Raw genomic sequence first — 109,547 nt, 5'->3', positions numbered from 1 at the left:
CGACGGCCTGCCGGCCGCGCTGCCGCACATCAAGGCGGGCCGGCTGCAGGCGCTGGCCGTGGCCAGCGCGCGGCGCGTGCCCGGCCTGCCGGACCTGCCCACCGTCGAGGAGGCCGGCGGCCCGGTGCTGAAGGGCTTCGAGGCCAGCGCCTGGCTGGGACTGTTCACGCCCAGCAGCCAGCCGCCCGAACAGCTGGCGCGGCTGCAGCGCGACGTCGCTGCCATGCTGGCCGGCCCGCTGCGCGAGCGGCTGGCCGCGCGTGGCCTGTACCCACATGGCGGCGGCAACTTCGCCAGCCTGATCGCGGCGGATACCGACAAGTGGTCCCGGGTGGTCCGCCTGTCGGGCATCAGCGTGGATCCATGAAGCCCCTCGCCCAGTCGTGCCACGCTGAACGCGGGCTCGCCCGGTCGGTCTCCCGAGGGGACGGCGATGCTCGCGGGGTTTGCCCCGCTTGCACATCGCCAGACGGGCCGGCTTGGGAGCGGCCCGGCGCTCGGCCCATAGGAACACCATGAAGCACAGTTGGCGCGCCGACCTGATCGCCGGCGCCGTCGTCGCGGTGCTGCTGATCCCGCAGAGCCTGGCCTACGCGATGCTGGCCGGCCTGCCGCCGCAGGTGGGCCTGTACGCCAGCCTGCTGCCGCTGCTGGCCTATGCGGCCTTGGGCTCCAGCCCGGTGCTGGGGCTGGGCCCGGTGGCCGTGCTGGCGCTGATGATCGCGCAGGCGCTGTCCGGGCTGCCGGCCGGCGTGACGCCGGAGGCCGGCGCGCTGGTGCTGGCCGCCGAGATCGGCGCGCTGATGGCACTGGCGGCGCTGCTGCGGCTGGATGCGCTGAGCAGCCTGCTGTCGGTGCCTGCGCTGCGCGGCTTCGAGAACGGCGCGACGCTGATGATCGCCGCCAGCCAGCTGCCGGTGCTGCTGGGCAGCGCGGCGGCGGGCTTCACGCTGCCCGACCTGGCGCGCACCGCTATGACGGGCGGCTGGGGTCTTTCCAGCACGGTCTGGGGCGCGGTGGCGCTGGCACTGCTGCTGATGTCGCGCCGCATGGGCCTGCCGCTGCTGGCGCGTCTGGCGCCGCTGTTGCTGCTGCTCGGCGCGATGGCGCTGTCGGCGTTCACGCCGGCGGCCCAGGGCGTGGCGCAGGTCGGTGCGTTGCCCACGTTGGCCTTGCCGCTGGGGCTGCCGTCGCTGGATCGCGCGCTGTGGCTGCAGCTGCTGCCCAGCGCGGCGCTGGTGGCGTTGATGGCCTTCGTGTCCAGCTTCGCGGTGTCGGAGTCGCTGGCGCAGCGGCGCGGCGAAAAGCTGCTGCCGGCCGCCGAGCTGCGCGGGCTGGCGGCGGCCAATCTGGTGGCGGCGGTCAGCGGCGGCATGCCGGTGGCGGGCAGTTTTTCGCGCAGCATCCTGCTGCACGAGGCCGGCTCGCGCACGCGCTGGACGCTGGTGTTCGTCGCCGCCTTCATGGCGTTGGCCATGCTGCTGCTGGCCGGGCCGCTGGCCCACCTGCCCAAGCCGGTGCTGGCGGCCACCATCGTCGTCGCGGTGCTGGGTGGCTTCACGCTGCGCCACTACGCCGAGGCCTGGCGCTATGCGCGCGCCGAGGGGCTGCTGATGGCGGCGGTGTCGACCACGGTGCTGCTGTGGAGCGCCGGCGCGGCGCTGGCGCTGGGCGTGGTGGGCTCCATCGCGCTGCTGATCCAGCGCACCGCCCAGCCCCATGTGGCGCGACTGGGTCGCGTGCCGGGCACGCAGCACTACCGCAACGTGGAGCGCTACGCGGTGGAATGCCAGCCCGAGGTGGTGGGGCTGCGCATCGACGAGAGCCTGGTGTTCACGAACGCGCGCGGGCTGGTCGACGCGGTGCTGGCGCGCGTGCAGGAGCACCGCGAGCGCGTCGGCGCGCCGGCCCGAGTGCTGCTGCTGATGGCGCCGGTCAATCACATCGACGTGTCGGGCCTGACGGCGCTGCAGGAGCTGCGCGCCGCGCTGGCGGCCGAGGGGCTGCGGCTGGAGCTGTCCGAGGTCAAGGGCCCGGTGCTGGACCGGCTGCGCGCCGTGGGCTGGCTGGAGGCGCAGGACGTGTCCCTCTACCTCAGCCATCACGAAGGCATGCAGGCCGGCGAACATGCCCTGAGGCCCAGTCTGGCCGACATGGACGCGCCTGGGCAGCTGTAGCGCCGTTCTGCTACCGTCCTGCCCGATGAACGATAAAGAGACATTGCTGGGCATCCGCCGCGGCATTGAAAAGGAAAGCCTGCGCGTGCTGCCCGCCGGGGGGCTGGCGTTGACGCCGCACCCCATCGCGCTGGGCGCCGCGCTGACGCATCCGCACATCACGACGGACTACAGCGAATCGCAGCTGGAGCTCATCACCGGCGTGCATGCCGGTGTGGACGACGTGCTGGGCGAACTGGCCGAGATCCACCAGGCCGTCTACCGCGCGCTGGCCGACGAGCGGCTGTGGGTCAGCTCCATGCCCTGCGGCCTGCCGGCCGACGAGACCATCCCCATCGGCCGCTATGGCAGCAGCAACATCGGCCGCGCCAAGAGCGTCTACCGCATGGGCCTGGGCCAGCGCTACGGCCGGCGCATGCAGACCATCTCGGGCATCCACTACAACTGGTCGCTGCCCGGCGTGGGCACCGACGGCTATTTCGGCGCCATCCGCAACTTCCGCCGCGAGGGCTGGCTGCTGCTGTACCTGTTCGGCGCCAGCCCGGCGTTGTGCGACAGCTTCGTGCACGACCGCGATCACGGCCTGCAGCGCCTGTCCGAGCACAGCCTGTACCTGCCGCACGCGACGTCGCTGCGCATGGGGCGGCTGGGCTACCAGAGCGACGCGCAGGCCAGCATCTCGGTCAGCTACAACTGTCTGGACAGCTACGCCGCGTCGCTGCAGGAAGCGCTGAGCCGCCCGTACGCGGCCTACGAGGCCATCGGCGTGCAGACGCCCGGCGGCGACTACAACCAGCTGTCCACCAGCCTGCTGCAGATCGAGAACGAGTTCTACAGCACCATCCGCGCCAAGCGCGTGATCCGCTCCGGCGAGCGCCCGCTGCACGCGCTGCGCGAGCGCGGCGTCGAGTACATCGAGGTGCGGCTGATGGACCTGGATCCGTTCGAGCCCATCGGCATCGCCGCCGACACCATCCGCGTGCTGGACACCTTCCTGCTGCACTGCCTGAACAGCCCCAGCCCCGGCGACACGCCGCAGGAGGGCGCGCTGAACGCCCGCAACCAGCACCGCGTCGCCGCGCGCGGCCGCGAGCCGGGTCTGGTGCTGGAGCACTGGCAGGGCGGCGAGCGCACGCTGGCCGACTGGGCCGGCGACATCCTGGCCGGCTGCGCGGCCCAGGCCGAGTTGCTGGACGCCGCGCATGACGGCGACGCCTACAGCGCCGCGCTGAAGCGCGTGGCGGAGCGGCTGCGCAATCCGGCGCTGTGCCCGTCGGCCCGCGTGCTGGCGGCGATGGCACAGGACTTCGACAACAGCCATGTGGGATTCATCCGGCGCCAGAGCGATCTGGCTCGCAGCGCCGTGCTGGGCCTGCCGTTCCCGACGGCGCTGCAGCAGCGCTTCGAAGGCCTGGCCGCGCAGTCGCTGGCCGAGCAGGCGCGCATCGAGGCGGCCGACACGCTGGACTTCGAGGAATTCCGACGCCAATACGTGGCACCGGAGCGCATGGAAGTGTGAAGCCCCTCGCCCGGTCGGTCCCCCGAGGGGACGCCGATGCTCGCGGGGCTTGCCCGCTCGCACAACGCCAGACGGGCCGGCTTGGGGCGACCCGGCGCTCGGCCCCTGGGGAACTTCAGACGAAAAAAAGACCCGGTCAGCAAGCTGTCCGGGCCTCCAAGCCCTCGGGTGAGGGCGTCGTTGGGAAATGCCAATGTAGGCCTGTCGACCGCGCCGCAGGGGGCACTATTCACCTGGTGCTGTCGATAATCCTGACATGAGCTCCTTGCACCCCCGCGCCCTCGAAGCCCTGTCCGAAGCCGACCTGGAGCGCCTGCAGGCCTTGCTGGATGGGCTGCCGGCGCCGCTGGAGCCGCTGGACGTCAGCATGCTGGACGGCTATCTGTGCGGCGTGCTGCTGCAGCCCGAGGCCGTGCCGCTGGCGGCCTGGCTGCCGCCCATCCTGGACAGCGAAGGTCGCCCGACGCCGCAGCGCGTGGACGACGAGCTGCTGGCGCTGCTGCGCCGTCGCCACAAGGAATTGAACGTCGCCATCGCCGGCCGGCAGTGGTTCGACCCGTGGATCTTCGAACTGGACGACGACGCGGAACCCAGCGAGACGGTGCTGCCCTGGGTGGCCGGCTTCGCGCATGCGCTGGACGCGCATCCGGCGCTGATGCGCCTGCCCGAGGAACCCCTGCTGGAGCCGCTCGCGGCGATCTACCTGCACCTGGACCCGGATGACCTTGAGGATGCCGACACGCTGCTGGAGGAGATCGAGGATCTGGAGCCACCGGCCGACCTGGAAGAGGCCGTCGAAGGCCTGGTCAGCGCCGTGCTGATGCTCGCCGACGTGTCGCGGCCGTTGAAAGCCGCACCGCGGCAGGCGCCACACGGCGGACAGCGCCGCCGCGGTCCCCCGCCGCGGCGTTGATCACTTCGGCGCGCGTGGATCGCGCGTCTGGCGCTTCATCCAGGCGCTCATTTCAAACAGCGTATGGCCGATGGATTCGCGCGCCGAGTAGCCGTGTGACTCGTGCGGCAGCACCACGTAGCGCACCTGGCCGCCGGTGCCGGCCAGCGCCTGGTACAGGCGTGCCGACTGCAGCGGGAAGGTGCCGGGGTTGTCGTCGCTTTCGCCGTGCATCAGCAGGATGGGCTCCTTCAGCTTGTCGGCGTAGTTGAACGGCGACAGGCGCAGGTAGACGTCCTGCGCCTCCCAGTAGGTGCGGCGCTCGCTCTGGAAGCCGAACGGCGTCAGCGTGCGGTTGTAGGCGCCGCTGCGGGCGATGCCGGCCTTGAACAGGTCGGTGTGGGCCAGCAGGTTGGCCGTCATGAACGCGCCGTAGCTGTGGCCGCCCACCACCATCTGCTGCGGGTCGCTGACGCCCAGTTCCGCCGCCTTGTCGATGATGGCCTTGGCGTTGGCCGTGATCTGCTCGACGAAGCTGTCGTTGACGGTCTTGGGGTTGCCGACCACGGGCATGGTGGCGTCCATCAGCACGACGTAGCCGTCCAGCGCCATCATGACCGGGCTGGTGCCGGCCAGCTGCACGAAGCGGCTGCCCGAGCCGCTGACCTGGCCGGCGGTGGACGCGTCGGTGAACTCCAGCGGATAGGCCCAGACCAGCGTCGGGCGGCGTTCACCGGCCTGGTAGTCGGGCGGCAGGTAGAGCCAGAACGACAGCTCGACGCCGTCGGCGCGCTTGAACTTGACCAGCTCGCGCTTGACCGCGCGCAGCTGCGGCGCCGGGTCGGTGTGGCGGGTCAGCGCCTGCAGCTGCTCGAAGCCGGCGCCGCTGCGCAGCATCAGGTTGGGCGGCTCCGTGGCGCTTTCGCGGCTGGTCAGCAGCCCACCATCAGCCAGCAGCGTGATCGGGCGCTCGTAGTGCGTGGCGCCCGAGCGGAACAGCCGTGTGGCCTTGCCGTCCTGCAGGCTGTAGCTGTCGATGAAGGGCAGCTCGCCGTCCTTGCTGGCGCCGGCGCCGGCCAGCAGCAGGCGGTCGCCGCCGTCCACGCGCACGATGCCGCGGCCGTTGGGCAGCACGCGCATCAGCGGCTGGCCGGGGTCGGCGTAGCGGTCGCGCAGCGAGCGGTCCTGCAGGCGCTGCGGCTTGGCCGCGCCATCCAGTGCGATCAGGTCGGCCGAGATCCACAGGCGGTCGCGGTCGAACTCGGCCACGATGGCGCGGTCACCGGCGTCGACGAAGTTCAGGCTGCTCAGGCGGCCCGCCGTGCGGTGCACCTCGCGGGCCTCACCCTGGTAGGGCGCATCCAGCCGCATCAGCCGGTCGCGGAAGGGCACCTTGTTGCGCTGGTCGCCGCCGTCCAGCGCCTCGACCCAGTAGACGGCGCCATTGGCCTGGGGCGACGCCCAGAAGTTGCGCGGGCCCGTGATGACGCCTTCGACCGGCACGCCTTCCTTGAGCTTGATGGTGCCCAGGTCGCGCAGCAGCCGGCCGTTGAAGTCGCGCAGTTCGACCTGGGCTGCGAAGTCGCGCCAGGTGACCTGGTAGCTGAACGGCGGCACCAGGCGCTCGGTGATCAGCGCGCCCTGGGTGCCGACGACTTCGAGCTTGCTGTACAGCCCCGGCGTGCCGATCTCGCGCGAGGCGCCGGTGGACAGCTTGATGCGGCGCAGCGCCGAGCTGGCGTGGTGGCTGAACAGCGCGGCGTCCTGGCTGTTCTGCAGCAGGTCCTGCAGCGTGCGCTCGGGCGAGTTGCGGCCCATGGACTCCTGGATGACGGGGCCGCTGGGCGCGTCGAACTGGGGCGCGGGGCCGCGCTTGTCGGGCACGGTCAGCGCAATGATCTCGTCCGCCGAGACCCAGGCCACCGAGGTCTCCAGCAGCGTGTTGAGCTTCACGCCCTTGACCTGCCGGACCTGGGCCGTCGCCACGTCGCCCACCCACAGCTCGGTGGCGTTGGCGGTGCGGCGGTTCAGCAGGAAATGACGGCTGTCTGGCGACCAGCGCAGTGCCGAGAAGCCGCCGCCGGCGGGCAGCTTGACGACGCGTTCTGCGGCGTCCGGCTTCGTCAGCTCGCGCAGCGAGAGGGCCTCGATGCTGACCGTCAGCTGCGGGCTGCTGGCGGCCGCGTCGATGCGCAGGCCCGCCAGGCGCAGCACGGGCCGGGCCAGGTCGGCGACGTTGCGGTAGCGCCGCGTGGCGATGCTGGCCAGCGTGCGCTGATCGGGTGACAGCGCGTGACCCGGCAGCGCCGGGGCGTCCAGCACCGCGCGGATCTCGGCGGAGGGTTGCTGGTAGGTCGTGGGCTCGGCTGCGTGGACCGCGGTGGCGGCCAGAGCGGCAGTGGCCCAGGTCAGGGCTTTCAGCATGAGGTGCGGCTCGGGGTGGCGAAACCGCGCAGCGTATCAGCCGCCAAAAAGGCGCTGCGCGTGCAGCCCCAGCCCGGTCGCGACAGACGCGAAGCGGTCGCCGGTGACGCGCGCGGCCTGCGGGAAGCCGGCCGCCATGCCGTCCACCAGCAGGCGCAGGCCCGTGGAGCCGCCGGTGAAGTACAGCGCGTCGACCTGCTCGGGCTTCAGGCCCGCCAGCGCGACGGTCTCGTGGGCGGTGGCGATGATGCGGTCCAGGTCGGCGCGCAGCGCATCGACGGCGGTCTTCTCGCTGAGCGGCAGCACCAGGCCGGTCTCGACGTGGCTGAGGTCCACCGTCGTGTCGGCACCACCCGAAATGGCGATCTTGGCGCCCTCGGCGCGCGCGGCCAGCTCGTGGCCCAAGCGCTCCTCCAGCACCGTCATCAGCCGCGCGTGCTGGCGCACGTCGCTGAACCAGCTCTTCATGCCGCGCCACTCGGCCACCCGCAGCGGCGCGTAGCAGGTGTTGATCAGGTGCCAGGTGGCGAGGTCGAAATAGATGCCGCTGGGGACTTCACGGCTGTTGGGTCCCGTCGCGCGGTAGCCGAAGGCCTGAAGCAGGCCGGCCAGCTCGATGTGGCGGTCGAAGTCGGTGCCGGCGATGTGCACGCCGTGGCTGGCCAGGATGTCGTCGCGGCGCGCCAGGCGCTGCGCGCGCTCGGGGCCCACGCGTACCAGCGAGAAGTCGCTGGTGCCGCCGCCGATGTCGGCCACCAGCACGATCTGCTCGCCCTTGCCCTCGCGGATGGCCTGCTGCTCGAAGTCGAACGCCGCGGCGATGGGCTCGTACTGGAACTGCACGTCGCGGAAGCCCACGGCGCGTGCGCAGGCCTCCAGCTGGGCTTGCGCAGTCGCGTCGCGCTCGGGGTCGCCGTCGACGAAGAACACCGGCCGGCCCAGTACGGCGCGCTCCGGCTCGCCGGCCAGGCGGCGCAGGCGCTTGAGATAGCCGGACACGATGTCCGAGTATTTGGCGCCGCGGCCGCCGCCCACGTCGGTGGTCTGGTCGATGAGCGGCGAGCCGAGGATGCTCTTCATGGAGCGCATCAGCCGGCCGTCGTGGCCCTCGACGTAGGCGGCCACGGCGGCGCGGCCGAAGGCGCGCGGCGGGCCATCGGCGTCGTGCGGGCCCTCTGTGAAATAGAACACGGCCGTGGGCATGGTGCGCTGACCCGGTTCCAGCTCGATGAGCCGCATGCCGCCGTCGGCCTCCGGCACCGCCACGGCGGAGTTGGAGGTGCCGAAGTCGATGGCACAGAAGCGGGAGGCGGCATTCATGGCTTATTTCCGACCTAGGGGCCGGTCCTGAGAGGGGGCGGGGATTCTAGGGAACACAATCGCGCGCCTGTTTCGGAGGAACGATGAAGACGCGCCAATTCGCCCTGATCCTGCTGGTCGCCGCGCTCGCGGGCTGCAACCAACGCTCGGAGCAAGACCTGCTTGCCGCCGCGCAGAAGCGCATGGAGCAGAAAGACGCCGCCGGCGCCGTCATCGAGCTGAAGAACCTGCTCCAGAAAAATCCGGACAACGCCAATGGCCGGCAGCTGCTGGGCAAGGCCTTGCTGGACGCCGGCGATGTGGCCGGCGCCGAGATCGAGCTGCGCCGCGCCTGGGAGCTGGGCGCGCCGCGCGACGAGGTGGCACCGCTGCTGGCGCAGACGCTGCTGTATTCGGGGCAGTCGCGCAAGCTGATCAGCGAGTTCTCCGACCAGAGCCTGGCCGATCCGCCGGCCATGTCGCTGCTGCTGCAGCATCTGTCCATGGCCTATCTGGCGCAGGGCAACCTGACCGAAGCCAAGGCCGCCGCGGTGCGGGCGCTGCAGCTGGCGCCGGATTCCGAGTCGGCCGTCATCGTCAGCACGCGCACCAAGCTGGCCGGCGGTTTTGCCGACGAGGCGATTGCGGCGCTGGACGAGCTGCTGCTGCGCAGTCCCAAGGCGGTGGCGGCGCTGCAGCTGAAGGCCGAGGTGCTGCTGTCGCGCGGCAAAACGGCCGAGGCCGAGCCGCTGCTGAGCCAGGTGCTGGTGCTGGACCCCAACAGCTATGACGCGCGCTCGCTGCTGGTGCGGCTGGCGCTGAGCCGCCAGGAGGTCGATGCCGCGGCCAAGCTTGTCGAGGCCATGCCGCCGGTGGTGGCCAAGAAGCCGCAGGGCCGCTTCCTGCAAGCCCAGATCGCGCTGGCCAAGAACGACGCGGCCAAGGCCAAGGAATTGGCATTGCCGCTGCTGAAGCTGATGCCCAACTACCTCCCGCTGCTGCGCCTGGGCGCCGCGGCGCACCAGCAACTGGGTGAGCTGGCCGACGCCGAGAACCTGCTCAACCAGGCGCTGAAGCTGTCGCCGGAAGAGATGGGCCTGCGCCGCCAGTTCGCCAGCCTGCAGCTGCAGCGCCGCGCGCCGAACAAGACGATGGAGACGCTGCGCCCGCTGCTGGAAGGCGGCAAGGCCGACGCCGAGACGCTGCTGCTGGCCGGCAAGGCGCAGCTGATGCTGGGCAACTTCGAGGGGGCCGACCAGGCCTTTGGCGCGGCCTCCAAGCTGCGCCCCGACGACACCAAGACACAGGCGGCGTTGGCGCTGTCTGCCATCGTGCGCGACGGCGCGACGCCGGGCGGCGCCAGCAAGTCCAAGGCCGATGCGGCGCTGAACCAGCTGCGCGAACTGGCCGCCAAGGACAGCGGCAGCAACTACGACCTGATGCTGGTCAATTCGCTGATGCGCCGCCAGGACTTCCCGGCCGCGCTGGCGGCGCTGGACAAGCTGGCGCCCAAGATGAAGGACAGCGCGGTGCCCGAGGCGCTGCGCGGCCGCATCCACCTCGTGCGTCGCGACACGGCGGCGGCGCAGGCGTCCTTCGAGGCCGCCCACAAGGCCGATGCCGGCTATCTGCCCGCCGTGCTGGGCCTGGTGGCCCTCGACGTGCAGGCCAAGCGCAACGACGAGGGGATCAAGCGGCTGGAGAGCTTCATCGTCAACCAGAAGCATGCGCCGCAGGCGCGCTTGGCGCTGGCCGAACTGTTGACGCAGACGCAGGCATCGCCATCGCGCGTGACCGAAGTGCTGGCCACCGGCGTGCGCGAGGAGCCGACCGAGGCCGGCCTGCGCCTGGCCTATATCGACCAGCTGCTGCGCGTGGGCAGCACCACCGCGGCGGCACAGGCGGCGCAGGAGGCGTCGGCCGCGCTGCCGCTTAACCCCGATCTGCTGGAGCGCCTGGCGCGCACGCAGTTCGCCTCGGGTGACCGCGCCCAGGCCGCCAAGACCTATGTGCGGCTCAACGCGCTGGCGCCCAACCGCGCACAGGGCTGGCTGGGCCTGGCGCAGCTGCGCTTCGTCGACAAGGACTACGCCGGCGCGGAGCGCGAGGTGAAGCGTGCGCTGGAGGCCGAGCCCAATTCCGTCGCCGCCCAGCGGCTGCTGATCCAGCTGGCCGTGCGCCAGGGCCGCGTGGACGAGGCGCTGGCCGCGTTGCGCGAGCGCCAGAAGAAGTACCCGCAGGAGGCCTATGCGCTGATCAGCGAGGCCGAGATCGAGATCGGCCGCCAGAAGCTGGACGCCGCCATTCCGCTGCTGCGCAAGGCCTCCGCGCTGCGCGACCCGGGCGACGCGCCGGTGCGCCTGTTCGCCGCGCTGCTAGCCGCCCAGAAGCGCGACGAGGCGCTGGCTTTCGAGAGCCAATGGCAGGCCGCCCATCCGAACAACCAGGCCTTCGCCGCCGCGACCGCCGACCTGTTGCTGACGCGGGGCGACTTCGATGGCGCGCTGTCGCGCTACGAGGCGCTGCTCAAGCGCAACCCGGACGCCGTGCCGCTGATCAACAACGTCGCCTGGCTGCGCAGCAAGGCCGGCAAGCCTGGCGCGCGCGAGCTGGCCGAGCGCGGCCTCAAGCTCAAGGCCGACGACGCGGCGTTGCGTGACACCTACGCCACCGTGCTGGCCAACGAGAAGGATTTCGGCAAGGCGATAGGCGTGCAGCGCCAGCTGGTCGGCGACCTGCCTGACCAGCCCATCTACAAGCTCAATCTTGCGAAGCTGCTGATCCAGTCCGGCGACAAGGCGGCCGCCAAGCCCGAGCTGGAGTCGCTGGCCAGGCTCGGCGGCAAGTTCGCCCAGCAGAAGGAAGTCGAGGCTCTGCTGAAGACCCTGTGATTCAGGGCTTGCCGTAGAAGCCGAAGGCCATCTCTGGCCGGCGGCCGGCGATCAGTTCGGCCATCGCGCGGCCCGATCCGGCGCCGTGCGTCCAGCCCAGCGTGCCGTGGCCGGCGTTGATCCACAGGTTGCGGGCCTTCAGGCTGCGGCCGATGTAGGGGATGTTGGTGGGCGTGCTGGGCCGCAGGCCGGCCCAGTAGTTGGGCTCGCTGGTGTCGGCCACGCCGGGGAACAGCTCCTCGTAGCGCTTCACCAGCGCCGCGCAGCGCACGCGGGCGGTCGGCGAGTTCAAGTCCAGGTCGAACCCCGACAGCTCGGCCGTGCCGGCAATGCGGATGTGGTCGCCCAGGCGCGAAATCGCGATCTTGCGGCTGTCGTCCAGCAGGCTGACGACGCTGGCGGCCTCGAGCTTCTTCAGCCGCAGCGTGGCCGAGTAGCCCTTGGCGGGATAGATGTTCAGCGATTCGCCCAGCGGGGCGACGAGTGCCGGCGTGTACGAGCCCATCGCGGCGACGAAGGCATCGGCCCGCAGCGTCTTGCGCTCACCGCTGCGCGTGTGCGCGATCTGCACGGCCTCGATGCCGTCGCCGCTGCGCTGCAGGCCCAGCACGTCGTGCTCATACAGAAACTGCGCGCCGCGCTCGGCGCACAGCCGCGCCAGCTTCTGCGTGAAGACCTTGGCGTCGCCGCTCTCGTCGCTGGGCGTGTAGGTGCCGCCGAAGACGTTGCGGCCGAAGCCGGCCAGCGCCGGCTCCACCTTCAGCACCTCCTCGCGGTTCAGCACGCGGCGGTCCACGCCGTGGCGGCGCATGATCTCGGCGCCGGCCGCGCCGTTGTCGAAGTCGGCCTGGCTGGAGAAGAAGTGCAGGATGCCGCGCTCCAGGCGGTCGTACTCGATGCCCGTGTGCGCCACCAGCTCCTTCAGCGACGCGTGCGAGTAGCGGCCCAGCTGCACCAGCTCTTCGACATTGCGCTCGAACGCGGCCGTCGTGCACTGCATCAGGAAGGCCAGCCCCCAGCGCCACTGGTTGGGGTCCAGGCGGGGGCGGAACAGCAGCGGCGAGTCATCGCGCAACAGCCATTTGGCCACCTTGAACGGCGCGCCGGCGTTGGCCCAGGGCTCGCAGAAGCTGACCGAGATCTGCGCGCCATTTGCAAAGCTGGTTTCGAGCGCCGCATCGGGCTGGCGGTCGACGACGACCACGTCGTGGCCTTCGTCCAGCAGGTACCAGGCCGTGGCGATGCCGATGATGCCGGCACCCAGAACGACGATCTTCATGGGCATCCCTGTTCTTGTTAGAGCGGTTGCAGGAGGAGTTGTAAACCCAGGCCGGCCATCAGCAAAGCGACCAGCGCATCGATGACCCGCCAGGTGTGGGCGCTGCGCAGCCGCGGTGCGGCGGCCGCGGCACCAAAACCCAGCAGGCCGAACCACATCGCCGAGGCCACGCAGGCGCCGGCCGCGAACGCCGGGCGCAGTGCCTCGGGGTGGCGCGCACCCAGCCCGCCCAGCAGCACCACGGTGTCCAGGTAGACGTGGGGGTTCAGATAGGTGAAGGCGAAGGCCGCCGACAGCGTGGCGCCCAGGCTGGACGAGGCGCCGGTGGCTTCCAGGCCGGTGTTGGGCCGCCAGGCGCGCTTTGCGGCGAGCACCGCATAGCCCATCAGGAAGGCGGCGCCACCATAGCGGAAGCACTCCAGCAGCAGCGGTTGCCCCTGTATCAACGCTCCCAGCCCGAACACGCCCAGCGCGATCAGCAGCCAGTCGGACAGCGTGCACACCGCGACGACCGCGCCCACATGTTCACGCCTCAGACCCTGGCGCAGCACCAGCGCGTTCTGCGCGCCGATGGCCAGGATGAGACCGGCGCCCATGGCCCAGCCCTGCGCGAAGACGGCGGGTACGTTGCTGGCGGCGAGGGCGGCGGCGGGCATCCGGTCATTCTCGGCAGACGATCCCGATTGAAGAAGCAGGATTCATATTCTTCGCCGTACATTAGAAGTGCTTATGAATGAATTCGATCCCGCCGCGCTGCGCTGCTTGGCGGCGCTGGCCGATGAACAGGGCTTCGAGCGCGCGGCGCAGCGGCTGTCCATCACGCAGAGCGCCGTCTCGCAGCGGCTGCGCACGCTGGAGGCCCAGGTTGGCCAGCCGCTGGTCGTGCGCTCGCGGCCGCTGCGGCTGACCGAGGCCGGCAAGGTGCTGCTGCGCTTCGCCCGCCAGTTGCAGGCCCTGCGCGTGGATGTCGCCCGCGAACTGGGTGAGCGCGTCGCCCCGCAGTCCCGGCTGGCCATCGCCGTCAATGCCGACAGCCTGGCGACCTGGGTGCTGCCGGCGCTGGATGCGCTGGTGCAGCGGGGCCTGCGTGAGGGCTACGGGCTGGAACTGGTCGTCGACGACCAGGATTTCACCCACGACAGCCTGCGCCAGGGCGACGTGCTGGGCTGCGTGACGACGGTGGCCGAGGCCTTGCAGGGCTGTCGCGTCCAGCCGCTGGGCGTCATGCGCTATGTGGCGGTGGCCAGCCCGGCCTTCCTGGCGGCCCAGCTGCCGGACGGTCTGCATGCCGGCAATTTCGGCGACACGCCCTTCCTGGTGTTCAACCGCAAGGACGACAGCCAGGCGCAGTGGGTATCACAGGCCTTTGGCATCCAGGGGCCGCGACTGAGGGAGCGCTTCGTGCCTTCCAGCGAGGCCTATGTGAATGCCGCGGTGATGGGCTGGGGCGTGGGCGTGGCGCCGGAGATCCAGGTGCGCCCCTGGGTCGAGGCGGGGCGGCTGGTCGTGCTCAGGCCCGAGGTCGGGGTCGACGTGGCGCTGTACTGGCACCAATGGCAGCTGCAGGGGCGAGGCGCCCTGCTGGATCAGATCGGTCAGGCGTTGGCGGAAGGCGCCCGGGCAGCGTTGGCCTGATCGTTGATCACTGGGCCGGCGCGGAAGCGCCGTCGGCGGGAGCGGCGACGGCCGTGGCCATCAGCATCGGGGTGCGGCCGGTCGAGCCGGGTTGCACTGCTTGAGCAATCCACAGCGTGCAGGCAACAACCAGCCCGATCACGCCGTTGGCGATCCATTTCAAGACAGCAGAACTCATGCGGGAAAGCCCGGGGGGATGGGAGAGCGCGCAGCTTAAGCGCATCCGCAGGCGTTTGGATCGATGAAGCTAGGGGAGTTTGTTGGTCAATTGCAATCACGCAACGATCACGCAGTGACGCAAAGGGGCCACAGATGCCGATGCCTACGGGCCTCTTGACCCACCCTGAATGTGTGGTATTTGGAGCAGAGGCAATATTTACTCACAGATGGGGGGTTCTCTTGTCATATGGATCCCGCACACTGACTGCACCAAAGCCGATGCTGTTGTCGGCAATTCCAGTGAGGTCCGCCATGCGATTCGTCCCAGCGCTGCGTTTGTTCCGCCGTGACGCTGCCGTTCGCAGCGAGCCGGATCCCGCCGATCTCGGCACCGCTTTCGGCCTGGATGCCTGCCTGGATGGCGGTGGCATCAGCGAGTACCGCAGCCAGCCGCCCAGCGATGCGCTCGAATCCCAATCCGGTCGCGCGATGCAGGAATCGCCGCTGAGCTGGTTGTCGCGCCGTACCGCCTAGAGCTTGGGAATTCGGATCCGGCTCACCATCAGCGAGCCGGACAGCGCGAACATCAGCACCAGCGGGTGCAGCCGGAAACCTGCGATCCACCAGACGCCGCCCCACAGCGCATCGCCGATGGCGCCTTGCGCCGCGGCAGCCCACAGCACCGCGACCAGCACCATCGAAGTCGGGATGGGCGTGCCTTCGAAGTAGGCCACCTTATCCGATCCGGCGCTCAGCTTCTCTGCCGTCACGTTGAAGCGCGCGAGCCGGCTGACGCCGCAGGCGACGAAGAACACCAGCACGACACGGTCGTAGAGGCCTTGCATGCCGCAGCCGTAGGCGATGGCGGCCGGTGCGACGCCGAAGGAGATGATGTCGGCCAGCGAATCCAGCTCGCGGCCCAGCGCCGAACTCTTCTGGCGCCAACGGGCGATGCGCCCATCCAGCACGTCGAAGGCGAGGGCCACTGGAATAAGCGCACAGGCGTAGGTCAGGTGCACCGCGTCGCCGCTCTGCAGGAAGCTCATCACGGCGAACAGCGCGCCCATGCCGGCGCAGGCGTTGCCCAGCGTGAACCAGTCGGCGAGGTGGAACTCGCGGATCATCGAAAAGGGCTTGGGTTTGTTCACGGGCCGGTGTCTCCGCTCGAATCAGGTGTTGGGCATGTGTCGCCGGGGCATCTCTGCCCAAACATGAACGTATTGCGCTTGAACCCCCTGGGCGGGCCTGCTGCAATCTACCGTATTGAGTGCGGCTGTTCCGACCGCGGCATCCTAAGTTTGGGATCGCAGTCTGGCGGCTGACGAAATCAGCAACACCGCGGTCAGGCGCAACCGCCTCGTCACGAGCCTTCCCCAGAATCGCTTTTCACCCTGATTCGGGGGGGGCGTCCAACAAGGTGCGCGTTGATAATTTAGGCGCGAGCACTTCGCTTGCACAGCAGACGCACTCAGGGGAATTGCATGAACAAGAATCGGCTCGAGGGTCACCTGGGCGCCAAGTCCGGCGGACCACAAGTTACCGCCGACGCGTTGGCAGCACCCGTGAATGCCGGTCGTCGGCGTCTCTTCCGAGGCTTCGGGGGCGGTGCGGGGGTGCTCTTGACGGTCAGTGCCAAGTCGGCGTTGGGGGGCGGTATCTGCCAGAGTCCGTCGGCGATGATGAGCGGCAACACCAGTCCACGGCCCGGAACCGGCGTCACCTGCTCCGGTGGCCGTTCGCCTGGCTACTGGGTCCAACCTCAGCATTCGCCGAACTGGGTAGTGGCCGGCGGCGTGTTCCCTCAGTTCAGTGGCCAGGTCGTTGTCTGCACGTCCAGTCTCACCAAGGTTGCGTTCACGGACATCAGCACTCAGGGAACGACGATCCAGAGCATCTTTCCCGGTTGGTCTCCGGCGGTTGCCGGCGTCGGGAACGTGAGCATCTGGTGGGCCATCAACAAGCCGAATGACGCGATGTTCGGTGGGTCTGGCGGTGTAGGCCAACTGCTACGGCACCTGAGTTGTGCGTGGCTGAATGCCGGCTACTTCAAGAGCGACTCCGCGAAATACCCGCTGACCCGGGAGCAGGTGGTCGACATGTGGCTGAAGCTCAAGTCAACCGGCACCTATTGCCCAGGCTCACTCACCTGCACCAAGCCGTGGACGGCCTCCGAGGTGATCACGTACATCAGCAACATGTACGACATCAATTCGCCCGTCGACAACCTGTGCAAGAAGTAGTCGCTCACAAGAGCACTCCCGAATCGGCAGGCTGGGCCATCAGTTCTGGGCGTCTGCTTCAGTTCGGGCCGGAATGGTTGGAATCCGACGAGCGCCTGACCTTTGATGCCTGCTCCGGCGACTATTGGGTGCTGGATTCGCTAGGGCGCCACGTCGTGCAAAGCTTGCTGGACGAAGGCGTTCAATCAACGGTGCAATTGGAAGCTAGATGCAGTCCTGCGGACGCGGATGACATTGAATCTGCGCTAGCGCGGCTGCTTGAAGCTGGGTTGGTAGAACGGGCACTGGCATCCGCCTCCTGAGTGACGGTGTTCGACGCCACCCTGCACATTCCGCCCTTCAACGTCCGGCTCCGCTCGCCACTGGTGGCGGTGCGGCGGCACGTGGAAACCTTCTATCCGCAGGCGACGCTGGAGTCGGGGCGATCCGCCTTCGTGGACTTCAATGTAGAGATCGCGCCGGGTCGTGGCCTGCGCAGGTTCTGGCGGCCGCAAGTGCGTTTTCTGCTGGACGGGACCGAGCCGTTTTTCCCGCTGCCCGCTGCCCAGGCGGCGCCGATGTTCGAGTGGGGCATGAACTGGTGCGTCGCGCAGCGGCCCATGGGCTGGCTCGTGCTGCATGGGGCTGTGCTGGCCCGGGGCGGTGCCGCACTCATCATGCCCGGGTTTCCTGGTGCCGGTAAGAGCACGCTTTGCGCTTCGTTGGCCTTCATCGAAGGCTGGCGGCTGCTCTCGGATGAGCTCACCGTACTGGATCCGGTTGACGGCATGTTGATTCCGCACCCCCGGCCGATCAGCCTGAAGAATGCCTCCATCGACGTGGTGGCGGGTTTTGCGGGGGCTCGCCTCGGACCGATTTACCGTGACACGCGCAAGGGGACCATCACCCACGCGGCTTGCCCACCGGCATCCATGGCCAGCGCTGGCGAGCGTGCGCGGGCGGCGTGGATCGTCTTTCCCCGGTTCGAGGCGGGAGCTGAGCTGCACGTCGAACGCCTGAGCCGCGTGGAGGCGTTCACCTTGCTCTCCGAGCAGTCTTTCAACGGTGATCGCATGGGGAAGGCTGGCTTCGAGGCCTTGTGTGCCATGTTCGACCATGTCACTTGCCATGAGCTGGTCTATGGATCCACGGCCGGCGGTCTTGAAGGGGTCCGTCGGATCTGCGTCTCATGAGCTATGCAAGGAAATCGCGCATTTTGCTGCTGCGTGTGCTCCGCGAGCCGGAACATGCGCAGGCGCTCTCGATTGCGCGATGGTCGGAGCTGGTGGCCACGGCGCGCGACGCCAACCTGCTCGGCGCGTTGGCGGAGCGGCTGGCGTCCGCCGGCGTCCATGCCTGCGCTCCCGCGCAGCTACACCTGCAAGGTGTTCAACAATTGGGCGAGCGACAACACCTATCGATCCGTTGGGAAGCCCATCAGCTGCAGGCGGCGCTGAGCGCGCTGGACATCCCAGTCGTGCTGCTCAAGGGCAGCGCCTACGTGATGGCTTATCCGGAAATCGGGCGTGGACGGCTCTTCGGTGACGTCGACATCCTGGTGCCACGAGCAGCGCTGGGTGATGTGGAAAGCCGGTTGATGCTGCATGGCTGGGCCAGTGCCAAGAGCGACGCCTACGATCAGCGCTACTACCGCGAATGGATGCACGAACTGCCGCCCATGAGCCATGTGCGTCGCGGCACGGTGCTCGACGTCCATCACAACATCTTGCCGTTGACGTCACGCAACGCACCCAACCCGGCAACCATCATCGCGCGCTCCCAGCCACTGGCTGGCCTGCCTGCGCTGCGCGTCCCCTGTCCTGAGGACCTGCTGGTGCATTGCCTCACGCATCTCCTGCACGACGGCGAATTGAACAACGGACTACGCGACCTGCATGATGCCGACCTGATGTTGCGGCGCTTCGCGGCCGAGCCGGGCTTCTGGGCTCGTTTGCAGTCGGTCGCCACGGGAAACGACCTGGCGGCGCCTGTCGCCCTTGGGCTGAGACTTCTGGAGCGCCTTTTCGGAACGCCCATGCCGCAGACACTGGCGGCGGAACTCGAATCGTCGTTCGGCGCCAAGCCTTGGACCCGCTGGCTGGGCAGCTACGAAACGGCTTTGCTGGAGCCCTTCGCAGGCAGAGCCAGCCTGCGTGCAGCCATTGCTCGGCAGCTGATCTACGTGCGCTCCCATTCGCTGCGCATGCCGCTGGGTCTGCTGGCCCGCCACCTCGCACGCAAGGCCTGGATGAAAAGGCGAAGCGCGACGGCCGAAGCCGAGCAAGGCTGATCGCTGCTGATTGGTTCGTTTGAGGAATCGGGGCCGCTCTGTCTCACAGCTGCGCGGCGCCGAAGCTGTCACAGGCCTTCAGGTCGCCGCTCTCCAGCCCCCGCTTGAACCACCGCACCCGCTGCGCGCTGCTGCCGTGGGTGAAGCTTTCCGGCACGACGGCGCCGCGGGAGCGCTTTTGCAGCGTGTCGTCGCCGATCTGGGCGGCGGCGTTCAGCGCCTCCTCGATGTCACCCTGCTCCAGCCAGCCCTTGCCGCGCTGCGACAGGTGCGCCCAGACGCCCGCGAAGCAGTCGGCCTGCAGCTCCAGCTTGACGCTCAGCGCGTTGTATTCGCGTTCGGAGACGCGGCCGCGGGCGCGCTCCAGCGTCTCGGTGGTGCCCATCAGGTTCTGCAGGTGGTGGCCCACCTCGTGGGCGATCACATAGGCCTGCGCGAAATCGCCGGGCGCGCCCAGCCGTTCACGCAGCGTGTCGAAGAAGCCCAGGTCGATGTAGACCTTGCGGTCGGCCGGGCAGTAGAAAGGCCCCATGGCCGATTCGCCGCGGCCGCAGGCGGTGGGCTCGCTGCCGCGGAAGACCCTCAGCCGCGGCATCGAGTACTGCTGGCCGGAGCGCTGGAAGTAGGCCCCCCAGACGTCCTCGGTGTCCGCCAGCACCACCTTGACGAAACGGTAGCCGGGGTCCTGCGCATGCGAATCGCCGGCCGGCGCCTGCTGCTCGACGGGAGAACCGCCGCCCTGCAGCAGCCCCAGCACCGTCAGCGGGTTGACGCCCAGCACCCAGGAGGCCAGCAGCGCGATGACGATGCCGCCCAGCCCCAGGCCGCGCCCGCCTATGGGCAGGCCGCCCCGGCCGCCACCGCCGCCGCCTCGGGCGTCCTCGACGTTCTCGCTCTCGCGCTGGCCTTCCCACTTCATGGCGGTCTCCTGTTGGTCGGGCCATCCTACGGCCGATGACCGCCGGACTGCAGTCCGTCGCGTCTGGCGGGACGCGGCGTGCGGGCCTGGCCACACTGCCGCGCCATCAACGCATCGGAGCCGCCATGAAGCGCCTTGCCATCCTGACCCTGATCGCCGGATTCGCCGCCGGCACCGCGCTGGCCGCCGACGTCGACTGGCGGCTGCGCATCAAGAAGGAGGCCGATGGTTGGACGGCCAGCCTCAGCGGCCCCATGGAATACGGCAGCGGCAAGAACCGCATCAAGGGGTCGGGCGTCCGCGTCGAGAAGGCCCGCGCGTTGCCGGCGTTCAGCAAGCTGCGGCTGGAGGGCTCCTTCGACGTCAGGCTGGCCCAGGCGGGCAGTGATCAGGCCGTCGTCACTGCGGACGACAACGTGGAGCCCTTCGTCGAGACGGTGGTGGAGGGCGACAGCTTGGTCGTGCGGCTGAAGCGCGACGCCGGCTTCATCACGCGCTCGGCACCGGTGGTCCGGGTGGACGCGCGGGCGCTGCAGGCGGTGCTGGTCAACGGCTCGGGCGATCTGACGGTCGAGCAGTTCAAGGGCGACGCGCTGCAGGTCGGCGTGATCGGCTCCGGCGACGTGCACTTCGGCCTGGTCGAGCTGAAGGACTTGAACGTCAACGTCAGCGGTTCGGGCGACATGCGCCTGGCCGGCCGGGCGGATCAGCAGAGCTGGAACGTCAGCGGCTCCGGCGACGTGGATGCACGCGCGCTGTCCGGCAAGGCCGCCAAGGCGGTGCTGAGCGGGTCGGGCGATGTGTCGCTGGGCGTCACCGAGCAGCTGGACGTGCGCCTCAGCGGTTCTGGCGACCTGAGTTATTCCGGCCGGCCACAGTTGCGCCAAAGCGTCAGCGGGTCGGGCGAGATCATGCGCCGCTGAGTTCCAATGGCTGGGTGAACCCTAGCGACCTCTGGTGGCAATCGCTGGCCGACGGGCCGGTGCTGCTGGCCTTGTTCGACGCCGATGGTCGGCTGCGGCTGGCCAATGCGGCGTTCCGTGCCGCCTGGGCGCTGGCGCCGCAGGACACGCCCACGCGGGGCGAGATGGCGGAGGCTGCCCGGGCGGCCGGCGTCGGGCCGGCGGAGGCGTCCGGCGAGCGGCGCAGTGCCACGCGCGCCGGCTACGAGCAGGCCTGGCGCGACGGGCGGCGCTACTGGTGGGTGGAGCAGCCGACGGCCGATGGCGGCTGCACCTGTACCGGCGTGGATGTCAGCGCGCTGCGTGGCACGCGGGTTCCGGCCGGCCAGTTGCTGGGGCCGCAGCCCGGGCTGGAGCTGCTGCAGTCGTTGCTGAGCGATTCGCGCGCCTGGCCGCTGTGCGTCGCGACGACCGCACCCGGCGTTGACCCGCAGGCCTTGCTGGCCCGCATCCGCGGCGAGGACGGCTGCGCCCGGCTGGACGACGGCCGGCTTTTGCTGATGCTGCCGTCCACCGCACCGGCGCAGGCGGCGGCGCTGGTCGAGCGCCTCGGCGGGCTGACGCTGACCGAAGCGCAGTGGGGCGAGTCGGCGACCGAGCTCCTGCTCAGGGCTTGAGCGCCAGGTCACGGCCCTGCGCCTGGGCGGGTGCCGGCAGGCCGGCCACCGCGGCCAGCGTGGGCGCCAGGTCGGCCACTTCGGCACGCGCCTGCATCTCGCCCTGGCCGACGTAGCCGGGGCCCCAGAACAGAAGTGGCACGTGCGTGTCGTACTCGTAGGGGCTGCCGTGCGTGCTGCCGCCGGGGCGGTAGCTGAAGATCCAGTGCGGCTTCAGCACGATCTGCAGCTGTGCGGCGCGCGTCGGGTCGAAGGACTTGCGCATGGCCTCCAGGTACAGCGTGCTCTTGTCGCTGCCCAGCAGCTGTTCGCGCGTGAACACGGCGGACACGCCCGGGAGCTTCAGCAGCTCGTCGCGGGCCGCCGCCTGCACGGCGGCGAAGTCCAGGCCGCGCTCGGCGGCCAGCTTGTCGTTCAGCAGCAGGCCGGCGGCCGAGAAGCCGCGTGCGAGCTTGTCCACGCCGAAGCGTGCTGACAGCGCGCCGTTGACGGCAGCCAGCGCCGGCGCGCTGCTGAAGCGGCCGGCGTCGCGGCCCTGCGACGCGGCCCATTCGGGCGTGTCCGTGAAGCCGTGGTCGGCCGTCAGTGCCAGCACGTAGTTGCCGGCGCCGACGGTCTTGTCCAGGAACTGGAAGAAGGCTTGCAGGTGGCGGTCCAGGTGCAACGTGTGGTCGTGCGACAGCCGCGACTCGGGGCCGAAGGCGTGGTTGATGTAGTCGTGGCTGGACAGGCTGACCGACAGCAGGTCCTGCACACCGCGCTGGCCCAGCTTCTCGTTCGTGACGGCCGCGCGCGCGAAGGCCAGCGTCAGCTCGTCGCCGAACGGCGAGGCCAGCAGGTTGCCGTAGAAGCGCGCGCCAGGCGCGTCCATCTTGTCGCCCATGACGGCGGGCAGGCGGTTGCCGTTGCCGCTGGCGACCTGCCAGGCCTGGCCGTCCGGCACGGAGCGGGCGTAGGCGGCCTCAGGGAGGAGGGGCGCCCAAGTCTTCTGGAAGAACGCGTCGGCAGGCTTGGCGGCGTTGAAGGCGGTCACCCATTGCGGCAGCGCCGGCATGTAGTAGGTGCTGGACGTGAACTTGCCCGTCTCGGTCATGTACATATAGGCCGTGCCCTTGTGCCCGGCCGGCAGGATGGCGCCGCGGTCCTTGCCCGAGATGCCGATGACCTTGGACTGCGGCGAGCGCGCGCGCAGCACGTCGCCCAGCGTCTCCACCTTCAGGTTGCGCGGGCTGGTGCCGGACAGCGGCGCGGTCGGGTTGTCCAGGTACTGGTAGGCGGCGTCGCCGGTGTTGTAGACGGGGTCGCCGGTGGCCGGGTCGCGCCATTCGTTGCTGATGATGCCGGTGCGCTGCGGATAGGCGCCGCTCAGCATGACCGCATGGCCGGCCGCCGTGACCGTGTGGCCGTGGCCGTAGTGGGCGTTGGCAAACCAGCGGCCGCGGTCCAGGAAGCGGGCGAAGCCGTCGGGCGCCAGCTGGTCGCGGTAGCCGGTGACCTGGCGCATGGGCAGGCCGTCGATGACCACCATGACCAGCAGTTTGGGGCGCTGCGCGGCGGCCGGCGGCGGTGGCGTCGTGCTGCAGGCGGACAACGCGGCGGCGGCGATGGCCAGGCCCAGCAGACGGCGGCGGATAGAAATCATGACTCGTTGATGACGGCGGCGGGTGCGCGAGCTTAGCCCGTCAGGCCGGACCGGGCGGCGGGGCCGGGTTTGTCGGCATCTCTGCTAGGGGGCCGCGGTGACCTGGCCCGATACGCGGGGCCTGGACAATGCGAGTCCGCAGCCATGGCCTCGCCCGACGACTTCGACCCCACCCACGTCCTGGACGGCTGGAGCGCCCCCGCGCCCGCGCCGCTGGAGGACCTGGAGCTGAGCGCGCTGCTGAAGGCCGGCAGCGGCAGCCTGGACGCCGCCAAGAAGGCCCGCATGAAGGCGCGCGGCTTCGACGTCGACGATGTGCAGGACGTCGAACCCCGCCAGGCCCGGGCGGCGCGTCCGACCCGCACCGAGGCGCCGTTGCTGGACCTGCGCTTCATGCGCACGCCCACGGATCGCCGCGTGCTGCCCAAGTGGCAGCCTCTGGCCTGGATCGCGCTGGCGCGGCGCGTGCGCGGCGCCAGCGCCGAACTCGTGCAGCCCCCGGGCCGGCCCGTAGTCGTCGAGAACCATGCGCCGCAGTGGTTGTGCGCGCTGTGGCCGCCGCAGCGCGTGGACACGCCGCTGCTGAGCCGCTGGCCCGACCTGGCCATGCTGGTGGGGGCCGAAACCTTGTTTGGCGCGCTGCACCAGGTGCTGGCGGAGCTACCGCCCGATGCGGTCCTGTGGCCCGCGCAGCTGGACGCCGACTGGGCGCTGCTGGCCGAACTGGTGCTGCACCACGACGCCAGCCTGCGGGCCGCCCAGGTGCAGGCGCTGCGTGAGCTGGCCGAGGCGGAGCGCCGCGCCGCCTTCGCCCGCATCAACGACGGCTATGCCCGCCATGGTCGCCTCGCGCTGCGGCGGGCGCGGGGGGCGGCGCGGTGAGCGGCCAGACACCGCTGCTGGAAGTGGCCGACGGCGTGGCGCGCATCACGCTGCGCCGGCCGCGCCAGGCCAACCGGCTGGCCGTCGAGGACCTGGACACGCTGCGCCGCTTCATCGCCGACGTGAACGCCGACACCGCCGTGCGCGTGCTGGTGCTGGCGGGCGAGGGGCGGCATTTCTGCAGCGGATTCGACCTGGGCGCGCTGGGGGCCGTCGATGCCGGCACCCGCTTCGGCGAACTGGCCGATGCGCTGGAGGCAGCGCGGCCCATCACCATCGCGCGCTTGCATGGCGGCGTCTATGGCGGCGCGGCCGACCTGGCGCTGGCCTGCGACTTCCGGCTGGGCGCGCCGGCCGTCGAGATGTTCGTGCCGGCGGCGCGCATCGGCCTGCATTTCTACGCCGGCGGCCTGCAGCGCTTCGTCAACCGCCTGGGGCTGGCCACCGCCAAGCAGGTGCTGCTGGCCGGCCGCACGCTGGACGCGGCCGCGCTGCTGGACTGCGGCTACCTGGACCAATTGCTGGTGGACACGGCCACGCTGGACGCGGCACTGTCCGCGCTGACGGAGCAACTGCTGGCCATGGCGCCGCTGGCGTTGCTGCCGATGAAGCAGCATCTGAACGCCATCGCCGCTGGCCGGCTCGACGAACAGCGCCTGGCGCAAGACATTGTCAGAGCACGTGATTCGGCCGATCTGGCCGAGGGGCAGGCCGCCTGGGCGGGCAAAAGGCCGGCCCAATTCAAGGGGTGTTGAAAGCCCTAGGCCGGGGTTTTGCGACATGGTGGAAAATACAGGGCCCGCGCGCCTGCCCGGCGCCACCCTATTTACAACTCTTCGACAGGACCAGCGTGGCCAAAGAAACCACCAAGACCACCATCGAAGCGGATGGTCTGCGCTACCGCTCCAAAGCTCCCGGCTCGCCCTTCGCAGCCACTTCCTCCTTCGGGGCCGCGACGATGTCGTGCTTCCTCTGCGGCAAGCATCGCCCACGCGCGATGCTCAAGTCGAAGAAGCTGCTGGGCAAGTCCCAGCCGGTGTGCTCGCCCTCCTGCAAAGAGCTGGACGCACAGATCGCCGCCAAGTAAGGCCACCGCCCTGCCGACTGACCGTCGGGACAGGGCCTGAATCACTCACCGCCCCGTCCCCCGGGGCGGTGTCGTTTGCGCCCGGCGCGTCAGCCCTGGCGGAAACAGCGGCCGCAGACGGAGCGATAGCGCGCGTTGCCACCGATCTCGACCTGGGCGCCCTCGGTGACCTTGCGGTTGTTCGCGTCCACGCGCATGTTCATCGTCGCCTTGCGGCCGCAGTCGCAGATGGTCTTCATCTCGTCCATCTCGTCGGCCAGCGCCAGCAGCGTGGCCGAGCCGGGGAACAGTTCGCCCTGGAAGTCCGTGCGCAGCCCGTAGCAGATGGCGGGCAGGTTGCGCAGGTGGGCCAGTTCGTGCAGCTGCTGCACCTGGCGCTTGGACAGGAACTGCGCCTCGTCCACCAGGATGCAGGCAATGCCCGGGCCGTTGTCGCCCTGGCCCATCAGCGCGATGAAGTCGGTGTCGGCGTCGAACTGCTCCACCTCGCGCTGCGGACCCAGCCGCGAAGTGACGAAGCCGCGGCCGTAGCGGTCGTCCAGCCGCGCGGTGAAGATGCGCACGCGATGGCCGCGCTCCTCGTAGTTGTGCGCCACCTGCAGCAGGGCGGTGGATTTGCCCGCGTTCATCGCGGCATAACGGAAAAAGAGCTTGGCCATGGGCTTGTCGGGTCGGAGCCCGCATTGTCCCTGCCGCCCGACCCCGCGGATGGGGGTAGGGGAAGCCCGCGGTTTGGCGCCGTTCGGGCCCGACCCTGGGGTCAGCGAGATGGCGCTGTCATGTTTCGTGTGCGTCAATCCCTCTTTCGTCCTGACCTGTACGAAGCATGAGCAAAGACACCGTGACCGCGGTTCGCCAAGATGGCCTGCGCTACCAGTCGAAAGTGGGCGGTTCGCCCTTCCTCGGCAGTGGACACACCCGCTCCTGCTTCAAATGCGGCAAGCACCGCGCGCCGGCCAGCCTGCAGTCCATCCGGTTGCTCGGTCGCAACGAGGTGGTCTGCAAGCCCAACTGCAAGACGCTGCCGTAGTCATTTCGACGGTTGCGGCCACTGCCGCAGCGCCCGTAAGCTGGCCCGATTCCCAACCGCCGGGAGCGGGCCATGCTGACTTCTTCGAACGCCGTCACGCCGCGCGAGCGGTCCGAGTTCCTGCAGCAGGTCGGTGACCTGGTGCGCCAGGCCGAGGAGTTGGGCCTGTCGGCGGCGCTGTCCGATGCGCCGCGCCGGCGCAAGCCGGGCCTGGCGATAGACCTGCAGTTCTTCCGCAGCGCAGCGGATGGGCGGTTGCGTCCCGTCAGTGGCCTGAAGGCCTTGCGGCCGCTGGGCGACAGCTGGGAGGCGTCGGACCCGCGCCACCGCTGGGGCAGCGTCGATGGCGCGGTCACCTTCGAGATGCTGAGGGCCGCCCCCCGGCCGGCGAGCGCGAGACCCGTGACCGCGGCAATGGCACGTCCCGTGGGTGCGGCGCCGCGCGGGGCCGGCCTGGTGGCTGCCGCCGTCGGCGTGCGTTGCGCCAATGCACGCGATGACGTGCAGACCGTGCAGTTGCTGCTGAACCTGTGTGGCGAGGCGCGCCGCGTGGTGCTGCCCGAAGGGCCGCTGAAGCCCGACGGCGCCTTCGGCCGCAAGACGGCGGACGCCGTGATGGCCTTCCAGCACGCCGCGCTGGGCCCGGCCGCGGTGGATGGCCGCGTTGACCCGGGTGGCACGACGCTGCGCAGCCTGTGCGAGTCGCTGCCGGAGCTGCTGGCGCCGCGCTGTCTGGCCTTGCTGTGCCTGCGCGCCGCCGATGCCGACATCACCGAGTTCGCGCCGCGGCTGCGCGAGGTGCTGGCGGCGCGCGCCATCCACACGCCGCTGCGCCAGGCGCATTTCCTCGCGCAGATCGGCCACGAGTCCGGCGAGTTCCGCTTCCGGGCCGAGATCGCCAGCGGCCAGGCCTACGAGGGCCGGCAGGGCCTGGGCAACACGCAGCCCGGCGACGGCCAGCGCTTCAAGGGGCGCGGGCTGATCCAGCTGACCGGCCGCGCCAACTACGCCGAGTACGGCCGCGACATCGGCCGCGAGGCCGCGCTGCTGAAGCAGCCGCAGCTGGTGGAGACCGACCCGGCGCTGTGCGTGGACGTGGCGGGCTGGTTCTGGGGCAAGCGCAAGCTCAACGCGCTGGCCGATGCCGACGACCTGAACACGCTGACCAAGCGCATCAACGGCGGCTTCAACGGCCTGGACGATAGGCGCCGGCTGCTGCTGCGCGCGAAGTCGCTGCTGGGCATCTAGCGTTGACGCCGGATCCATTTGCATAGCATGATATGCAAATGGACATCGAAGACGTCGTCAAGGAGTTGGGCCACCTGAGCCTGGGCACGCGACTGAAGCGGATCGGCGAGACGCTGCAGGCGCAGACGCAAGCCGTGCTGGCGGCCCATGGCTTCGAGCTGCCGGCCGCCTACTTCCCGTTGCTGGCGGCGCTGGACCGGCTGGGGCCGCTGAGCGTGGGCGAGCTGAGTCAGGCCATCGGCGTCAGCCAGCCGGTGGTCACGCGCTCGCTGCGCGGGTTGGAGGACGACGGTTTCGTCGAGTCCGAGACTTCCGAGCAGGACCGCCGCGTGCGCCGCGTGGCCTTGAGCCGCAAGGGCCGTGGCCTGGTACAGCGCTCGCAGCGCGAGGCCTGGCCCGCCATTGAGGCGGCCGTGGCCCAGGCCTGCAAGGGGCTGCGCGGCGATCTGCTGTCGCAGCTCGCGGCATTGGAGGATGAGTTGGTGCGGACGCCGTTGGTCGAGCGGGTGCCGTCATGAGCGACCTGGACCGGCCCGTGTGGGCCAGCCTGCGCGAGCAGCGCCATTGGGGCCTCGGCGACGAGCGGGCGCGCCGCTTCAAGCCCGACATCAACCGCTTCGCCTCGGCCTGCGACGACAGCGACGCCAGCCTCGCGGCGCTGACCGAGTTGGTCGGGCCGGGCGACGACGCGGTCTATCTGGCCCAGGTGCCGGCCATCGTCGTGCCGCCGGGGCTGGAGATCGCGAAGGCGGCGCAAGGCGTGCAGATGGTGGCCACGCGCTCGCTGGAGATCGACGACGGCGTGCAGGTGCTGGACGACGCCGACGCGGCCGAGATGCTGGCGCTGGCGACGCTGACCGAGCCGGGGCCCTTCCTGCCGCGCACGCACACGATGGGGCGGTTCATCGGCGTGCGCATCGATGGCCGGCTGGCTGCCATGGCCGGCGAGCGCATGCGCTTCGCGGGCCATGTGGAGGTCAGCGGCGTCTGCACGCACCCCGATTTCCGCGGCCGCGGGTTGGCGCGCCGGCTGTCGGCCGCCGTGACGGCGGACCTGCAGCGGCGCGGCCTGCAGCCCTTCCTGCACGCGTGGGCGACGAACACCGCCGCGATCGCGCTCTACGAAAGCCTGGGCTTCGAGCTGCGCGCGATGGTGAACATCGCTGTTCTCAAGCGCCAGCCAGCTTGACTGGCGCAGGCGCCCAACCACCACCCAGCGCGCGGATCAGGCCCACGGTGGCCTGGTACTGCGCCGAGCGCACCTGCAGTGCGGCCCGCTTGTTGGCCAGTTCGCTGCGGCGTGCGTCCAGCAGCTCCAGCTGGCTGACGAAGCCGTTGCGGTAGCGCGAGTCGGACAACTTCAGCGCTTGGCCGGCGGCCGACACGGCGCGGGCGCTGGCCTGCTCCTGGGCCTGCAGCAGCGTGATGGCGCCGAGCTGGTCTTCCACGTCCTTCAGCGCCAGCAGGAACTGCTCGCGGAAGGCGATGGCCGAGCCGTCGAGCTGCGCTTTCGCCGCGTTGACACCGGCCTCGCGACGGCCGCCGTCGAAGATCGGAAGTGCACCCAGCAGGCCGATGCCCCAGGTGCTGGCGCCGCTTTTCAGCAGGTCGGACACCTCGCTGGAGATGCCGCCGCCCTGCGCGGTCAGCGACAGGCTGGGCCACCACGCCGCGCGGGCCACGCCCACGCGGGCCTGGGCGGCTTCGAGCTGGCTGCGCGCGGCGGCCAGGTCGGGGCGGCGCTGCAGCAACTCGGAGGGCAGACCGGCGGGAACGGCGGGCAGCGCGGTGGTCCAGGGCGAGGGCTTCAGGCTGAAGCTGGAGGCGGGCTCGCCCAGCAACACGGCCAGTGCCGTTTCCAGCTCGACGCGGCGGCGGTCCAGCGCCAGCGCCTCGGCCTCGTTGGCGGCCAGTTCGGCGCGCACGCGGGCCAGGTCCAGGTCGGCCACGTCGCCGGCGCGGGCGCGCTTCTCGGTCAGCGACAGCGTCTCGCCGTAGGCGGCCACGGTGTCGCGCACGATGTCGCGCTCGGTGTCCAGCGCGCGCAGCGCGAGGTAGCCGCGCGCCACGTTGGCCTGCACCAGCAGGCGGGCGTCGGCCAGCAGCTGTTCGCGGGCCTGCACGTCGAGCGCGGCAGCATTGCGCTCGTGCAGCAGGCGGCCGCCCAGGTCCAGCTCGTAGGCCAGGTTCAGGCCGGCGCTGTACTGGGTGGTGGCTGAAGCGCCGGGGAGGGCGCCGCGACTGGCGCCGGCCGACGCGCCCAGTTGTGGCAGTCGCGACGACTGCGCCGAGCCCAGCGCGGCGCGGGCCTGGGCCAGCCGGTTGGCGGCGGACTGCACCGTGGTGTTGGTCGTCATTGCGCGGGCGACGAGGTCGTCCAGCACCGAGTCGGCAAAGGGCTGCCACCACGCAGCGGTCAGTGCGGTGGCGTCGTTTGCCGATGCAGCCTTGTAGGCCGTGGGCGCCTGCGGCAGCTGCGACGGGTCGACGCTGCCGACCGAGGCGCAGCCGGCCAGCAGCAGCGCGGCAAAAAGCGAAGTCAATTGGGTTTTCATGATTACTTTCCTCGTTGCGGCAGCGCGTCGATCACGGGCGACGAAGCGGGCTGCGCGGGAACTTCGGGCGCGGCGGGCGCAGCCACCTGGCCACCGTGGTGGCGCAGCGGTGCGTTGCCGGTCAGGCGGCGCACGATGACGTAGAACAGCGGCGTCAGGAACAGGCCGAAGAGGGTCACGCCGATCATTCCGGCGAACACCGCCACGCCCATGGCCTGGCGCATCTCGGCGCCGGCGCCGGTGCTCAGCACCAGCGGCAGCACGCCCATCACGAAGGCCATCGACGTCATCAGGATGGGGCGCAGCCGCAGCCGTGCCGCCTCCAGCGCCGCCTGCATCGGCGTGCGGCCGGCGAACTCCAGCTCGCGGGCGAACTCGACGATCAGGATGGCGTTCTTCGCACTCAGGCCGACGAGCACGATGAGCCCGATCTGCGTGAACACGTTGTTGTCGCCGCCGTCCAGCCAGACGCCGGCCATCGCGGCCAGCAGGCCCATGGGCACGATCAGCAGGATGGCGATGGGCAGCGTCAGGCTTTCGTACTGCGCGGCCAGCACCAGGAAGACCAGCAGGATGGCCAGCGGGAACACCCACATCGCGGAGTTGCCGGCGATCTTTTCCTGGTAGGTCAGGTCGGTCCACTCGTAGCCGATGCCCGGCGGCAGCGTCTCGGCGGCGATGCGCTCCACGGCGGCCTGGGCCTGGCCCGACGAGAAGCCGGGCGCGGCGCCGCCGTTGATGTCGGCGGACAGGAAGCCGTTGTAGCGCAGCGCGCGCTCGGGGCCGAAGCTGGGCTGCACCTTCATCAGCGCGGACAGCGGCACCATCTCGCCCGAGGCCGAGCGCACCTTCAGCGCGCCGATGTCCTCGGCACGGGCGCGGAAGGGGGCGTCCGCCTGCACACGCACGGAGTAGGTGCGGCCGAACTTGTTGAAGTCGTTGACGTACAGGCTGCCCAGGTAGATCTGCATCGTGTCGAACACGTCCGTCACGGCCACGCCCAGCTGGCGGGCGCGGGTGCGGTCCAGGTCGGCGAACAGCTGCGGCACGTTGACCTGGAAGCTGGAGAACAGGCCGGCCAGCTCGGGCGTCTGCATGGCCTTGGCCATGAAGGCCTTGGTGGCCGCGTCCAGCGCCTCGTAGCCCAGGCCGCCGCGGTCCTGCAACTGCAGCTTGAAGCCGCCCGTCGTGCCCAGGCCCTGCACGGGCGGCGGCGGGAACATGACGATGAAGGCGTCCTCGATGGCGCCGTACTGCGCGTTCAGCTTGCCCGCGATGGCGCCGGCGGACAGATCCTTGCTCTTGCGCTCGTCGAAGGGCTTCAGCGTCGCGAACACGATGCCGGAGCTGGAGCTGTTCGTGAAGCCGTTGATGGACAGGCCGGGGAAAGCCACCGCGTGCTCGACACCGGGCGTCTTCAGCGTGATGTCGGTCATGCGGCGGATGACGTCTTCGGTGCGGTCCAGCGTGGCGCCGTCGGGCAGCTGGGCGAAGCCGATCAGGTACTGCTTGTCCTGCCCCGGCACGAAGCCGCCGGGCACGGCCTTGAACAGGCCGGCCGTGGCCGCCACCAGGCCCAGGTAGACCACCATCATGACGGCCTTGCGCGACATCAGCCGCTTCACGCCACTGCCGTAGCGTTCGGAGCCGCTGGCGAACAGCTTGTTGAAGCCACTGAAGAAGCGGCCCAGCACGCGGTCCATGCCGCGCGTCAGCGCATCCTTGGGCGCGTCGTGACCCTTCAGCAGCATCGCGGCCAGCGCGGGCGACAGCGTCAGCGAGTTGATGGCCGAGATCACCGTCGAGATGGCGATGGTCAGCGCGAACTGCTTGTAGAACTGGCCGGTCAGGCCCGTGATGAAGGCCAGCGGCACGAACACAGCCACCAGCACCAGTGCGATCGCAATGATGGGGCCGGAGACTTCGCGCATGGCCTGGTAGGTCGCGTCGCGCGGACTCAGCCCGTTGGCGATGTTGCGCTCCACGTTTTCCACCACGACGATGGCGTCGTCCACGACGATGCCGATGGCCAGCACCAGGCCGAACAGGCTCAGCGCGTTGATGGAGAAACCGAAGCCGTGCATGACGGCGAAGGTGCCGATGATGGACACCGGCACGGCCAGCAGCGGGATGATGGACGCGCGCCAGGTCTGCAGGAACAGGATGACGACCAGCACCACGAGCGCGACGGCTTCCAGCAGCGTGTGGATGACCGACTCGATGGACGCGCGGACGAACTGCGTGGGGTCGTAGACGATGGTGTATTCCACGCCCTCGGGCATCGCCGTCTTCAGCTCTTCCATCGTGGCGCGCACGTTGGCCGAGATGTCCAGCGCATTGCCGCCCGGTGCCTGGAACACCGGCACCGCGACCGCGGGCTTGTTGTCCAGCAGCGAACGCAGCGCGTACTCGCTGGCGCCCAGCTCCAGCCGGCCCAGGTCGCGCAGACGAGTGACGGCGCCACCGGCGCCGGTCTTCACGATGATGTCGCCGAACTCTTCGACCGACTGCAGCCGGCCTTGGGCGTTGACGGACAGCTGCAGGTCAATGCCCTGCAGACCCGGCGACGCGCCGACCACGCCGGCCGCGGCCTGCACGTTCTGGCCGCGGATGGCGGCCACCACGTCGCTGGCGGACAGGCCGTGCTCGGCCACCTTCTGCGGGTCCAGCCAGATGCGCATGGAGTAGTCGCCCGAGCCGAACAGCTGCACCTGGCCCACGCCCGGGATGCGCGCGAGGCGGTCCTTCACGTTCAGCACCGCATAGTTGCGCAGGTAGGTCATGTCGTAGCGCTCGTTGGGCGACGTCAGGTGCACGACCATGGTCAGGTCGGGGCTGCTCTTGACGGTCGTCACGCCCAGGCGCTTGACCTCCTCAGGCAGCCGCGCCTCGGCCTGCGAGACGCGGTTCTGCACCATCTGCTGGGCCTTGTCGGGGTCGGTGCCCAGCTTGAAGCTGACGGTCAGCGTCATCAGGCCGTCGGTGGTCGCCTGGCTGCTCATATAGAGCATGTCCTCGACGCCGTTGATGGCTTCTTCCAGCGGCGTGGCCACCGTTTCGGCAATGACCTTGGGGTTGGCGCCCGGGTACTGGGCGCGCACGACGACCGAGGGCGGCACGACGTCGGGGTATTCCGAGATCGGCAGCGCACGTATCGACAGCAGGCCGCCGATGAAGATCAGCAGCGACAGCACGCCCGCGAAGATGGGACGGTCGATGAAGAATTTTGAGAAGTTCATGGGTGCTCCAGGCAGCACGCGCCCCGCAGGCCGGCTGAACCGGCCCGCTGGACGGGGCTCGCGGTGAGAGGTGGGCTAGATCAGGAGTTCTTGGCGGCGGCCTGTTGCGCGCTCAACTCGGGCTTGGCGTCCATCGCGACGTCCTTGGGCGCGAGCACCGAGCCCGGCCGCACGCGCTGCACGCCGCCGACGACGATGCGCTCGCCGCCCTTCAGGCCGCTGGTGACGACGCGCAGGCCGTTCACGTTGGCGCCCAGCGTCACCGGCCGCCATTCGGCCTGGTTGCCGGCGCCGACGACGATGACGTAGCGCTTGTCCTGGTCGGTGCCGACGGCGCGCTCGTTGACCAGCAGCGCGGCCTCGTTCTTCGCCTGGCCCATGCGCAGCTTGGCGAACTGGCCGGGAATCAGGCCGCCGTCCTTGTTGTCGAACACCGCGCGCACGCGCAGCGTGCCGCTTCTGGCGTCGACCTGGTTGTCCACCAGCTGCAGGCGGCCGGTGGTGGCCTTGTCGCTGCCCGCGAGCATCTCGACCGGAATGCGCTCCATGCCGCGTCGCTCCGCCGCGCCGCCGGGCAGCGAGGCCAGCGCCTCGCGGACGATCTTCTCGTCGGCGTCGAAGCTGGCGTAGATGGGGCTGACCGACACGAGGTTGGTCAGCACCGGCGCGCCGGCGCCTGCCGCGACCAGGTTGCCGGTGGTCACCTCGATCTTGCCGACGCGGCCGGCCACCGGCGCCCGCACCTGCGTGTAGCCGAGGTTGAGCTGCGCCGACTGCAGCGCGGCCTGGGCGGCGCGCAGGTTGGCGGCGCCTTCACGGGCGGCGTTGTCGCGCTCGTCGAAGTCGCGGCGGGACACGGCGCGCTCCTCCAGCAGCGCCTTGGCGCGCTGGGCCTCGCTCTGCGTGTAGGCCATGCGGGCCTGGGCGGCGGCCACCTGGGCCTCGGCGCGGGCCACCTCGGCCTGGTAGGGCGCGGGGTCGATGGTGACGAGCAGGTCGCCGGCCTTCACAAGGCTGCCCTCGCGGAAGTGCACGGCCTGCACGGCGCCCGACACGCGGGCCCGCACGTCCACGCGATCCACGGCCTCCAGTCGGCCGGAGAACTCGTTCCAGGCGGCGACGTCCTGGCTGACGACCTGGGCGACGGACACCGGCGTGGCCGGCGGTGCGGCGGGGCCGGAGTTGGCCTGCGCATTGCTGCTGCCGAATTGCGCAACGCCAATGGCGCCCAGCGCGACCAGGGCGGCGGCGCCGGCGATCAGGCCGACGCGACGGTTGAGACGAGGGGTGGTGGACTGCATTTCTAGTTCGCTCCGAGAAGGGTCAGACGGGAAGATTCAGCGCGCGGCGGGCCGCGTCGCGCAGGAACTCGTGGATGGGATTCAGCGCGTGCTCGGCGGCGACGGCCGGCAGCGTCAGGTCGCGGGCCAGGCCACCGTGTTCGCGCAGCGTGGCGGCGTAGCGGCGCGCCTCGTCGTTCAGCGGGTGGCCGACCTCGCCCAGGATCAGCGCGGGCGCCAGGCCCGACAGCCGGCTGGCGTTCAGTGGCACCGCGTAGGGGTGGTCGGCGTTGGCGCACGTGCCCAGGTAGGCCTGCCAGCCCTTGGCGTAGACGCATTCGCTGCCGCCGCATTCGCCGTCGCGCATGGAGGCGCTGCCCAACTGCGGGTCCAGCATGGGCGAGATCAGCAGCTGGCCGGCCAGCGCGGGCGCATGCTGGTCGCGTGCCATCAGCGACAAGGCCGTGGCGATGTTGCCGCCAGCCTCCTCGCCGGCCACGAACAGCGCGGTGTGCGGGCTGCCAGTCAGCCTGGCCGGCTTGGTGGCCATGGCCTGCAGCGCGTCGAAGGCGGCCGCCAGGCTGGCCGGGAAAGCGTGGGCGGGTGCCAGCGGGTAGTCCAGCGCGACGACGTCGGCACCGGCCGCGGCCAGCAGCTCGCTGCGTTCGCGGGCGTCCGCCAGCGAGCCGCCGGTGAAGCCGCCGCCGTGCAGGTACAGCATCAGTGCGCGGGTGCCGCCGTCGTCCAGCGGCCGGGCCGCCGGGTGGAACTCGGCCGCGAGGCCGGGCGCCGGGCCCAGCCGAAGAGGCTTGGGCGAAGGCCGGACAAGGGAGGGATCTGCCGTTTTGTGCATGGCAGCAAATTTAGGGGCGCGTGTCCCAGGGATAAACGGCCTGGGAAGTGACTCACTTTTCCCCCACGTGGAACAATGAACCGATTCACCCCCGCCAAAGCCCATGGACCGACTCCAAGCGATGCAAGCCTATGTCCGGGTTGTCGAGGCCGGCACCTTCACCAAGGCCGCCGACTCGCTGGACCTGCCCAAGGCCACGGTCACGCGCCTGATCCAGACGCTGGAAACCCATCTGCGCACCAAGCTGCTGAACCGCACGACGCGGCGCGTGACGGTGACGCCCGACGGCGCCGCCTACTACGAGCGTGCGACGCGGCTGCTGGGCGACCTGGACGAGCTGGAAGGCAGCATGAACCAGGCGCGCATGACGCCGCGCGGGCGCATCCGCATCGACGTGCCGGGCGTGGTGGGGCGCGAGATGATCATTCCGCATCTGCCGGATTTCTACGCCAAGTACCCCGACATCCAGATCGAGCTGGGCGTCAGCGACCGCACGGTGGACCTGATCAGCGACAACATCGACTGCGTCATCCGCGGCGGCGACCTGACCGACCAGAGCCTGGTGGCGCGGCGCATCGGCGAATTCCATTTCGTGACCTGCGCGACGCCCGAGTACCTGCGCCGCCACGGCACGCCGGCCCATCCGCTGGAACTGACGCAGCCGCCGCATCGCATGGTGGGCTACTTCTCGGCGCGCTCAGGCAAGGTCATGTCGGACACCTTCAAGCGCGGCGACGAGGTGGTGGAGGTGGTGGGCAACCACGTGCTCGCGGTCAACGACGCGAACGCCTATCTGAACGCGGGGCTGGCCCATCTGGGGGTCGTGCAGGTGACCTGCTTCATGGCCGCGCCGCTGCTGAAGAGCGGCGGCCTGGTGCGGGTGCTGGAGGACTGGACGGTGGATCCGATCCCGGTCTACGTCGTCTACCCGCCCAACCGCCACCTGAGCAGCAAGCTGCGGGTGTTCGTGGACTGGGTGGTTGAACTGCTGGGTTCGCAGAGCACGGCAGGCCTCAAAGTGCGCTGTGCGCTGAGCTGAGCGCTCAGGCTTCCTCGGGCGCGGCGCTGGCCGTCAGCAGCGGCTGGCCGAATTCTTCGTTGGCGGGCGCCGGGGCGTTGATCGCCAGCATCAGGCCCGCCGCCAGCGCCGTGACGGCCGTCGCGGCGGTGATCAGCGTGAATAGGGAACGGGTGTTCATCGTGACTCTCCTTGGGGCCACCGTTGTCGGTGTGCCCATGGATGGTCACTGTAGAAACTTGGGCCTGAATGAGAAAGCCGGGCGGATAGAACGGCGAGTTGCTTTGAACGGAACAATCGCCGCCTGAAAGGCGCTCAGGCCTTGCGCGGTGCGCCTCGGCCCCGTTCCTCCAGCCACGCCTTGGCCGTCGAGAAGTGCCCGCAGCCGATGAAGGGCCGCGGCGGCTTCAGCGCCGACAGCGGCGACGGGTGGTTGGCCTTCAGCACCAGGTGATCTTGTCGCGCCGCCTCGATCAGCGGTGCCTTGGCCTGGGCGTAGCTGCCCCATAGCATGAAGACCTTGGGGGCGGGGTCTTCGGCGGCGGCCTTGATCAGCGCGTCGGTGAGCTGCTCCCAGCCGCGGTTGGCGTGGCTGGCGGCCTGGCCGTTCTCCACCGTCAGCACGGCGTTCAGCAGCAGCGTGCCGCCCTCGGCCCAGCGCACCAGGCTGCCCGTGGGCGGGAAGGGCTTGCCCAGGTCGCGCTGGATCTCCTTGAAGATGTTGCGCAGGCTGGGCGGGAAGGGCACGCCTTCGGGCACGCTGAAGGACAGGCCCTCGGCCTGGCCGGGGCCGTGGTACGGGTCCTGGCCCAGGATGACGACACGGGTCTGCGCCAGCGGCGTCAGCGTGAGCGCGCGCAGCGGCTTCGGCGGATAGATGGTGGCGCCGGCGGCATCGCGTTCGGCCAGATAGGCCAGCAGCTTCTGCCCGACGGGTGACGCGGCCCAGGCGTCGACGACGGGGCGCCAGTCGGTGTCGGGGAGTTCGAGCGGCAGCTTCATGCGAACAGTGTCGCCAATGCCTGGCCCGGGTCCGGCGCGCGCATGAAGGCCTCGCCGACCAGGAAGGCGTGCACGTTCGCATCGCGCATGCGCTTCACGTCGGCCACGCCCAGGATGCCGCTCTCGGTCACCAGCAAGCGGTCGGCCGGCACGCGGGGCAGCAGGTCCAGCGTGGTGTCCAGCGTCACGTCGAAGGTGCGCAGGTTGCGGTTGTTGATGCCCACCAGCGGCGTCTTCAGCGCCAGTGCGCGGTCCAGCTCGTCGCCGTCGTGCACTTCCACCAGCACGTCCAGGCCGATGGCGTGGGCGGCGGCCTCGAGGTCGGCCATCTGCGAGTCGGCCAGGCAGGCGGCGATCAGCAGGATGCAGTCGGCGCCCATCGCACCGGCTTCCATGACCTGGTATTCGTCGACCATGAAGTCCTTGCGCAGCACCGGCAGCTCGCAGGCGGCGCGTGCCTGGCGCAGATGGGCGACCGAGCCCTGGAAGAAGCGCTCGTCCGTCAGCACGCTCAAGCAGGCCGCGCCGTTGCGGGCGTAGCTCTCGGCGATCTCGGCGGGCTTGAAGTCCTCGCGCAGCACGCCCTTGCTGGGGCTGGCCTTCTTGATCTCGGCGATCACGCCGGCATGACCGGCCGCGATGCTGGCGCGCAGCGAGCGCTCGAAGCCGAGCTGCTCGCCGCGGCGGGCCTCGGCCTCCTCGCGCAGCGAGGCCGGTGATCGCCTCGCTTTCGCCGCGGCGACCTCTTCCCACTTCACTTCGACGATGCGATTCAGGATGTCGGTCATCTGTTTGCTCTGCAGGTTCAAAGACTCAGGCCTTGGCGGCCCATGTGCAGCCGCGCGCTGAGCGTGTCGGCGAGCTGGCTGGTCAGTTGATGTTCGGCGCGGTTGGCGCCGGCGCGGGTCTGGAAGATGCGCAGCGGCTTGCCGCCATCCTCGTGGCGGAACTCCAGCGCCAGTGTGCGCCGGCCGTTGCCGCCCACGCAGTAGACGGACCATCCCGCGCCGTCCAGCGTGCGGGCCTCGCCGTCCACGCCCACGGGCTCGATGCGCGCGGGCGCGGCGAGGTGCAGCCGCCAGCCTATGCCGTGGCGGCGCAGCGTGGCGTACAGCGCCATGCCGAGCACGCACAGCGCCAGCGCGATCCAGCCCAGCAGCGCCGATCCCTGGCGGTGGCTGACGACGCCCAGCGCGGCGCCGGCCAGCCCGGTGATCAGCGCGGCCGGATGAGGCTCCAGCCGCGGGCACCACAGCTGGGCCGCGTCGCGCGCGTCCGTCAGCATGCCGCGCAGCAAGGCCTCGGTGGATCTCACGCGGCGCCCAGCTTCTGCGTGGTGGCGACGAAGGCGTCCAGCTTGGCGCGCGCGGCGCCGCTGTCCAGCGCCTGGCGGGCGCGGGCGATGCCGTCGGTCAGCGAGGCGGCCACATTGGCCGCGTACAGCGTCGCGCCGGCGTTCAGCAGCACGATGTCGCGCGCCGGCCCGGTCTGGCCGTCCAGCACGCCGACCAGCATCTGGCGCGACTGCTCGGGGCCTTCGACCTTGAGGCTGCGGTTGCTGGCCATCGCGAAGCCGAAGTCCTCGGGATGGATCTCGTACTCGCGGATGGCGCCGTCCTTCAACTCGCCCACCAGCGTCGTCGCGCCCAGCGAGATCTCGTCCATGCCGTCCTTGCCGTAGACGACAAGCGCATGCTCGGCGCCCAGGCGCTGCAGCACCCGCACCTGGATGCCCACGAGGTCGGGGTGGAACACGCCCATCAGGATGTTGGGCGCGCCGGCCGGGTTGGTCAGCGGGCCCAGGATGTTGAAGATGGTGCGCACGCCCATCTCGCGGCGCACGGGCGCCACGTTCTTCATCGCCGGGTGGTGGTTGGGCGCGAACATGAAGCCGATGTCGCACTCGGCGACGCTGGCGGCCACCTGGCGCGGCGTCAGCTGGATGTTGGCGCCCAGCGCCTCCAGCACGTCGGCGCTGCCGGTCTTGCTGCTGACGCTGCGGTTGCCGTGCTTGGCGACCTGCGCGCCGGCCGCCGCGGCGACGAACATCGAGCAGGTCGAGATGTTGAAGCTGTGCGCGCCGTCGCCGCCGGTGCCGACCACGTCGACCAGGTGCGGCAGCGGGCCCAGCGGCACCTTGTTGCTGAGTTCGCGCATGACCTGCGCGGCGGCGGTGATCTCGCCGATGGTTTCCTTCTTCACGCGCAGGCCGGTCAGCAGCGCGGCCGCAATGACGGGCGACATCTCGCCGGCCATGATGCGGCGCATCAACGTCAGCATCTCGTCGTGGAAGATCTCGCGGTGCTCGATGACGCGGGTCAGGGCTTCGGTGTCGGTGATGGGCATGTCAAAGCTCCCGGCGCTGGGGTTCGTTCTGATGGAGATAGCGGGTGAACAGATCGCGCGGCGGTGGCTCGTCGATCTGCTTCATCAGCATGCCGACATTGCCGCGGTGGTGGCTGCCGTGGTGGATGACGTGGGCCAGGATTTCCTCGCGGCTCATGCGGCCGGCGTCGCCGTCGGTGAAGCGAAAGCTCAGCACCTCCTCGAACTGCTCGGGCGCCAGGCCGCGCACGTAGTCGACGTACCAGCCGTCCACCTCTGCGACCGAATCACGCAGCTCGTCCAGCGTCGGCGTGGCCGCGGTGTTGCTGGCCTCAAAGCCGTGCGGCTCGCCGCGCAGGTGGGCCGCGAAGATGCGGTCCACCGTGTGGATATGGTTCAGCGTGCGGATGGCGATGTGGCGGTTGTCGGATGACAACGACGCACCGGCCAACGCCGCGAAGAACTCGCGGTTGATTGCAGCCTTCTGCTCAAACAGGGAGATCAGCAGCGTGGATGTCGACATGCTCAAGCCTCCTGCAGAAACTCGCGTGTGGCCGCAATGGCGTGGTCGACGCCGGCGGCGTCAACGTCCAGATGCGTGACGAAGCGCAGGCCGATGAGGCCCGTCGCCAGCACGCCGCGCGATTTCAGGTGCGCCAGCAGCGCCGGCGTGCGGCCGTCGCTGACCTGGGCGAAGACGATATTGGTCTGCGGTGGCGTGACGGTGATACCCGGCAGCGCTGCGAGGCCCTGGGCCAGCCGCTTGGCCAGCGCGTGGTCGTCGGCCAGGCGCTCGACGTGGTGGGTCAGCGCATGGTCGGCTGCGGCCGCCAGCAGGCCCACTTGGCGCAGGCCGCCGCCCACCATCTTGCGCACGCGGTGGGCGCGAGCGATCAGGTCCTTCGAGCCGACCAGCATGGAGCCTATGGGCGCGCCCAGGCCCTTGCTGAAGCAGATGGAGACGGAGTCGAAATGCCGAGCCAGCTCGGCCATCGTGCGGCCCGACGCGACGGCGGCGTTGAACAGTCGCGCGCCGTCCAGGTGCGTGGCCAGGCCGCGCGCATGGGCCAGCTCGCAGGCGTCGGCGACATAGCTGGCCGGCAGCACGTTGCCGCTCCAGGTGTTCTCCAGCGCGAGCAGTCGCGTGCGCGCGAAATGCGGGTCGTCGGGCTTGATGGCCGCGGCGATGTCGTCCAGCTTCAGCGTGCCGTCGGGCTGGTTGGGCAGGGGCTGGGGCTGGATGCTGCCCAGCACCGCCGCACCGCCGCCTTCGTAGCGGTAGGTGTGCGCCAGCTGGCCCACGATGTACTCGTCGCCACGGCCGCAGTGGGCCAGCAGGCCGCAGAGGTTGCTCTGCGTGCCGCTGGCCATGAACAGCGCGGCTTCCTTGCCCAGCAGCGCAGCGACGCGCTCCTGCAGCGCGTTGACGGTGGGGTCGTCGCCGAAGACGTCGTCGCCCACCTGGGCGGCGGCGATCGCTTCGAGCATCGCAGCGGTCGGCTTGGTGACCGTATCGCTGCGCAGATCAACAACGGTGGCCGGGCCGCCACCGCCAGACGACGGGGCGTAGTCGGTCACTGATGCCCCCTTCGGCCTGCGGCCTGTCCCCCCACGGGGGTGTGAGCTTGCTTGGGGCGGCCCGGCGCGGCGCTCATGGCCGCAGCTCCAGGAAGTTGCGCAGCATCGCGTGCCCATGCTCGCTGAGGATGGACTCGGGGTGGAACTGCACACCCTCCAGCGGCGTGGCCGTGCCGGCCAGCTCGCGGTGGCGCACGCCCATGATCTCGCCGTCGTCGCTGCGCGACGTGATCTCCAGCACCGCGGGGCACGAGGCCTCCTCGATGACCAGCGAGTGGTAGCGGATCACCGAGAAGTCCTTGGGCAGGCCCGTGTAGACACCGCGCTGATCGGTCGTGATGGTGCTGGCCTTGCCGTGCATCTGTGTCTTCGCGCGGATGATCTTGCCGCCCAGCGCCTGGCCCATGGCCTGGTGGCCCAGGCAGACGCCCAGCAGCGGCTTCTTGCCGATGAAGTGCTGGATGGCCTCCACGCACACACCCGCCTCGTTGGGCGTGCAGGGGCCGGGCGAGAACACGATGTGATCGGGATCCAGCGCCGCCATTTCAGCGACCGTGATCTCGTCGTTGCGCACCACCTTCACGTCGGCGCCCAGTTCACCGAAGTACTGGACGATGTTGAACGTGAAGCTGTCGTAGTTGTCGATCATCAGCAGCATTTAGAAGCCCTCCTCGACGAGTTCGGCGGCGCGCAGCAGCGCTCTGGCTTTGGCTTCGGTCTCTTGCCACTCAAGTTCGGGCACTGAATCCGCGACAACCCCCGCAGCGGCCTGCACATACAGCGTGCCGTTCTTGATGATGCCGGTGCGGATCGCGATCGCCAGGTCCATGTCGCCGGCAAAGCTGAGATAGCCGCAGGCGCCGCCATAGATGCCGCGCTGCACGGGCTCCAGCTCGTCGATCAGCTCCATGGCGCGCACCTTGGGCGCGCCGGTCAGCGTGCCGGCGGGGAAGGTGGCCTTCAGCACGTCCAGCTGGCCCACCTCGGGGCGCAGCACGCCTTCGACGTTGGACACGATGTGCATCACGTGCGAGTAGCGCTCCACGACGAAGGCCTGCGTGACCTTGACGCTGCCGGTGCGCGCGATGCGGCCGATGTCGTTGCGGGCCAGGTCGATCAGCATCAGGTGCTCGGCGCGCTCCTTGGGGTCGGCCTGCAGCTCGGCTTCCAGCTCCAGGTCGCGCTCCGTCGTCGCGCCGCGCGGGCGGGTGCCGGCCAGCGGGCGGATGGTGACCTTGCGTGAGCCGTCGCTGGCGTGCTCTTCACGCACCAGGATCTCGGGGCTGGCGCCGACGATCTGGAAATCGCCCAGGTCGTAGAAGTACATGTAGGGGCTGGGGTTCAGCGCCCGCAGCGCGCGGTACAGCGCGATGGGCTCGGCCTTGTAGGGCTTGGAGATGCGCTGGCCCACCTGCACCTGCATCAGGTCGCCGGCGGCGATGTATTCCTTGGCCTTGGCCACGGCGGCCAGGAAGTCGGCCTTGGCGAAGCCGCGTGTGACCGGGTGCGCCTCGGTGCGCGCCACGCGCGGCACGCTGACGGAGTAGGTCAGCTTGTCGCGCAGCTGCGAGAGCTTCTTCTTCGCGCGGAAATAGGCCTCGGGCTGGCGCGGGTCGGCCCAGACGATGAGGTACAGCCGCCCCGACAGGTTGTCGATGACGGCGATCTCTTCCGACAGCAGCAGCACGATGTCCGGCGTGCCCAGGCCTTCGCCCTTGTGTGCGCGGTCCAGCTTCTTCTCGATGGCGCGCACGGCCTCGTAGCCGAAGTAGCCGGCCAGGCCACCGCAGAAGCGCGGCAGGCCGGCGGGGATCCTGGGCTTGATGCGCTCCTGGTAGGCCGCGATGAAGTCCAGCGGGTTGGCATCAGCCGTCTCGACGATCTGGCCGTCGGTCAGCACCTCGCAGTGCGTGCCGGTGGCGCGGATCAGCGTGCGCGCCGGCAGGCCGATGAAGGAGTAGCGCCCGAAGCGCTCGCCGCCGACGACGGACTCCAGCAGGAAGCTGTTGCGCCCGTGGCCGGAGCCGGCGCACAGCTTGAGGTACAGGGACAGCGGGGTTTCGAGGTCCGCAAAGGCTTCGCTGATGAGCGGAATGCGGTTGTAGCCCTCGGCGGCGAGGCTCTGGAATTCGAGTTCAGTGATCACGTCTCAAACCTTGAAAAGACAGCTTCAGGGCTTGGCGTGCAGCCCGGCGGATGAACACGGGCAACGCGAGGAAAAGCGCGTCAGGGCGCGCCAAGCGGCATCAAACGGCAGTGAACCAGCGACGCCAGGGCCAGGCTCCCCGGTCGCTCGACCCCGTGATGTGCTTGCGCGTGATGAACATGCGGGCCAGTGTATCAGCGGGGTTTTGCGCCGATCGCGCCATACTTCGGCTCACGGAGACGCCGCCATCGCGGCAGAACAATGGAGCGAGATATGCGCGCAATCGTCGTCGCGGCCTGCCTGGCCGTGGGCAGCCTGAGCGGGGGGAGCACCTGGGCCCAGACCGTCGAGGTGAGCAACGTCAAGTACGAGACCGCCCTGGACCTGGCGGGTCAGAAGCTGCAGCTCAACGGTGCCGGCACCCGTTACAAGTTCGTCGTCAAGGTCTACACGGCGGGTCTGTACCTGACGACCAAGGCCGGCACGCCGGCCGAGGTGCTGGCTGCACCGGGCCCCAAGCGCATCCACATCAGCATGTTGCGCGACATCGATGGCAACGAACTGGGCAAGCTGTTCACCAAGGGCATGGAGGACAACGCGCCGCGCGAGGAGTTCGTCAAGTCCATCAACGGCGTGCTGAAGCTCAGCGAGATCTTCGCCAGCCGCAAGCAGCTCAACAGCGGCGACAACTTCTCGGTGGACTATGTGCCGGGCGTGGGCTCGACGGTGCTGCTGAACGGCAAGGCCATCGGCGAAACCATCAAGGAGCCCGAATTCTTCTCGGCGCTGCTGCGCATCTGGCTGGGCGACAAGCCGGCCGATGCAAGCCTGAAGGAAGCGCTGCTGGGCATCAAGAAAGAGCGTCGACGCTAGAACCTGAGACCCCTCGTCCGGCCTTGCCGCTGAACGCGGGCAAGTCCAGCCGGTCCCCCGAGGGGACGACGATGCTCGCAGGGCGTTCCCCGCTCGCACATCGCCAGACGGGCCGGCTTGGGGCGGCCCGGCGCTCGGCCCCCAAGGCAAGAGTGCCGGTCAGTCGAGCCGAACCTCGTCCAGCCGGCTGACATGCTGCAGCGCCGCCACGGCGCGGATGTCCTCGCCGTGGTTGTAGCCATAGGTCACCAGCACCAGCGGGCACCCAGCGGCGTTGGCCGCTTCGGCGTCGTTGCGCGAGTCGCCCACCATCCAGGTCGCCGACGGCGCCGTGCCCAGGGCCTCGCAGGTCTTCAGCAGCGGCAGCGGGTCGGGCTTCTTGCGCTCGAAGTCGTCGCCGCCGAACACGTGGCTGAAGTAGTGGTTCAGCCCCTTGCGCCGCAGCAACTCGCGAGCCGGTGCGCCGGGCTTGTTGGTCAGCACGGCCAGCGGCAGGCCGCGTGAGCGCAGCAGCTCCAGTCCTTCGATGACGCCCGGATAGACGGCCGCATGCTGGCCGTTCAGCGCCGCATAGTGCTGCTGGTACAGCGGCCAAGCGCGGTTGAACAGCGCGGGTGCGCCGCCCACATGGGCCAGCGTCGTGCGCACCAGGTGCTCGCTGCCCTTGCCGATGGTGCGCTCGATGAAGTCGCGCGTGACCGGCGGCAGGCCCAGGTCGGACAGCACACGGCCCAGCACGGCGACGAAATCGCCCAGCGTGTCGACCAGCGTGCCGTCGAGGTCGAGGATGCAGGCTTGCAGGGAAGTTGAGTGGGTCATCGGCTTCATCAGTTTCACGAAAGTACGGGCCTACGATGGGTCACGCCCACTCCGACACGGCACAGTCACCATGGACAAGACCCCGAAAGCGCCCGCGACCGTCGCCGACTGCGCGGCCCAGGAAAACGCGCTGGTGTTCGACCGGCTGAATGCGGCCGATGCGCTGGCCATCGGCCAAGCCATCGTCGCACTGTCGCTGGAGTGGTTCCCGGGCCGGCCCATTGCCATCCACATCGAGAAGGACGAGCACCCGCTGTTCGTCTATTTCATGGACGGCACGACGGCGGGCAACGCCGACTGGGTCATCAAGAAGAAGAACGTCGTGCGCCGCTTCGGCCACAGCTCGTGGATGGTCAGGCAGCAGTTCCTCGAGCGCCAGGCCGACTTCCACAAGGAAACCGGCCTGGACCCCGACCTCTACCGCGCGGAAGGCGGCGCCGTGCCGCTGGTCCTGCGCGGCAAGGGCCGCATCGGCACGCTGATCGTCTCCGGCCTGGAAGGTTGGGAGGACCATGTGCTGGCGGTGGGCGGGCTGGCGTTGTGGCAGAGCCGCAATGTCGGCTAGGCCTTGAGCAGCCCGTCGGCCTTGAACATCGCCTTGATGCCGCGCACCGCTTGGCGGATGCGTGACTCGTTCTCGATCAGCGCGAAGCGCACATGGCCGTCGCCATGGTCGCCGAAGCCGATGCCAGGCGACACGCAGACCTTGGCCTTTTCCATCAGCTGGCGCGCGAACTCCAGCGAGCCCAGCTCGCGGTAGGGCTCGGGAATGCGCGCCCAGATGTACATGCTGGCCTTGGGGCAGTCGACCTGCCAGCCCGCTTCGATCAGGCCCTTGTAGAGCACGTCGCGGCGGCGCTGGTAGCTGGCGCAGATGTCGCTCACACACTGCTGGTCGCCCTCCAGCGCGGCGATGGCCGCCACCTGCAGCGGCGTAAACGTGCCGTAGTCGTGATAGCTCTTGATGCGCGCGAGTGCGGCGACGAGGTCGGGGTTGCCAACCATGAAGCCGACGCGCCAGCCGGCCATGTTGTAGCTCTTGCTGAGCGTGAAGAACTCGACCGCCACGTCCTTGGCGCCGGGCACCTGCATGATGGACGGCGCCTGGTAGCCGTCGAACACGATGTCGGCATAGGCGAGGTCGTGCACGACCAGGATGTCGTGCTTCTTTGCGAGTGCCACGACGCGCTCGAAGAAGCTCAGCTCCACGCACTGCGCTGTCGGGTTGGACGGGAAGCCGAACACCATCATCTTGGGCTTGGGGTAGCTGCCGCGGATGGTGCGCTCCAGCTCGGCGAAGAAGTCCACCTCGCTCGACACCGGGATGGCGCGGATGTCGGCGCCGGCGATGACCGCGCCGTAGATGTGGATGGGGTAGCTGGGGTCGGGCACCAGCACGGTGTCGCCGCGGTCCAGCGTCGCCAGCATCAGGTGAGCCAGGCCTTCCTTCGACCCGATGGTGACGATGGCCTCGCTGTCGGGGTTGATGTCCACGCCGTAGCGGCGCTGGTACCAGTGCGAGATCGCGCGGCGCAGGCGCGGAATGCCCTTGCTGGCCGAGTAGCCGTGCGTGTCGGGCCGCTGGGCGACCTCGGCGAGCTTGGCGACGATGTGCGGCGGCGTGGCCCCGTCGGGGTTGCCCATGCTCATGTCGATGATGTCCTCGCCACGCCGGCGGGCCGCGAGCTTGAGCTCGGCCGTGATGTTGAAGACGTAGGGCGGCAGGCGGTCGATGCGCGCGAAACGGCGCTTGCCGCTGGAAGCGGAAGACGAAGAAGTCATTGGCTGTGTACGTAAGCGCCCGGAACCGTCCGAGCGACGTGGGCGGCGTGTGCCGCACCGCGGGCGACTCTAGCGCATAAGCTGACGGCATGAACCTCACGCTCAGCGTCGATGACGCCACCACCGTGTCCGCACTGTGGCTGCAGCCGCCGCAGCCGCGGGCCTGCTATGTGTTCGCGCATGGCGCCGGCGCGGGCATGGCACACAGCTTCATGGAGGCGTTGGCGCAGGCGCTGCTGGCGCACGACGTGGCCACGCTGCGCTACCAGTTCCCCTACATGGAGCGCGGCTCCAAGCGGCCGGATTCGCCCGCGGTTGCGCAAGCGGCCGTGCGGGCGGCTGTGGCGGCCGCGCGCGAACGCCTGCCCGACACGCCGCTGTTCGCGGGCGGCAAGTCCTTCGGCGGCCGCATGACGTCGCAGGCCCAGGCTGCGCGGGCCATGCCCGGCGTGCGCGGGCTGGTGTTCGTCGGCTTCCCGCTGCACCCGGCGGGCAAGCCGGGCGTCGAGCGCGCCGCGCATCTGGCCGACGTGAAAGTGCCGATGCTGTTCCTGCAGGGCACGCGCGACGAACTGGCCGAACTGACGCTGCTGCAGGGTGTCGTGCAAGGTCTGCAGGAACGCGCCACGCTGCACATCGAGGACGACGCCGACCACGCCTTCCATGTGCGCGTCCGCAGCGGCCGCAACGACGAACAGGTTGTGCAGTCGCTGGCTGCGGCGATCGCGGCGTGGTTCGCTTCCTAGAATTGCGCCGATGAACACCCCCGCCGCCCCCATCGTCTGCATCGGCGGGCTCAACATCGACCGCAAGCTCAAGCTGCTGGCGAGCGCGCTGCCCGGCTCGTCCAACCCTTGCGAGGCGCACGAGACGCCCGGCGGCGTGGTGCGCAACGTGGCCGAGAACCTCGCGCGGCTGGGCCTGCCCGTCGCGCTGGTGGCCGCCATGGGTGACGACGCCGGCGGCCGCATGCTGCTGGAGCAGGCCACGCAGGCGGGCATAGACATGAGCGCCGTCATCCGGCTGCGCCGGCAGGCCAGCGACAGCTACACGGCCGTGCTGGACCCGGACGGCAGTCTGACGTTGGGCCTGGCCGCCATGCCGCTGGTGGAGCGCCTCAACCCCTGGGCGCTGCAGGCCAGCAAGGACCTGCGCGCCGGCGCCGCGCTGGTGGTGGCCGACGGCAACCTGCCCACCGACGCCTGGCCGCTGCTGCTGGGCGAGGCGCGCGATGGCGGCGCGCCGCTGGTCTGCGTGGCCGTGTCCGAGGCCAAGATGGAGCGCCTGCCCGAGCGGCTGACCGGCCTGCACCTGCTGATCCTGAATGCCGGCGAACTGGCCACCGTGGACGCCGACCGCTCGCTGGCGCTGGCCGCGCTGCATGCGCGCGGCGTACAGCGGGTGCTGGTGTCCGAGGGCGCGCGCGGCCTGCTGCTCAGCGAGCCGGGCCAGCCGGCGCGCCACTGGCCCGCGCCGCAGGTGGCCGTGGTGGACGTGACCGGCGCGGGCGATGCGCTGTCGGCCGGCGTCTGCGCAGCGCTGCTGCGCGATTGCGATGATTTCGATGCCGCCGCCCGGCTGGGCCTGGCGCTTGCGGCGCTGACGCTGCAGACCACCGACAGCGTGCATCCCGACCTGAATCCCCAATTCCTCGAAGAACAACAGCCATGAACGAATTCGTCCAGCTCTCGCCCGAGGTCGCCGCCGCGCGCGCCGACGGCCGGCCCATCGTGGCCCTCGAGTCCACCATCATTGCCCACGGCATGCCCTGGCCGCAGAACCTGGAGACGGCCCGCGAGGTGGAGGACGTCATCCGCGCCGAGGGCGCCGTGCCGGCCACCATCGCCGTCATTGGTGGCCGCATCCGCGTCGGCCTGACGAACGAGGAGCTGCAGCAGCTGGCCCAGTCGCCCGACGCGATGAAGCTGAGCCGCCGCGACCTGCCGTTCGCCCTCGCGACCGGCCGGCTGGGCGCCACCACGGTGGCCGCGACGATGATCTGCGCGCACCTGGCCGACATCGCCGTGTTCGTCACCGGCGGCATCGGCGGCGTGCACCGCGGCGGCGCCGAGAGCTTCGACATTTCGGCCGACCTGCAGGAGCTGGCGCGCACGCCGGTGGCGGTGGTCTGCGCCGGTGCCAAGTCCATCCTGGACCTGGGCCTGACGCTGGAATACCTGGAGACGCACGGCGTGCCGGTGCTGTCGGTGGGGCAGGACAACTTCGCCGCGTTCTTCACGCCCGACTCGGGCCTGAAGGCCGACTTCCGCATGGACGACGCCGACACGCAGGCCCGCTTCATCCGCGCCAAGTGGGCGCTGGGCTTGTCGGGCGGCGTGGTCGTCAGCAACCCGGTGCCGGCGGCCCAGGCCATGCCGCGGGAGGAAATCGACGCCATCACCGCCCAGGCGCTGGCCGAGGCGGACCACCAGGGCATCCAGGGCAAGGCCATCACCCCCTTCCTGCTGGCGCGCATCAAGGCGCTGACCGGCGGCAGAAGCCTGGCCACCAACATCGCACTGGTCAAGAACAACGCCCGGGTGGGGGCGCAGCTGGCCCGCGCGCTGCAGAAGCAGGCGTAAAAAACGCGCCATCGGGCGCGCTCAGCAATCTGCGAGCAAAACGGGGTGGCTAATCTGGCCCGACCTTGCGGTCAACCCCCATTACTTTCAGCAGGCTTGCATGCGCGCCACCTCTTCCCTGATTCTTTGCGGCCTCGTCATGGCCGGCCTGGCTGGCTGCGGGCGCAAGGACGATGCCGGCGCCGCCAGGCCCGCCGGGGCGGCCAGCGCGCCGCCGGCGCAGAACGTCAGCGTCGTGCAGGTGAAGCAGGCCGATGTGCCCATCACCGTGGAGGCCAGCGGCACCGTCACCGCGCTGCAGAGCGTGGACCTGCGCGCGCAGACCACCAGCACTGTGGCCCAGGTGCTGGTGAAGGACGGGCAGACCGTCAGCAAGGGCCAGCTGCTGTTCCGCTTCGATGACCGCGCCGACCGCGCCGCGTTGGAAAAGGCCCGCGCCCAGCTCGCGCGCGACCGCGCCAGCCTGACCGACCTGGAGCGCCAGCTCAACCGCGCCAAGGAGCTGAAGGCGCAGAACTTCATTGCGCAGAACGCGGTCGACACGGCGCAGGCCAACTTCGACGCCGGACAGGCGCTGATCCGCAGCGACGAGGCCGCCATCCAGGCCGCGCAGGTCACGGCCGGCTACAACGAGCTGCGCGCGCCCATCGGCGGCCGGGCCGGCATCGTCAACGTCTATGCGGGCAGCCTGGTGCAGGCCAGCGCGACGGCGACGCCGCTGGTCAACATCGCGCAGCTGGACCCCATCGCCGTCAGCTTCACGCTGCCCGAGACGCAGCTGGCCGCGCTGCTGGCCGCCACGCGCGCCGGCGCGCTGGAAGTGGAGGCCGTGGTGCCCGGCGCCGCCAAGGGGGCGGCGGCCGTCAAGGGCCGGGTGACGGCGGTGGACAACCTCGTCGACACGGCCACCGGCACCATCAAGGTCAAGGCCGAATTCGACAACAAGGCCCAGGCGCTGTGGCCGGGCCAGTACCTGCGCGTGCGTGTGACACTGCGCACGCTGCAGGGCGCGACCGTGGTGCCGCAGGCCGCGATCATCATGCGCGGCAACGAACGCTCGGTGTACGTGGTGGGGCCGGACAACACGGCCAAGCAGGCGCCCGTGCAGGTGCGCGCGAGCCTGGGCGAGCAGGCCGTCGTGGAGGGTCTGGACGCGACCGCGCAGGTCGTCATGGACGGCAAGCAGAACCTGCGGCCGGGCACACCGCTGCGCATTGCGACCCCCGCGGCGGCGGCCGCCAAAGCCTCGGGCGCCGGCAAATGAGGATCACCGAAGCCTTCATCCGGCGGCCGGTCATGACCGTGCTGCTGAACCTGTCGCTGGTCATCGCCGGCCTGGCGGCCTGGAGCAAGATCCCCGTCGCCGCGCTGCCGTCGTACAACACGCCCATCATCAACGTCGGCGCGTCGCTGCCGGGTGCATCGCCCGAGACGATGGCGTCGTCGGTCGCGCTGCCGCTGGAGAAACAGTTCTCGACCATCCCCGGCCTGCAGACCATCTCGTCGACCAACACGCTGGGCAACACGTCGCTGACGCTGGAGTTCGACCCGTCACGCAACATCGACGCCGCGGCCGTGGACGTGCAGGCGGCGCTGTTCCGCAGCTTGCGCGCGCTGCCGACGGAGATGACCTCGCCGCCCAACTACCGCAAGGTCAACCCGGCCGACGCGCCGGTGCTGCTGGTGGCGCTGACGTCGCCGTCCATGGACCTGACGGAGCTGAACGACTACGCCGAGAACCTGCTGTCGCCGGGCCTGTCCACCATAGCCGGCGTGGCCCAGGTGTCCATCTACGGCCAGAAGCGCTATGCAGTGCGCATCAAGGTGCGCACCGAGCTGCTGAACCAGCGCAACATCACGCTGGACGAGCTGCAGGCCGCCGTGCGCGCCGCCAACGCCAACACGCCGGTGGGTGTGCTGGACGGCTCGCGCCAGACGCTGACCATCCAGGCCAACAAGCAGCTTCAGCGCGCGGCCGAGTTCGGGCGCATCGTCGTCGCGTCGCGCAACGGCGCGCCGGTGCACCTGAGCGATGTGGCCGAGGTGCAGGACAGCGTCGAGACAAGCAAGACCTACGCGACCTACCAGGGCGAGCGCTCCATCACGCTGGCCATCCAGCGCCAGCCAGATGCCAACACCGTGCAGGTCGTCGACAAGGTCAAGGCGCTGCTGCCGCGCTATGCGGAGCAGATGCCGGCGTCGGTCAGGATGTCCACGCTGAACGACCGCTCGCTGTCCATCCGCGAGTCGCTGCACGACGTCTACCTGACGCTGGCGCTGACCGTGGGCCTGGTGGTGATGGTCATCTTCATCTTCCTGCGCCGCGCGGTGGCGACGCTGATCCCGACCGCGTCGCTGCCGATCTCGCTGATCGGCGCGTTGACGCTCTTGTACGCGCTGGGCTACAGCCTGGACAACATCTCGCTGCTGGGCATCACGCTGGCGGTGGGCCTGGTGGTGGACGACGCCATCGTCATGCTGGAGAACATCGTCCGCCATGTGGAGGACGGCATGAAGCCCTTCGACGCGGCCGTGCGCGGCGCGCGCGAGATGGCGTTCACCATCCTGTCCATCTCCATCTCGCTGGTGGCGGTGCTCATCCCCATCTTCTTCATGCCGGGCGTCATCGGCCTGCTGTTTCACGAGTTCGCCGTCGTCGTGGGCCTGTCCATCCTGGTGTCGGCCGTCGTGTCGCTCACGCTCGTGCCCATGCTGTGCAGCCGGCTGCTGAAGGCCGACGAGCACCACGAGGACGGCGCCATGGGCCGGCTGTTCGAGCGCGGCTTCACGGCCACGCTGAACGCCTACACGCGTACGCTGGACCTGGCGCTGCGCCACCGCGGCTGGGTGCTGGGCGTCGCGCTGCTGAGCTTCGTCGCGACGGTGTGGTTCTACATGGCCATCCCCAAGGGCTTCTTCCCCGAGGAAGATATCGGCCAGATCCAGGCCAGCACCGAGGCGCCCGAGGACACGTCGTTCGCCGCGATGACGCAGCTGCAGGACCGCGTGGCCGAGATCGTCCGCAACGACCCCAACGTGAAGGCGCTCAGCTCTGCCGTGGGCGGCGGTGGCGGAGGCGGCGGCACCAACACCGGCCGCATGTTCATCAACCTGAAGGCACGCGGCGAGCGCGAGGCCATGCCCAAGGTGCTGGAAGGCCTGCGCAAGAAGCTGCGTGCGGTGCCGGGCGTCCAGGTCTACCTGCGCCCGGTGCAGAACCTGCAGCTGGGCGGGCGCCAGAGCAAGAGCCGCTACCAGTACACGCTGCAGTCGGTGTCGGCCGGCGAGCTGGGCACCTGGGCCACCAAGCTGCAGGAAAAGCTGCGCACCGACGAGCGCTTCCGCGACATCACCAGCGACTCGCAGATGCGCGGCCTGCAGGCCAGCCTCGTCATCGACCGCGAGCGCGCGGCGCTGCTGGGCGTGGACATGGGCGAGCTGCGCAACGCGCTGTACGGCGCCTTCGGCGAGCGCCAGGTGTCCAGCATCTACGCCGAGAGCAACACCTACCAGGTCATCATGGAGGCCGGCGACGACGACCGCAGCAGCGAGACCGCCTTCGACAAGATCTACCTGCGCGGCAACAACGGCGCCCAGGTGCCGCTGACGGCCTTCGCCACGGTGCAGCGCACGCTGGGCCCCACGGCCGTCAACCACCAGGGCCAGCTGCAGGCCATCACGATCAGCTTCAACCTCGCGCCCAACGTGCCGCTGGGCGACGCGACGCAGCAGATCGCCGCCTTCACGCAGGAGATCCAGCTGCCGCCCAGCATCATCACCAGCTACGGCGGTGACGCGGCGGTGTTCCAGGATTCGCAGGGCGGCCAGCTGCTGCTGATCGGCCTGGCCGTGGCGGTCATCTACGTGCTGCTGGGCGTGCTGTACGAGAGCTACATCCACCCGCTGACCATCCTGGCCGGTTTGCCGTCGGCGGCGGTGGGCGCGCTGGTCACGCTGCAGCTGTTCGGCATGGAGCTGACCATCATCGCGACCATCGGCATCGTCATGCTGATCGGCATCGTGAAGAAGAACGCGATCATGATGATCGACTTCGCGCTGGACGTGCAGCGCAGCCAGGGGCTGGCAGCGGCCGAGGCGATACGCCAAGCCTGCATCCTGCGCTTCCGCCCCATCATGATGACCACGCTGGCCGCGCTGATGGGCGCGCTGCCCATCGCGCTGGGCCTGGGCGCCGGCGCCGAGCTGCGCCAGCCGCTGGGCCTGGCCGTGGTGGGCGGCCTGATCCTGTCGCAGGCCGTGACGCTCTACATCACGCCGGTCATCTACCTGGCGCTGGACCGCTTCAGCGGCAGCGGCCCAGACATGCGTGAAGTGGCCGAAGCCACCAGCAAGGTCTGATCAACCCAGCTTCAGCCGGCCCTCGCGGCTCTCGGCCAGCAGCCGCGACGCCGCGCGCTCCAGCATGCCGACGACCACGTCGAAGCCCGTTACGGGGCCGAAGTAGGGGTCGGGCACGTCCTGGCCGGCCAGCTCCGGCACGAAATCGGTCAGCAGCAGGATGCGCGCGTGCAGGTCCGGCGGGGCCTTGCGGCGCAGCGCGTCCACATGCTCGGCCTCCATCGCCAGCACCAGGTCGTACTGGCCCAGCGTCTCGGGATCCACGCGGCGCGAGCGCCATTTGCGGTCGAGGCTGTACTTGTGCCGGTCGAGCGCGGCGGCGGCGCGCGCATCCACCGGGCCTCCGCGTGGATCGGCATGCACGCCGGCTGACGCGACGGTCTTGAACACATCACCCAGCTTGGCCCTGAAGATGGCCTCGGCCATCGGCGAGCGGCAGATGTTGGCGGTGCAGACGAGCAGGATGGAAGCCATCGCGATCAGGCCTTCGCCAACTCGGCGCGCATGGCGTCGATGACGGACTTGTAGTCCGGCTTTCCGAAGATGGCCGAGCCGGCCACAAAGGTGTCGGCACCGGCGGCGGCGATCTCGCGGATGTTGTCCACCTTCACGCCGCCGTCGATCTCCAGGCGGATGTCGCGGCCGGACTTGTCGATGATCTCGCGCGCCTTCCTGAGTTTGGCCAGCGCGCTGGGGATGAAGCTCTGGCCGCCGAAGCCGGGGTTCACGCTCATCAGCAGCACCATGTCGACCTTGTCGATGACCCACTCCAGCACGTCCAGCGACGTGGCGGGGTTGAACACCAGGCCGGCCTGCTTGCCTTCGGCCTTGATCAGTTGCAGCGTGCGGTCCACGTGCGCGCTGGCCTCGGGGTGAAAGGTGACCATGTCGGCGCCGGCGCGGCAAAAGGCCTGGGCCAGGCTGTCGACCGGCTGCACCATCAGGTGCACGTCGATGACGGCAGGCGTACCGTCGGGCTTGACCGCGTGCTTGCGCAGCGCCTCGCAGATCATGGGCCCGAAGGTCAGGTTGGGCACGTAATGGTTGTCCATCACGTCGAAGTGGATCCAGTCGGCGCCGGCGGCCAGCACGTTGCGGACCTCCTCGCCCAGGCGGGCGAAATCGGCGGACAGGATGCTGGGGGCGATGAAGTGTTGTTTTGCGGCGCGCATGGCCGCGATTTTAGGATCCCGGCCGCTGGAAGCTGTCTCGCGCCTGCTGCGCGGCCTTCCAGTGGTGGCAGCCCGGCTGGTGGTCGTTGATAAGCCCCATGGCCTGCATCAGCGCGTGCATGGTGGTGGGACCCACGAACTTCCAGCCGCGCTTCTTCAGGTCCTTGGACAGCGCCTCCGACGCCGGCGACTGCGACAGGTTGTGCGCAACGGAGTTCTTCGGCGGCTCGAAGCGCCACAGGTAGGCGGCCAACGAGCCGGTCTCCTGGACCAGCTCCACGCAGCGGCCCGCGTTGTGGATGGCCGCCTCGATCTTGCCGCGGTGGCGCACGATGCCGGCATCAAGCAGCAGCCGGGCCACGTCCTTGTCGCCGAACCGGGCCACCTGGTGAAAGTCGAAGCCGGCGAACGCGACGCGGAAGGCCTCGCGCTTGGTCAGGATGGTTCGCCACGACAGGCCGCTCTGGAAGCCCTCCAGGCACAGCTTCTCGAACAGCCGGAAGTCGTCGGCCACGGGCCGGCCCCATTCCTCGTCGTGGTAGTGCAGGTAAAGCGCATCGCCGGGTGCGGCAGCGCACCAGGCGCAGCGGGGCCGGCCGTCCGGCGGCAGAAACAGGGGTTTGGGGCTCATCGGTACTTTTCAGCCAGCGCGCGCAGCACGCCATCGCGCTCCAGGCGGCGCAGCGCCTGCGTCAATCGCTCTTCATGCGCGGCAGGCAGGTCGGCGCGCAGCGCCAGGTACTGCGGCTCCTCCTGGAACACCGTGCGGCCGAACTTCATCTTGCTGCCCAGGCGCGCATCGCCGATGTGGCGCTGCAGGTTGATGTCCTGGCCATAGATGACGTCGGCGCGGTTCATCAACAGCATCTGCAAGGCCTCGCGCTCCGAGCCCACTTCGGCGATGGCCACGTCGGCCTGCAGCAGCCGTTTCGCCAGCGCCGTGCCGCGCATGACCAGCACGGGCTTGCGCCGGCTGGCCGCGGCCAGCTCGGGCAGCGTGTCGAGATGGCGCGCGTCGTCGGTGCGCTGCACGATGACGTGCCGGATCGTGTACAGCGGTATCGGCGCATAGCGCCACTGCTTCTCGCGCTCGGGCGACTTCAGCAGGCAGAAGAAGGCGTCCACCAGGCCGTCGGCCAGCAGGCGCTCCACACGCTTGAGCGGCACGTGCTGTTCCATGCCGGTGAACTGCAGGCCGGGATCCAGGCGCTGCACGGCCTGCAGGATCTCCATGCAGATGCCGGGACGATTGGGTCCGCCATCGGGGTCGTACTTGACGAGCGAGCCGCTCTGCTGGGCCGTGCGCAGCACCAGGTCTTGGGCCTGAGCCGACAGGCTGAGCAGCACGGTGAATGGCCAGAGCCAGCGCAGCACTTAGGATCACGCTTCCCGATTGATATGGGTCGAGCATAGCGCCCGGCCGGCAAAATCACCTGATGGCCAACCCCCGATTCAGCTGCAGCGTCGCCGTCCAGGCCCTGCCCGAGCAGACCCATCTCGAGCAAGGGCTGTACGCCTTCAGCTACACGATCACCATCGAGAACACCGGCGATGTGATGGCCCAGCTCATCGGCCGGCATTGGGAGATCACCGATGCGCGCGGCCAGGTGCAGGTCGTCGACGGCCTGGCCGTCGTGGGCCACCAGCCGGTGCTCGCGCCCGGGCAATCTTTTCAGTACAGTTCCTGGGCGCAGATCGGCACGCCGCAGGGCACGATGCGCGGGCGCTTCCTGTGCGTGACCGAGGGCTGCGACATCTTCTACACCGACGTCGCCGAGTTTCTCCTGGCCGACAGCGCTTCACTGCATTGAGAAGCCGTGAACGAGCCCCACACGCCCGCTCATCCCGCCGCAATGCCGCCACTCGGCGTTGCAAATGCTCGCCGCAGCACGCGCTGCGACTCCGCTTTGCGCCTTGATTGGCGACGCCGCGGCGGTCTGCTCGGCCGCGCGGAACTCATTCGCAGCTTCTGATTTGACGAACCGGAACTGGGACCTCACCGCGCTGCTGAACGCAGCGGATCCGCAGGCCGCGCTGGCCGAACGCAACCTGTGGCTGGTGCGCCTGCTCGAATGGCTGCGCCATGCGCCGCGCGAGGCCACCGCCGCCGGCACGCCACTGCCGCTGGTCAGGCTCAAGCACCTGCTCAACGTGCTGGAGCGCCACCCCGAGCACGCCTTCAACTTCTCCAGCGTCATTGCCGGCGTCTGGAACGACGTGGATGCGGTGAGCCTGTTCGCCGAGGTGGGCTTTGCGCCACGCATGGCGCTGTGGCACGAGTTCCTGGGTCGGCTGCGCCGCCGCGTGCTGCCGGCCACGACGGACACGCGCGACCTGGCCGCGCTGTTCGAGTTGCTGTTCGGCGACGAGAACGACGAGGACTGGATCGCCGCCATCGACGACGAGCTGCTGGGCCGGCTGGGCCTGCTGTTCACGGCCGCGCCCGACGACGGCTGGCGCGTGGAGATGGCGGCGGCCGTCACGGTGCTGGTCAGCAGCGTGCATGCGGCGGGGCTGTCCGGCCCGCTGCGCGTGCGCATGGACGAGCTGCTGCTGCAGGACAAGCCCTTCCACCAGCTGCCCGCCGCCTGGGAGGCCGTCGAACGCGCGCTGGCGCAGCGCGAGGACGACGTGCTGGCGCCGTCGCTGCAGTTCCTGCGCGCGCTGCTGGACCGCTGCCGCGCCGCCGCGCAGACCGTGCCCGAGCATCTGGAGGCGCACGGCGTGTCGGTGGACCTGATGTTCTCCGTCGAGCAGCTGACCGCGCGGCTGGACCGCATCGAGGCGCTGCTGGCCTGCCTGGTGTCCGACGCGCCGCAGCGCGAGCTGCTGCGCCTGGTGGCCGGGCTGGTGCGCGTGGTGCACGAGCGCCGCAGCCTGCGCACGCTGTTCGCGCGCCACTACTCGCTGCTGGCGCGCAAGGTGGCCGAGCGCAGCGCCGAGACCGGTGAGCACTACATCACCCGCAGCCGCGCCGAGTACCGCGACATGCTGCAGCGCGCGGCCGGCGGTGGCGCCGTCATCGCGGGCACCACCTTCCTGAAGTTCTTCATCGGCCTGCTGGGCTTCACGGCCTTCTGGGGCGGCTTCTGGGCCGGCGTGAATTACGCGGCCAGCTTCGTGCTGATCCACCTGCTGCACTGGACCGTGGCCACCAAGCAGCCGGCGATGACCGCGCCTGCGATGGCCGACAAGCTGCTGTACATCGACCGCGACGACGGGCTGCAGGGCTTCGTCGACGAGGTCACGCACCTGACGCGCTCGCAGGTGGCCGGCATCATCGGCAACCTCGCGCTGGCCGCACCGCTGGTGCTGGCCGTGCAGGGCCTGTGCTGGCTGGCCTTCGGCGCGCCGCTGGTGGGCGAGAAGGATGCGCAGTACGTGCTGCATTCGCTGGACCTGTTCGGGCCGTCGCTGCTGTTCGCGGCCTTCACCGGCACGCTGCTGTTCGCATCCAGCCTCATCGCCGGCTGGGTGGAGAACTGGTTCGTCTTCCACCGGCTGGACAGCGCCATCGCGTGGAACCCCCGCATCGTGAGCCTGCTGGGCCGCGGGCGTGCGCAGCGCTGGTCGCACTGGTGGCGGGCCAACATCTCGGGGCTGACGGCCAACACCAGCCTGGGCCTGATGCTGGGCCTGGTGCCGGCGCTGATCGGCTTCTTCGGGCTGCCCATCGAGGTGCGCCACGTGACACTGGCCACCGGCCAGCTCGCGGCAGCCGTGGGGGCGCTGGGCGTGGGCGTGATGACGACCTGGGCCTTCTGGTCCTGCGTGCTGTGCATCGCCGGCATCGGCATGCTGAACGTGGGCGTCAGCTTCTTCTGCGCGTTCAAGGTCGCGCTGCGCTCGCGCGGCGTGCGGCTGGCGGACCGCAAGCGGGTCTATGCGGCCATACGGCAACGCCTGCGTCGCGAGCCCATGAGCTTCCTCATCCCACCGAAGTGATCACTCGTCCTTGCGCTCGCCGCCCTTGCGGCCCGAGAACATGGTCCACCAGACGATGAAGATGATGATGAGCAGGGCGCCCAGGGCTTCGAGCAGGAGGAGCAGCATGGCGTGGTGGGCACGTGGGGCACTGGCCGCGATTCTAGGAACGCTGGCGGCCTGCTCGTCGCCGCCGCTGCTGCCGCGCGAGCCAACGGCGCCTGCAACTCCGGGTCAGCCGCCGGTCGCGGCGCCCGCCGTTGCCGTCGCGCGCTGGGTCGCCGTCGATTGGAAAGACCTGCCCGGCTGGGGCGGCGACGATCTGATGGCCGCGTGGCCCGCGCTGCTGGCCGGCTGCCAGCGGCCCGCGCCGGGCTGGGCCGAGTTCTGCGCGCGCGCCGCGCTGCAGCCGCCCGCCGATGCGCTGGAGGCCGCGCTGCTGCTGATGAAACACCTGCGCGCCTGGCGGCTGGCGGCCGATGGCGGCGACACCACCGGCCTGCTGACCGGCTACTTCGAGCCCCAGCTGACGGCCAGCCGCACGCGCCAGGGTGCCTTCCAGTGGCCGCTGCACACGCTGCCTGCCGACCCCGCGCTGCGCCGTCTGCCGCGCCGCGACATCGACGGCCATCCGCGCTTTGCCGCGCTGGAGCTGGCCTTCCTCGATGATCCGTTCGCGCTGCTGCAGTTGCAGATCCAGGGCTCGGGTCGCCTCGTCACGCGCGATGAGACCGGCGCCGAGCGCATCAGCCGCGTTGCGTTCGCGGGCCACAACGACCAGCCCTTCGAGTCCGTCGCGAAGGCGCTGCTGGCGCGCGGCGAGCTGGTGGACGCGAGCTGGAAGGGCTTGAGCGACTGGGCGCGCCGCAACCCGGCCAAGGTGCGCGATGCGCTGGCGGTGAACCCGCGTGTCGTCTACTTCCGAGAGGAGGCGCTGCCCGATGCCACACAAGGCCCGCGCGGCGCGCAGGGCGTGCCGCTGACGCCGGGCCGCTCGGTGGCCATCGACCGCAGCGTCATCGCGCTGGGCACGCCGCTATGGCTGGAAAGCACCGAACCGCTGTCCCCCACGCCCATGCGCCGCCTGGTGTTGGCACAGGACACCGGGGGCGCCATCCTCGGCGCCGTGCGCGCCGACCTGTTCTGGGGCTGGGGCGATGAGGCCGGGCTGCAGGCCGGCCGCACCAAGCAGCCGCTGCGGCTGTGGGCGCTGTTGCCCGAAGGCCTGAAGCCCTGATTACTCCGAAACCTTGACGCCCTTCCAGAACGCGTAACGGCCCTTGATCTCGGCCGCGGCGGGCAGCGGGTCGGCGTAGAACCAGACCGCGTCCGGGTTCATCTCGCCATTGACGAACAGGCTCAGGTACTGCGCTTGCCCCTTCCACGCGCAGCTGCTGCGGTGGTTGGAGAAGCTGGTGTATTCCTTCTTCAGCGACTCGGCCGGGAAGTAGTGATTGCCTTCCACGACCACCGTGTCGTCGCTCTCGGCGATGACCACGCCATTCCACACTGCCTTCATCGGTCTTGCTCCAGGACAATCAAAGCATGCGACGCTACCACTCCCACCTCGGCCGCGACATCGTCGTCACCGGCGGCAGCGCCCGGGATCTGCAACCCGGGCAGTTCGGCGTGCTGGCCATTGACGGCGGCGCGGGCGGCTGGTCGGTGGTGCACAAGGGGCCGGGCGGCGACGTCGTGGACCTGAACAACGAGATGCACTTCGAGCTGCCGGAGGACGCGCTGGCGTTTGCCAAGGAGCTCATCGACATGATGGAGGCGCCCTGATGTTCGGAGATCACACGCTCACGCTCACGCTCTACGGCGCCGAGGCCTCGGGCGCCGTTGCCGTGGAGGCTGCGCTGACGCTGCTGGGCCTGCGCTACCAGCTCATCGAGGGCGCCACCTGGGCCGAGGAAGCCGCGCGCGACCGCGTCGCGACCAGCAACCCGATGCGCCAGATCCCGACGCTGGTGCTGCCCGACGGCGAGGTCATGACCGAGAGCGCGGCCATCCTGATCTACCTGGCCGACCTGGACCCGGCGGCCGGCCTGGCGCCGGCGCCTAACGATCCCAAGCGGCGGCAGTTCCTGCGCTGGATGCTGTACGTGTCGTCGGCCGTCTACGCGCTGCACTGGATCAAGCCCGACGTGAAGCGCATCGGCGCGCCCGAGGCCTCGCGCGACGCGGTGGTGGAGGCCGTGCACGAGCGCATCGCGTTCTGCTGGGCCACCATGGACGCGCAGCTCAGCCCCGGCGACTACCTGCTGGGCGACGAACTGACCGTGCTTGACCTGTACGTGGCCGTCGTGTCCCGCTTCGGGCCGTGGCGCGAGCGCTTCGAGGAAGCCGCGCCGCGCATGGCCGCGGTGGTGCACCGCGTGGACAACGATCCGCGGCTGGCGGCGTTGTGGCGCGACAGGTTCCCCGAGGATTGAAAGCAGCGACCGTGGCCCACGATCCCATGTCGGCGTTCGGCATCTTCATCGGTACTTGGAACACGACGGGCGAGGTGCTGGAAACGGCTGCCAACCCGGCCGGGCAACTGGTCGCGACCGACACCTACCGCTGGCTGCCAGGCCGGCACTTCATCCAGCACGACGTGGACGCGCGCTTCGACGGCCAGCCGACGCGCTCCATGGAGGTGATGGGTTACGACACGGCCAAGCGGCGGCACTTCGCGCAGTCGTTCGACGACCAGGGCCAGACCGAGATGTTCGTCGTCGAACTGGAGGGGCGGCGCTGGCGCATCCATGGCAAGACGGTGCGCTTCGATGGCGAGTTCAATGCGCGCAAGAACCGCTTGAGCGGCTTGTGGGAGATGAAGGGGCGCAAGTCCTGGCAGCCGTGGATCCGGCTGGAACTTGTTCGCGCCTAGACTCTGTGCGCTAACGCCGCCTTCAGGAGGTTTGCGCCGAGGCGTCGAGGATCAATTTTGGGCCAGGAGCAAAGATGCAGTCGATTCGCAGCCTTGGGGTACTGGCCGTCTGTTTGAGTAGCCTCCATGGCGCTTCGTCGGCCACTCCCACGGAGGACGCTGCTGCTTGTGCGGCGAAGTACAAGGACATTGCGCCGGCCGCGATGAAGCTTACCTACTGGGAATTCGATCAGACGGAATCGGGCTGGCGGAAGTTGGGAAGCTGCCATCTTGAAGCCTCGCAACTCCTGGCGCGCTACGTCAAAAAACAGGAAGCGGAGCTGCGAGGCGTGCGCTGGCATCTTGCGCAGACGCTCGCGATGATTGGAGAGAACGCACGGGCAGCTGAAGAAGCGATCAATTCGCTGAATCCCGACGAAGCGAAGCAGCACCCGACGTTCAGCTGGAACACGTACGTTCAGGCCACAGTCGCGTTCCTTCGGCAGGATCGTGCTGCTTTCGACGTCCAGTACGAAGCACATCGACTCGCCGCAGCGAAGCACCCCGAGAACCAGATCAACCTGGACGTGCTCACCGGCCTGTCGAAATGCTTCGACAGGCCGTATATTGAAGCGTACGGAAGCTGCCGCAGTGCGCCCTAGCCAGAGGCCCCCGATTCAAACCTGCCCGCCCGCCTTCGCCCCCTTGCCCTGCAGCACCGGCGCATCCGGCATGCCCAGCAGGTCCGCCGCCAGCGCCTCGGCCACTTCGATGCCGTCTACGCCGGCGCTCATGATGCCACCCGCATAGCCGGCGCCTTCACCGGCCGGGAACAGGCCGCGCACGTTGAGGCTCTGGTAGTCGCGCCCGCGGTTGATGCGCAGCGGGGATGAGGTGCGTGTCTCCACGCCGGTCAGCACCGCGTCGGGCCGGTCGAAGCCGCGGATCTGGCGCGCGAAGGCGGGCAGGGCTTCGCGGATGGCATCCAGGCAGTAGCGTGGCAGCGAGCCGCGGTCCTTGCGCTGCAGGTCGGTCAGCGTGACGCCGGGCTTGTAGCTGGGCTGCACATCGCCGAAGTCCTTGCTGACCTGGCGCTTGATGAAGTCGCCCACCAGCGAGCCCGGCGCCAGGTAGCCGCCGCCGCCCAGCTCGTAGGCGCGGCTTTCCCAGATGCGCTGGAAGGCCATGCCGTCCAGCGGGTTCACCGGGCTGCCGTCGCGCTTGCCGTCTTGCCGGTAGTCCTCGGGCGTCAGGCCCACGACGATGCCGGCATTCGCGTTGCGCTCGTTGCGCGAATACTGGCTCATGCCGTTGGTGACGACGCGGTCGGGTTCGCTGGTGGCCGCCACGACGGTGCCGCCGGGGCACATGCAGAAGCTGTAGACCGAGCGGCCGTTCTTGGCGTGGTGCACCAGCTTGTAGTCGGCGGCGCCGAGGATGGGATTGCCTGCGTTGGGGCCGAAGCGCGCCGCGTCGATGAGGCTCTGCGGATGCTCGATGCGGTAGCCGATGGAAAAGGGCTTGGCCTCCATATGCACGCCGCGCGCGTGCAGCATCTGGAAGGTGTCGCGGGCGCTGTGGCCCAACGCGATCACCACATGCGTAGTGCTGATCTGCTCGCCGGACTCCAGCTGCACGCCACGCACCGCGCCGTCCTCGATCAGCAGGTCTGTCACCTTCTGCTGGAAGCGGATCTCGCCGCCCAGCGCCTCGATGTCGGCGCGCATCTTGATGATCATGCTCACCAGCCGGAAGGTGCCGATGTGCGGCTTGCTGACGAACAGGATCTCCTCCGGCGCGCCGGCCTTGACGAACTCGGTCAGCACCTTGCGGGTCAGGTGGCGCGGGTCAGAGATCTGGCTGTAGAGCTTGCCGTCGGAGAAGGTGCCGGCGCCGCCCTCGCCGAACTGCACATTGCTCTCGGGGTGCAGCTTCTGCTCGCGCCACAGGCCCCAGGTGTCCTGCGTGCGCTCGCGCACGGCCTTGCCGCGCTCCAGCACGATGGGGCGAAGGCCCATTTGCGCAAGGATCAGCGCGGCGAACAGGCCGCAGGGGCCGAAGCCGACGACGACCGGTCTCGGGCCGGTGTGCTCGCCCACCTGGGCCAGGAAGTGGTAGCCCGTGTCGGGCGTGGGGCGGATCTGGTGGTCGCCGGCAAAGCGGGCGAGAACCGAGGCTTCGTCGACGCCGTCGGCCAGCGTGCAGTCCAGCGTGTAGACCAGCTGGATGTCGGAGCGCTTGCGCGCGTCATAGCCGCGGCGGGCGATGTGCAGGGCGGCGAGGTCGGCATCTGCCAGTTTCAGCCGGGCCAGCGCGGCGGGGCGCAGCTCGCCCTCGGCGTGGTTCAGCGGCAGGCGGAGTTCGTTGATGCGGATCATGGTGGTCAGGAGTTAGCCGACAACAAAAACAAACAGGCCCCGCAGGGCCTGTGAGTGGTGAACCTTCAGGCGCGTGGCCCGAATGATCAGCCCGAATGCGGGCGCTTGCCCGGGTTCTTCTTCGAGCGGGTGTGCGCGCCGCGTTCCAGGCTGCGCAGCTGGCCGCGGGGGGCCGTGAAGGTGACGCCCTTGGGGGCGGCGGGACGGGGAGTGGCCTTGCGGTCCGCTTCGGTAACGATCTTGTTGCCCATGAGTGGCTCCAGTGAAAACTTAGCCCACAGCAGGGGCAAAACGACGAAAAACGGCGATTTTAGCGGTTGTCGCGGTCACGGCCTAGTGTCCGCAAAACTGCCGATGCGCAGTTCCCAGTGCTTGCGGAACAGTGCGCTCCAACACCAGGGAGAAGCGATGGAAGCGGCACCGGACAAAAAAAGCGCCATGCGCGAGGGCATGGATCGCTATGCGAAGGCGGTCGATACGTTCTGGTCGGGCGAGGCCGCCAAGGGCGAACTGCCCGATGAGGCCACGTTGTTGAGAGGCCGCCGCGAGGCGATGGGCCAGCCAACCGCAGGTCGGACGGAGGCGCTGGCGTTGTCGGGCGGGGGCATTCGCAGTGCGACTTTTTCGCTGGGCGTGCTGCAGGCGTTGGCAGGCCGCCGGCGCGATGCCGGATCGGTGGAGCCGCCCCGGAGCTTCAAGGAATCCATGCTGTCCCGGTTCGACTACCTGTCCACCGTCAGCGGCGGCGGGTTCATTGGCGCCTTCCTGGTGGGCTTGTTCGTCCCGGGACGGCTGCGCAAGGAGGCCAGCAGCGCAGAGAAGGCGGCCAATGACGCCCAGGCTGTGCTGGGCAGCGGGCCGCCCGGGCGCATCAGGGCAGCCGAGTGCCGGGACGAGCACCTGCGTCTGCGCGCGCCGCTGGCGTGGCTGCGCGAGAACGGCCGCTATCTGACGCCCACCGGCACCGGCGACCTGGTCTATGCAGCCGGCCTGGGATTGCGCAACTGGGTCTCGCTGCACGTGGTCATCGGCGTCGCGCTGCTGCTGGCGCTGACATTGATGGCCGTGCTGCGCAGCGCCCTGCTGGACCAACCCTGGGCCGAGGCGCTGTGCCGGCTGGAAGCGCGCTGGCTGAACGAGGCGCTGGCCGGTGCGCGCTTCAGCAAGGAGCCCGCAGACTCGATCTGGTGGAGTACGCTGTTCGTCGCGGCGCTGGCGCCGCTGGTGCTGTGGGTCCTGCCCATGGGCATCGCGTTCTGGACGACCAGCCGCACCCCCGAGGGGCTCAGCAGGCCCATCAATCGCAGCGCGGTGAGCATGGCGGCCGCGGCAGGCGTTTTCTTCTGGCTGGGCCATCACGGCACGGGCGGTTCAACGTTGTTGCAATGGATATGGTGGGCAGTGGCCGGTGTGACGGCACTGGGCGTTCTGGCGCATGTGGTGCTGGCCTGCTTTCAGCCCTTGGCGCGCTTGCAGACCGTGCAGCTGACGCGCGGGCTCGCCAGCGGATTGATCATCGCGGGTGCGCTGGTGCTGCTGGCCGTCATCGAGACGCTGGGCCATACGCTGTACCTGCTGACCGTGACCGGTCCGGCCTGGCTGCCCAGCGTGCCCGCGGCGCTGGGGGCGGCGCTGGCGTGGCTGGGCAAGAAGATCGGCGCGTCCGGCAGCGCGGGCAGCCTGCCCGGCTGGATGCAGAAGATGCCGCTGACGACGCTGGGCGGCATCGCGGGTCTGGCCGCGCTGCTGCTGATCGCGACGCTGTGGGCCTGGGTCGTGCAATGGCTGGCCTGGCAGGGCGAGGCGCCCGGCATGGCGCAGATGGTCAGCCGGGAACACCTCGTGCTGCTGCTGACCCATGCCGCGGCCTGGCTGGTGCTGGCGGTGGGGGTGGGCCAGTTCCCGGCGTTCATCAACCTGTCCAGCCTGCAGAGCTTCTATGCGGCGCGTTTGATACGCACCTACCTCGGGGTCAGCAATGGCGAGCGTTTCACCGGCGATGCCAGCCGCCTGTCCGCCGCCGAACCCATGGCGGGCGACAACCTGGCGTTCGAGACGCTGTATCAGCCGGGCCGGGACGGGGCCAAGGCACGGCTCAAGACCTGGGCGCCTTTGCACCTGGTGAATGTGACGGTCAACAAGACCGTCGACCCCGCCGAGCAGCTGGTGCAGCGCGACCGCAAGGGCCAGCCCATGGCGGTCATGCCCTACGGTTTCGCCATCGACGGATGGCGCAACCTGTTCAAGCCCGTCGGGGGCTTCGCGCCGCCCAATCCGCCCATGCACCTTGGCGAATGGGTGGGAACGTCGGGCGCGGCGTTCTCGACCGGCATCGGCCGCGAGACGACGCTGGGCATGTCGCTGCTGATGGGCGCGGCCAACGTGCGGCTGGGCGTGTGGTGGGCGTCGGGCCAGGACCACAAGGAGCCGCTGACCTGGCGCAACCGGCTGGGCCGCTGGATGGGTGCGATGTTCCGCACCCAGACCTACCTGAGCTACGAGTTCACCGCACGCTTTCATGGCCTGCGCCGGCGCTGGCAGTACCTGTCCGACGGCGGCCATTTCGAGAACACGGCGCTGTACGAGCTGCTGCGCCGCGAGCGCAACGTGGGCCTCATCGTTGCGAGCGACAACGGCGCCGACCCGGCCTACCGCTTCGACGACCTGGCCAACCTGATCCGCCTGGCGCGCATCGACCTGCGCGTGGACGTCGGCGTCGTCAGCGACTTCGGCGGCTGGGAGCATCTGCCCAAGGTGTTCGGCAGCACTGGGCAGTTCGCGGCGGACGGCGGCAAGACCAATCCCGCCGCGCTGCTGCTGAAGGTGCGTCCGCTGGACGACGAGGCCGCGGCACCCAGCTGGATCGTGCTGCTCAAGCCCAGCCCGCAGGCCGGTGCGCCGGCCGATGTGCTGCAGTACGCGAAGACGCATCCGGCCTTCCCCCAGGAACCGACGTCGGACCAGTTCTTCGACGAGGCGCAGTGGGAAAGCTACCGCGGCCTGGGCGAGTACATCGCGGGCCGCGTGCTGGCGCCCGCCGCTTGGGCCGAACTGCAGAGGTTCATGGCCGGCGAGGCGCCGCCGGCCGTCAGCCCGCCGCCTTGAGCCAGCGCTCCAGGTCCGGCAGGTCCATGGGCTTGGCCAGCAGGTAGCCCTGCAGCAGGTCGCAGCCGCAGGCCTGCACGCAGGCCAGTTCGGCCTGGTTTTCGACGCCCTCGGCCGTGACCGTCAGGCCCAGCCCCTTGCCCACGCCCACGATGGAGCGCAGCAGCGCCTGGCGGCGCGCGTCGCGGTCCACGTCCTGGATGAAGCTGCGATCGATCTTCAGCTCGTCCACCGGCAGGTGTTGCAGATAGGCCAGCGAGGACTGGCCGGTGCCGAAGTCGTCGATGGCCAGCTTCACGCCCCAGCTCTTGAGCGCATGCAGCACGGCGATGGGGTCGGCGCCGCTGGACATCAACCCGGTCTCGGTGACCTCCAGCTGCAGCTGGCTGGGGTCCACGCGGTACTCGGCCAGCAGCGCGGCCAGGCGCACCGGCAGCGACTGGTCCTGGATGTCCAGCGTCGAGATGTTGACGGCGATGCTGATGGGCGCCAGGCCCGCCGCCTCGCGCTCGGCCAGCGTGCGCACGGCGCGCGCCAGCATCCAGTCGGTCACCTGGCGGATGCGGCCGCTGCGCTCGGCGAACGGGATGAAGTCGCCCGGCGGCAGCCAGCCGCGCTGCGGATGCTGCCAGCGCACCAGCGCCTCGGCGCCGACGATGCGGCCGCTCTGCAGGCAGCGCTTGGGCTGCAGGAACTGGCGCAGCTGGTCCTGCTCGATCGCGGTGGCCAGGTCCGACAGCAGGCTCAGGTGCAGCGCACGAGAAGCCTCGGTGCTGGGGTTGTAGACGGCCACCGGCTGGCGCAGCCGCTTGGCCTCGAACATGGCCTGCTCGGCGCGGCGCAGCAGCGTCTCGGTGTCGGCCGCGTGCTCGGGCCAGTGGGCCAGGCCCAGCGACACCGACAGGTCCAGCGCCTGGCCTTGCCAGCTCAGCTTGTGCTCCACCTCGGCGCGCAGCTGCACGGCCAGCGCGGTGCCGTGCTCCAGCCTCAGCACCGGCGCCAGCGCGGCGAAGGTGCCGCCGGCCAGGCGCCCGTAGGCGGCCACGCCCTCGAACAGCGTGCTCAGCTTGGCCGCCGCGCCGCGCAGCAGCGCGTCGCCGGCGTCAAAGCCCAGCACGCTGTTGACGGCCTTCAGCCGGTCCACGTCGATGCAGATCAGCACAGCCAGCCGCTCGCCCTCGGGCAGCCCGGCCAGCAGGCGGTCGCCGTCGGCGATGAAGCGGCTGCGCTGCGGCAGGCCGGTCAGCAAGTCCACGTCGGCCAGGCGGCGCAGCTCGGCCTCGCGCTCGCCGACGGCCTCGGCCATCGTGTTCATGGCCTGCGCCATGTGGCCCAGCTCGTCGTTGGAGTCCACCTCGATGCGATGGCCGTACTGGCCCTGCGCGATCAGCTCGGCACCGTCCTCGGCGCGCTTCAGCGGCCCGACGATGGAGCGCGTGACGCCCACCGCCAGCAGCGCGCCGGCCACCAGCGCCGCCATGCACAGCGCCAGCACGCCTGTGCGGTCGGCGTCGATCTGCTCGCGCAGCTCGCGCGCCTTGGCGGTGCCGGCGCGGTCCTCGCTGGCGGCCAGCTGGTGGATGGCGCCGATGAACAGCGACAGCGCCGCCTCGGTGTCGCTGCTCAGCAGCGAGCGGGCGGAGTCGAAGTCGCCGCGCTCGATGTGCTCGCGCACGCCCTGGAAGCTGCGGCGGTAATCGTCCAGCTGCCCCTTGACCTCACCCAGCCTCTCGCTTCGCGGGCCCGGCGGCAGCACCAGCGCCAGGCGCTGCATCGCGTCGTCCAGCCGGCCGTTGGCGGCGGCGATCTCCAGGTAGGCCGCCGCCTGCAGATCGGGGTCGGGGTTCATCAGCACCAGCAGCTTGCGGGCCACGGCCTCGGCGCTGCGGTTGATCTCGTTGACCGAGTCGCGGATGGCGGCCTGTTCGTCGACGATCTGGTTGACCGCGTCCGACATGTCCTTGAGCCGGTAGACCGACAGCGCGGCCAGCGCCAGCAGCAACAGCAGCATCAGCCCGAAGGCCAGGCCCAGCCGCGTGCGGATCAGCCACCGCCGCGTCAGGCCTACGGGTGCTGCTGCCGGGGCGTTCACGGATGGCGGTACCGGCCCGTCGTCAGGCGCGGGCCCACTGCGTGAGCAGCAGCCGCGCGGTGGCGACGTTGGTGGCGCAGGGTACGTCGTGCACGTCGCAGGCGCGCACCAGCGCGTTGATGTCGGGCTCGTGCGGCTGAGGGGTCATCGGGTCGCGCAGGAAGATGACACCGTCCAGGTCGCCCACCGCCAGCCGCGCGCCGATCTGCAGGTCACCGCCCATGGGGCCACTGAGCATGCGCTCGATTTCCAGCCCGTGCGTGGCCGCCAGGCGCGCGCCGGTCGTGCCGGTGGCCATCAGCGTGCAGCGCTGCAGAAGCGGCAGGAAATCGCCGGCCAGGGCAAGCATGGCGTCCTTGCGGCCGTCGTGAGCGATCAGGGCGAGTTTCATCGGGCGGGGGCCGTGTGTAAAAGCGGCCACGTTACACGCAGTCCGGCCCGCTCAGTGCGAAAGACTGCGCGCTTTTGTCACCCGGCTAGTAACGCTCACTTCACCGTGGCTGCGTCGAGCGGAGCAACTCGTCGGCGCGCGCATCCATCGCCGCACGGGCGGCGGGCGACAGCGTCCAGCCCAGCGGCACCAGCGAGGCGTCCTGCATCTGGTCCAGCAGGCACACCGGCGCATCCGCCGTGCAGCCGCGATCGGGCGGCAGCGGTCGGCCGGCCGCCACGCGCGCCGCCAGCGCGGCCACGGGCTCACGGCCGTGGGCGCCGGTGCCGAGGTTGTTCAGCACCGTCACCGCGGGGCCGAACAGGTCCGCGAACAGCTTCAGGCGCTGCGCATCGCGGGGCGGCAGCAGATCGCGGGCATCGGATTCGGCATAGAGCTTCAGGCAGTCGGGCGGCGGCTCGCCGTGCGACTCGGCCAGCGCCTGCGGCAGGCAGCGCGTGCGCAGCTGGCCGTTGCGTATCAGCACCAGCTGCACGCGGCGGCCCGGAGCGGCGGCCTGCAGATGGGTCAGCAGGTCGGCCAGTGAGGCCGTGCCGCTGTTGTCGTGATAGCCGCCGTCCACCAGGTGGGCGGCGGCGGGCCCGGACGCCGCATGCGGCAGCGACGCCAGCGGGTTGGTGAAAGGGAAGCGGGCCGACGTGTGCGCGGCCGTCACCAGCGCCGGCGAGCGGCGCACGCGGCCGGAGGTCAGCAGGTCTTCGGCGCCGGGCAGGTCGCCGGGCCGCAGTCGCAGCGTGCCCAGCACGGCGCGGTTGCCGCTTTCCACGACGGTGCTGTTCAGCAGCAGATGGGGCTCGCCGTCGCCGGCCCGGCCCAGCGGTTCCGCCAGCCGCGGGAAGGCGCGCATCCACTCCCGCTCGAACGCCATCGCGCGGCTGCGCAGGCCGCAGCCGCTGTTGGCCTGGCACAGCAGGTCGGTGGGCAGCAGGCGCATCCAGACGTCCTCGAACAGCAGGCCGGCGAGCAGCGGCGACAGCGCGTCGAGGCCGTCGAAGCCCCGCTGCACGCAGCGCGTCATGGCCTGCTCGCCCTGCGGCTGGCTGCGCAGGCAGGCACGCCAGACGGCGATGCCCATGGAGCCGCCGGAGACGCCGCTCATCGCGACCACATCCGCCGGCCAGGCCGGTCGCGCGTCCGTGATGCCGGCCAGCACGCGCGCCGTCCAATAGGCCGCACGCACGCCGCCGCCTTCGCTGGCGACCAGCAGCAGCGGTTCGCCCGCCGGTGGCAGCGTGGCCTCGGCGGAGGGCGCGTCGGGCGGCGGCGGCATGGCACGTGCGGCCCAGGCGTCCAGGCCCGCCAGGCCGCCGCACAGCAACGCGGCGGCCAGCGCGCACAGCCCGATGCGCCAGCGGTCGGCAACGGTGTGCACCCGATCGGCCTCGACCCGCGCCAGCACGCCCAGCCGGCCCAGCAGCTCGCGCGAGCGCAACACCAGCACCAGCCAGATTACGGCGCTGACCACGGCCAGCAGCAGCAGCCCGGCCAGCGCCACGCGGCGCAGCGCGGCCAGCGTGCCGGGCACTTGCCCTGCGTCACCGATGACAAGTGCGGGCAGCGTGTGGTTGTCCGAGACCATCCCCACCAGACCGGCCGCCGCCAGCAGCAGCAAGGCCCAGGGGAAGACGGCGCGCTGCTCGGACAGGGCGATCAGCCCCAGCGGCCCCAGCCACCACACCAGCGACAAAGCCAGCACCGCCAGCGCGGCCGGGGCGGTGCCGGTGAGCGCGGGGTCCAGCAGCATCCAGCCCCGCACGCCCAGCAGCAGCGCCAGGGCCACCAGCGGTTGCCAGACCGGCAGCGCCAGCAGGCCCAGCACGCGGCCCGCGCGGCCGGTGGCTGGGGCCGCCACCGGCGCTCGTGGTTGGCCGCCGTGCGAGGGCGGCAGGCACCAGGGGTCGTGCAGCAGCGGCCGCACCGCCGCGACGGCGTTGTAGTAGTCGGACGGCCGCGGCAGCACATGCTGGCGCCGGTGCTGCATCAGCCACAGCGCGATGCCGACGATGGCGGCGGCGAACAGCGCGAGCACGATCAGCGTCCAGAACAGGCCGCCGGGGTCCCGGCTGGCGCTGGCCGCGATGACGGCGTCGCCCGCGACATTGGCGACCAGTGCGGACGCCATCAGCAGTGGCGCCAGCATCAGCAGCCGGGCCCAGGTGCGCGCCCATTCACCGGCCCAGTCGGCCACGCCGTCCAGGGCCGAGACCTCGTAGCCGCTGCGCTTGATGCGGCCGGCCAGCCGCGCCCACAGCCAGCAGGCATGCGACAGCATGGCCATGCCCAGCGCGCCGGCGAGCAGCGCCACCGGCCACCAGGCGTTGAGCGCGGGGCTGGCCAGCGCCAGCAGCACGTCGCGGCATTGGTCCAGCATCAGCGTGAACGCCGCGAACAGCGCCAGCACGGCCAGCACATAGCGGCTGCGGCCGATGATGCCCATGGCCGTCTGCCGGCAGGCGGAGCGGATCTCGGCGTCACGGTTGGCTTGCCGCGTGGGCCGGGAATCGATGTCCAGGCCGAACCACCAGCACAGCCACAGCCCCAGCGGCGGCAGCGCGGCCGCGCCCATGGCATAGGGCTTCCAATGGTGGGCGCGGCCGTCGAACAGCCCGGTGGCATCGGGCTGGCCCACCGGCAGCTGCCAGGCGGCGAGGCTGACGGCCAGCAGCGTCAAGGCCAGCGCGGCCAGCGCCAGCCGGCCGCCGGTGGCGGCCCAGCGGCGCAGCAGCCAGAAGGCCGCGGCGGCCGTCAGCAGTGCGGCCAGCCCCCAGCCGCGCGAGATGCCCAGGCGGGCCAGCCCGCCAAGGTTCTCGATGGCGTCCACGCCCCACAGCGCCAGCAGGGTCGGCAGCGCCAGCCAGCGCAGCGCGCTGATCAGCCAGTGCAGCGGCCCGACCAACTGCAGCGTGCCATGCACCTGGCGCGTCGCCCACAGCAGCGTCAGGCCGTACAGCGGCATGAACAAGGCGGTGTCGATGAGCACGTAGGCGGTCGCCGCCGGCAGGCGCGACTGGCCCTGGCGCCAGACCTCCAGCGCGGTCGCCAGCACGTCGGCGCCCTGCCAGCCCAGCCAGTCCTCGACACCGAAATGCGCCGGCAGCCGCAGCGACTGCTGCAGCGCGAACAGCAGCAGGCCGACCAGCACCATGCCGCCCGCCAGCCAGCTCAGCACCTCGACCGATCGGTTCTTCTCGGGCGGTGCGCCGCCGAGCAGGGCGTCAAGCCAGGCCATGGCAATCCTCGTGAGCCGTCCTGGTTCTGCACTCTAGGCAGCGCTGCGGCCGCGGTCATCCTCAATTCCACTGCCACGCGCTGACAGCAGGCGCAGGCAGCATGCGGACTTTCCATTCCTGAGGCCGTCATGAACTTCCGCCAGCTCCACCAAGGCCCCGACCTGTTGAAGATCGCCAATGTCTGGGACGCCGGCAGTGCGGCCCTCGTGCAGAGCCTGGACGTGCAGGCCCTGGCCACCACCAGCGCCGGCCTGGCCTGGGCGCTGGGCTATGCCGACGGCAACCACCTGCCCATCGCCGAGCACGCCGCGGCCATACGCCGCATCGCCCGCGTCGCGCGTGTGCCGCTGTCGGTCGACAGCGAGGCCGGCTACAGCGACGACCCTGCCGCGGTGGCCGCCAACGTCATGCAGCTCGTCGACGCGGGCGCCGTGGGAATCAACCTGGAGGACGGCGCGGGCGCGCCTGCGCTGCTGTGCCGCAAGATCGAAGCCATCAAGGCCGCGGCGGCTCACGCGGGCGTGGACGTCTTCATCAACGCGCGCTGCGACGTGTGGCTGCGCAACCTGGCACCAGGCCGGGCCGTGGACGAGGTGCTGCTGCGGGCGCGCGACTACGCGGCGGCCGGCGCGGACGGCCTGTTCGCCGCCGGCGTGACCGCTCCGGCCGACATCCAGGCGCTGGTGCAAGGCCAGCCGCTGCCGCTGAACGTGATGGCCCGACCCACGCTGCCGGGCCTGGCCGAACTGCGCCAGCTGGGCGTGCGCCGCTTGTCGGCCGGCAGCGCCATCGCCGAGGCGGCCTGGGGGCGTGCCGCGCGGGCGGCGGCGGGTTTCCTGGCCGCGGGCGGCGGCGCGGAGCTGTTCGACGGCGCAACGCCCTATCCGCAGATCAACGGCGCGTTGGCCGCCGTGGCTCAGTACTGAATGGAGACGCGCAACTGCAGCTCACGCTCCGGCCGGCCGGCCGCATCGCGGCTGCTGACGGTGCCGCGTGGTGCCGGCGCCGTGCTGCCACCCACGCGAGCGGCGGCCTGCCAGCGGTTCATGGGCAGGCTCAGCGTGGATTGGTAGGCGTTGCCCGCGTCCTCGACATCGAAGGTCACCCGTACCGGCGCGTCGCCGCCGGCCCAGGTCGGCGTGACCATGAAGCTCTGCGCGACCTGCCGCTCCTGCGGCCGCGGGTTCGCGTAGATGCGGCGTGTGGCGCCGGCAGGGTTCAGCTCGACGGTGGTCTCCACCCACTGCAGCGGTTCGCGCGACGTCAGCCGCGCGCTGGCGCGCTCGCCGTTCTGCACCAGCAGGCGCTGGGTGGGCACCGAGACCGCCGGCACGGTGGACGTCACGACCCCCGGTCCGCGTGGCGACACGGTGCCCGCCGTGCCGACGACCACCGCACCATCGCGCACGCCGGCCTGGGCCGACGGCGGCAGCGCGCTGTCCACCCAGCGCAGCTCCACCAGCAGTTGAACGGCCGGCGGCGCGGCGCATGCCAGTGCAGGCAGCAGCAGGGACAGCAGGAACAGACGCTTCATGGTTGCGAGCTTAGCCCTGGCGCGTCTTGTCGCGCGTCGGCAAAAGCCGGGGGCCGAACAGGTTGATCGCCAGACCGGCCATCACCAGCGCGGCGGCACTGAGCTTCCAGGCGGGCAGCGCTTCGGCCAGCAGCAGCGCAGAGGCGCCCATGCCGAACACCGGCACCAGCAGCGCCATGGGAACGATGCGCGCCGCCGGGTGGCGGGCCAGCAGCCAGGCCCAGCAGCCATAGCCGAACAGCGTGTTGGCAAAGCTCTGCCACAGCACGGCGGCCCAGGTGCCGGTGTCGGCTGCGGCCAGCGCGATGGTGATGCGATCCGGGCCGTCCACCAGCAGCGCCAGCACCAGCAGCGGCGGCACCCCGAAAGCGCTGCTCCAGACGACGTAGGCCAGCATGTTCACGCTGCCCGCGCGCTTGCCGACGATGTTGCCGCAGGCCCAGCTGAATGCCGCGGCCAGCACCATGGCCAGCCCCAGCGGCGTGGTCGTGCCGTCGGTGTGCATGACGATGACGGCGATGCCGGCCACCGCCAGCGCCAGGCCCAGCCCCTGCGATGGCAGCACGCGCTCGCGGGCCAGCCAGACGGCCAGGCCCAGCGTGAAGAACACCTGCGTCTGGATGACCAGCGAGGCCAGGCCCGGCGAGATCTCGCTGCGCATGGCCAGGTACAGCAGCCCGAACTGGCCCATGCCGACGAACAGCCCGTAGCCGGCGAGGTTGCGCCAGCCCACGGCCGGGCGCGGCAGGAAGAAGCAGGCCGGCACGAACGCGATGGCGAAGCGCAGCACCGCCAGCGTCATCGGCGGCAGCACGGCCAGCGCGTACTTGATGACGACGAAGTTGCTGCCCCAGATGGCCACCACGGCCAGCGCCAGCAACAGGTGCCGCAACGGCAGGGCGGTGCTCATTCCATCGCGCCCGCGTAGCGCCGCAGCAGCGCCGGCAGCACCTCCACCGCAGCCGGCCGCCACGCGCCCATCAGGCAGACCTGCACCCAGTTGCGCTCGCGCAGGTAGGCGCTCTGCCATGCAATGCGGCAGCCCACGCGGGCCAGCCGGTTGCCCAGGCGCTCGCTGGAGATGCCGGCCGGCAGCGCCAGCGTGATGACGCCGGGCTGGGCGTGCGGCGCCGACACCAGCGCGGGCAGGCCCAGTGCCGCGAAGGCGTCGCGCAGCTGCGCATCGGCCGCCTGCGTGGCCTGCCAGTGCGCCGGCCAATCGAGGTTCAGCGCCGCCTCCAGCGCGGCGACGGCGTTGGAGCTTTGCGTGGACGCGACGCCGCCCGCGGCGGCGATGCCGGCCAGGTCCAGCGCGGCCGGCAGCGTGCCGGCGGGCGCGAGGTGGCCGTCGTGCAGCACCAGCGCGAGGCCGGGATAGCTGCCCAGCGCCTTGCCGCTGACGCTGCTGGCCAGCCAGACGCCGCGCACGTCCAGCGGCTGCAGGCCCAGCGCGCTGACGGCGTCCAGGCACAGCGCCGCGCCAACCTCGGCGCAGGCGTCGCGCAGCAGGTCGATGTCGTGGCGCGCGCCGGTGGAGGTTTCGCAGGCGGTGGCCCAGACCCAGGCCGGACGCTGCTCCGCCAGCACGGCGCGCAGCCTCTGTGCGGCCAGCGCTTCGCCCCAGCCCAGCGCCAGCGTCCGGTGCGGCAACCGCCAGCGCCGCGCATGGTCGGCCAAGCGCTCACCGAACTCGCCGCTGGTGATGACCAGGCCAGCGCCGCCACGCCGTGCGATCTGCGCCGCGACCGCATCGTTGGCCAGCGTGCCGCCACCGGGCAGCAGCAGCGCGTCGGCGCAGCCGGTCAGCGCACACAGCCGCTCACGCACGCGACCCACGCGGCGCAGGTGCTCGCTGGAGCGGTGCGACACCGGCGCCGCGCACCAGGCCGCGCGCACGGCGGCCGACAGCGGCACCGGCCCCGGCAGGAAGGACGCCGCCTCGTCGCCGGCGCTCAACTCCAGGTGGGCCACGCGCTCGGCGTAGTCCGGCAGGCGCAGCCACATCGGCTGGTAGACGGCGTCGCCGCTGCCCACGCGCGGGCCGAAGGGTTGGAAGCCCAGGTGCGCGTAGAGCTTCAGTTCGCGCGTGGTGCCGGAGATCAGCGCCAGGTCGCAGCCCTGGTCGCGGAACTCGCGGCCCAGCACGCCGGCCAGCTTGGCGAACACGCTGGCCTTGCGCCAGTCGGGGGCCACGGCCAGCAGCCGCACCTCCATCGCATGCTGGTGGGCGGGCAGGAGGGCGTCCAGGCCGGCCAGCTTGGCATCCAGCGAGAACGGGCGCCGCGCGCGGCCCGCGATCATGCCGACCAGCTGCTCGCCTTCCAGCGCGATGGCGTAGGTGTTCTCGTCGTGGAAGCGGTCCACCAGCCGGCGCTGCGGGTTGGGCGGGTGCTGCGGGATCTCCTCGACGAAGGTCCGGTAGTTGAGCTGGTGGATGGCCTCGAACTCGGCGGCGGTGGTGGCGATCTTGTAGACCAGGGTCATGGCTAGATTCTGTGTCAGCTCGGTGGATCGGTTCGCACGCGGTTGCGGCCGGCCGCCTTGGCGTCATACAGCAGCCGGTCGGCGCGCTCCAGCGTCTGGGTCAGCGTGTCGCCGCGGTTGTGGCCCGTCAGGCCGATGGAGACGGTGATGGCGATGGCGCCGCCCTCGCCGGCGTCGACCCGCAGCGCCGCGATCTGCTGGCGCAGCCGCTCCATGCCGGCGACCGCTGGCGGCATGGCGGTGTCGGGCAGCAGCACGAGGAACTCCTCGCCACCCCAGCGGGCCAGCACGTCGGTGGCGCGCAGCGCGGCCTGGCCGGCTTGGGCAAAGGCCCGCAGCACCGCGTCGCCGGCCGCATGGCCGTGCTGGTCGTTGATGCGCTTGAAGTGGTCCAGGTCGACGACAGCGATGCAGAAGTCGTGGTGATGGCGCAGCGAGCGCAGCAGCTCCTGGTCCATCAGCGCCTGCATCTGGCGGCGGTTGGGCAGGCCGGTCAACTCGTCGCGCGTGGCGATGGCCTGCAGCTGGGCCAAGGCGCGGGCCAGTTCCTCGCGCTGTTGCGCCAGGCGGTGGCGGATGCGGCTGAGCCGCGCGGTCAGCATCGCGACGGCGGGCAGCATGCAGGCCAGCACCAGGAAGTGGATGACCTCGAACGCGGGCGGGTACACCGCCGGCTGCAGCCGGGCCATCGTGGCCATCACGGCGCCGAACACGACCAGCGCGAACAGCGCCAGCCCGTAGGCGCTGCGGGCGCGCAGCTGGAACATGCCGAACATCAGGATCAGCGTGACCACCGGGAACACGCCGCCGCGCAGCGGCCCGACCTGGGCGTAGGCCAGCGCCGCGGCGCTGAGCGCGAAGCCGATCTGCAGGCTGGTCAGCGACGGGTCGCGAAACCGCAGCGACCAGCCGCTGCGTATGGCCGCGTAGACGGCCGCCATGCCGCCCACCGCATAGGCCGTCCACAGCCACGCGAGGGCGCGGCTGCCGCCGGTCAGGCCGATGGCGTGGTGCAGCAGCACGGCGCTGAAAGCCAGCAGCGCCATCGCCAGCGAGGTCTGCCGCAGACGCAGGCGCTGGGCGGGGTCGTCGCCCAGCCAGAGCTTGCCGAGACGTCGGAGTTGCGACATCGCCATGGCCGCAAGCCTAACGCGATGGCGCCCTCAGCCGATGTAACCGGTCAGCAGCGCGCGTTCCCATTCCGGCCGGCCGTTGCGCCGGGCCAGCGCGGCCATCGCGCGGTGGTCGTAGGGCAGCGCATTCAGGCTGCCGTGCCAGGTGTTGCCGGTGCGCTCGACGATGGCGTAGTTCGCGTCGGGCGTGCCGCGCTCCACGACGTAGCGCTCGGGCTCGTCGTCCACATAGGCCTGCAGGCCCACGCTGCCGGGGTTGACGAGCAGCTGGCCGGCGGGCGTGCGCAGCAGGCGCGGGAGGTGGCTGTGGCCGCAGGCCACCAGCGCGCTGGCTTGGCCGTCCAGGCGCTCGGCGATCTCGGCGGCGGTGGCCAGGCGCAACCGGCCGTCGTGCGGCGTCTCGAGGAAGTGCTCGCAGTCGCTGCGCGGTGTGCCGTGGCACAGGAAGACATCGGGCGCCCATTGCTGCGCCGGCTGCAGCGCGCGCAGCCAGTCCAGCTCGGCGGCGCCCAGTTCGGCGCGCGCGTGGCCGTCCGACGCACCGCCCAGCTCGGGCGTCCACTCCAGGATCTGGCGCTCGTGGTTGCCGGCCAGCACGGTCCAGCCCGAGGCCATCAGCCACTGCGCGGTGTCGCGCGGCAACAGCGGGCCGGACAGGTTGTCGCCCAGGCACAGCACGGCGTCCACGCCGCGGCGGCGGATGTCGGCGGCAATGGCTTCGAGTGCGGGCAGGTTGCCGTGGATGTCGGAGACGAGGGCGAGTCGCATGGTGTTTGCTTTCAGGTATTGCGGGCCGAGCGCCGGGCCGCTCCCAAGCCGGCCCGCGTTGGGTGATGTGCTTGCGGCTCAATGCCGCACGCATCGCCGTCCCCGCGGGGGCTGAGGCCGGACACAGGGCGTCCAGTGGACGGCCTGTGCCTGCCGAAGCTCTGCGACCAATGGCCGCAGAGCGGTCCCGGCCAAGGTACTCCTTGGACGAGGGGTTTCATCCCTTGAGATGGCCCAGCGGCAGCGCGCCACCCGCCTTGACCTCGCCCAGCGAGAAGCTGGTGTGGATGTCCTTCACGTTGGGCAGCTTCAGCAGCGTGTTGATGGAGAAGCGCGAGAAGGCGTCGAGGTCGGTGGCCATGACCTGCAGTTCGAAGGTGCCGGCGCCGGAGATGTAGTGGCAGGCGATGACCTCGGGCAGCTGGCGGATCTCGTCCTCCAGCGCCTTGGTGGCCGATGCGGCGCTGCGCTCGGTGTCCACGCGCACGAAGGCCAGCACGCCCAGGCCGATGCGGCGCCGGTCCAGCTCGGCGCGGTAGCCGGTGATGTAGCCCTGCTCCTCCAGCCACTTGACGCGCCGCCAGGTCGGCGCGGTGGACAGGCCGATGCGCTGGGCCAGCTCGGCATTGGACTGGCGGGCGTCGCGCTGCAGCTCGGCCAGGATGGCGATGTGATAGCGGTCCAGCGCGTCGGCGCCGGTGGGTTCGATGCTCATGGTTTGCCCTGGGTTGGCTGTTCTCGATATGAATTGTTCTTCAAAACGGGTTCTAAGAAACGATCTTGCCGTGTGGTGACAAACAGAGCGCAAAAGAGAAAGCATCCCGCGCCCCGCTTTTCCTACACTGGCCGCTCAGGCCAAGTTGGACCACACTGGCCGTAGCCCACGCGCCGCCTCACAAGGGCGGCCGCGTCAGCCAACCAGGAGCCCTACCGCATGAACGCCCCGCTACCCGAGCACATCCTGAAGTCGCTTCAGACGGTCACGCTCGATGACAAGTACGCCCTGGATTCGGGCCGCGCCTTCATGAGCGGCGTGCAGGCGCTGGTGCGGTTGCCCATGCTGCAACGCACGCGCGACGCGATGGCCGGGCTGAACACGGCCGGCTTCATCAGCGGCTACCGCGGCTCGCCGCTGGGCACTTACGACCAGGCGCTGTGGCAGGCCAAGAAGCACCTGGCCAAGCAGAACATCGTGTTCCAGCCGGGTGTCAACGAGGAGCTGGGTGCGACCGCCGTGTGGGGCACGCAGCAGCTGGACCTGTTCCCCGAGAAGGCCAGGTTCGACGGCGTGTTCGGCCTCTGGTACGGCAAGGGCCCGGGCGTGGACCGCTGCATCGACGTGTTCAAGCACGCCAACATGGCCGGCACCAGCAAGCACGGCGGCGTCATCGCCATCGCCGGTGACGACCACATCGCCAAGAGCTCCACCGCGGCGCACCAGAGCGACCATGTGTTCAAGGCGGTCGGCTTCCCGACCTTCTTCCCGAGCAGCGTGCAGGACATCCTGGACATGGGCCTGCATGCGTTCGCGATGAGCCGCTTCTCCGGCCTGTGGGCCGGCATGAAGACCATCCAGGAGATCGTCGAGTCGTCGGCCTCGGTCAGCGTGGACCCGGACCGCGTCAACATCATCCTGCCCGAGGACTTCGTCGTGCCCGACGGCGGCCTGCACATCCGCTGGCCCGACCCGCCGCTGGAGCAGGAGTCGCGGATGATGAACTTCAAGTGGTACGCCGCGCTGGCCTACATCCGCGCCAACCGGCTGAACTACAACGTGCTGGAAGGTCCCAGCGACCGCTTCGGCATCATCACCAGCGGCAAGGCCTTCAACGACACGCGCCAGGCGCTGCACGACCTGGGCCTGGACGATGACACCTGCCGCCGCATAGGCATCCGGCTGCACAAGGTCAACGTCGTGTGGCCGCTCGAAGCCCAGGTGGCGCGCGAGTTCGCGCGTGGCCTGCAGGAGATCCTCGTCGTCGAGGAAAAGCGCCAGATCATCGAGTACCAGGTCAAGGAAGAGCTCTACAACTGGCGCTCCGACGTGCGGCCCAACGTGCTCGGCAAGTTCGACGCCGGTGACGGCGGCGAAGGCGGCGAGTGGAGCGTGCCCAACCCCAGCGACCACTGGCTGCTGCGCCCGCAGGCCGACCTGACGCCGGCCATCATCGCCCGCGCCATCGCCAAGCGGCTGAAGAAGCTGGGCGTGGACAGCGACATCCGCGCCCGCCTGGATGCGCGCCTCGCCGTCATCGACGCCAAGGAAGCCTCGCTGAAGGCCGAGGAAAAGACGGCCGGCGGCGCCGACCGCACGCCGTGGTTCTGCTCAGGCTGCCCGCACAACACGTCCACCCGCGTGCCGGATGGCTCGCGCGCGGTGGGTGGCATCGGCTGCCACTACATGGTCACGTGGATGCCGGGCCGCAACACGGCCACCTTCACGCAGATGGGCGGCGAGGGCGTGCCCTGGGTGGGCCAGGCGCCGTTCACCGACGAGAAGCACATCTTCTCCAACCTCGGCGACGGCACCTACTTCCACAGCGGCAGCCTGGCCATCCGCCAGAGCATCGCCGCCGGTGTGAACATCACCTACAAGATCCTCTACAACGACGCCGTCGCGATGACCGGCGGCCAGACCGTGGGCGAGCGCCCCGAGGGCCACACCGTCCTCCAGATCATGAACAGCGTGATCTCGGAAGGCGTGAAGAAGCTGGTCATCGTCACCGACGACCCGGCCAAGTACGAAGGCGTGGCGCTGGCGCCCGGCGTGACGGTGCACCACCGCGACGAGCTGGACGACATCCAGCGCCAGTTCCGCGAGATCCCCGGCACCACGGCCATCATCTACGACCAGACCTGCGCGACCGAAAAGCGCCGCCGCCGCAAGCGCGGCAAGATGGTGGATCCGGCCAAGCGCGTCGTCATCAACGAGCTGGTCTGTGAAGGCTGCGGCGACTGCTCCATCCAGTCCAACTGCCTCAGCGTGGAGCCGTTGGAAACGGACTTCGGCCGCAAGCGCCAGATCAACCAGAACACCTGCAACAAGGACTACTCCTGCGTGAAAGGCTTCTGCCCCAGCTTCGTCACCGTCGAGGGCGGCGAGCTGAAGAAGCCCAAGAAGGAAGGCCGCAAGAGCCCGTTCGATGCGGCGCTGCCACAGCTGCCGCTGCCAGTGATCCCGAATGCCGACGAGGCCTGGGGCATCGTCGTCGGCGGCGTGGGCGGCACGGGCGTCATCACCATCGGCCAGCTGCTGGGCATGGCGGCGCACCTGGAAGGCAAGGGCGTCATCACGCAGGACGCCGCAGGCCTGGCGCAGAAGGGCGGTGCGACCTGGAGCCACATCCAGATCGCCAACACGCCCGAGGCGATCTACTGCACGAAGGTGGGCACGGCCGAGGCCGACCTGGTCATCGCCTGCGATGCCATCGTGGCCGCCAACAAGGCCACGCTGGCCGTCATGCGCGAAGGCCGCACCTATGTCGCGCTGAACACGCACGGCTCGCCGACGGCCACGCTGGTCAACGACGCCAACTGGAGCTTCCCCGGCGCGGCCTGCGAGCAGGCGGTGGGCAAGGCGGTGGGGCGGGACCACCTGGGCGCCTTCGACGCCGAGGAAGTGGCCGTCAAGCTGATCGGCGACTCGCTCTACACCAACCCGCTGATGCTGGGCTATGCATGGCAGCGCGGCCGCATCCCGCTGAGCTATGACGCGCTGATGCGTGCCATCGAGCTGAACGGCGTGCAGATCGACAACAACAAGGCCGCCTTCGAATGGGGCCGCCGCTGCGCGCACGACCTGAAGGCCGTGCAGGCGCTGTATGCGGCGCAGGCCGTCATCCAGCTGGTCAAGCGCCAGAGCCTTGACGAGATCGTCACCAAGCGCGTGGACTTCCTGACCGGCTACCAGAACGCCACCTACGCGGCCGACTACAAGGCTTTTGTGGACAAGGTGCGCGCCGCCGAAGCGCAGCTGGGCGGCAAGACCACGCTGACCGAGGCCGTGGCGCGCTACCTGTTCAAGCTGATGGCTTACAAGGACGAGTACGAGGTCGCCCGCCTGCACACCGGCATGGGCTTCGACCAGAAGATCGCCGGCATGTTCGAGGGCGACTACAAGGTCGTGCACCACCTGGCGCCGCCGCTGCTGGCCAAGAAGAACGCCAAGGGCGAGCTGGTGAAGCGCCCGTTCGGCGGCTGGATCCGCCCGGCCTTCGGCCTGCTGGCCAAGATGAAGGGCCTGCGCGGCACGGCTTTCGACATCTTTGGCCACACGGCAGAGCGCAAGATGGAGCGCGCGCTGATTGGCGACTACCGCGCCAGCATCGACGCCATCCTCGCCAAGGGCCTGACGGCCGAGCGCCTGGCGCTGGCCGCCGACATCGCGCGCATCCCCGAAGAGATCCGCGGCTACGGCCATGTGAAGGAGCGCCATGTGCACGCCGCCCGCGCCAAGTGGGACGGCTTGATGGCGCAGTGGAAGGCACTGGCCTGACGGCCCGCCGCATGCCGGTTACGGGCCGGCGTGCGGTGACGTCGCTCAGAGCTTCAGGGTGGTGTGCTGCAGGATGATCAGCCAGCGCCCGTCGAAGCGCTGGTAGACAAAGCTGTAGCGCGCGGCCCTGGCCTGGGTCTGGCCGCCGACCTGCTCGCTGAACTCGTACTCGCCGGAGCGCACGGCCGTCTCGCCGAACAGCTGCACATTGCCGATCCGCCAGCGCATGCGCGCGGTGGCCCGCTCGGCCATCTGGTCGAAGTACAGCGGCAGCGACTCGCCGGACAACGGCACGGCCGAGTACTCGTCGTCGGTGATCAGCGCGCCCGGCGCATAGAGCGGCCGCAGGCGTTGCGGGTCCCGGCTGTTGTAGGCCTCCTGCCAGTCCTCCAGCGCCTTCATCAGCTCGTTGACGCAACTGCTGGCGGGATCGTCGCAGCGCAGCGGCGCCGACACGTGCAACCGGGGCCGCATCGAGCAGCCGCTGCCGGCCAGCAACAGCAGCAGGCACGCCAGCGCGGCGGCGGGCCGGCGCGCCTTGTTGATGATCTTCATGTCGGTCTCCCTGTCTTGTCGCGGGATTGAACAACGGCTCGCGCACCGCCACATCCGCGGGAACGCCAATGATGCAGGCCGCACTGCAAGGCGCGGGACATGGTGCGACGGCCTGGCCTCCCCTACAGTGGCGGCCATGCGCAGACGTCTTGCCCTGCCCCTGAGCCTGCTGCTCGGATGGCTGCAGCCGATGGCCCATGCCGAGGCCTTGCTGCTGCGATTGGCGGCGCAGACCGGCCTCCCGCACAAGTACAACGTGGGCGGCGAGGGGCAGCCGGGGTTCTGCCTCGAGTACATCCAGGCGCTGTCGCAGGTCGATCCCGGTCTGAGGTGCAGCGGCCTCGACGACATGCTGCCCACGCTGCGCATCGAGCAGGAGCTGGCGGCCGGGCGTGTGGAGGTGTTCTTCGGCATGCTGAAGACGCCCGAGCGCGAGGCCGCATCGTCGCCGCCATGTGGGTGCTGGAGGTCAACGGCACCGCGGCCCGCCTGCGGGCGGCCTACAACCTGCGTTGACGAACAATTGAAACCGAGCCTGAAACGCGGCTGAATCTGCCCGTTTCAAGAATGCCATCACGGGCCGCAGGCCCCGTGGCCGGTGCTCCTGTCGAGGGGCGGTCACCACCGCACAACCCCTTCAGGAGAACACCATGCAAGCTCGTCTTTCCCGCTTCCTTCAATCCGGCCTCGCCGCCTTCGCGGCCGCCGCCGCGCTGCTGTCGGCAGCGCCCGCCCAGGCCGGGTTGGTCTCGTTCGACTACACCGGCCGGGCCACCAGCGGCGCGACCGTGAAGGGCACGTTCGGCTGGGACACCGACGCGCCCACCATGCCGGGCACCATCGGCGATGGCGGCGTCGTCCTCGCGCTGTACTACCTGGGAGGCGGCTTCGTGACCGGCCAGGTGAGCGGAGGCGTGCTGGATGGCCAGAACTTTGCCGAGCATGACGTGACCTGGCTGCTCAACGACCGTGATGCGACGACCGGTGCGCAAGACAGCCTCTGGACGACCTCGTCGCCGCTGAAGGTCTTGCTGACCGATGCGGACGGGCTTGCCTTGTCCAGCCTGGCTCTGCCGACGACGCTGGATTTGTCGGACTGGACCTATGACGCCCGCGTGCGCATGAGCGACACGGTGAATGAAGAAGACTTCAACCTGCTCAGCATCCGGCTCAGCGCATCGCCGACCGATCCGCATGACCTGCCGGAGCCCGGCTCGCTGGCCCTGCTGTTGCTGGCCGGCGCTAGCGGCCTGGTTGCACGGCGCTTCGCGGCACGTTGAGGCTGGGTGGCGAAGCAGCCATCCCTGACGGAGAAAGCCTGAGCGGGCGCCGGGGCTGGCACCATGGCCGCCATGGTTGAACCCGCTTTGTCACCTGCCCGACGACCGCTGCTGGCCGGCCTAGCTCTTGCCATGCTCGGCGCCATCGGTTTCTCCGGCAAGGCCATCATCGTCAAGCTGGCCTACCGCCATGGCGTGGATGCGGTGACGCTGCTGATGTGGCGCATGCTGCTGGCGCTGCCGTTCTTCCTCGCGATGGCCTGGTGGGCGGGCCGCGGCAAGCCAGCGCTCACAAGGCAGGACTGGCGCGACATAGTCGTGCTGGGCTTCACCGGCTACTACCTGGCCAGCTATCTGGACTTCGCTGGCCTGGCCTACATCACGGCCAGCCTGGAGCGGCTGATCCTGTACCTCAACCCCACGCTGGTGCTGTTGATCTCGGTGCTGTTCTTCAAGCACAGGCTGCAGGCGCGGCAGGTGGTGGCGCTGGCGGTCAGCTATGCCGGCGTTGTCGCGGTGTTCGCGCATGAACTGAGCTTCGAGGGCAGCGCCACGGCCATAGGCTCGGCGCTGGTGTTTGCCAGCGCGGTCAGCTATGCGGTCTACCTGTCGCTGAGCGGCAAGGTCGTGCAGCGGCTGGGCTCGCTGCGGCTCGCGGGCCTGGCCAGCACGGTGGCGTGCGCGCTGTGCATCGCGCAGTTCCTGCTGCTCAAGCCCATCGAGAGCTTCGTGGTGCCGGAGCCCGTGCTGTGGCTGTCGCTGCTGAATGCGACGGCCTGCACGGTGGCGCCGGTGGTGATGGTCATGATGGCCATCGCCCGCATCGGCGCGCCGCTGTCGTCGCAGGTGGGCATGGTCGGGCCGATGAGCACGCTCATCATGGGCGTGTTCATCCTGGGCGAGCCGATGAACGCGTGGATCGCCGTCGGCACGGTGCTGGTGCTGGGCGGCGTGTTCCTGGTCAGCCGCCCCCGTCAGCCATAGAGCACCTTGGGCAGCCACAGCCCGATCTCGGGCCACAGGTATAGCAGCACGATGGCGATGACCTGGATGGCCATGAAGGGCAGCATGCCGGCAAAGATCTGGTTCAGCGTCACATGCGGCGGCGCCACGCCCTTCAGGTAGAACGCTGCCATCGCCACCGGCGGGCTCAGGAAGGCGGTCTGCAGGTTCAGCGCGACGAGCAGGCCGAAGAACAGCGGGTCCACGCCGAAGTGGTCCAGCAGCGGGATGAAGATGGGCATGAAGATCACGATGATCTCGGTCCACTCCAGCGGCCAGCCGAGGATGAAGATGATGAGCTGGCTCAGCACCAGGAACTCCACCTTGCTGAGCTTCATGCCAAGCACCCACTTCTCCACCAGCTCCTGCCCGCCCAGCAGCGCGAACGCGGCCGAGAAGATGGCCGAGCCGACGAACAGCCAGCAGACCATCGCGCTGGTCTTGGCGGTCAGGAACACAGACTCCTTCACCTCGGTCTGCAGCCGCGCCTGGCGGTAGGCCATCAGCGCCCACAGCAGCACGCCGCCGCCGGCGATGGCGCCCAGGGCGGGGCTGACCGGATCGCCGGTCATGCCTTCCTTGTAGGCCACGTACCAGCCCAGGCAGCCCAGCAGCGGCATCCACAGCAGCAGCCAGACCAGGAACACCGGCCGGCGCTCGCCGGGCGCGCGCTTGTTGATGACGGAGTAGATGGCCGCCAGCACATAGCCGCCGAAGGCGCCGACGGCCGCGGCCTCGGTGGGCGTGGCCAGGCCGAAGACGATGGAGCCCAGCACCGCCAGGATCATGACCAGCAGTGGGAAGAAGCTCGTCAGCAGCAGCTTGAAGATCTCGAGACGCTGGAAATTCAGCACGGCGTAGAAGCCCGCCAGCACCGCGGCGACGACGACCCAGCCTATCCAGCCGCGACCGGTGTCGGGAGCTGCCGGCGCCGACGCGACGGGGGCGGCCGCCGAGGCTGGTTCGGCGACGCCGGCGGCGGCGTCTGTTGCGGGCGGTGCGGCCAGTGTGTCGGGCTCGCTGGACGCTTCGGCGGGCGGTTCGGCCAGCGCATCGGCATCTGCCGGCGGCTCGGCCAGCCCGCCCGTGTCGGCCGGCGGTTCCGCCAGGCCGCCCTCGCTGGGCGACGGCGCCTCGCTGCCTATGGCCTGCATGGTCTCGGCCGGTGCCTGCGCCGGCAGCGGGTTGTGCGCATGCAGCCAGGCCACGCCGGCGATGAACAGCGCCAGCGCCACCGGCAGCAGCGCCACGCCCAGCTGGCGCAGCACGGGGCCTTTGCTCGGCTCGCGGCCCAGTGCGCCCAGCAGTGCGGGCAGCGCCGCGCGCGAGCGGCCGCTGCTCAGCCGTTCGGCCAGCGGCGGCAGCGGCACGAAGCGGGCCTCGGCCGACAGCGGCGGCATCAGCGCGGGCTTGAGCTTGGCCAGCAGCACGACGTAGAGGACATACAGCGCCGCCAGCATCAGGCCCGGGAAGAAGGCGCCGGCATACAGCTGCACGACCGACACGCCGGCCGTCGCGCCGTAGACGATGAGCATGACCGACGGCGGGATCAGGATGCCCAGGCAGCCACCGGCCGTGATGGCGCCGGCCGACACGCGCACGTCGTAGCCGCCCTTGAGCATCTGCGGCAGCGCCAGCAGCCCCATCAGCGTGACGACGGCGCCGACGATACCGGTGGCCGTCGCGAACACCGCGCAGGTGAAGATGGTGGCCACCGCCAGCGAGCCGGGCACGCGCGCCATCGCCAGGTGCAGGCTCTTGAACAGCTTCTCGATGAGGTTGGCCCGCTCGACGAGATAGCCCATGAAGACGAACAGCGGGATGGAGATGAGCACGTCGTTGCCCATCACCTTGAAGGCGCTCTGCACCATCAGCGTCAGCGTCTTGCCGGTGTCGAAGTCGTAGGCCAGCCACGTGAACAGCATGCCCATGCCCATCAGCGTGAAGGCCGTGGGAAAGCCCAGCATGATGGCCACGACGACCAGCGCCAGCATCATCAGGCCCAGGTGGCCGCGGGTGACCTGCTCGGCGCTGAGCAGCACGAAGGCCGTGCCGGCGATGATGATCGCCATCAGCACGAAGCCGAACCAGAGTTCCTTGCGGATCTTCATCGTGCAGCTCCCTCGTCGGCACGCACCATCTGCTTGAGCTTGTCGACGTCGACCTCCTCGACGTCCTGCTCGCGGCTGGGCCAGCTGCCGGTCCGCAGGCACTGCGCGCAGCGCACGATCTCGACGAAGCCCTGCAGCATCAGCAGCAGGCCGGCGACCGGGATGACGGCCTTGAATGGATAGATGGGCAGCGGCGTGGCGCTGAAGGTGGACTCGCGGATGGCCAACGCGTCCTGGAAGAAGGTCCAGCCCGCCCAGGTCAGCGCGACGATGCCGGGCAGGAAGAACACGATGTAGAGGGCCAGGTCGATGGCCGCCTGCGTGCGCGGCTGGAAGAAGCCGTACAGCACGTCGCCACGCACATGGCCGCTCTTGGCCAGCGTGTAGGCGCCAGCCATCATGAACAGCGTGCCGTAGCCCATCAGCTGGGCGTCAAGGTTCCAGTCGTGCGGCGCATTGAGGATGTAGCGGGAGAACACCTCCCAGGTGATCAGCGCAGTCAGCACCACGATGAGCCACGCGAACGCCTGGCCTATCCACGTGGACAGGTGATCCACGGCAAGCAGCAGTTTTTTCATGGAAGAGGGGGCCGAAGCCCCCTGGTTGCCGAAGAATCAGGCCTTCTTGCCCGGGGCGGCGCGGAAGTAGTGATTCCACGCCATCTTGAAGTCCACCGTGTAGTCGTTCTGCCAGCCACCCGCGCGCTGGGCGAAGGCCTTCTGGCTGTCCAGCACCTTCTTGAACAGCGGGTTCTCGGCGGCCTTGGCGGCGGTGACCTTGTCCCACGCGGCGAGCTGGGCGCGCAGCACGCTGTCGGGCGTCTTGTAGAACTTCACGCCGGCTTTCTTGAGTTCGCCGTAGTCGGCGCTGTTGCGCTCGATGGCCTTCCAGCTCATGTCGGCGCTGGCCGCCTGCACGGCGTAGTCGATGACCGACTTCAGCTCGGCTGGCAGGCCGTCGTACTTGGCCTTGTTGAACAGGATCTCGAACTGCTCGCCGCTCTGGTGGAAGCTCTGCAGCATGCAGTTCTTCACCACGTCGGGGAAGCCCAGTACGCGGTCGCTCGATGCGTTGTTGAACTCGGCCGCGTCGATGAGGCCGCGGTCCAGCGCCGGCACGATTTCGCCGCCCGGCAGCGGGTTCACGGCGGCGCCCAGCTCCTTGAACACGTCCACCGCCAGGCCCACGGTGCGGAACTTCAGCCCCTTCAGGTCCTCAGGCTTGGACACCGGCTTCTTGAACCAGCCCAGCGGCTGCGTGGGCATGGGGCCGTACAGGAAGGACACGACGTCGATGTTCAGCGCCGCGTACACCTCGGCCAGCAGCGCCTTGCCGCCGCCGTAGTTGTGCCAGGCCAGCACCATGTTCGGGTCCATGCCGAAGGCCGGGCCCGAGCCCCACAGCGCCAGCGCGTTGTTCTTGCCGTAGTGATAGGCCACCACGCCGTGGCCGCCGTCCAGCGTGCCCTTGTTGACGGCGTCCAGCAGCTGGAAGGCCGGCACGACGGAGCCGGAAGGCAGCACCTCGATCTTGAGTCGGCCCCCCGCCATGTCATTGACCTTCTTGGCGAAATCTTGCGCGTACTCGTGGAAGATGTCCTTGGCCGGCCAGGTGGACTGGAAGCGCAGGCTCACGGTCTGGGCCGTCGAGATCATTGGCATCGCCATCGCGCCGGCCCCGGCGGTCGTGGCGGCGGCGGTCTTGATGAAACGCCGACGCGCGGCGGGGGTCTGGGTCATGGCTGTCTCCTGGGTTTTCTGGGAAAGCGCCTCTAACAGATCCAGCGGTCGGCGCTGACCGCTGCGCCGACTGTCTGGCGACCGGCCGGCGGCGCGCAACTGGGTCAAACCCAGGCGCCGCACCGGGCTGTTCAAAATCGCTGAACAATGGCGACAAGGCCGGTGAAACACCTGCCCCCCACGCGAGGAAGACACTGGAGCCCATGATGAGCCCTGCCACCCGCTACACCCCCGTCGCCATCGCGCTGCACTGGCTGCTCGCGCTGGCCATCGTCGGCGCCCTGGGCGTGGGGCTTTACATGACCAGCCTGCCGTTCTCGCCGATGCGGCTGAAGCTGTACAACTGGCACAAGTGGGCCGGCGTCACCATCCTGGCGCTGTCGGCGTTGCGGCTGCTGTGGCGCCTCACGCACCGCCCGCCGGCGGACCTGCCCATGCCGGCCTGGCAGGCCCAGGCCGCCCATGTGACCCACGGACTGCTGTACGCGCTGTTCTTCGCCGTGCCGCTGTTCGGCTGGGCCTACAGCTCGGCGGCGGGCTATCCCATCGTCTGGTTCGGCGTGCTGCCGCTGCCCGACTTCGTGCCCAAGGACAAGGAACTGGCCGACACGCTGAAGGAACTGCACAAGTTTGCCGCCTACGGCCTGGCCCTGCTGGTGCTTGCCCATGTGGGCGCCGCCCTCAAACACCATTTCATCGACCGCGACGGTCTGCTGGCCCGCATCGGGCTGGGCCGTGCCTGAAGCAGAAAGGATTTCCATGAAACGCCTCCTCACCGCCGTGCTGATCGCGGCCAGCGCGCTGGCCGCCCAGGCCGCCGCGACGCTGCAGCCCGCCAAGAGCGACCTGAGCTTCACGTTCAAGCAGATGGGCGTGCCGGTGGACGGCAAGTTCACGAAGTTCGACGCGCAACTGGACTTCGACGCCAAGAAGCCCGAGGCCGGCAAGATCGCGTTCACGGTGGACCTGGGCAGCGTGTCGCTGGGCGACGCGAGCTTCGACTCCGAGGTGGCCAAGGCGCCGTGGTTCGACACCAAGCGCAACGGCAAGGCCACCTTCGTGTCCACCGGCATCAAGCCCACCGGCGCCGGCAAGTACGACGTGGCCGGCAAGCTGACCATCAAGGGCGCCAGCCGCGACGTGGTCGTGCCCATCACGCTGAACGCCGGCGTGGCCGCAGGCAGCGTGGCCATCAAGCGCCTGGATTTCAAGATCGGTGACGGCGAATGGGCCGACACCTCCATGGTCGCCAACGACGTGACCGTCAAGTTCAAGCTGGCCTTTGCGGGCCTGTAACGTCAACCCTCTTCCCACCCCCCGGAGAACCTTCCCATGAAGAACGCCCTGCTGCTCACCGCCCTGATCGCCGCCGCTGGCGCCGCCCAGGCCCAGAGCGCCACCTACACCATCGACCCGACCCACACCCAGGTCGTCTTCGAGGCCAAGCACTTCGGTGTCAGCACCAACCGCGGCCGCTGGGACAAGAAGGAAGGCACCGTCACGCTGGACAAGACCGCCAAGACCGGCAAGGTCGAGCTGACCATCGACATGGCCTCCGTCTCCACCGGCATCGGCCCCTTCGACGGCCACCTGAAGAGCAAGGACTTCTTCTCCGCCGAGGAGTTCCCGACGGCCAAGTTCGTCGGCGACAAGTTCACGTTCAACGGCGACAAGGTCGCCAGCGTCACCGGCGAGCTGACGCTGCGCGGCAAGACCAACCCGGTCACGCTGACGGCCACCAGCTTCGGCTGCTACGAGAACCCGCGCCTGAAGCGCGAGGTCTGCGGCGGCGACTTCGAGACCACCATCCAGCGCAGCCAGTGGGGCATGGGCTACGGCCTCCCCGGCATCCCCGACACCGTGCGCCTGGTCATCCAGGCCGAAGCCATCAAGCAGTAAGCACCCGCCCTGCTGAGCCAGCCCGCCCCTCCGGCGGGCTTTTTCGTTTCCAGGCCCAGACGGCCTGTCGCGCGCCAGTGCAGTTCGTCCGCCGGCCCGGCCGGCGTGTCGCTTCGGCCCCACGCCGCGAAAACCGCTTGCGTACAGTGGCTTCCAACGACGATTCGCAGCCATGACGACCTCTTTCACCCCCAGCCCCCAGCAAAAGCTCTGGATAGAGCGCTGGCAACGTTTTTCCGCCGGCGTGGTGCGCTATTTCCACCTGTATGCCGGCTGGCTGGTGGGCATCAGCTGGAAGCGCTTCGTGCTGCTGTCCGTCGCGCTGATGATCGGCGTGAACGTGCTGAAGAACCTGCCGCCCTTCACCTGGCGCATCAGCCAGCAGATCGAGGAGCGTGAGGAAGGCGCGCTGTCGCGCCGCCAGGCCAAGCTGGAGGCGGACGCCAAGAAGGCCGTCGAGAAGGCCGCAGCGGCGGCCAAGAAGGTGCCCTACGAGCTGAAGATGGACGAGCGCGGCGTGCGCATCGTGCCGGTGCGCCCGGCCTCGGCGGCCAGCGCGACCGACAGCGATGGCGAGCCCGTCAGCGAGCCGCACGAGATCGTCATCGATTTCCCCAAGAGCGCCAAGCCCGAGGACATCCAGGCCGCGCTGGACCAGGCCAAGGAGAAGCTGGAGCAGCTCAAGCACCAGGCCGAAGAGGTGCGCGAGGCCCAGCAGGCCGCCACCGAAGCGCAGCAGGCACTGCAGGAAGCCGCTGTCGACATGGCCCGCGAGGCCATCGACAACCCGCCGCGCCGCCGCATCACCACCGTGCGCATGGGCGACTCACTGGTGGACCTGGCCGTCATCTGGATCCTGGCCTCGGCCGTCATCAAGGCCATGTACAAGGGCCGCATCCAGGCCGAGGTGAAGGCCGCCCAGGCCACCGAGAACGCCGAGAGCGAGGCGCTGAAGCGCCAGGTCGTCGAGGCGCGTATGGCAGCCATGCAGGCCCAGGTCGAGCCGCACTTCCTGTTCAACACGCTGGCCAGCATCGACCACCTGATCGAGGTCGACCCGCCGCGCGCCAGCCAGATGCAGAAGAACCTCATCGCGCTGCTGCGGGCCTCCATGCCCACCATGCGCGAGGCCAACGCCACCGGCGCGGTGCGCGACCTGGGTCGCGAGCTGGCCGTCATCCGGCCCTACCTCGAGATCCTGAAGATGCGCATGGAAGAGCGTCTGCAGACCGAGATCGAAGTGCCCGAGGGCCTGATGTCGGCCGAATTCCCGCCCATGATGATCCAGGGCCTGGTGGAAAACGCCATCAAGCACGGCCTGGAGCCCAAGGCCGAGGGCGGATCGCTGAAGGTCAAGGCCGAGATCCTGCACGGCAAGCTGGCCGTCACCGTGGCCGACACCGGCCTGGGCTTCGGCCGCGCCGCGACCAGCGGCACCGGCGTGGGCCTGGCCAACATCCGTGAGCGCCTGCAGCTGCTGCACGGCAGCAAGGCCAGCGTCACCGTCACCGAGAACCAACCCAGCGGCACCGTGGTGACCATCACCGTGCCCTATCGCAGCCGCAACGACGAAGGAGTGTCCGTATGAAGACCTTGTTCAAGATCCTGTTCGTGGTCACCGCCTTGATGGTGCTGGCTGCGATGTTCGGCGGTTTCGCCCTCATCAACCACCCCGGCTCGGACGTGCACTTCGTGCTGGGCGACGAGGAGATGTTCCTCGGCGGCTTCGGCGACTGGGTGGGCGCCACCGTCGGCCTGTTCGTCGCGGCCATCGTCTGCATCATCGTCGTGCCGTTGGTGCTGCTGCTGGGCGTGGCGCTGCCGCTGCTCATCGTGGGCGGTGTGCTGGCGCTGGTGGTGGCCGGCCTGCTGGGCGTGGGCGCCGTGCTGGGCTCGCCGCTGATCCTGCTGGGCCTGCTGCTGTTCGTCGTGCTGCGCAACCGCAGCCGCGCCAATGCGGCCCGGTCCGCGCAGGTCTGATCTAGCATCGCGGCCATGAGCAACGCACCCATACGCGCCGTTCTGGCCGACGACGAACGACTGATGCGCGAGCAATTGCGCGCCCGCCTGACCGAGGTCTGGCCCGAACTGGACATCGTGGCCGAAGGCAAGAACGGCCTCGAGGCCGTCGAGCTGGTCAAGGAACACCGGCCCGACCTGGTCTTCCTGGACATCCGCATGCCCGGCCTGACCGGCGTGGAGGCGGCGCGCCAGATCGCCCAGTTGCCGGACGACGACGACTGGCTGGTGCCGGAGATTGTCTTCATCACCGCCTACGACCAGTACGCGGTCGAGGCCTTCGAGCAGGGCGTGGCCGACTACGTGCTGAAGCCCGCCGAACGCGACCGCCTGCAGCTGACCGTCGCGCGCATCAAGAAGCGCCTGGCCCAGCGCGACGCGCCGTCAGCCGATTTCAGCGACAGCGCGCCCGTGCCGCTGCAGCAGCTGCTGCACCAGCTGTCGGCGGGCATGAACCCGGCCGCCAAGCCGCAGTACCTGCAATGGATTCAGGCTACCGTGGGCCAGGCCATCCAGATGATCCCGGTCGAGGACGTGCTGTTCTTCATCAGCGACGAGAAGTACACGCGCGTGCAGACCGCCAAGGTCGAAGCGCTGATCCGCAAGCCCATCAAGGAGCTGGTGGACGAGCTGGACCCGCAGCTGTTCTGGCAGATCCACCGCTCCACGCTGGTCAACGCGCGCGCCATCGACGGCATCACGCGCGACTTCCGCGGCCGCCAGCTGGTGGGCGTGAAGGGACTGACCGAGAAGTTGGAAGTCAGCCGCAGCTACACGCACTTGTTCAAGGGCATGTAACTGCGGTTTGAGTGCGGGCCGAGCGCTGGGCCGCTCCCAAGCCGGCCCGCAGGCGAGCGGCTTACTTCTCTACAAACGCCCGTTCGATGACGTAGTCGCCCGGCGTGGTCGTGCTGCCTTCCTTGAAGTTGCGCACTTCCAGCATGGCCTGCATGTCCTTCAGCAGCTCGGGGCTGCCGCACAGCATGATGCGGTCGGTCTCGGGGTCCAGCGGAGGAAGGCCCAGGTCGGCCTGCAGCTTGCCGGTCTGGATCAGGTCGGTGATGCGGCCGGTGTTGCGGAACGGCTCGCGCGTGACGGTGGGGTAGTACAGCAGCTGCTCGCTGGCGAACTCACCCAGGAACTCGTGCTGGTGCAGGTCCACGCTGACGTGGTCGTGATAGGCCAGTTCGTTCACGTGGCGCACGCCGTGCACGAGGATGACCTTCTCGAAGCGCTCGTAGGTCTCCGGGTCGCGCACGATGCTGATGAACGGCGCCAGGCCGGTGCCGCTGCCCAGCAGGTACAGGTTCTTGCCCGGCAGCAGGTAGTCGATCAGCAGCGTGCCGGTGGGCTTGCGGCCCACGATGATCTTGTCGCCCGGCACGATGTGCTGCAGGCGCGAGGTCAGCGGGCCGTCCGGCACCTTGATGCTTAGGAACTCGAGGTTCTCCTCGTAGTTGGCGCTGACGATGCTGTAGGCGCGCAGCAGCGGCTTCCCCGTCTCGGTCTTCAGGCCGATCATCGTGAAATGGCCGTTGGAGAAACGCAGCGCCTGGTCGCGCGTCGTCGTGAAGCTGAACAGGCGGTCGGTCCAGTGATGGACGGTCAGGACGGTCTCTTCGTGGAAGGCACTCATGGGCGGTGTTCTTTGACGGGTTAACCCGGGGATTTTCGCCGATCTGTTATTCAAGAGGCGTATATGGGTCAAGCGCCGGGTTCTATGCGCAGAAGCCTGGCGCCGGCGCCCTGATCCGACACCTTGTCGTCGGGGTTGTAGAGGGCGCAGGCCTTCAGCGACAGGCAGCCGCAACCGATGCATCCGGTGAGCTTGCCGCGCAGCTCCTGCAGCGCCGCGATGCGCGCATCCAGCAGCGGCGCCCACCCGGCGGACAGCCGCGTCCAGTCGGCCTTCGTGGGCGTGCGGCCATCGGGCAGCGTGGCCAGCGCGGCCTTGATCTGCGGCAGCGTCAGCCCCACGACCTGGGCCGCGCGGATGAAGGCTACGCGCCGCAGCACATGCCGCGGGTACTGCCGATGACCGCCCGAGCTGCGGCTGGCGGTGATCAGTCCCTCGGTTTCGTAAAACCGCAAGGCACTCGTCGCGATGCCCGAGCGCTGGGCCAGCTGGCCGATGCTCAGTCGGGGCGTCGGGTCGTGGGGGCTTGACTTCAAGTTCACTTCAACATCGAGCATGGCGGCCATGTTCCCACAGGAGAGCCCACCCATGCTGATGAAGACCGCCACGCCCGCACCCGCCACGCTGGCCCAGTTGCACCACCTGCTGGACGCCGGCCAGGCGCTGTCCGCAACCTTCCGCGGGCAGTTGAGCAACCACCTGCCCATGGCCCAGCAGGCCTTGCTGGAACTGGGCGCATCGGCGCAGCGGCTGCAGGCCTGGACCGAGCACTACGAAACCTTCCTGGAGCCGCGAGGCTGCGCACAGCCCGCCCGCATCGACCCGGCACGGGACCTGGGCCGCCCCGGCAGCGATGCCGCGTGGCGTGAGCATTTCGCCGGCCGCATCGACGCGCTGGGGGCCGCCGAAGCGCTGCGCGAGGCCCTGGCCTTGCTGGTGCCCGGCGCGGGCGCCATCGCCTTCCACGGGCTGATCCGCACGGGGCACGCCGTGCTGGCCGGGCACGACGGCGAACTGGCCGCCGGCCTCGCGCATTGGGCCGCGCACTTCATGCCGCTGCCGACGGTGGAGGACGGCCCACTGCTGGAGATGGCCTACTGGGTTCAGGCGCTGCAAGCCCTGCCGCGCCCGGGCGGCCTGCCGGGCGGCCTCATCACCGGCCAAATGCAGGCTTGGGGCCAGTCGCCCGCCTTCGCGGCCGTCGCCGGCCGGCTGCGCCTGGGGCCCGACACGTTGCGCGACATCGCGCTGCTGGCCGCACGCACCTACGCGGCCACCGGCAACTTCACGGTGCTGCATCTGCTGACGGCCAGCCACGCGATGTCCGTGCTGGAGCCGTGGTGGCCAGCGCCTGAGCTGGCGCGCGGCTTCAGCGTCGCTGCAGCGGCCGGCCTGCTGGCGAGCGGCGCGGCACCGTCCCTGGCGTTGCACAGCCAGCCCAGCCGCCCCTGGCCCGCGCTGATTTCGGCCGCCTGCGAGCAGGACGATGCCCATGTCATCAAGCTCACGCATGCCGCCTGGCGGCTGGGCCGGCGCTGGCCGGACGCGGCCTGGCGCGCCGCGGTGGAGCGTGCAATTCCATTTTGATGGATTTCAATTTCCAGTATGCTGGATGAATGGACATCACCCAACGAATCGGCCGCCGCCTGCACGAGCTGCGCGCCGCCGCCGGCCTGTCGCTGGACGCGCTGGCGCACAAAAGCGGCGTCAGCCGCTCCAACATCTCGCTGATCGAACGCGGCCAGAGCAGCCCCACGGCTGTCGTGCTGGACAAGCTGTCTTCGGCGCTGGGCGTCAGCGTCGCGTCGATGTTCGAGGCGGGCCCGGCACCTGTCGCGCCATCGCCGCTGGCCCGCGTGGCCGAGCAGCCGGTCTGGCGCGATCCCGCTTCGGGCTATGTGCGCCGCAACGTGTCGCCGTCGGGCGTGTCGCCGCTGCAACTGGTGGACGTCATCTTTCCCACGGGCCAGCGCGTGGCCTTCGAGACCTCGGAGCGTGACGCCGACATCCACCAACTCATCTGGATGATCGATGGCGCGATGGAAATCGCCCACGGCGACACGCAGTGGCAACTCAGCGCGGGCGACTGCCTGGCCGTGCAGCTGAACGCGCCCCTCCGCTTCCACAACCCGGGCACGAAACCGGCCCGCTACCTTGTCGCCCTCACCGGAGCCCGACCATGAACATCCGCGAACTCGATGGCGCCGAAGCGCTGGCTCGCGTGGCCGAACTGGCCGATGTGCTGCGTGACTGCGTGGAGGGCGGCGCGTCGGTGGGCTTCATGCTGCCGCTGGCCGACGGGCGCTGCGAGGCGTTCTGGCGCCGCGTGACCGAAGGCGTCGCGGCGGGCGAACGCCACCTGTTCGTCGCCGAGGACGAGGCGGGGCGCATCTGCGGCACCTTGTCTCTCGTCATCGACCTGCCCGACAACCAGCCGCACCGGGCCGATGTGTCCAAGATGCTGGTGCATCGCCGCGCGCGCCGCCAGGGCGTGGCCGAGCGGCTGCTGCGGGCGCTGGAGGTGAAGGCGCTCGAACTGGGCAAGACGACGCTGGTGCTGGACACCGTGACCGGCAGCGATGCGTCGCGGGTCTATGAGCGGCTGGGATGGCAGCGCGCGGGGGACATTCCGAACTACGCGCTGATGCCGGACGGGCCGCCGTGCTCGACGACCTACTACTTCAAGCCGATCTGAAGCCTATGCCCCGGCGTTCGCGGACTTCAGGCTTGGCGCGATGCTCCGCCTCCAGTTGAGCCAGGAACTCATCCGGCGTGAATACCTCGCCGAGGATGTCGACCTGCTGACGCACGGCCGCGAAGTCGCCATGCGCCAGGCAGTCCATCGCGTTCAGCCGTGAGCGCTGCTCGTCGGTGGGTGCAGCACCGGCCTCGCGCTCGAACATCGCGAGCCGCTGTTCCGGCTTCAGCGCCTTGAAGCGGATCTTGAACGCGAAGCGCCGCAGCGCCGCCTCGTCCAGGTCGTCGAACAGATTGGTCGTGCAGATGAACAGGCCGTTGAAGCGCTCCATGCCGGCCAGCATCTCGTTCACTTCCGACACCTCGTAGTTGCGCTCCGCATGCTTGCGGCTGCGCAAAAAGCTGTCGGCCTCGTCCAGCAGCAGCACGGCGCCTTCGGTTTGTGCGTTCTCGAACATGCGCGCCATGTTCTGCTCGGTCTCGCCGACGAACTTGCTGGCAATGTCGCTGGCGCGCCGGACCATCAACGGCCGGCCCAGCGCCTGCGCGATGTGCTCGGCCAGCGCGGTCTTGCCGGTGCCGGGCGGGCCGTAGAAGCACAGCTGGCCGCGGCCCTTCTTGCGCAGCGCCTCGACGATGCGCGGGATCTCGAAGCGGCTCTCGCAGTTCAGCAGGTCCAGCGCATAGGTCGTCACGCAGGGGCGGGCACTGTGGGCACCGTCGTTGCGCCCCAGCGCCTTGTCCGCGTTCTGCAGCTGGCGCTCGATGAGCTTCTCGGCATCCAGCGCCGAGCCGGCCAGTTGCGCGAAGCGCACGGCGGTGCGGATCTGGGCCGGCGTCAGGCCGGGCCTCTCGGCCAGCTTGGCGACGAAGTCCTCGCTGACGCTCACCTCGCCCAGCGCCTTGGCCACGAGGCCGCGCCGCGCGCCCGGCGGCGGCGACTTCAGCTCCAGGTGGTACTGGAAGCGGCGGCGGAACGCCGGGTCGATCTGCTCGATGCGGTTGGTGACCCAGATCACCGGCACCGGGTTGGTCTCCAGGATCTGGTTGACCCAGGCCTTGCCGCTGACCGAGTTGCCCACGCTGCCCTCGCCGCTGGCATCCAGCCGGTTCAGCAGCGACGCGGTGTCGCTGGACAGCGGCGGGAACACGTCTTCCACCTCGTCGAACAGCAGCGCGACGTTCTGGCTGGCCTTCAGGAACACCTGGCTGATCTGCAGTGAGCGGTAGCGGTCGCGGCCCGAAAGTGAGTTGCCGTCGCGGTCGGCGTACTCCACCTCGTACAGGTCCAGCCCCGCGGCGGCGGCGGCCACCTTGGCCAGCTCGGTCTTGCCGGTGCCGGGCGGGCCGTACAGCAGCACGTTGACGCCGGTGGCGTGCGAGGCCACGGCCTGGCGCAACAGGCCTTGCAGCAGGCCCAGGTCCTCGGCGACGAACTGGAAGTCGCCCGGCACCAGCGTGCTGGGCGCGGCGGGCCGCGTGAACACGGCCATCAGGTCGTGCGGGCCCTGGTACTCGCGCATCAGCACCGGCGGCAACTGGTCGCTGACCTTCATCAGGTCGGCCAGGTCGGTGATGTTGTGCTCGGAGATCAGGTTCTCCACCATGCCGATGCGTTCCAGACGCGAGCCGGCGCGCAGCGCCTCGGCCACCTCACGTTCATCGACACCGGCGACGGCGGCAATCGCCGCAAACGCCTCCTGCGCGGTGTTGACCTTGAACTCGACCAACGCACCGCGCAGCTCGCGCTGGTAGCGGGCCAGCGTGCCGTACAGCAGGATGGCGCGCTCGGCCGGGTTCAGCTGCAGCAGTTGGCCCAGCGCGTCGATGTTCTTCTCGACCAGCGTGGACTCTCGTTTCAACTGCCGGTCCAGGTGCTCGCAGGTGGTCGCCAGCAAGGCCATCATGTCCTTGGGAGCATCCTTGACGTACTCGTCCAGGTAGAAGAACAGCGTGGCTTCGGAGAACGGGCCGCTCCATTGGCCGAAGCGGTCCAGGAACGCGACATCGGACAAGGCCTCGTGGCCGCGCCACAGCTCGTTGTTGCCGCAGCGCTGGCCAAGATAGCCGCGCAGCCGCTGCAGCACGCGCACGGGCCAGACGAGATGGCGCCCCGTGAAGGACAGCAGGCCGTTGAAATCGCGCCGCAGGTTGAAGCGGCCGGCGTGCTTGACGGTCAGCGTCAGCACGAACTGCGAGCACATGCGGTCCAGCACCGGGGCGCTGTCCAGGCCGGGCGAAGGCAGCACGGGCCCGGGGGCTCGGGATGTCTGCGCGGCGTTGGCTCGCTTCACCATGGATGGGCTCCTTGGCCGACCGGCAGCGGTCGGCGCTGACCCATCTTGTATCAGGCCGAGCGTTGAATCAATGCAACACCAACCCCCAGAGTGTTCAGTGCATCACGACCGGTTGCTGGCCCATCATTGCGTAGCGCTCGATGAACTCGTCGATCTCATCCTCAGAAGGCTGGCCGTCCTCGATGAGCGCCTGCACGCCTTGCTGGAAGGACTCCGCGAGCGCGCCTTCGATGAAGATTTCCTTGCGGGCGAACTTGTCGACGATCTCGAAACCGCCGCGATTCAGTTGCGGTCCGGTGTCTTCCTCAGCCGTCGGCACTTCGAACTGGACGACGATGAAGCTGTCGGAGTTGTAGAGCATGTGCATGGAGTTCTCCTCAAGGCTTCAACTGCGGGTGGGACTTGCAAGTTTCAAGCCCCGCTCGGTACAGATACTGGCAGAACGGGGTTCTGATCGGGTCATCCCCCGCGCCGACAACGTGTAGGAAGCGTCAGGAGTTCACGTCGGCCAACGTGATTTCGAAACCGCGCGTTTCGGGGGCGCCCTGGCGCAGCCGCACCGGCCAGTAGCCGCGCGCCGGGTCCAGCCAGACGTCGATGCCAGGATCGTGCGGCCCCAGCAACTGGCGGCGCAGGTGAAGCGTGCCGGCGTCGCCCGGCTCGGCCTCGACGGCTTCGAACACCCATTCGCGCAGCTCGCCCCGTGGCCCGGCGACCCAGACGCGCCAGCGCCCGCCCGGCGTCGGTGCGGCCTGCACCAGCGCGGCGAGCTGCAGCCACCAGGACAGCCGGTCCTGCGCGCCATCGGGCAACTCCAGCCGGGCCGGGCTGGCCGAGAAGCTGACGCGCCGGCCCTCAGCATCGAAATTGACGGCCTGACGGTCGCGGCCACCCAACTGCGTCGCATAGCGCTCGGGCGCCAGGCCGCCACTGTTCAGCAGGCCCACGCTCTGCTGCGCGGGCAGTGCACGTTCACCGATGCGCTTGCTCAGCCGCAGGCTGTAGCGGCCGTCCGCCTGCGGCTGCCACTCCAGCACGGCCTCGCCGTCCTGGCCGTTCTGGCGCAACCGGTAGGTCCAGGCGGTGGGGCCGGCCAGTCGCAGCGGCGGAGCGCTGGGCGTGGCTTCCACCGTCTGCGGAACCGTTTCGACGGCCGGGGCGGCGGTCGCTGTCGCGCGTGCGACAGGCTGCGGCAGCGCCTGCGGGGCCGGCTCGGGCAGCGCCACCGGGGCGGCTGCTGGCGGCAGCAGCGCCACGCTGACGGGGCGTGCCGGCGCTGCGGCCGTGTCGGGCGGCCGGCGCTCGCCGCCCAGCAGCGCCACATGGGCGAGCAGGCTGGCCGCCAGCACGAGCAAGGCGGCGCGGGGCGGAACGGGCAGGGCGCGCATCGCACAATGCTGCCACTACCTCGCAGACCTCCCATGAAACTCGCCAGCTACGCCGACGGCTCGCGCGACGGCCATCTCGTCGTCGTCTCGCGTGACCTGACCCAGGCCCACTACGCCAGCGGCATCGCCACCCGCCTGCAGCAAGTCCTCGACGACTGGGGCTTCATCGCGCCGCAGTTGCAGGACCTGGCCGTGCAGCTCAACCACGGCAAGCTGCGCCACGCCTTCCCGTTCGAGCCCGAGAAGTGCATGGCGCCGTTGCCGCGCCCGCACGGCTGGGCCGTCGTTGGTGCCGATGGCAGCGTGCGTCGCGAGGCCGGCCAGTTGCTGGGCGCCGGCATGCCGCTGCGCGCCGCGGCGGCGTGCGAGCCGGCGCTGATGGCCATCGCCGGCGATCTGCATGCAGCCAGCGATACCGCCGCCGCGCTGGACGCGCTGCGCTTGTTGGGTCTGGCCGTGGACTGGCGCCTGGACAGCGAACTGCTTGCCACGCATGCCGCGCCGCTGCTCGTCACGCCCGACGAACTGGGCGAGGCCTGGACGGGCGTTCGATTGCAGGCACGCCTGGTCGCGCTGCACAACGGCAGCAAGCTGGAGCCACGTGACGTGGTGGCCGCGCCAGCGGATGCGCTGGTGCGCCTGACCCGGCTGCGCGCGCAGCGCACGGGCCAACTGGCCGGCGTCGCGCTGGGAGCGCTGGATGTGGCGCTCGCGCCCGGCGACAGCCTGCGCCTGGACCTCAAATCCACCGACGGGCAGACCAGCCTGTTCGGTGCCATCGATCTCGACCTGACCCCGCCCGCCGCATGAGCCCGACACCGATCATCATCGACACCGATCCCGGCCAGGACGACGCCATCGCGTTGCTGCTGGCCGCCGCCAGCCCCGAGCTGGAGCTGCTGGGCGTGACCACCGTGGCCGGCAACGTGCCGTTGCGGTTGACGACGCTGAACGCGCGCAAGGTCATGGAGCTGGCCGACCGGCGCGACGTGCCCATCTGCGCCGGCGCGGACCGGCCGCTGGACGTGCCGCTGGTCACCGCGGAGCATGTGCACGGCGACACCGGCCTGAACGGCGTCGACCTGCCCGAGCCCGCGCTGCCGCTGGACGCGCGCCATGCGGTGGACTTCATCGTCCAGACACTGCGCGAACGCGAGCCCGGCACCGTGACGCTGTGCCCGCTGGGACCGCTGACCAACATCGCGCTGGCGCTGCGCCAGGCACCGGACATCGCGCCGCGCATCCGCCGCATCGTGTTGATGGGTGGTGGCTTCTTCGAGGGCGGCAACGTGACGCCGGCCGCCGAGTTCAACATCTACGTCGACCCACAGGCGGCTCACGAGGTCTTCACGAGCAGCGTGCCCATCACGATGGCGCCGCTGGACGTCACGCACGAGGCGCTGACGACCGAGAAGCGCATCGAGGCCATCCGCCGCCTGGGCAACCGCGCGGGCGAGGTGGTCGCCGCGTGGATGGAATTCTTCGAGCGCTACGACGAGGAGAAGTACGGCCAGGACGGCGGCCCGCTGCACGACCCCTGCGTCATCGCCTGGCTGCTGCAGCCCGGCCTGTTCACCGGCCGCGACTGCAATGTGCGCATCGAGACGCGCAGCGAGCTGACGCGCGGCATGACCGTCATCGACTGGTGGGGCGTGACCGGCCTGGCCGCCAACGCCCAGGTGCTTCGACACGTCGACTCCGACGGCTTCTTCGCGCTGCTGACCGAACGCCTGGCGCGCCTGCCGTAGCGCCCGGCTCAGGCTTGCGCTATCGCGGCGGCGCCTGCGTGTTCATCGGTGTTGTCAGGTGAAACCGCCATAGCTGATGCGATCAAGGGTGTCGACATCATTTATGCGAAAGGCCAGAATGCTGGTCTGTAACAGGGTGTGACCCGTTAGAGAGGCCGAAGTCTCCGCCGGGTGCCGGATCCGTGGCCGGATCTCGGGCGAGGAGAGATTGGTGCCGAGCAACGAGAAGCTGCTGGAGGTCATCGCCATCCAGACCGAGGTGGCCCGCCTGGGCCTGGACCTTGGCGGGCTGATGGGCCTCGTGGTGCAGCGCACGCTGGGGCTGGTGGACGCCGATGGTGCCGCCGTCGAGCTGGCCGAGGGCCACGAGATGGTCTACCGCGCCGCTTCGGGCATGGCCCAGGGCAGCCTGGGCCTGCGGCTGCGGCGCGACAGCAGCCTGTCGGGCCTGTGCATGACCGAGGGCCAGGCGATCCGGTGTGATGACGCGCTGGACGACCCTCGCACCGATCGCGTCGCCTGCCTGAGGCTGGGCATCCGTTCCATCTTGCTGGTGCCGCTGCGCCACCAGGGCGAGACGGTCGGCGTGCTGAAGGCCATGTCGCGCCAGGCTTCGAAGTTCGGCGAACGCGACTTGGCGCTGCTGGAGCTGCTGTCGGGCCTGGTGGGCGCGTCCATGTATTTCGCGGCGCGCTACGCGCCCAGCGAGCTGTTCCATCAGGCCACGCACGACGGCCTGACCGACCTGCCCAACCGCGCGCTGTTCCTGGACCGGCTGCGCGCCTCGCTGTCGCAGGCCATCCGCGACGGCCAGCCGCTGGCGGTCATGATGCTGGACATGAACGGGCTCAAGCCCATCAACGACCACTTCGGCCATCGCGCCGGCGATGCCGCGCTGCTGGAGTTCTCGCGCCGCTTGAGCGCCGGCGTGCGCCAGTCCGACACGGCCGCGCGCCTGGGTGGCGACGAGTTCGGCGTGCTGTTGCGCCCACTGGCCGCCGAGGGCGGCCTGGAGGCGACGATGAAGCGCCTGGGCCAGCAGATCAACGGCAGCTTCCAGTTCGAGGGCCGCACCGTGCGCTTCGGCGCCAGCATGGGCGCCGCACGCTTCCCTGAGGACGGCAGCGACTTCAGCCAGCTCATCGAGCTGGCCGACCAGCGCATGTACCAGCACAAGCGGGGCCTGCACCACGCCGTGGCCTGAAAGGGCGGCGGCGGTGGGAAGATGGGTGCTCGCCCATCGAGGAGAGCCACGATGCAACGCCGCCTGCTGATCGCCTGTACGCCCGCCTTGCTGATGCAGCGCCCGGCCTGGGCGCTGAACCTGACCGAGAGTGACGCCAACGCCGGCATACGCGCGGCACTGGAGCGTGGCGCCCATGCGGCCGTGTCGCTGCTGGGCCGGCAGGATGGGTACCTTGGCAATCCGCTCGTGAAGATCGAGCCGCCCGGCTACCTGAAGGACGCCGCAAAGCTGCTGCGCAGCACCGGCCAGGGCAAGCGGCTGGACGAGCTGGTCACCGCGATGAACCGCGCCGCGGAGGCGGCCGTACCGGTGGCCAAGCCGCTGCTGGTGAAGGCGGTCAAGGACATGAGCGTGGAGGACGGGCTGAAGATCCTGCGCGGCGGCGACGACTCGGTGACCACCTTCTTCGCCGACAAGACCCGCGACCCGCTGTACGCGCAGTTCCTGCCCATCGTCACCAAGGCCACCGAGAAAGTCTCGCTGGCCGACAAGTACAACGCCGTCGCCAAGAAGGCGTCCAGCTTCGGCCTGATGCGCGGCGAAGAGGCCAACATCCAGCAGTACGTGACAGGCAAGGCGCTGGACGGCCTCTATCGCATCATCGGCGAGGAGGAGAAGAAGATCCGCCGCGACCCGGTGGGCACCGGTAGCGCCATCCTGAAGAAGGTGTTCGGCAACCTATAGGCCATGAGCGGCATGCCACTCGGCGAGTGACATGTCGGGATACCCGTCGAAACGAGGATCGCCGGGCGAGCCTTCGACGTTCACCCACGGCGCCTTGGAACCGACGAGGCAGTGCACCTGCGACGGCGGCGTTGGCAGCGGCGTGTCGATGGCGCTGGCGTGCGGGTGCACCAGCTCGGGCCAGGTCGGGTCCCACAGCCACAGTGCGCTGCCGCAGCGCTGGCAGAAGTAGCGGCGGGCGCTGCTCTTGTGCCTGCCCTTGCCCGACTTGTTGGGCAGCTTGGCGCGGTAGATGCGCAGGTGCCGCTTGCCCTTGACCTTCATCGTGTGCGTCTGCGCGCCCAGGTTGATCGCATAGCCACCGCCACCGGCCGTCTTGCGGCAGATGGAGCAGTAGCAGCGCATGAAGGGCGTGGGCGCATCGGCGTCGACGGAGAACCGGACGCTGCCGCAGTGGCAGGAGCCTTCGAGGTGCATGGAACGGCCTTTCCAGGGGATGGCGTGCAGGCAGCCATGATGGCCGACAATCCCGCCCTTGCCTGTTTGCTGCCGCGTTGCCGGCTTTGCGATGAATTCCGATCTTCCCGATCCCGTTACCCCGTCCGAAGAACCGGCAGCCGCCGTGCCCGCGCCTGCACCCGAAGCCGCCGCGCCCGAGGCCGTGAGCACGCCCGAGATTCCGGCCGATAGCACCGCGGCAGTGCCCGCAGCCGCCGCCGTGGATGCGACCGCCGAGCTGAAGGCCATGTTCCCGGCGTTGTTCACCGGCAAGGCCAAGCCGGTCAAGCTGCGCATCCAGGCCGACATCCAGGAACGCGCGCCGGGCAAGTTCAGCAAGGCCCAGCTCAGCGGCTTCCTGCGCCGCTACACCGGCAGCACCGGCTACCTGATCGCGCTGACCCAGGCCAAGACCCGCTTCGACCTCGACGGCCAGCCGGCCGGCGAGATCAGCGAGGAGCATCTGAACGCCGCGAAGGAAGAACTGGCCCGCCGCAAGGGTGCCCGCCAGGAGCGGGAGAACGCCGAGCAGGAGCGCCACCGGCTGGAAGCGCAGCAGCGCCGCAACCGCGGCCAGCTGCTGTGGGACTTCGAGCGCACGACGCTGACCGAGGCCAACTTCTGCGTGCTGAAGGGCCTCAAGCCCGAGGAGCTGCCGGGCCTGCTGGAGATCGCCCGCAAGGAGCGCGCCGAGGCACCACCGGCTCCGCCGCGTGAGGCGCGTCGCGATGACCGCCGCCCCGGTGGCGGCCGGCCGGAAGGCCGTGGCGGCCCGCGCCGTCCGGAGCAGCGCTCGGAAGGCGGCCGGCGTGACCAGCAGCCGCGTGGTGATCGCCCGCCGCGTGGCGAGCGCCCTCCGCGTGGTGAAGGCGGCCGCCCGCCGCAGCCGGGCCGCAAGCCCGCACCTCAGCAGGTCGAGCAGGCCGCGCCGTCCCAGATGGCCCAAGCCCTCCAGGCCGCCACCCAGGCGGCGAACGCCGAGCCGGCTGCCGGTCAACAGCCGGCCAAGGACCAGAAGCCCGAGTAATCGGGCCGCTGGTCAAGCTGAGTAGCGCTGCTCCAGATAGGCCAGCAGCGTGCGGATCGTCTGCGCCTCGCCGCCCACCGGGCGGCCTGCGCGCGGCGCGTCGTTCCAGGCGAACAGGTCCACGTGCAGCCAGTCCTGGTCGCGCGGCAGGAAGTCCTCCAGGAACAGCGCCGCGTTGATGGCGCCGGCCAGCGGGCTCTTGCCCGTGTTGACGATGTCGCCGATCGTGCTCTCGATGCCCGCGTGGTACGGCGCCCACAGCGGCATGTGCCACAGCGGGTCGTCCAGCTTCAGGCCCAGGTCCACCAGGTCGCGGGCGGTGTCCATGTGCTTGGCGAACAGCGCCGGCAGCTGGGCGCCCAGCGCCACGCGCGCGGCGCCGGTCAGCGTGGCCAGGTCGATGACCAGGTCCGGCTTGCCCTCCGCCGCATAGGCCAGCGCATCGCACAGGATGACGCGGCCTTCGGCGTCGGTGTTGCCGATCTCGATGTGCAGGCCCTTGCGGGTCTTGATGATGTCGCCGGGCCGGTAGGCGTTGCCCGAGATCGAGTTCTCCACCGCCGGGATCAGCAACTGCAGCCGCACCGGCAGCTTCAGCGCCATGATCAGCGTGGCCAGCCCCAGCGCGTTGGCGGCGCCGCCCATGTCCTTCTTCATCTGGCGCATGCCTTCGCCGGGCTTGATGTTCAGGCCGCCGGTGTCGAAGCAGACGCCCTTGCCGACCAGCGCGAGCTTGGGGTGCTTGGGGTTGCCCCAGTGGATCTCAATCAGGCGAGGTGAGCGCGTGCTCGCGCGGCCAACCGCATGAATGCTGGGGAAGTTCTTCTTCAGCAGCGCGTCGCCGACGATTTCCTCGTAGCTGGCGTCGTACTGCTTGGCCAGCGCCTTGGCGGCCGCGGCCAGCTCGGCCGGGCCCATGTGCTCGGCCGGCGTGTTGACGAGGTCGCGAGTCGCCGCGATGGCGGCGGCCAGCGCCAGGCCGCGCTCGGCGTCGGCGCCGGGCTTGAGCCACAGCGTGGCAGGGGGGCGCTTGGCGGGTTTGTAGAGGTCGAAGCGATAGCCACCCAGCTCCCAGGACATGGCAGCGGCTTCCGGCAGCAGCGCCAGGCCGGCCTCCAACCGGTACTCGCCCTCGGGCAAGGCCAGCGGCAGCGCCGCCAGTGCGAATGGATGGGCCACGTGCGAGACACCGGCGAACACTTGACCCAACCGGCCGTCGGCGCCGGGCACCAGCGCGTGGCTGTCGGGGGCGCCGACGAAACCCACCGTCGCCAGCCAGTGCCGGGTGGCGTCGGGCAGCGTGGGCGCGAGCGCTTGGAAGGCGGCCCGGTCGACGACGGTGATGGGGATGGCCTTGGCCGGGATGGACTTTTTGAGCTTGACGGTCATGGTGGGTTTCACGGTGGTGATACCGGGATTGTCCGCAGGAAAGGAGTGCAAGGAAGTGTGTGGGGCCTGTCAACGCGCCTTGCCGGGGCTGCGTTGTGCCTTCCAATCGCGCCGCAATCCCCGCGAGACGGCCTGGCAACAGGCCCCAAGCCACGATGAAAGTTCTGAACCGCCACGAACCGCAGCCCCGTCGCCTCCCCGCGCCCGAGATCGGCACGGCCTGGACCGCCGAGGAATCCGTCGACAAGGGCCGCAAGCACGAAGCCTTCGATACCGGCTTCTACAGCGGCGAGCGCCGCGGCCTGGCCCGCGCGATGCGCTTCGACCGCAAGCGCTGACAGCCCCAGCCACCCAGGCTTCACCCTCCAGCCCGCCATCCAACCCGGATGGCGGGCTTTGTTTTGCCCGCCGGGAGCGTGGACTTTGCCCGCTCGCAGGGAATCCCCGGCGGGGCGTTCTTGCCGCTGCGCAGAGAATGCGCGCCATGAAAGCCGCCCGCCGTTCCATCGCCTTCGCCTCCGGCGCCCTGATGTTCTGCTTTGGCACGGCCGCGGCGATGCAATACGCCAAGACCGGCCTGCCGCGCCATGTCTACACGATGCTGGGGGGGCGCAACAGCCTGCAGGTCATGCTGGGCGAGGCCCTCGCCATCGCGCTGGTGCTGTTCATCGTCGCGGCGATCTGGGGCTATCTGACGCTGCGTCCGGCGCGCCGTCGCCATCGCCCCTACACCAGCTGGTTCATGGCCGGCATCGGCCTGGCCTGGGCGGGCTGGCTGATCTTTGGTGCGTTCACGTTCGCATTGAAGCCGCGCTCGTACTCGGCGCCGCTGCAGACCATGCTGCTGTCCTCCGGCGCCGCGCCGCTGTTCGGCGCCCTGAACATCTTTGCCGTGCTGGGCGGTGCGTTTGTCGCCGGGCGCGTCGCCAAGAAGCGGCAACTGGCCCTGCCCAGCACGCGTTCGCGCCGGCTTCCCAAGGACCCGGAGCCGCAGCAGGACGCTGGCGACAGCAGTCAGTCCCCGCTGGGGGCGCCCTCGACGGTCTCGCCGCCGCACTGAGCGGGCCTGCATGCCCCGAGCGTCCTGCCCGCGCTGCGAGCGGCCGCTGCCCACCTGCCTGTGCGCCACA

108 protein-coding genes (2 of these 108 only partly in view) are annotated in these 109,547 nt (G+C 69.8%); 57 read left to right on the top strand and 51 right to left on the bottom strand.

Features of this window, described 5'->3' with window-relative positions:
* From J2X21_RS11935 to J2X21_RS11920, 4 genes are all read left to right on the top strand, one after another.
* Window positions 1-367, top strand: the end of a protein-coding gene (locus tag J2X21_RS11935) for a Bug family tripartite tricarboxylate transporter substrate binding protein (RefSeq protein WP_310328728.1). 623 nt of this gene lie to the left of the window's left edge; only the last 367 of its 990 coding nucleotides appear in the window; its start codon lies off the left edge, out of view; its stop codon occupies window positions 365-367.
* Window positions 368-515: 148 nt separating this feature from the next.
* A complete protein-coding gene (locus J2X21_RS11930; RefSeq protein WP_310328727.1) occupies window positions 516-2,177 on the top strand; it encodes a SulP family inorganic anion transporter in 1,662 nt (553 codons plus the stop codon).
* A gap of 25 nt (window positions 2,178-2,202) precedes the next feature.
* Entirely contained in the window at window positions 2,203-3,696 is a 1,494-nt protein-coding gene (gshA, locus tag J2X21_RS11925) for a glutamate--cysteine ligase (RefSeq protein WP_310328726.1), read from the top strand.
* Between the two features lie 256 nt (window positions 3,697-3,952).
* Window positions 3,953-4,609 carry a YecA/YgfB family protein gene (locus tag J2X21_RS11920; protein ID WP_310328725.1) on the top strand — a complete coding sequence of 219 codons (657 nt, stop codon included), beginning with the start codon at window positions 3,953-3,955 and terminating at the stop codon, window positions 4,607-4,609.
* Here the strand turns inward: J2X21_RS11920 and J2X21_RS11915 are convergent, their stop codons facing one another.
* The gene (locus J2X21_RS11915) at window positions 4,610-7,012 is read right to left on the bottom strand and encodes an alpha/beta hydrolase family protein (protein ID WP_310328723.1); all 2,403 of its coding nucleotides are present in this window, start codon (window positions 7,010-7,012) and stop codon (window positions 4,610-4,612) included. It lies immediately after the preceding gene.
* A gap of 36 nt (window positions 7,013-7,048) precedes the next feature.
* Window positions 7,049-8,332, bottom strand: a complete 1,284-nt coding sequence (locus J2X21_RS11910; protein WP_310328721.1) for an Hsp70 family protein — start codon at window positions 8,330-8,332, stop codon at window positions 7,049-7,051.
* Between the two features lie 83 nt (window positions 8,333-8,415).
* On the opposite strand from J2X21_RS11910, the gene prsT reads away from it, so the two are divergent.
* Window positions 8,416-11,202, top strand: a complete 2,787-nt coding sequence (gene prsT, locus J2X21_RS11905) for an XrtA/PEP-CTERM system TPR-repeat protein PrsT (RefSeq protein ID WP_310328720.1) — start codon at window positions 8,416-8,418, stop codon at window positions 11,200-11,202.
* Between the two features lies 1 nt (window position 11,203).
* Here the strand turns inward: prsT and J2X21_RS11900 are convergent, their stop codons facing one another.
* Together J2X21_RS11900 and J2X21_RS11895 are read right to left on the bottom strand one after the other, a co-directional pair.
* Entirely contained in the window at window positions 11,204-12,481 is a 1,278-nt protein-coding gene (locus J2X21_RS11900) for a D-amino acid dehydrogenase (protein ID WP_310328719.1), read from the bottom strand.
* A 17-nt stretch (window positions 12,482-12,498) separates the two neighbouring features.
* Entirely contained in the window at window positions 12,499-13,137 is a 639-nt protein-coding gene (locus J2X21_RS11895) for a LysE/ArgO family amino acid transporter (protein WP_310328717.1), read from the bottom strand.
* A 73-nt stretch (window positions 13,138-13,210) separates the two neighbouring features.
* On the opposite strand from J2X21_RS11895, the gene J2X21_RS11890 reads away from it, so the two are divergent.
* Complete coding sequence (locus tag J2X21_RS11890; protein ID WP_310328716.1) at window positions 13,211-14,116, top strand: LysR family transcriptional regulator ArgP; 906 nt, start codon at window positions 13,211-13,213, stop codon at window positions 14,114-14,116.
* 7 nt (window positions 14,117-14,123) lie between these two features.
* Here the strand turns inward: J2X21_RS11890 and J2X21_RS11885 are convergent, their stop codons facing one another.
* Window positions 14,124-14,294, bottom strand: a complete 171-nt coding sequence (locus J2X21_RS11885) for a hypothetical protein (protein WP_310328715.1) — start codon at window positions 14,292-14,294, stop codon at window positions 14,124-14,126.
* Window positions 14,295-14,587: 293 nt separating this feature from the next.
* Here J2X21_RS11885 and J2X21_RS11880 point away from each other — a divergent pair, with 293 nt between their 5' ends.
* Window positions 14,588-14,809: a hypothetical protein gene (locus J2X21_RS11880; RefSeq protein ID WP_310328714.1), complete on the top strand. Its 222-nt coding sequence runs from the start codon at window positions 14,588-14,590 to the stop codon at window positions 14,807-14,809.
* Here J2X21_RS11880 and pssA read toward each other — a convergent pair.
* Window positions 14,806-15,399: a CDP-diacylglycerol--serine O-phosphatidyltransferase gene (gene pssA / locus J2X21_RS11875; RefSeq protein WP_310329183.1), complete on the bottom strand. Its 594-nt coding sequence runs from the start codon at window positions 15,397-15,399 to the stop codon at window positions 14,806-14,808. The genes J2X21_RS11880 and pssA overlap by 4 nt on opposite strands.
* 357 nt (window positions 15,400-15,756) lie before the next feature.
* Here pssA and J2X21_RS11870 point away from each other — a divergent pair, with 357 nt between their 5' ends.
* The 3 genes from J2X21_RS11870 (at window position 15,757) to J2X21_RS11860 (ending at window position 18,784) form a co-directional block, all read left to right on the top strand.
* On the top strand, window positions 15,757-16,515 hold the full coding sequence (locus J2X21_RS11870; RefSeq protein WP_310328713.1) for a hypothetical protein: 759 nt from the start codon (window positions 15,757-15,759) through the stop codon (window positions 16,513-16,515).
* Window positions 16,516-16,823: 308 nt separating this feature from the next.
* On the top strand, window positions 16,824-17,687 hold the full coding sequence (locus tag J2X21_RS11865) for an HprK-related kinase A (RefSeq protein WP_310328711.1): 864 nt from the start codon (window positions 16,824-16,826) through the stop codon (window positions 17,685-17,687).
* On the top strand, window positions 17,684-18,784 hold the full coding sequence (locus tag J2X21_RS11860; protein ID WP_310328709.1) for a nucleotidyltransferase domain-containing protein: 1,101 nt from the start codon (window positions 17,684-17,686) through the stop codon (window positions 18,782-18,784). The genes J2X21_RS11865 and J2X21_RS11860 overlap by 4 nt, the downstream gene beginning before the upstream one ends.
* Window positions 18,785-18,827: 43 nt before the next feature.
* Here J2X21_RS11860 and ypfJ read toward each other — a convergent pair whose 3' ends face one another.
* The gene (gene ypfJ / locus J2X21_RS11855) at window positions 18,828-19,703 is read right to left on the bottom strand and encodes a KPN_02809 family neutral zinc metallopeptidase (protein WP_310328708.1); all 876 of its coding nucleotides are present in this window, start codon (window positions 19,701-19,703) and stop codon (window positions 18,828-18,830) included.
* A 125-nt stretch (window positions 19,704-19,828) separates the two neighbouring features.
* Here ypfJ and J2X21_RS11850 point away from each other — a divergent pair, with 125 nt between their 5' ends.
* Both J2X21_RS11850 and J2X21_RS11845 read left to right on the top strand, forming a co-directional pair.
* Entirely contained in the window at window positions 19,829-20,626 is a 798-nt protein-coding gene (locus J2X21_RS11850) for a head GIN domain-containing protein (RefSeq protein ID WP_310328706.1), read from the top strand.
* Window positions 20,627-20,640: 14 nt separating this feature from the next.
* Complete coding sequence (locus tag J2X21_RS11845; RefSeq protein WP_310328705.1) at window positions 20,641-21,282, top strand: hypothetical protein; 642 nt, start codon at window positions 20,641-20,643, stop codon at window positions 21,280-21,282.
* Here J2X21_RS11845 and J2X21_RS11840 read toward each other — a convergent pair.
* Window positions 21,272-22,924, bottom strand: coding sequence for an alkaline phosphatase family protein (locus tag J2X21_RS11840; RefSeq protein ID WP_310328704.1), 1,653 nt, complete (start codon window positions 22,922-22,924; stop codon window positions 21,272-21,274). The two genes, J2X21_RS11845 and J2X21_RS11840, sit on opposite strands and share 11 nt — an antisense overlap.
* A gap of 144 nt (window positions 22,925-23,068) precedes the next feature.
* On the opposite strand from J2X21_RS11840, the gene J2X21_RS11835 reads away from it, so the two are divergent.
* The 3 genes from J2X21_RS11835 to J2X21_RS11825 all read left to right on the top strand — a co-directional run bounded on the left by J2X21_RS11835 (window position 23,069) and on the right by J2X21_RS11825 (window position 24,893).
* Entirely contained in the window at window positions 23,069-23,806 is a 738-nt protein-coding gene (locus tag J2X21_RS11835; RefSeq protein ID WP_310328702.1) for a hypothetical protein, read from the top strand.
* The gene (locus J2X21_RS11830; protein ID WP_310328701.1) at window positions 23,803-24,561 is read left to right on the top strand and encodes an enoyl-CoA hydratase/isomerase family protein; all 759 of its coding nucleotides are present in this window, start codon (window positions 23,803-23,805) and stop codon (window positions 24,559-24,561) included. The genes J2X21_RS11835 and J2X21_RS11830 overlap by 4 nt, the downstream gene beginning before the upstream one ends.
* Window positions 24,562-24,656: 95 nt before the next feature.
* Complete coding sequence (locus J2X21_RS11825) at window positions 24,657-24,893, top strand: hypothetical protein (RefSeq protein ID WP_056266878.1); 237 nt, start codon at window positions 24,657-24,659, stop codon at window positions 24,891-24,893.
* A gap of 89 nt (window positions 24,894-24,982) precedes the next feature.
* On the opposite strand, the gene J2X21_RS11820 is transcribed toward J2X21_RS11825, so the two are convergent.
* Window positions 24,983-25,552 carry a thymidine kinase gene (locus J2X21_RS11820; protein ID WP_310328699.1) on the bottom strand — a complete coding sequence of 190 codons (570 nt, stop codon included), beginning with the start codon at window positions 25,550-25,552 and terminating at the stop codon, window positions 24,983-24,985.
* Window positions 25,553-25,719: 167 nt separating this feature from the next.
* On the opposite strand from J2X21_RS11820, the gene J2X21_RS11815 reads away from it, so the two are divergent.
* The 4 genes from J2X21_RS11815 (at window position 25,720) to J2X21_RS11800 (ending at window position 28,360) form a co-directional block, all read left to right on the top strand.
* Window positions 25,720-25,923, top strand: a complete 204-nt coding sequence (locus J2X21_RS11815) for a hypothetical protein (protein WP_056875494.1) — start codon at window positions 25,720-25,722, stop codon at window positions 25,921-25,923.
* Between the two features lie 72 nt (window positions 25,924-25,995).
* Window positions 25,996-27,171: a glycoside hydrolase family 19 protein gene (locus J2X21_RS11810; protein ID WP_310328698.1), complete on the top strand. Its 1,176-nt coding sequence runs from the start codon at window positions 25,996-25,998 to the stop codon at window positions 27,169-27,171.
* A gap of 38 nt (window positions 27,172-27,209) precedes the next feature.
* A complete protein-coding gene (locus J2X21_RS11805) occupies window positions 27,210-27,689 on the top strand; it encodes a MarR family winged helix-turn-helix transcriptional regulator (RefSeq protein ID WP_310328697.1) in 480 nt (159 codons plus the stop codon).
* A complete protein-coding gene (locus tag J2X21_RS11800; protein ID WP_310328696.1) occupies window positions 27,686-28,360 on the top strand; it encodes a GNAT family N-acetyltransferase in 675 nt (224 codons plus the stop codon). Before J2X21_RS11805 ends, J2X21_RS11800 begins: the two co-directional genes overlap by 4 nt.
* Here the strand turns inward: J2X21_RS11800 and J2X21_RS11795 are convergent.
* From J2X21_RS11795 to J2X21_RS11780, 4 genes are all read right to left on the bottom strand, one after another.
* The gene (locus J2X21_RS11795) at window positions 28,341-29,726 is read right to left on the bottom strand and encodes an efflux transporter outer membrane subunit (protein WP_310328694.1); all 1,386 of its coding nucleotides are present in this window, start codon (window positions 29,724-29,726) and stop codon (window positions 28,341-28,343) included. The genes J2X21_RS11800 and J2X21_RS11795 overlap by 20 nt on opposite strands.
* A 2-nt stretch (window positions 29,727-29,728) precedes the next feature.
* Window positions 29,729-32,965, bottom strand: coding sequence for an efflux RND transporter permease subunit (locus J2X21_RS11790; RefSeq protein WP_310328693.1), 3,237 nt, complete (start codon window positions 32,963-32,965; stop codon window positions 29,729-29,731).
* An 80-nt stretch (window positions 32,966-33,045) separates the two neighbouring features.
* A complete protein-coding gene (locus J2X21_RS11785; RefSeq protein WP_310328691.1) occupies window positions 33,046-34,266 on the bottom strand; it encodes an efflux RND transporter periplasmic adaptor subunit in 1,221 nt (406 codons plus the stop codon).
* Between the two features lie 22 nt (window positions 34,267-34,288).
* On the bottom strand, window positions 34,289-35,098 hold the full coding sequence (locus J2X21_RS11780; RefSeq protein ID WP_310328689.1) for an alpha/beta hydrolase fold domain-containing protein: 810 nt from the start codon (window positions 35,096-35,098) through the stop codon (window positions 34,289-34,291).
* A 103-nt stretch (window positions 35,099-35,201) separates the two neighbouring features.
* On the opposite strand from J2X21_RS11780, the gene J2X21_RS11775 reads away from it, so the two are divergent.
* A complete protein-coding gene (locus J2X21_RS11775) occupies window positions 35,202-36,137 on the top strand; it encodes a LysR family transcriptional regulator (protein WP_310328688.1) in 936 nt (311 codons plus the stop codon).
* A gap of 4 nt (window positions 36,138-36,141) precedes the next feature.
* Here J2X21_RS11775 and J2X21_RS11770 read toward each other — a convergent pair whose 3' ends face one another.
* The 9 genes from J2X21_RS11770 to trpE all read right to left on the bottom strand — a co-directional run bounded on the left by J2X21_RS11770 (window position 36,142) and on the right by trpE (window position 43,167).
* Entirely contained in the window at window positions 36,142-36,297 is a 156-nt protein-coding gene (locus J2X21_RS11770; protein WP_310328687.1) for a hypothetical protein, read from the bottom strand.
* A 134-nt stretch (window positions 36,298-36,431) separates the two neighbouring features.
* Window positions 36,432-37,118, bottom strand: a complete 687-nt coding sequence (locus J2X21_RS11765; protein ID WP_310328686.1) for a uracil-DNA glycosylase — start codon at window positions 37,116-37,118, stop codon at window positions 36,432-36,434.
* Window positions 37,115-37,906, bottom strand: a complete 792-nt coding sequence (trpC, locus tag J2X21_RS11760; RefSeq protein WP_310328684.1) for an indole-3-glycerol phosphate synthase TrpC — start codon at window positions 37,904-37,906, stop codon at window positions 37,115-37,117. The genes J2X21_RS11765 and trpC overlap by 4 nt, the downstream gene beginning before the upstream one ends.
* Window positions 37,907-37,923: 17 nt before the next feature.
* Window positions 37,924-38,433, bottom strand: coding sequence for a hypothetical protein (locus tag J2X21_RS11755; protein WP_310328683.1), 510 nt, complete (start codon window positions 38,431-38,433; stop codon window positions 37,924-37,926).
* Entirely contained in the window at window positions 38,430-39,464 is a 1,035-nt protein-coding gene (gene trpD / locus J2X21_RS11750) for an anthranilate phosphoribosyltransferase (protein ID WP_310328682.1), read from the bottom strand. The genes J2X21_RS11755 and trpD overlap by 4 nt, the downstream gene beginning before the upstream one ends.
* A 1-nt stretch (window position 39,465) precedes the next feature.
* Window positions 39,466-39,966 carry a DinB family protein gene (locus J2X21_RS11745; RefSeq protein ID WP_310328681.1) on the bottom strand — a complete coding sequence of 167 codons (501 nt, stop codon included), beginning with the start codon at window positions 39,964-39,966 and terminating at the stop codon, window positions 39,466-39,468.
* Between the two features lie 2 nt (window positions 39,967-39,968).
* Window positions 39,969-40,931, bottom strand: coding sequence for a low-specificity L-threonine aldolase (gene ltaE, locus J2X21_RS11740; RefSeq protein WP_405048807.1), 963 nt, complete (start codon window positions 40,929-40,931; stop codon window positions 39,969-39,971).
* Window positions 40,932-41,094: 163 nt separating this feature from the next.
* Window positions 41,095-41,679 carry an anthranilate synthase component II gene (locus J2X21_RS11735; protein WP_310328678.1) on the bottom strand — a complete coding sequence of 195 codons (585 nt, stop codon included), beginning with the start codon at window positions 41,677-41,679 and terminating at the stop codon, window positions 41,095-41,097.
* Window positions 41,680-43,167: an anthranilate synthase component I gene (gene trpE, locus J2X21_RS11730; RefSeq protein WP_310328677.1), complete on the bottom strand. Its 1,488-nt coding sequence runs from the start codon at window positions 43,165-43,167 to the stop codon at window positions 41,680-41,682. It abuts the gene before it with no gap.
* 273 nt (window positions 43,168-43,440) lie between these two features.
* Here trpE and J2X21_RS11725 point away from each other — a divergent pair, with 273 nt between their 5' ends.
* A complete protein-coding gene (locus J2X21_RS11725) occupies window positions 43,441-44,040 on the top strand; it encodes a chalcone isomerase family protein (protein ID WP_310328676.1) in 600 nt (199 codons plus the stop codon).
* Window positions 44,041-44,199: 159 nt separating this feature from the next.
* Here J2X21_RS11725 and gph read toward each other — a convergent pair whose 3' ends face one another.
* A complete protein-coding gene (gph, locus tag J2X21_RS11720) occupies window positions 44,200-44,859 on the bottom strand; it encodes a phosphoglycolate phosphatase (RefSeq protein WP_310328675.1) in 660 nt (219 codons plus the stop codon).
* 70 nt (window positions 44,860-44,929) lie between these two features.
* On the opposite strand from gph, the gene J2X21_RS11715 reads away from it, so the two are divergent.
* On the top strand, window positions 44,930-45,424 hold the full coding sequence (locus J2X21_RS11715) for a heme-degrading domain-containing protein (protein WP_310328674.1): 495 nt from the start codon (window positions 44,930-44,932) through the stop codon (window positions 45,422-45,424).
* Here J2X21_RS11715 and alaC read toward each other — a convergent pair.
* Window positions 45,421-46,641 carry an alanine transaminase gene (gene alaC / locus J2X21_RS11710; protein WP_310328673.1) on the bottom strand — a complete coding sequence of 407 codons (1,221 nt, stop codon included), beginning with the start codon at window positions 46,639-46,641 and terminating at the stop codon, window positions 45,421-45,423. The genes J2X21_RS11715 and alaC overlap by 4 nt on opposite strands.
* Before the next feature lie 89 nt (window positions 46,642-46,730).
* On the opposite strand from alaC, the gene J2X21_RS11705 reads away from it, so the two are divergent.
* The 5 genes from J2X21_RS11705 (at window position 46,731) to J2X21_RS11685 (ending at window position 53,582) form a co-directional block, all read left to right on the top strand.
* Complete coding sequence (locus tag J2X21_RS11705; RefSeq protein ID WP_310328672.1) at window positions 46,731-47,387, top strand: alpha/beta hydrolase family protein; 657 nt, start codon at window positions 46,731-46,733, stop codon at window positions 47,385-47,387.
* 10 nt (window positions 47,388-47,397) lie between these two features.
* Entirely contained in the window at window positions 47,398-48,312 is a 915-nt protein-coding gene (locus J2X21_RS11700) for a carbohydrate kinase family protein (RefSeq protein WP_310328671.1), read from the top strand.
* Window positions 48,309-49,223, top strand: coding sequence for a pseudouridine-5'-phosphate glycosidase (locus J2X21_RS11695; protein WP_310328670.1), 915 nt, complete (start codon window positions 48,309-48,311; stop codon window positions 49,221-49,223). The genes J2X21_RS11700 and J2X21_RS11695 overlap by 4 nt, the downstream gene beginning before the upstream one ends.
* A 100-nt stretch (window positions 49,224-49,323) precedes the next feature.
* Window positions 49,324-50,487: an efflux RND transporter periplasmic adaptor subunit gene (locus J2X21_RS11690; protein ID WP_310328669.1), complete on the top strand. Its 1,164-nt coding sequence runs from the start codon at window positions 49,324-49,326 to the stop codon at window positions 50,485-50,487.
* Window positions 50,484-53,582, top strand: a complete 3,099-nt coding sequence (locus J2X21_RS11685) for an efflux RND transporter permease subunit (protein WP_310328668.1) — start codon at window positions 50,484-50,486, stop codon at window positions 53,580-53,582. Before J2X21_RS11690 ends, J2X21_RS11685 begins: the two co-directional genes overlap by 4 nt.
* Here J2X21_RS11685 and J2X21_RS11680 read toward each other — a convergent pair whose 3' ends face one another.
* From J2X21_RS11680 to J2X21_RS11665, 4 genes are read right to left on the bottom strand one after another with little or no spacing between them, the layout of a single operon-like run.
* Window positions 53,583-54,056: a low molecular weight protein-tyrosine-phosphatase gene (locus tag J2X21_RS11680; RefSeq protein ID WP_310328667.1), complete on the bottom strand. Its 474-nt coding sequence runs from the start codon at window positions 54,054-54,056 to the stop codon at window positions 53,583-53,585.
* A gap of 5 nt (window positions 54,057-54,061) precedes the next feature.
* Complete coding sequence (gene rpe / locus J2X21_RS11675) at window positions 54,062-54,754, bottom strand: ribulose-phosphate 3-epimerase (protein WP_310328666.1); 693 nt, start codon at window positions 54,752-54,754, stop codon at window positions 54,062-54,064.
* A 10-nt stretch (window positions 54,755-54,764) separates the two neighbouring features.
* Window positions 54,765-55,385, bottom strand: a complete 621-nt coding sequence (locus tag J2X21_RS11670; RefSeq protein ID WP_310328664.1) for a DNA-3-methyladenine glycosylase I — start codon at window positions 55,383-55,385, stop codon at window positions 54,765-54,767.
* Window positions 55,382-56,128 carry a substrate-binding periplasmic protein gene (locus J2X21_RS11665; RefSeq protein ID WP_310328663.1) on the bottom strand — a complete coding sequence of 249 codons (747 nt, stop codon included), beginning with the start codon at window positions 56,126-56,128 and terminating at the stop codon, window positions 55,382-55,384. Before J2X21_RS11665 ends, J2X21_RS11670 begins: the two co-directional genes overlap by 4 nt.
* Window positions 56,129-56,190: 62 nt before the next feature.
* Here J2X21_RS11665 and apaG point away from each other — a divergent pair, with 62 nt between their 5' ends.
* The 3 genes from apaG to mltA all read left to right on the top strand — a co-directional run bounded on the left by apaG (window position 56,191) and on the right by mltA (window position 59,915).
* Complete coding sequence (apaG, locus tag J2X21_RS11660) at window positions 56,191-56,565, top strand: Co2+/Mg2+ efflux protein ApaG (RefSeq protein WP_310328662.1); 375 nt, start codon at window positions 56,191-56,193, stop codon at window positions 56,563-56,565.
* A gap of 163 nt (window positions 56,566-56,728) precedes the next feature.
* The gene (locus J2X21_RS11655) at window positions 56,729-58,699 is read left to right on the top strand and encodes a site-specific recombinase (protein ID WP_310328661.1); all 1,971 of its coding nucleotides are present in this window, start codon (window positions 56,729-56,731) and stop codon (window positions 58,697-58,699) included.
* Window positions 58,700-58,805: 106 nt separating this feature from the next.
* Window positions 58,806-59,915, top strand: a complete 1,110-nt coding sequence (mltA, locus tag J2X21_RS11650) for a murein transglycosylase A (RefSeq protein WP_310328660.1) — start codon at window positions 58,806-58,808, stop codon at window positions 59,913-59,915.
* Here the strand turns inward: mltA and J2X21_RS11645 are convergent, their stop codons facing one another.
* Window positions 59,916-60,197, bottom strand: coding sequence for a DUF427 domain-containing protein (locus tag J2X21_RS11645; protein WP_310328658.1), 282 nt, complete (start codon window positions 60,195-60,197; stop codon window positions 59,916-59,918).
* 26 nt (window positions 60,198-60,223) lie between these two features.
* On the opposite strand from J2X21_RS11645, the gene J2X21_RS11640 reads away from it, so the two are divergent.
* From J2X21_RS11640 to J2X21_RS11625, 4 genes are all read left to right on the top strand, one after another.
* Entirely contained in the window at window positions 60,224-60,463 is a 240-nt protein-coding gene (locus J2X21_RS11640; protein WP_310328656.1) for a hypothetical protein, read from the top strand.
* Window positions 60,463-61,113, top strand: coding sequence for a glutathione S-transferase family protein (locus J2X21_RS11635; RefSeq protein WP_310328654.1), 651 nt, complete (start codon window positions 60,463-60,465; stop codon window positions 61,111-61,113). The genes J2X21_RS11640 and J2X21_RS11635 overlap by 1 nt, the downstream gene beginning before the upstream one ends.
* An 11-nt stretch (window positions 61,114-61,124) precedes the next feature.
* Window positions 61,125-61,553 carry a DUF1579 family protein gene (locus J2X21_RS11630; protein WP_310328653.1) on the top strand — a complete coding sequence of 143 codons (429 nt, stop codon included), beginning with the start codon at window positions 61,125-61,127 and terminating at the stop codon, window positions 61,551-61,553.
* Between the two features lie 74 nt (window positions 61,554-61,627).
* On the top strand, window positions 61,628-62,194 hold the full coding sequence (locus tag J2X21_RS11625; RefSeq protein WP_310328651.1) for a hypothetical protein: 567 nt from the start codon (window positions 61,628-61,630) through the stop codon (window positions 62,192-62,194).
* Window positions 62,195-62,209: 15 nt separating this feature from the next.
* Here the strand turns inward: J2X21_RS11625 and J2X21_RS11620 are convergent, their stop codons facing one another.
* Both J2X21_RS11620 and J2X21_RS11615 read right to left on the bottom strand, forming a co-directional pair.
* Window positions 62,210-63,910 (bottom strand): NAD(P)/FAD-dependent oxidoreductase, encoded by a 1,701-nt coding sequence (locus J2X21_RS11620; RefSeq protein WP_310328649.1) that lies wholly within the window; start codon window positions 63,908-63,910, stop codon window positions 62,210-62,212.
* Between the two features lie 86 nt (window positions 63,911-63,996).
* Window positions 63,997-64,161: a hypothetical protein gene (locus tag J2X21_RS11615; protein ID WP_310328647.1), complete on the bottom strand. Its 165-nt coding sequence runs from the start codon at window positions 64,159-64,161 to the stop codon at window positions 63,997-63,999.
* A 157-nt stretch (window positions 64,162-64,318) separates the two neighbouring features.
* On the opposite strand from J2X21_RS11615, the gene J2X21_RS11610 reads away from it, so the two are divergent.
* A complete protein-coding gene (locus J2X21_RS11610) occupies window positions 64,319-67,015 on the top strand; it encodes a patatin-like phospholipase family protein (protein ID WP_310328646.1) in 2,697 nt (898 codons plus the stop codon).
* Here the strand turns inward: J2X21_RS11610 and J2X21_RS11605 are convergent.
* From J2X21_RS11605 to J2X21_RS11595, 3 genes are all read right to left on the bottom strand, one after another.
* Window positions 66,999-69,107, bottom strand: coding sequence for a putative bifunctional diguanylate cyclase/phosphodiesterase (locus J2X21_RS11605; RefSeq protein ID WP_310328645.1), 2,109 nt, complete (start codon window positions 69,105-69,107; stop codon window positions 66,999-67,001). The two genes, J2X21_RS11610 and J2X21_RS11605, sit on opposite strands and share 17 nt — an antisense overlap.
* 22 nt (window positions 69,108-69,129) lie before the next feature.
* Window positions 69,130-69,498, bottom strand: a complete 369-nt coding sequence (locus J2X21_RS11600) for a methylglyoxal synthase (RefSeq protein ID WP_310328644.1) — start codon at window positions 69,496-69,498, stop codon at window positions 69,130-69,132.
* A 100-nt stretch (window positions 69,499-69,598) separates the two neighbouring features.
* Window positions 69,599-72,787: a hypothetical protein gene (locus J2X21_RS11595; protein WP_310328642.1), complete on the bottom strand. Its 3,189-nt coding sequence runs from the start codon at window positions 72,785-72,787 to the stop codon at window positions 69,599-69,601.
* Between the two features lie 129 nt (window positions 72,788-72,916).
* On the opposite strand from J2X21_RS11595, the gene J2X21_RS11590 reads away from it, so the two are divergent.
* Entirely contained in the window at window positions 72,917-73,714 is a 798-nt protein-coding gene (locus J2X21_RS11590) for an isocitrate lyase/PEP mutase family protein (protein ID WP_310328641.1), read from the top strand.
* On the opposite strand, the gene J2X21_RS11585 is transcribed toward J2X21_RS11590, so the two are convergent.
* The 6 genes from J2X21_RS11585 to J2X21_RS11560 all read right to left on the bottom strand — a co-directional run bounded on the left by J2X21_RS11585 (window position 73,705) and on the right by J2X21_RS11560 (window position 79,422).
* Entirely contained in the window at window positions 73,705-74,322 is a 618-nt protein-coding gene (locus J2X21_RS11585) for a hypothetical protein (protein WP_310328639.1), read from the bottom strand. The genes J2X21_RS11590 and J2X21_RS11585 overlap by 10 nt on opposite strands.
* A gap of 10 nt (window positions 74,323-74,332) precedes the next feature.
* Complete coding sequence (locus J2X21_RS11580; RefSeq protein ID WP_472978368.1) at window positions 74,333-75,232, bottom strand: EamA family transporter; 900 nt, start codon at window positions 75,230-75,232, stop codon at window positions 74,333-74,335.
* The gene (locus J2X21_RS11575) at window positions 75,229-76,806 is read right to left on the bottom strand and encodes a GNAT family N-acetyltransferase (RefSeq protein ID WP_310328637.1); all 1,578 of its coding nucleotides are present in this window, start codon (window positions 76,804-76,806) and stop codon (window positions 75,229-75,231) included. Before J2X21_RS11575 ends, J2X21_RS11580 begins: the two co-directional genes overlap by 4 nt.
* 14 nt (window positions 76,807-76,820) lie before the next feature.
* A complete protein-coding gene (locus tag J2X21_RS11570) occupies window positions 76,821-77,942 on the bottom strand; it encodes a GGDEF domain-containing protein (RefSeq protein ID WP_310328635.1) in 1,122 nt (373 codons plus the stop codon).
* A 27-nt stretch (window positions 77,943-77,969) separates the two neighbouring features.
* Window positions 77,970-78,707 (bottom strand): metallophosphoesterase family protein, encoded by a 738-nt coding sequence (locus J2X21_RS11565; RefSeq protein WP_310328634.1) that lies wholly within the window; start codon window positions 78,705-78,707, stop codon window positions 77,970-77,972.
* 217 nt (window positions 78,708-78,924) lie between these two features.
* Window positions 78,925-79,422: an Lrp/AsnC family transcriptional regulator gene (locus J2X21_RS11560; protein WP_310328633.1), complete on the bottom strand. Its 498-nt coding sequence runs from the start codon at window positions 79,420-79,422 to the stop codon at window positions 78,925-78,927.
* Window positions 79,423-79,641: 219 nt separating this feature from the next.
* On the opposite strand from J2X21_RS11560, the gene J2X21_RS11555 reads away from it, so the two are divergent.
* On the top strand, window positions 79,642-83,202 hold the full coding sequence (locus tag J2X21_RS11555; protein WP_310328632.1) for an indolepyruvate ferredoxin oxidoreductase family protein: 3,561 nt from the start codon (window positions 79,642-79,644) through the stop codon (window positions 83,200-83,202).
* Between the two features lie 45 nt (window positions 83,203-83,247).
* Here J2X21_RS11555 and J2X21_RS11550 read toward each other — a convergent pair whose 3' ends face one another.
* Entirely contained in the window at window positions 83,248-83,757 is a 510-nt protein-coding gene (locus J2X21_RS11550; RefSeq protein WP_310328629.1) for a nuclear transport factor 2 family protein, read from the bottom strand.
* Between the two features lie 136 nt (window positions 83,758-83,893).
* Here J2X21_RS11550 and J2X21_RS11545 point away from each other — a divergent pair, with 136 nt between their 5' ends.
* The 3 genes from J2X21_RS11545 to J2X21_RS11535 all read left to right on the top strand — a co-directional run bounded on the left by J2X21_RS11545 (window position 83,894) and on the right by J2X21_RS11535 (window position 86,021).
* Entirely contained in the window at window positions 83,894-84,307 is a 414-nt protein-coding gene (locus J2X21_RS11545; protein WP_310328627.1) for a hypothetical protein, read from the top strand.
* A 100-nt stretch (window positions 84,308-84,407) separates the two neighbouring features.
* Window positions 84,408-85,037 carry a PEP-CTERM sorting domain-containing protein gene (locus J2X21_RS11540; RefSeq protein WP_310328625.1) on the top strand — a complete coding sequence of 210 codons (630 nt, stop codon included), beginning with the start codon at window positions 84,408-84,410 and terminating at the stop codon, window positions 85,035-85,037.
* 72 nt (window positions 85,038-85,109) lie between these two features.
* Window positions 85,110-86,021, top strand: a complete 912-nt coding sequence (locus tag J2X21_RS11535; protein WP_310328624.1) for a DMT family transporter — start codon at window positions 85,110-85,112, stop codon at window positions 86,019-86,021.
* On the opposite strand, the gene J2X21_RS11530 is transcribed toward J2X21_RS11535, so the two are convergent.
* From J2X21_RS11530 to J2X21_RS11520, 3 genes are read right to left on the bottom strand one after another with little or no spacing between them, the layout of a single operon-like run.
* Window positions 86,012-88,150 (bottom strand): TRAP transporter large permease, encoded by a 2,139-nt coding sequence (locus tag J2X21_RS11530; RefSeq protein WP_310328623.1) that lies wholly within the window; start codon window positions 88,148-88,150, stop codon window positions 86,012-86,014. The genes J2X21_RS11535 and J2X21_RS11530 overlap by 10 nt on opposite strands.
* A complete protein-coding gene (locus J2X21_RS11525) occupies window positions 88,147-88,728 on the bottom strand; it encodes a TRAP transporter small permease subunit (RefSeq protein WP_310328621.1) in 582 nt (193 codons plus the stop codon). Before J2X21_RS11525 ends, J2X21_RS11530 begins: the two co-directional genes overlap by 4 nt.
* Before the next feature lie 36 nt (window positions 88,729-88,764).
* A complete protein-coding gene (locus J2X21_RS11520; RefSeq protein WP_310328618.1) occupies window positions 88,765-89,889 on the bottom strand; it encodes a TRAP transporter substrate-binding protein in 1,125 nt (374 codons plus the stop codon).
* A gap of 206 nt (window positions 89,890-90,095) precedes the next feature.
* Here J2X21_RS11520 and J2X21_RS11515 point away from each other — a divergent pair, with 206 nt between their 5' ends.
* The 6 genes from J2X21_RS11515 (at window position 90,096) to J2X21_RS11490 (ending at window position 94,605) form a co-directional block, all read left to right on the top strand.
* Complete coding sequence (locus J2X21_RS11515; RefSeq protein ID WP_310328617.1) at window positions 90,096-90,632, top strand: cytochrome b; 537 nt, start codon at window positions 90,096-90,098, stop codon at window positions 90,630-90,632.
* 16 nt (window positions 90,633-90,648) lie between these two features.
* Window positions 90,649-91,185 carry a YceI family protein gene (locus J2X21_RS11510; RefSeq protein ID WP_310328614.1) on the top strand — a complete coding sequence of 179 codons (537 nt, stop codon included), beginning with the start codon at window positions 90,649-90,651 and terminating at the stop codon, window positions 91,183-91,185.
* A gap of 36 nt (window positions 91,186-91,221) precedes the next feature.
* Window positions 91,222-91,788: a YceI family protein gene (locus J2X21_RS11505; protein WP_310328611.1), complete on the top strand. Its 567-nt coding sequence runs from the start codon at window positions 91,222-91,224 to the stop codon at window positions 91,786-91,788.
* Between the two features lie 172 nt (window positions 91,789-91,960).
* A complete protein-coding gene (locus J2X21_RS11500) occupies window positions 91,961-93,376 on the top strand; it encodes a sensor histidine kinase (RefSeq protein WP_310328610.1) in 1,416 nt (471 codons plus the stop codon).
* Window positions 93,373-93,768 carry a hypothetical protein gene (locus tag J2X21_RS11495; RefSeq protein ID WP_310328609.1) on the top strand — a complete coding sequence of 132 codons (396 nt, stop codon included), beginning with the start codon at window positions 93,373-93,375 and terminating at the stop codon, window positions 93,766-93,768. The genes J2X21_RS11500 and J2X21_RS11495 overlap by 4 nt, the downstream gene beginning before the upstream one ends.
* A gap of 15 nt (window positions 93,769-93,783) precedes the next feature.
* Entirely contained in the window at window positions 93,784-94,605 is an 822-nt protein-coding gene (locus tag J2X21_RS11490; protein WP_310328608.1) for a LytR/AlgR family response regulator transcription factor, read from the top strand.
* Window positions 94,606-94,666: 61 nt separating this feature from the next.
* Here J2X21_RS11490 and J2X21_RS11485 read toward each other — a convergent pair whose 3' ends face one another.
* The gene (locus tag J2X21_RS11485; RefSeq protein WP_310328607.1) at window positions 94,667-95,443 is read right to left on the bottom strand and encodes a ferredoxin--NADP reductase; all 777 of its coding nucleotides are present in this window, start codon (window positions 95,441-95,443) and stop codon (window positions 94,667-94,669) included.
* A 68-nt stretch (window positions 95,444-95,511) separates the two neighbouring features.
* Entirely contained in the window at window positions 95,512-96,000 is a 489-nt protein-coding gene (gene soxR / locus J2X21_RS11480) for a redox-sensitive transcriptional activator SoxR (protein ID WP_404667333.1), read from the bottom strand.
* A gap of 31 nt (window positions 96,001-96,031) precedes the next feature.
* Here soxR and J2X21_RS11475 point away from each other — a divergent pair, with 31 nt between their 5' ends.
* The 3 genes from J2X21_RS11475 to J2X21_RS11465 are packed head-to-tail and all read left to right on the top strand — an operon-like array spanning window position 96,032 to window position 98,138.
* Window positions 96,032-97,030 (top strand): questin oxidase family protein, encoded by a 999-nt coding sequence (locus tag J2X21_RS11475; protein WP_310328604.1) that lies wholly within the window; start codon window positions 96,032-96,034, stop codon window positions 97,028-97,030.
* 29 nt (window positions 97,031-97,059) lie between these two features.
* Window positions 97,060-97,626: a helix-turn-helix domain-containing protein gene (locus tag J2X21_RS11470; protein WP_310328603.1), complete on the top strand. Its 567-nt coding sequence runs from the start codon at window positions 97,060-97,062 to the stop codon at window positions 97,624-97,626.
* A complete protein-coding gene (locus tag J2X21_RS11465; RefSeq protein WP_310328602.1) occupies window positions 97,623-98,138 on the top strand; it encodes a GNAT family N-acetyltransferase in 516 nt (171 codons plus the stop codon). Before J2X21_RS11470 ends, J2X21_RS11465 begins: the two co-directional genes overlap by 4 nt.
* Here J2X21_RS11465 and J2X21_RS11460 read toward each other — a convergent pair.
* The 3 genes from J2X21_RS11460 to J2X21_RS11450 form a co-directional block, all read right to left on the bottom strand.
* Window positions 98,125-100,437, bottom strand: a complete 2,313-nt coding sequence (locus tag J2X21_RS11460; RefSeq protein WP_310328601.1) for an ATP-binding protein — start codon at window positions 100,435-100,437, stop codon at window positions 98,125-98,127. The two genes, J2X21_RS11465 and J2X21_RS11460, sit on opposite strands and share 14 nt — an antisense overlap.
* Before the next feature lie 94 nt (window positions 100,438-100,531).
* Complete coding sequence (locus tag J2X21_RS11455; protein ID WP_310328600.1) at window positions 100,532-100,804, bottom strand: BTH_I0359 family protein; 273 nt, start codon at window positions 100,802-100,804, stop codon at window positions 100,532-100,534.
* A 124-nt stretch (window positions 100,805-100,928) separates the two neighbouring features.
* A complete protein-coding gene (locus J2X21_RS11450; RefSeq protein ID WP_310328599.1) occupies window positions 100,929-101,825 on the bottom strand; it encodes a DUF3108 domain-containing protein in 897 nt (298 codons plus the stop codon).
* A gap of 33 nt (window positions 101,826-101,858) precedes the next feature.
* Between J2X21_RS11450 and J2X21_RS11445 the strand changes: the two genes are divergently transcribed.
* The 4 genes from J2X21_RS11445 (at window position 101,859) to J2X21_RS11430 (ending at window position 105,503) form a co-directional block, all read left to right on the top strand.
* Window positions 101,859-102,635, top strand: a complete 777-nt coding sequence (locus J2X21_RS11445; protein ID WP_310328598.1) for a fumarylacetoacetate hydrolase — start codon at window positions 101,859-101,861, stop codon at window positions 102,633-102,635.
* Window positions 102,632-103,573 carry a nucleoside hydrolase gene (locus J2X21_RS11440; protein ID WP_310328596.1) on the top strand — a complete coding sequence of 314 codons (942 nt, stop codon included), beginning with the start codon at window positions 102,632-102,634 and terminating at the stop codon, window positions 103,571-103,573. Before J2X21_RS11445 ends, J2X21_RS11440 begins: the two co-directional genes overlap by 4 nt.
* A gap of 211 nt (window positions 103,574-103,784) precedes the next feature.
* Entirely contained in the window at window positions 103,785-104,777 is a 993-nt protein-coding gene (locus tag J2X21_RS11435; RefSeq protein WP_310328594.1) for a diguanylate cyclase domain-containing protein, read from the top strand.
* Window positions 104,778-104,828: 51 nt separating this feature from the next.
* Complete coding sequence (locus tag J2X21_RS11430) at window positions 104,829-105,503, top strand: DUF4197 domain-containing protein (protein WP_404667334.1); 675 nt, start codon at window positions 104,829-104,831, stop codon at window positions 105,501-105,503.
* Here J2X21_RS11430 and J2X21_RS11425 read toward each other — a convergent pair.
* Window positions 105,498-105,980 carry a GFA family protein gene (locus J2X21_RS11425; protein WP_310328592.1) on the bottom strand — a complete coding sequence of 161 codons (483 nt, stop codon included), beginning with the start codon at window positions 105,978-105,980 and terminating at the stop codon, window positions 105,498-105,500. The two genes, J2X21_RS11430 and J2X21_RS11425, sit on opposite strands and share 6 nt — an antisense overlap.
* 91 nt (window positions 105,981-106,071) lie before the next feature.
* Between J2X21_RS11425 and J2X21_RS11420 the strand changes: the two genes are divergently transcribed.
* Entirely contained in the window at window positions 106,072-107,028 is a 957-nt protein-coding gene (locus tag J2X21_RS11420) for a ProQ/FINO family protein (protein WP_310328591.1), read from the top strand.
* A 12-nt stretch (window positions 107,029-107,040) separates the two neighbouring features.
* On the opposite strand, the gene J2X21_RS11415 is transcribed toward J2X21_RS11420, so the two are convergent.
* Window positions 107,041-108,429, bottom strand: coding sequence for a leucyl aminopeptidase family protein (locus J2X21_RS11415; protein WP_310328589.1), 1,389 nt, complete (start codon window positions 108,427-108,429; stop codon window positions 107,041-107,043).
* A gap of 143 nt (window positions 108,430-108,572) precedes the next feature.
* Between J2X21_RS11415 and J2X21_RS11410 the strand changes: the two genes are divergently transcribed.
* The 3 genes from J2X21_RS11410 to J2X21_RS11400 form a co-directional block, all read left to right on the top strand.
* Entirely contained in the window at window positions 108,573-108,755 is a 183-nt protein-coding gene (locus tag J2X21_RS11410; RefSeq protein ID WP_310328587.1) for a hypothetical protein, read from the top strand.
* A 146-nt stretch (window positions 108,756-108,901) separates the two neighbouring features.
* Window positions 108,902-109,477 carry a hypothetical protein gene (locus J2X21_RS11405; protein WP_310328586.1) on the top strand — a complete coding sequence of 192 codons (576 nt, stop codon included), beginning with the start codon at window positions 108,902-108,904 and terminating at the stop codon, window positions 109,475-109,477.
* Window positions 109,478-109,487: 10 nt separating this feature from the next.
* Window positions 109,488-109,547 carry the start of a tRNA-uridine aminocarboxypropyltransferase gene (locus tag J2X21_RS11400; RefSeq protein WP_310328584.1) on the top strand. The gene runs 489 nt beyond the window's last position, so the window shows 60 of its 549 coding nt (coding positions 1-60); its start codon is at window positions 109,488-109,490; the stop codon falls past the right edge of the window.

Source organism: Roseateles asaccharophilus (genome assembly GCF_031458115.1).
Classification (GTDB): Bacteria; Pseudomonadota; Gammaproteobacteria; order Burkholderiales; family Burkholderiaceae_C; genus Pelomonas; species Pelomonas asaccharophilus_A.
This window is presented reverse-complemented; position numbering and strand designations above follow the sequence as displayed.

What these genes read in the sequence shown, in the direction of transcription:
- J2X21_RS11930 (WP_310328727.1), top strand. Translation starts at nt 516, where the DNA reads ATGAAGCACAGTTGGCGCGCCGACCTGATCGCCGGCGCCGTCGTCGCG.
- gshA (WP_310328726.1), top strand. Translation starts at nt 2,203, where the DNA reads ATGAACGATAAAGAGACATTGCTGGGCATCCGCCGCGGCATTGAAAAG.
- J2X21_RS11920 (WP_310328725.1), top strand. Translation starts at nt 3,953, where the DNA reads ATGAGCTCCTTGCACCCCCGCGCCCTCGAAGCCCTGTCCGAAGCCGAC.
- J2X21_RS11915 (WP_310328723.1), bottom strand. Translation starts at nt 7,012, where the DNA reads ATGCTGAAAGCCCTGACCTGGGCCACTGCCGCTCTGGCCGCCACCGCG.
- J2X21_RS11910 (WP_310328721.1), bottom strand. Translation starts at nt 8,332, where the DNA reads ATGAATGCCGCCTCCCGCTTCTGTGCCATCGACTTCGGCACCTCCAAC.
- prsT (WP_310328720.1), top strand. Translation starts at nt 8,416, where the DNA reads ATGAAGACGCGCCAATTCGCCCTGATCCTGCTGGTCGCCGCGCTCGCG.
- J2X21_RS11900 (WP_310328719.1), bottom strand. Translation starts at nt 12,481, where the DNA reads ATGAAGATCGTCGTTCTGGGTGCCGGCATCATCGGCATCGCCACGGCC.
- J2X21_RS11895 (WP_310328717.1), bottom strand. Translation starts at nt 13,137, where the DNA reads ATGCCCGCCGCCGCCCTCGCCGCCAGCAACGTACCCGCCGTCTTCGCG.
- J2X21_RS11890 (WP_310328716.1), top strand. Translation starts at nt 13,211, where the DNA reads ATGAATGAATTCGATCCCGCCGCGCTGCGCTGCTTGGCGGCGCTGGCC.
- J2X21_RS11885 (WP_310328715.1), bottom strand. Translation starts at nt 14,294, where the DNA reads ATGAGTTCTGCTGTCTTGAAATGGATCGCCAACGGCGTGATCGGGCTG.
- J2X21_RS11880 (WP_310328714.1), top strand. Translation starts at nt 14,588, where the DNA reads ATGCGATTCGTCCCAGCGCTGCGTTTGTTCCGCCGTGACGCTGCCGTT.
- pssA (WP_310329183.1), bottom strand. Translation starts at nt 15,399, where the DNA reads ATGATCCGCGAGTTCCACCTCGCCGACTGGTTCACGCTGGGCAACGCC.
- J2X21_RS11870 (WP_310328713.1), top strand. Translation starts at nt 15,757, where the DNA reads ATGAACAAGAATCGGCTCGAGGGTCACCTGGGCGCCAAGTCCGGCGGA.
- J2X21_RS11860 (WP_310328709.1), top strand. Translation starts at nt 17,684, where the DNA reads ATGAGCTATGCAAGGAAATCGCGCATTTTGCTGCTGCGTGTGCTCCGC.
- ypfJ (WP_310328708.1), bottom strand. Translation starts at nt 19,703, where the DNA reads ATGAAGTGGGAAGGCCAGCGCGAGAGCGAGAACGTCGAGGACGCCCGA.
- J2X21_RS11850 (WP_310328706.1), top strand. Translation starts at nt 19,829, where the DNA reads ATGAAGCGCCTTGCCATCCTGACCCTGATCGCCGGATTCGCCGCCGGC.
- J2X21_RS11840 (WP_310328704.1), bottom strand. Translation starts at nt 22,924, where the DNA reads ATGATTTCTATCCGCCGCCGTCTGCTGGGCCTGGCCATCGCCGCCGCC.
- J2X21_RS11835 (WP_310328702.1), top strand. Translation starts at nt 23,069, where the DNA reads ATGGCCTCGCCCGACGACTTCGACCCCACCCACGTCCTGGACGGCTGG.
- J2X21_RS11820 (WP_310328699.1), bottom strand. Translation starts at nt 25,552, where the DNA reads ATGGCCAAGCTCTTTTTCCGTTATGCCGCGATGAACGCGGGCAAATCC.
- J2X21_RS11815 (WP_056875494.1), top strand. Translation starts at nt 25,720, where the DNA reads ATGAGCAAAGACACCGTGACCGCGGTTCGCCAAGATGGCCTGCGCTAC.
- J2X21_RS11810 (WP_310328698.1), top strand. Translation starts at nt 25,996, where the DNA reads ATGCTGACTTCTTCGAACGCCGTCACGCCGCGCGAGCGGTCCGAGTTC.
- J2X21_RS11805 (WP_310328697.1), top strand. Translation starts at nt 27,210, where the DNA reads ATGGACATCGAAGACGTCGTCAAGGAGTTGGGCCACCTGAGCCTGGGC.
- J2X21_RS11800 (WP_310328696.1), top strand. Translation starts at nt 27,686, where the DNA reads ATGAGCGACCTGGACCGGCCCGTGTGGGCCAGCCTGCGCGAGCAGCGC.
- J2X21_RS11795 (WP_310328694.1), bottom strand. Translation starts at nt 29,726, where the DNA reads ATGAAAACCCAATTGACTTCGCTTTTTGCCGCGCTGCTGCTGGCCGGC.
- J2X21_RS11790 (WP_310328693.1), bottom strand. Translation starts at nt 32,965, where the DNA reads ATGAACTTCTCAAAATTCTTCATCGACCGTCCCATCTTCGCGGGCGTG.
- J2X21_RS11785 (WP_310328691.1), bottom strand. Translation starts at nt 34,266, where the DNA reads ATGCAGTCCACCACCCCTCGTCTCAACCGTCGCGTCGGCCTGATCGCC.
- J2X21_RS11780 (WP_310328689.1), bottom strand. Translation starts at nt 35,098, where the DNA reads ATGCACAAAACGGCAGATCCCTCCCTTGTCCGGCCTTCGCCCAAGCCT.
- J2X21_RS11775 (WP_310328688.1), top strand. Translation starts at nt 35,202, where the DNA reads ATGGACCGACTCCAAGCGATGCAAGCCTATGTCCGGGTTGTCGAGGCC.
- J2X21_RS11770 (WP_310328687.1), bottom strand. Translation starts at nt 36,297, where the DNA reads ATGAACACCCGTTCCCTATTCACGCTGATCACCGCCGCGACGGCCGTC.
- J2X21_RS11765 (WP_310328686.1), bottom strand. Translation starts at nt 37,118, where the DNA reads ATGAAGCTGCCGCTCGAACTCCCCGACACCGACTGGCGCCCCGTCGTC.
- trpC (WP_310328684.1), bottom strand. Translation starts at nt 37,906, where the DNA reads ATGACCGACATCCTGAATCGCATCGTCGAAGTGAAGTGGGAAGAGGTC.
- trpD (WP_310328682.1), bottom strand. Translation starts at nt 39,464, where the DNA reads ATGCCCATCACCGACACCGAAGCCCTGACCCGCGTCATCGAGCACCGC.
- J2X21_RS11745 (WP_310328681.1), bottom strand. Translation starts at nt 39,966, where the DNA reads ATGTCGACATCCACGCTGCTGATCTCCCTGTTTGAGCAGAAGGCTGCA.
- ltaE (WP_405048807.1), bottom strand. Translation starts at nt 40,931, where the DNA reads ATGCTCGAAGCGATCGCCGCCGCCCAGGTGGGCGACGACGTCTTCGGC.
- J2X21_RS11735 (WP_310328678.1), bottom strand. Translation starts at nt 41,679, where the DNA reads ATGCTGCTGATGATCGACAACTACGACAGCTTCACGTTCAACATCGTC.
- J2X21_RS11725 (WP_310328676.1), top strand. Translation starts at nt 43,441, where the DNA reads ATGCGCGCAATCGTCGTCGCGGCCTGCCTGGCCGTGGGCAGCCTGAGC.
- gph (WP_310328675.1), bottom strand. Translation starts at nt 44,859, where the DNA reads ATGACCCACTCAACTTCCCTGCAAGCCTGCATCCTCGACCTCGACGGC.
- J2X21_RS11715 (WP_310328674.1), top strand. Translation starts at nt 44,930, where the DNA reads ATGGACAAGACCCCGAAAGCGCCCGCGACCGTCGCCGACTGCGCGGCC.
- alaC (WP_310328673.1), bottom strand. Translation starts at nt 46,641, where the DNA reads ATGACTTCTTCGTCTTCCGCTTCCAGCGGCAAGCGCCGTTTCGCGCGC.
- J2X21_RS11705 (WP_310328672.1), top strand. Translation starts at nt 46,731, where the DNA reads ATGAACCTCACGCTCAGCGTCGATGACGCCACCACCGTGTCCGCACTG.
- J2X21_RS11700 (WP_310328671.1), top strand. Translation starts at nt 47,398, where the DNA reads ATGAACACCCCCGCCGCCCCCATCGTCTGCATCGGCGGGCTCAACATC.
- J2X21_RS11695 (WP_310328670.1), top strand. Translation starts at nt 48,309, where the DNA reads ATGAACGAATTCGTCCAGCTCTCGCCCGAGGTCGCCGCCGCGCGCGCC.
- J2X21_RS11690 (WP_310328669.1), top strand. Translation starts at nt 49,324, where the DNA reads ATGCGCGCCACCTCTTCCCTGATTCTTTGCGGCCTCGTCATGGCCGGC.
- J2X21_RS11685 (WP_310328668.1), top strand. Translation starts at nt 50,484, where the DNA reads ATGAGGATCACCGAAGCCTTCATCCGGCGGCCGGTCATGACCGTGCTG.
- J2X21_RS11680 (WP_310328667.1), bottom strand. Translation starts at nt 54,056, where the DNA reads ATGGCTTCCATCCTGCTCGTCTGCACCGCCAACATCTGCCGCTCGCCG.
- rpe (WP_310328666.1), bottom strand. Translation starts at nt 54,754, where the DNA reads ATGCGCGCCGCAAAACAACACTTCATCGCCCCCAGCATCCTGTCCGCC.
- J2X21_RS11670 (WP_310328664.1), bottom strand. Translation starts at nt 55,385, where the DNA reads ATGAGCCCCAAACCCCTGTTTCTGCCGCCGGACGGCCGGCCCCGCTGC.
- apaG (WP_310328662.1), top strand. Translation starts at nt 56,191, where the DNA reads ATGGCCAACCCCCGATTCAGCTGCAGCGTCGCCGTCCAGGCCCTGCCC.
- mltA (WP_310328660.1), top strand. Translation starts at nt 58,806, where the DNA reads ATGGCGTGGTGGGCACGTGGGGCACTGGCCGCGATTCTAGGAACGCTG.
- J2X21_RS11645 (WP_310328658.1), bottom strand. Translation starts at nt 60,197, where the DNA reads ATGAAGGCAGTGTGGAATGGCGTGGTCATCGCCGAGAGCGACGACACG.
- J2X21_RS11640 (WP_310328656.1), top strand. Translation starts at nt 60,224, where the DNA reads ATGCGACGCTACCACTCCCACCTCGGCCGCGACATCGTCGTCACCGGC.
- J2X21_RS11635 (WP_310328654.1), top strand. Translation starts at nt 60,463, where the DNA reads ATGTTCGGAGATCACACGCTCACGCTCACGCTCTACGGCGCCGAGGCC.
- J2X21_RS11625 (WP_310328651.1), top strand. Translation starts at nt 61,628, where the DNA reads ATGCAGTCGATTCGCAGCCTTGGGGTACTGGCCGTCTGTTTGAGTAGC.
- J2X21_RS11620 (WP_310328649.1), bottom strand. Translation starts at nt 63,910, where the DNA reads ATGATCCGCATCAACGAACTCCGCCTGCCGCTGAACCACGCCGAGGGC.
- J2X21_RS11615 (WP_310328647.1), bottom strand. Translation starts at nt 64,161, where the DNA reads ATGGGCAACAAGATCGTTACCGAAGCGGACCGCAAGGCCACTCCCCGT.
- J2X21_RS11610 (WP_310328646.1), top strand. Translation starts at nt 64,319, where the DNA reads ATGGAAGCGGCACCGGACAAAAAAAGCGCCATGCGCGAGGGCATGGAT.
- J2X21_RS11600 (WP_310328644.1), bottom strand. Translation starts at nt 69,498, where the DNA reads ATGAAACTCGCCCTGATCGCTCACGACGGCCGCAAGGACGCCATGCTT.
- J2X21_RS11595 (WP_310328642.1), bottom strand. Translation starts at nt 72,787, where the DNA reads ATGGCCTGGCTTGACGCCCTGCTCGGCGGCGCACCGCCCGAGAAGAAC.
- J2X21_RS11590 (WP_310328641.1), top strand. Translation starts at nt 72,917, where the DNA reads ATGAACTTCCGCCAGCTCCACCAAGGCCCCGACCTGTTGAAGATCGCC.
- J2X21_RS11585 (WP_310328639.1), bottom strand. Translation starts at nt 74,322, where the DNA reads ATGAAGCGTCTGTTCCTGCTGTCCCTGCTGCTGCCTGCACTGGCATGC.
- J2X21_RS11580 (WP_472978368.1), bottom strand. Translation starts at nt 75,232, where the DNA reads ATGAGCACCGCCCTGCCGTTGCGGCACCTGTTGCTGGCGCTGGCCGTG.
- J2X21_RS11575 (WP_310328637.1), bottom strand. Translation starts at nt 76,806, where the DNA reads ATGACCCTGGTCTACAAGATCGCCACCACCGCCGCCGAGTTCGAGGCC.
- J2X21_RS11570 (WP_310328635.1), bottom strand. Translation starts at nt 77,942, where the DNA reads ATGGCGATGTCGCAACTCCGACGTCTCGGCAAGCTCTGGCTGGGCGAC.
- J2X21_RS11565 (WP_310328634.1), bottom strand. Translation starts at nt 78,707, where the DNA reads ATGCGACTCGCCCTCGTCTCCGACATCCACGGCAACCTGCCCGCACTC.
- J2X21_RS11560 (WP_310328633.1), bottom strand. Translation starts at nt 79,422, where the DNA reads ATGAGCATCGAACCCACCGGCGCCGACGCGCTGGACCGCTATCACATC.
- J2X21_RS11555 (WP_310328632.1), top strand. Translation starts at nt 79,642, where the DNA reads ATGAACGCCCCGCTACCCGAGCACATCCTGAAGTCGCTTCAGACGGTC.
- J2X21_RS11550 (WP_310328629.1), bottom strand. Translation starts at nt 83,757, where the DNA reads ATGAAGATCATCAACAAGGCGCGCCGGCCCGCCGCCGCGCTGGCGTGC.
- J2X21_RS11545 (WP_310328627.1), top strand. Translation starts at nt 83,894, where the DNA reads ATGCGCAGACGTCTTGCCCTGCCCCTGAGCCTGCTGCTCGGATGGCTG.
- J2X21_RS11540 (WP_310328625.1), top strand. Translation starts at nt 84,408, where the DNA reads ATGCAAGCTCGTCTTTCCCGCTTCCTTCAATCCGGCCTCGCCGCCTTC.
- J2X21_RS11535 (WP_310328624.1), top strand. Translation starts at nt 85,110, where the DNA reads ATGGTTGAACCCGCTTTGTCACCTGCCCGACGACCGCTGCTGGCCGGC.
- J2X21_RS11530 (WP_310328623.1), bottom strand. Translation starts at nt 88,150, where the DNA reads ATGAAGATCCGCAAGGAACTCTGGTTCGGCTTCGTGCTGATGGCGATC.
- J2X21_RS11525 (WP_310328621.1), bottom strand. Translation starts at nt 88,728, where the DNA reads ATGAAAAAACTGCTGCTTGCCGTGGATCACCTGTCCACGTGGATAGGC.
- J2X21_RS11520 (WP_310328618.1), bottom strand. Translation starts at nt 89,889, where the DNA reads ATGACCCAGACCCCCGCCGCGCGTCGGCGTTTCATCAAGACCGCCGCC.
- J2X21_RS11515 (WP_310328617.1), top strand. Translation starts at nt 90,096, where the DNA reads ATGAGCCCTGCCACCCGCTACACCCCCGTCGCCATCGCGCTGCACTGG.
- J2X21_RS11510 (WP_310328614.1), top strand. Translation starts at nt 90,649, where the DNA reads ATGAAACGCCTCCTCACCGCCGTGCTGATCGCGGCCAGCGCGCTGGCC.
- J2X21_RS11505 (WP_310328611.1), top strand. Translation starts at nt 91,222, where the DNA reads ATGAAGAACGCCCTGCTGCTCACCGCCCTGATCGCCGCCGCTGGCGCC.
- J2X21_RS11500 (WP_310328610.1), top strand. Translation starts at nt 91,961, where the DNA reads ATGACGACCTCTTTCACCCCCAGCCCCCAGCAAAAGCTCTGGATAGAG.
- J2X21_RS11495 (WP_310328609.1), top strand. Translation starts at nt 93,373, where the DNA reads ATGAAGACCTTGTTCAAGATCCTGTTCGTGGTCACCGCCTTGATGGTG.
- J2X21_RS11490 (WP_310328608.1), top strand. Translation starts at nt 93,784, where the DNA reads ATGAGCAACGCACCCATACGCGCCGTTCTGGCCGACGACGAACGACTG.
- J2X21_RS11485 (WP_310328607.1), bottom strand. Translation starts at nt 95,443, where the DNA reads ATGAGTGCCTTCCACGAAGAGACCGTCCTGACCGTCCATCACTGGACC.
- soxR (WP_404667333.1), bottom strand. Translation starts at nt 96,000, where the DNA reads ATGCTCGATGTTGAAGTGAACTTGAAGTCAAGCCCCCACGACCCGACG.
- J2X21_RS11475 (WP_310328604.1), top strand. Translation starts at nt 96,032, where the DNA reads ATGCTGATGAAGACCGCCACGCCCGCACCCGCCACGCTGGCCCAGTTG.
- J2X21_RS11470 (WP_310328603.1), top strand. Translation starts at nt 97,060, where the DNA reads ATGGACATCACCCAACGAATCGGCCGCCGCCTGCACGAGCTGCGCGCC.
- J2X21_RS11465 (WP_310328602.1), top strand. Translation starts at nt 97,623, where the DNA reads ATGAACATCCGCGAACTCGATGGCGCCGAAGCGCTGGCTCGCGTGGCC.
- J2X21_RS11460 (WP_310328601.1), bottom strand. Translation starts at nt 100,437, where the DNA reads ATGGTGAAGCGAGCCAACGCCGCGCAGACATCCCGAGCCCCCGGGCCC.
- J2X21_RS11455 (WP_310328600.1), bottom strand. Translation starts at nt 100,804, where the DNA reads ATGCACATGCTCTACAACTCCGACAGCTTCATCGTCGTCCAGTTCGAA.
- J2X21_RS11450 (WP_310328599.1), bottom strand. Translation starts at nt 101,825, where the DNA reads ATGCGCGCCCTGCCCGTTCCGCCCCGCGCCGCCTTGCTCGTGCTGGCG.
- J2X21_RS11445 (WP_310328598.1), top strand. Translation starts at nt 101,859, where the DNA reads ATGAAACTCGCCAGCTACGCCGACGGCTCGCGCGACGGCCATCTCGTC.
- J2X21_RS11440 (WP_310328596.1), top strand. Translation starts at nt 102,632, where the DNA reads ATGAGCCCGACACCGATCATCATCGACACCGATCCCGGCCAGGACGAC.
- J2X21_RS11430 (WP_404667334.1), top strand. Translation starts at nt 104,829, where the DNA reads ATGCAACGCCGCCTGCTGATCGCCTGTACGCCCGCCTTGCTGATGCAG.
- J2X21_RS11425 (WP_310328592.1), bottom strand. Translation starts at nt 105,980, where the DNA reads ATGCACCTCGAAGGCTCCTGCCACTGCGGCAGCGTCCGGTTCTCCGTC.
- J2X21_RS11420 (WP_310328591.1), top strand. Translation starts at nt 106,072, where the DNA reads ATGAATTCCGATCTTCCCGATCCCGTTACCCCGTCCGAAGAACCGGCA.
- J2X21_RS11410 (WP_310328587.1), top strand. Translation starts at nt 108,573, where the DNA reads ATGAAAGTTCTGAACCGCCACGAACCGCAGCCCCGTCGCCTCCCCGCG.
- J2X21_RS11405 (WP_310328586.1), top strand. Translation starts at nt 108,902, where the DNA reads ATGAAAGCCGCCCGCCGTTCCATCGCCTTCGCCTCCGGCGCCCTGATG.